Here is a 115,343-nt window from a genome sequence, read left to right as displayed (position 1 = left end):
TCCGACACGCCGGTCGTCGCCGCGAGGTCGGCGAGGGTGATGCCGCGGTCACGGCGCAACGCACGCAGCCGCGGCCCCACCGCGTCGAGCACGTCTTCATCCGTCTTGGGATCCACGGGGTTCATCTTGCCATTACCGCAAGATTGTGTGCCAGTTTTTGGTGCCCCCGGCAAGACTGAGCGCCTTCTGACACAAGGAGTCCTGATGAGCACCACCGATATGAGCACCACCGACGCGGTCGCCTTCTGGGACGGCATCTACGCGGCCCGACCGGCAGCCGGCAACCCGCAGCCGAACGCTCGCCTCACCGAGACAGTGACGGGCCTGCCGCCCGGTGACGCGTTGGACCTCGGATGCGGCGACGGCGGCGACGCACTGTGGCTCGCAGGCCAGGGGTGGCAGGTCACCGCCGCCGACATCTCGGCCGTGGCGGTCGAGCGGCTCGCCGCCCTCGCCCGCTCACACGGCCTGGGCGACCGCGTCACCGCCGTGCAACACGACCTGCACGGGTCTTTCCCGTCCGGCAAGTTCAACCTGATCTCCGCCCACTACCTGCACACCCCCGGTGACCTGGACCGGGTCGCCGTCCTGCGCTCGGCCGCGCACGCACTGCGCCCAGGCGGGCGACTGCTGGTAGTCGACCACGGCTCGGCCGCGCCGTGGTCGTGGAATCAGGTGGCCGATACCCGGTACCCAAGCCCACGGGAGGTCGCCGCCGGTATCGATCTGGCCCCGGAGACATGGACGGTCGAGCGGGCCGACGCCCCCCGCCGGATCGCGACCGGACCAGGCGGGCGCACCGCCGAGGTCACCGACCACGTCATCCTCATCTGCCGCACTGCCTGACGCGGCGGCAGGCCCCCGATGAAGGAAGGCGACCACTGTTGCCCAGCACCACACGCCGCACCACACGCCGCAATGGCCGTGGCGACACCCCACCGCCCCGGACCGGAAGCAGCGAGATCGAGGTTCTGCGCGGCTTTCTCGACTACCTCCGGTCCTCGATCGCCACGAAGGTCGACGGCGCACCCGAGCCGCAGGTGCGAACAGCCGCGGTGCCGTCGGGCACGAACCTGCTCGGCCTGCTCAACCACCTGACGTACGTCGAGCGGTCGATGTTCCTCGGGGACGACGTCACCGACTGGCAGGCGACGTTCCGCGCCGCGCCGGCGGACAGCGTGGCCGATGTCGTCGCCCGCTACCGAGACGCGGTCAAGCGCGCGAACGACGTTCTCGACGGGTGCGCCGGTCTCGGCGCACCCGTCCCCCGACCCCGGCCGGACCGCCCCGCTCCCAGCATCCGCTGGGCACTCACCCACCTGATCGAGGAGACCGGCCGGCACGCGGGCCACGCCGACATCCTCCGCGAACTCATCGACGGCACGACCGGCCGCTGACCCATCCTCTCCAGGACGGAAACACATGATCACGGAACCACGGCCGTCGCCACGCCGCTCCCTCCGTTCCGCGCGCTCGGCGGCAACCGTGATGCTCACCCTCCTGCTCACGATCGCCACCACAGCCTGTTCCACCCCCGCCTCCACGTCCACGCCGACAGCCGGTGGCGATGTTCCCGCCTACGCCGCCGCCAGCCACGACGATCCCCGGTTCAAAAAGACCTTCCGGCACAAGTTCGCCGACGTCGACGGCGTCCGTATGCACTACGTGAAGGGCGGCAGTGGCACACCGGTCGTGCTGATACACGGCTGGCCACAGACCTGGTACGGCTGGTGGCCGATCATGCCGGAACTTGCCAAGCACCACACCGTCTACGCCGTCGACCTCCCCGGACTGGGCGACAGCACCGGCTCGCCCCCCGGCTACGACAAAGCCATGCTGGCGCGGTACGTGCACAAGCTGATCTCCGATCAGCTCGGGGTGCGTGACGCTCGTGTCATCGGGCACGATTTTGGCGCCGCAGTGGCATTCCAGTACGCCAGCCAATTTCCCGACGACACCGCACGCCTCGGCTACCTCGACCTGCCGCTGCCCGGGCCCGCGATCGATGCAAGCACCTACCGTTCACTGAGCTGGCACATCGCCTTTCACTCCCAGCGACGAGTCCCCGAGGCGGTCGTGGATGACGATGTCCGCGAGTACCTGGCACTGTTCTATCCTCAGGTCTCCTTCGGTGGCACGGCGTTCGGCGGCACCTCCGACCGGTCCCCGTTCACCGGCGCCGAGATCGACGAGTACGCACGAACTTACAGTCGGCCCAAGGCCCTGTCGGGCGGCTTCGACCTCTACCCCACGCTCGACAAAGACGTCCGCGACACTGTGGCAGCAGCACCGGTGCGTGTCCCGACCCTGCTCATGGCCGCCCAAGGACAACTCGAAGCGATCCAGGGCACAGTCGCCCCGCGCATGACCAACATCGTGCGGGCGGTGGACGTGCCGAACGCCGGGCACTGGCTCGTCGAGGAGAACCCTCGGTTCGTCACCGCCGAGCTATTGCGCTTCCTCGACGGATGACCACGCCACCAAGACGGCATCGCAACGGGCACTGACGTCCCCTCTCCGCCGAACCGGTTTCGAGCAGTAGCCCGCGAGACCGGCGGACCGGACGTAACTGCCGCAGTAAATACCGGATTTACTGCGGCGATGTCGGAAGGGCGGGGCGGGCATGAGGATCGAACCGGTGACCGAACTCGGGAGCGGGGGCGCACTTCGGTTGCCGCGCACTCAGGTCGTGCTTCTGTCCGCCCCGCCCGCGTCGTGCACCGCGGCGGTCGAGCACTATCTCAGCGGCGCGGGCATCGCGAAGTCCTCTGCGCGGATCTAGCGGATCTACCTGACGACGTGGGGACGGTTGCTCACCGAAGAACCGGCGCCGACCGGACCCGCCCGCCGGGGCGCGAAGCCCTCCGTCTTCCCCGTCGCCGCGATCGACGACTCGGCCCTGCCGGAGGATCCGTGGTCCCCAAGTCACCTTCGAAGGGATCCGCCTGATTGGCCATGTGCCGTCGGAGCTGGACTCGGAGATGGAAGCGTGCGCTGTTGAACGTGGCCTCGGCATCACGTATTGCCTCTCGGATGACCTTTACTGGCCCGACTTTGAGTTCGATCGAGGCGGGCAGCGCGCGGGGGCTAGCAAATGCTCGGCCTCGCGCTCGTAGCGGCGGTGCAGGCGGCAGCCGTTCAGCCAGGACCTCGTCCTCTCAACCGCCCAGCGGTGCCGTCCGAGACGGTCGGAGGGTTCGATGCCGCGCCGGGCAATGCGCGGCACGATCTGCCGACGTCGAAGCCATCCGCGTAGGTGGTCGAAGTCGTATCCCCTGTCAGCATGGAGCTTGGCCGGGCTGCGACGCCGGGGCACGAAGCGGGAGCGGATCGGTGGGGTACTGCGCACCAGCGGGACCAGAGCCTGGCTGTCGTGACGGTTGGCGCCGGAACCCGGCCGAACGGGGGACGACGTACGAACTCCGGCTCCCCCCTCAGAGTTTGCCTTCCATGAGGACCGTGCGATGCCCCCCGAGCGCGCCTGAAAGGCCTTCGAGGAAGCCGGGGCTGAAGTCGGGCCAGTCCCAGAACTCGAAACCGAGATGCCCGAAGGCGAAGTAGTTGTCCGACCAGGTCCACGCAGTCAGGTCACCAGGGCGCCGACAATGCGGGCAGGCGACTGCCGCACTGCCTGTGTCGCTCCAGGCGCTGATGGCCTCACTGAAGGGCTCCCACGCACCCTCGATCTCCTCCAGCCAGTCGGTGCAGAAATCCGCCCGACCGGCACAATGGGGGCACACCGCGAACCTGGGGTCGCCCTGGCCGCAGTTGAATACGGTGCGGCCGGTCTCGACCCTGAGTCCGTCGCTGGGCTCCCAGTCCTCCTGACCTACCGCCTTGGCCCAGGAGGGACCGGGCGGATGCCCCGACGGCGCCCCGAGAACACAGTCGGTGAGCTCCGCCCGAACTATCCCCTCCCTGACCAGCCAGTCAAGTCCGCTGTCTGCCAGGGTTCTGGCGTCCGCATGCGTGGCGTCGAGATCGACGACGGTCTGAAAATAATTCCCCATGAGGCCACAATAGAAGCAGCCACCGACAGCCCGTCACTCGCGACTTCGACACCTACCGTGCTCTCACATTCCCGAATGTCTGTCCGGGTCGGCCCGGGAGGCCATGCGCAGGCCGCGACAGAACTCGGCCCTGAATGCTCACCAGCCGAAACAGCTCCTCCACCTGCAGTCAACCGCCTGCCGACAACTGCAACTTGGGCTTACCGACGCCCGATCGATCACCCATGCCGGGTGCACAACGCCAGAGGACCGGAGAACAATGCGAGGCCCGAACTCCCGAGGGTTGCCCCCGGGCACGTTTGTCGGCCGTGCTCGACCGCTGGAGGCACCCGTAGTTCATGCGCCTGTTTCGAGCCTGCACATACTGCACGCTCGCCTGCCCCGACACTCGACCCGAAAGGCCGTGAACGGGGCCGAACTTGGCGTGGACGACGGCGGTGATCCAGGAACTGCGCCCTGCCACGCCTTGTCCGCCCAGCACTTGATGTCGTCGGCCGGCTGGATCCGTGAGGACCTGCACGTTCATCCCGTGGTGCTTCTTCCCCGAGTGGTACGGCTGGTCGGCAGCCTCAGCTCAGCCTCCTCCAGGAGCGAGACGACCGAATCCGCTTCGGTACCGTACTGATCTGCGATTACAGCGGCGATACGGCTTGTCACTGTCACGGCGTGCCTGCCACCGGACGGCCGTCGAGGAAGTCCTCCAGGATCTCGGCGAACCGTGTCGGCTGTTCCTCCGCCGGGTAGTGGCCGCAGTCGTCGAGGACGACCCCCGTGACGTCGTCGGCCGCCAGCCTCATCGTCTGGGTGGCGCTCTCGCCGCTCCACAGCGCGCCGCCGACGCCGAGCACCGGCAGCGTCAGCCGGGTCTTGCCGCGCTGCTCGTTCTGCGCGATCGTCTCGTCCAGCGCACGGTAGTACGCGAAGCTCGCCCGCAGTGCGCGAGGATCCGCGGTGATCGCGTCGACGTAGACGTCGACGGCGTACGCGGGGATCGCGGTCCGCGTGGCGGCCTTGGTGGCGAACTGCCAGCCGAAGAAGAGCCGTTCCCGTCCCCGGACCAGTTCCTCGTTGAGGTCGGGGAGCCGGTTGAAGCCGAACTGCCAGAGCTTCAGGTTGGCCGCGTCCGGGCCGAAGAACGGCGGCGACGGCGTGAGACCTGGGATCACCGCTTCGACGACGGCGAGCCGGCCGACCCGCTCGGGGTGATCGGCGGCGAGGGCGTACGCGGTCCACGTACCGATGTCGTGGCCGACCACGTCGAACCGGTCGTGCCCGAGTTCGGTCATCAGCGCGACCAGATCGGCGGCGAGCGTACCTGCGTCGTACCCGTCGTCGGGCTTGTCGGAGAGCCCGGACCCGCGCGAGTCGACGGCGACGACGGTGTGCCGGCGGGCGAGCCCGGGCATCACTTCGCGCCAGGCGTACCAGGTCTGGGGCCACCCGCCGATCAGCAGCAGCGCCGGGCCGTCCCCACCGGTGACCGCGTGCAGCCGCAGCCCGTTCACCTCCACGAGCCGGCTGGTGAAGACGTCGAGGAATCCTTCGGGCAGTCGCAGTGAACTCAGGCTTGTCATGCCGGTGACCCTACCCATCTTTGAATGATCGGTACAAGATGTGTAGGCTGACGGACCATGGCAGGGCGCAAGCAATTCGACGTGGACGAGGCGCTACGACGTGCGATGCACGTCTTCTGGAGCTGGGGTTATTCGGAAGCCTCGATCGACCGCCTGACCGAGGGCACGGGCCTGGGCCGGGGCTCGCTCTACGGCACCTTCGGCGACAAGAGCACCCTCTTCCGCAAAAGCCTCCAACGGTACGCGCAGACCTACCACCCACAGTACGAGCAGGCACTGTCCGGCCCCCACCCGAGCCCGAGCGCCGTTGTGGCCGCCTACCTGCAAGTCGCCCTGAACCGCATCGCCGACCCGACGGTCCCGGACGGCTGCCTGCTCACGGTGTCGGCAACGCAGTTCCCGGCCCTCGACGCGGACGGCCAGGCGATGGTCCGCGCCATGATCGACGGTTTGCGGGCGATGCTGGAGCAGGCGTTGCTGGCGGCGGGGGCCGATGAACAGGAGGCGGCGGAGCTGGCGTTGTGCACGCTGGCGACGAACAAGTCCCTGGCGGTGCTGAGCCGGGCCGGCTTCTCGGGCCAAGACCTGGCAACCGTCGCCGCAGCCGCCGCCAAGAACGCCCAGGCCGCCCAGGCCGCCCCGCCGAATCGACCGGCCGAACCGTCGGGGCCCCGATAGGCGGGAACGGCCCCGACGGCACGGCACACCGTCATTGGACGGCCGACGAGTCGGCCGTCCAACCGTCGATCAGTGGTCCGCGCAGCACGGCGTGGGGTCCGGGACCTCGAACGGGACCAGGACCCCGCCCGCCGCCGGCATCAAGGTCAGGATCAGCTCACCGTTCTGCCACTGCGGGCGTACGTGGTCCCGGGTCACCACCGGCTGGTCCGGCAGAGGCGCACCGGGCGTGCCCAGCACCACGAACCCGCCGATCGCGGAGCGAGCCCGTAGCTCCGCGACCGTCAGCGTGCCCGTCAGCCCTGTCGCGCCCGGGTAGACGACCGCCCGGCCCACCTCGTCGGGGGCGCCGGGCGTCACTTCGTACCCCTTGGCCGTGAGGCGGCCGGCGGTGTCCTCGGACTCCGTCGCGAAGGAGAGGGCGACCCTCGGGCGTTCGCCGCGAATCAAGTGCGTGCAGCCGAACGTGCCCTCGGGGAGGGACAGTTCGGCTGCCAGCTCCAGCAGCAGGTGGTCGGCCGTACGCAGGTCGCGTACGGCCGTGTCCATCGTGCTGACGTGCCTCGGAGAGGTCACGCGGGCAGGACCCAGACCGGGTTCGAGTAGAACCACAGGTCCTTCCACGGGTCCGCGTCGCCGACCACGTCGATGGCGGGACCGGCCGGGTCGACCGCCGCGCCGCGCGAGCCGACGGCGGACCGGTTGCCGTCCGAGCCGCGCAGGCGGAGGTAGAGCGGGCGGTCGACACGGCCGAGGGAGTACGTGATCCGGACCGTGCCGGTGGACTTGTCGACCTCGTACGACTTGACGACCTTCGCGGTCGGCGCGACGAGTGTGTCCTTGTCCGCGGCCGGGCCCGTCACATCGCCCTGGATGACATCCACCTTGGCCAACCTGGGGATGAAACCGGCCCAGTTGGCGTCCTGGGCCAGTGCGATGTCCACGGTCAGCGTGACGTTCGTGCCCTTCTTGACGTGCAGCGCGCCACCGAGCGTGGCCCAGCGGCTGCCGCCGGAGACCCGGACGTCGAGGCCGCTGATGAGCTGGCCGTGGTCGACCCACACGCGCCCGGCTCGGATGCCGTCCATCACGGCGGCGTACGAGAAGTCCTCGGCGCCGACGTGCGTCCTGCTGTACTGGCCGGGCCAGTAGTCGCCCTGGGTGACGTCGATCTTGCCGTTGTAGACCGGGTCCTGGTAGCGGCCGTCGGTGTCGAAGTCGCCGCCACCACGTGCGGCGGTGTCCGCGTAGACCTGGTGCGAGTCGGAGTTGGCGCTGATCCACCAGGCCTTGCCCTCGGCGAGCAGGCTGTCCCAGAGGCCGCCGACCGTGGCGGTCATCCAGTCGAAGCCGCCCCAGGTGCGGTAGCTCTCCAACGGGTAGCCCGGGAAGGAGTTGGCGCTCGGGTTGTTGTCGTAGATGCCCCGCGCCCGGCCCATCCCGAGGGGCGTGGGCAGACCGGCGGCCTGGTGGCCGGGGGCGCCCTCGAAGCCGACGGCTATCTGGTGACTCGCGGGCGTCGCGTCGCGCCAGGCGCGGATCTCGTGCGGCGAGTCCACACCGCGACGCGCCGGGTGGTTGGCGAGCATCAGCGCGTCCTGGACCTTGCGGCGCCGGACCTGCTCACCGAGGAACGCCAGGCCCGCGACGGCCAGTGCCTCGTTGGCGGGCGTCGAGTCGGAGGCGTTCTTCACGCTGCCGTCGTAGTCGGTCTCGAACTGCTTGAGGACGGAGACCTCGTTCTTGCCGGGGTGCACGAAGACCGTGCCGTGCTCGGCGCCCGGGATGTTCCATTCGAGGCCCTGGAAGACGAGGGTGTCCTCGTACGCCGAACGGGCCGCCTTGATGTCCGGGTTGACCTTGTCGACGCCGATCTTCGCGTGCGCGTTGCTGCCGTGGTCCGTGATGACCAGCCAGTCCATCCCGTGCCCGGCGCCCTGCCGGACCTGGTCCACGACGCGGTACTTGCCGTCGCTGCTGTACTGCGTGTGGATGTGGTGGTCACCGGCCAGCCAGAGGAAACCCTTGCCCTTGCGGCCGCCGGACGAGGGGCGCGTACCGGTCGCCGTCCGCGCGGCGGCCGTACCGCTCGCCGCCGCGCCGAACGCGCCCACCGTGGCCAGTCCCGCGCCCAGCAGGCCCGCGCGACGGAGCAGGGAACGGCGCGACTGCTGCTCGGGGGTCAGGGCCTCGTCGGGTACGGAGGTGTCGAAGGCGGCGGGGAGCGGGGCGCTCTCCTGGCCGTGCCCGTGGTCGTGGTCGTGACCGTGGTGGTGATGCCCGTGCCCGTGACTGTGTCCGTGCCCCATGTCGGCCTCCTGTGTCCGGCGCCGCCGGTGCGGTCGCGCGCTATGGAGACTCGATGTGAAACATGAACGCCGGGCGACACGGGAGTGATCTGCGGGCGACTCCGGCACGGCGGCTCGCCTCAGCTCGCACGGTTTCCCCAACTGACCCTGTAGAGCAGACTAGTTGACCGTCCCATCTCGCCCACCCCCGCTGTTTTCTCTGTTGCCCGGAGGCACCCCACCATGAGAAGACCCAGAAGGCTCATCGGCACCCTGACCGCCGGCGCGCTGGCCGTGGCCGGGCTCACCGCCGCCACCTCCACCCCCGCCACCGCCACGACAGCCGCCGCCCCTTCCTCCGGCACCTTCGACGTCCTCACCTACAACGTCGCCGGTCTCCCCGAAGGGCTCAGCTCCGGCAACCCGGCGAAGAACACCCCGCTGATCTCCCCACGGCTCGGCGCCTACGACATCGTGAACGTCCAGGAGGACTTCAACTACCACGCGGCGCTGTACGCGGGCGACGACCACCCGTACCGCACGGCGACCAGTGGTGGTGTCCCCTTCGGTGACGGCCTCAACACCCTCTCGGACCACTCCTTCGAGGACTTCGAGCGGGTGGGGTGGAACGACTGCACCGGCACCAACTGCCTCACCCCGAAGGGGTTCTCGCTGGCGCGGGTGCGGCTCGCCGAGGGTGTCTTCGTCGACCTCTACAACGTGCACACCAACGCCGACGACACGGACGACGCCCTCGCCGCCCGGCGCGCCAACATCGAGCAGCTCTCGGACTTCGTCCAGGCCAGTTCGGCGGGCAACGCGGTGGTCGTCATGGGTGACACCAACACCCGTTACACCCGCGCGGGCGACAACATCCGTACCCTCGTGAGCGAGAACGGGCTGACCGACGCCTGGGTGCGGCTGGTGCGCGGCGGCAGCGCCCCGGCGCAGGGCAGCGACGCGCTCGTCTGCCCCACCACCGCGCCGACCGATTCCTGCGAGGTCGTCGACAAGGTCCTGTACCGCGGCAGCCCCCTGGTGAACCTCTCCGCGACCCGCTACGACAACGAGTGGGCGCAGTTCCTCGACTCGGCCGGCGGCAACCTCTCCGACCACTTCCCGCACACCGTCGACTTCTCCTGGTCCCTGTCCGCGAAGCTCCGGGCGAGCGACTTCTTCGGCGGCCCGCACGGCACGGCGTTCAACGACGCGGACGACCTGCCGACCACGGCCACCCCCTCGCCCCGCACCCTGACGCTCCGCGGCGGCTCCCGCCTGGACGCCGTGTCCCTCACGCTCGACGGCGGTACGTCCCTGGCCCACGGCGGTACGGGCGGCACGGCCGCCTCCCTCACCCTCGCCACCGGCGAACACCTCACCTCGGTGAAGCTCACCCAGGGCCAGAAGGACGGCCGGACCCGGATCTTCTCGGCGGCCTTCACCACCGACAAGTCCCGTACGGTGGCGGCCGGTTCGGCCACGTCGGACGCCGTGACGTACACCGCCCCCGCCGGTTGGCAGATCGTCGGCTTCACCGGGCGCGCGGGCACCGAGGTCGACAAGCTGGGGGTGCTGTACGCACCGATCGGCTGACCCGGCCGACACCGGCGGAACCCGGGCGGCACCGACGGCCACGCGGTCCGGCGGCACGCGGTCCGGCGGCTTGCTACTCTCGCCACGTTCTTGCCTAGAAGCCCTAGGAAAACGGTCCTGGGAAAGGGTTGCCGATCATGGCTCGTGCCGGGCTCACCACCGAGCGGGTCGTCGCGGCCGCCGCCGACCTCGCGGACGAGGTCGGCTTCGCGGCCGTCTCACTGTCCGCGCTGGCCAGGCGGTTCGGGGTGAAGGACGCGAGTCTGTACTCGCACGTCAAGAACCTGCACGACCTGCGGACCCGGATCGCCTTCCTCGCGGGCGCCGAGATGATCGACCGCATCGCCGCGGCGGTGGCCGGGCGGGCCGGCAAGGACGCCCTGGCCGCCTTCGCCGACGCCTACCGCGCGTACGCCCTGGAGCACCCCGGCCGGTACGCGGCGACCCAGATCCGTATCGACCAGAGCCTCGCGGCCACCTCCCCCGCCTTCGCGCGCACCGCCGAGGTGACCTACGGAATGCTGCGCGCGTACGGCCTCGAAGAGCCCGATCTCACCGACGCGGTACGCCTGTTGCGCAGCACCTTCCACGGCTACTGCGCCCTGGAGGCCACCGGCGCGTTCGGCGCCTCCCGTGACGTACGGGCCTCCTGGACCCGAGCCGTCGCCGCGCTCCACGTGACGCTGGAGAACTGGCCGAGCTAGGCCCCCGGTCCTGTTGACGCGGCAGGTCCGTACTTCTAAGGTCCTGGGAAAACTGATGTCTGATGTCCTTCATCAGCTGTCAGGCATCAGGTGTCAGATGTGCACGATCAGAGACCCCTCTCCTACGCAAGGAGTCCGGACAAGGTGCTGCTCTCTCGACCCCAACGCCCCCCGCGCGCCCCACGACCCCCGTCACGCTCCCGTTCGATACCTCACCAGCTGGCGGTCGCCGCGCTGGCCCTCGCCGTCGCCGTCGCCACGCTGCTCCTCACGCCCCGGCCGGCCGCCGCCGACGCGAGCGGGCAGTCTGCCGTGGCGAGCCAGGACTGCGTCAGCGGCCGGATCCGGATCACGCTGGTCAACGACACCTCGGCCGCCACCACCTTCACCGCGGCCTGGTCCGGCGTCGGGACGTACACGCGGGCCGTGGGCGCCCAGGACCGTACCGATCTCTTCTTCTCCAAGCCCGACGGCACCGCGTACTCGGTCGTCGTCACCACGCCCGAGGGTCTCGCCACCACCCTCAGCGGCACCCTGGACTGCGGCGCCTCGCTGGGCGCCCAGCTCGGCATGGAGTGTCCCCGTGCCGCCGACGGCTCGCCGCCCTCGACCCACAGACTTCGGCTGACCCTGGTCAACCGGTCGGCGAGCGCCAAGACGTTCACCGTCACCTGGGCAGGACGCTCGGGTTCGCCCTGGACGAGGACGGTCGCGGCCGGCGCCTCGGACGACTCGCTGTACTGGACGCCGGCCGACGGGACGGCGTACGGCATCACGACCACGGCCACCGGCTTCAGCCGTACGGAGAGCGGCACCGTCGCCTGCGGGCTGGGCTCCGGAACGCCGGGCATGAACTCCCGGACACTGTTCTCCACGACCGACCCCATCGCCGGGCTCAACACCCGTACGGCGGACGGCACATACGAGGAGACCTCGGCGACGGTGGCCTCGGTGCGCATCCCCGCGATGGCCGTCAGCAACACCGGCACGATCGTCGCCATGGCCGACGCCCGGGTGGCCGACTCGTCCGATCTGGGCGGCACCAGCAACGACATCCAGGTCGCGATGCGGCGCAGCGGTGACGGGGGCGCCACCTGGACCGGCGCCGAGATCGTCCAGCACGCCGGCACGACCACCGAGGGCTACGGCGACGTGAGTCTGCTGGTCGACCGTTCGGTGGGCGCCAACGGCAAGATCTACGCCTTCCTCACCTACTCCCCGGCACCGGGCATCGGGTTCACCGGCTCCTCGGCCGGCTCCAACTCCGCGGACGACGCCACCGCGTTGCACATCCGCTACATCGCCTCGACCGACAACGGGGTGACCTGGAGCGCTCCCGTCGACGTCAACCCGCAGGTGAAGAGCAAGAGTTGGGCGGGCATGTTCGCCTCCTCCGGCCACGGGATCCAGCTGGCGAGCGGCCGGCTCGTCCAGCCCATCGTCTACCGGGAGAACGGCGTCGACCACGCGGCCGACATCTACTCCGACGACCACGGTGTCACCTGGAAGGCCGGCACCTCGGCCGCCACCGGGGTGAACGAGAGCAAGGCGATCCAGCGCGGCTCGGGCAAGGTGGTGCAGAACCTGCGGTCCAACAGCGGCGGCAACCGCTGGTACGCCACCGCGACCGACAACGGCGCCCCGGACGTGGCCAGTTCCTTCGGCACGGCCTGGAACTCCGGGATCGTCGACCCGGGTTGCAACGCCGACGAGATCTCGTACCTCTCCCCCACCGACGTGGACTCCGGCGGCCGTCCGACCACCACGGAGGTCGCCCTGTACAGCGGCAACGCCTCCGGCAGCAGCCGCGACGACCTGACCGTACGGGTCAGTGAGGACGACGGAGTGAGCTGGCCGCACCAGGTGCTGATCAAGCCGGGCGCGGCCGGTTACTCGACCATGGCGGTCCTCGGCGACGGGACGATCGGCAACCTGTACGAGATCGGCGCCACCGGCGGGATCGTCTTCAGCTCCTTCACGCTCGACTGGGCCCGGCAGTCCTGACCTCGCCCGGTCGGCTCAGCTCAACAGGTCTGTGACCCAGGCCAGTTGACGGCTCCGGTGGTACTCCGCGCCGCCCTCGTGACCGTTGAACCCGTAGACCTCCACGCCCTTGGGGCCCGCGTAGGCGTGATAGGCGCCGAAGCAGGTCGAGGGCGGGCAGATCTGGTCCATCATGGCGATGGAGAACAGCGCGGGCGCGGTCGCGCGGGCGGCGAAGTGCACCCCGTCGAAGTGGGAGAGCGTCTCGAACACGGCCCCGGCCCGGTCCCGGTGGAGTGCGAGGTACTCGGCGATCTCGGTGTACGGGGGCTGCGCCGCCCGCTCCACGCCCCGGGGGATGTCGCACAGGAACGGCACGTCCGGCATGACGCCCGCCAGTCCGGGCACCAGGCCCGCCACCGCCAGAGCGACGCCGCCGCCCTGGCTGACGCCGGTGACCACGATCCGGTCGGGGTCGATCCCGGGAAAGCCCCGGGCCGCCTCCACACAGCGCACGGCGTCGGTGAACAGCCGCCGGTAGTAGTAGGTGTCGGCGTCGAGCACACCTCGGGTCAGGAAACCCGGTATCCCACCCGACTCCAGTCCGGATCCGGCCCCAGGACCGGACACAGGTCCGGTACCGGACTCCGCACCGAAGTGGTCCGGGGTGGCTCCCGGCGCCGAGGACCAGCCCTGACCCCGGGTGTCCATGACCAGGTGCGCGTAACCGGCCGCCGCCCAGGTGAGGTTCTCGTGGGGCAGCCCGCGCCCGCGTCCGTATCCCAGGAACTCCACCACACAGGCGAGCGGGCCGCCGCTCCCGGCGGGCAGCCGCAGCCACCCCCGTACCGGAGCGCCGTCGAACCCGGGGAAGGTCACGTCCAGGACCCGGATCTGGGTCAGGCCGCAGTCCACCGGGACGAACTCCGGCCCGGTGGTGCCGTGGGCGCGTGCCGCGTCGAGGGTGCGCTGCCAGAAGGCGTCGAAGCCGGCCGCGACGGCCGGCTTCGAGCGGTGGTCCAGGCATTCGGCGTAGGTCAGATCGGTCACCGGCACGGTGACTCTCCTTCGTGCTGAGCCCTTCGGTGCTGAGCTCTTCGTACGGAACCGTCGGTCAGCCCTGGACGACCGGGCGGGCGGGGGCGGCCGGACGCGCGGGGACCTGGGCCAGGCGGCGGCGGACCGGGGCGTAGTGGGCGGTGACGGCCTCCGCGAAGGCGAGCGCGTCCCCGGCACGGGCCGCGTCGACCATCCTGCGGTGCGCGCTCACCGTCTCCTGCTCGTCGGCGGTGGTGATGACCGCGAGGTGCGGGGAGACGACCGCGTACACGTCCCAGAAGGCGACGGAGAGCTGTCCGATCAGTTCGTTGCCGAGCTGCTCGACCAGGAGCACGTGGAACGACCGGTCGGCCGCGACGAAGCCGTGTCCGTCGCCGCTGCCGGACTGCTCCATCTCGTCCACCAGGCGGTCCAGGACGTCGAGGTGCTCGGTCCTGAGGGAGGCGACGATCTGGTCGGCCATGCCGCGCTCGAAGAGCTGGCGCACGTCGACCAGGTCGGACATGACCTTGACGTCGTCGTCCCTGCCGAGGAGGCCCCTGAAGGTCAGGCTCTCGACCATGGCGGACATGCTCAGCCGCCCCACATAGGTGCCGTGGCCACGGCGCACCTCGACGATGTCGAGTGCGTTGAGGGTCTTGACGGCCTCGCGCACGCTGGAGCGGCTCGCGTCCAGCGCCTGGCACATCTCGCTCTCCGTGGGCAGCAGATCGCCGGGGCGGAGGCCGTTGTCGAGAATGTAACGCTTGATCCCCTCGCTGACCTCCTCCATCAGCAGGCGACGCCCGGCACGCGGCTCAACATTTCTCCCGCCGTTCACCCCTTGACCCCTCTCGTCGTCCCGAGTACGTTCACAGCTTATCAGACATCTGATGTCCGATACCGGAGCTTCCAGCGCGCCGGATTCCCGCCCTGCTCTCGCTCTTCACCGCATCTGCCATCGCAATCTTCCGTCGCATCCTTCACCGTCTTGCACCGCATCCTTCACCGCTCTCCCTGTCGTTCCAGGAGGTCCCCTGTGCCAGCTCCCCGTAGGACACCCGTCAGAGTCGACCGTCGCAGTTTCCTGCGCTACACCGGCGCGGTCGGCGCGGCCGCGGCGTTCACCAGCACGCTCGCCGCCTGCGGCGGTTCGACGAACACCGGTGGCTCGGGCTCGGCCGACAAGGACACGATCACCGCGGGCATCTCGTACGCGCTGTCCACCGGCTTCGACCCGATGACCTCGTCGGGCGCCACCCCCGTGGCGGCCAACTGGCACATATTCGAGGGCCTGGTCGACCTCGACCCGGTCACCCTCGAAGCCCGCCCCGCGCTGGCCACCGCGATGCCCACCAAGATCAACGCCACCACCTACCGAGCCACCCTCCGGGACGGTGCCACCTTCCACGACGGCTCCGAGGTGACCTCGGCCGACGTGGTCTTCAGCTTCGAGCGCATCCTCGACACGGCCAACGCCTCGCTGATGGCGCAGTTCCTGCCGTTCCTCGACTCGGTGAAGGCGGTCGACGCCAAGACGGTCGAATTCAAGCTCAAGTACTCCTTCGCCCTGTTCCCCAGCCGCATCTCGGTCGGCAAGATCGTGCCGAAGGCCGTCGTCGAGGCCAACCCGACCACGTTCGACGCCAAGCCGGTCGGCTCCGGCCCGTACCAGCTGGTGTCGGCCACCGCCGAAGACAAGATCGTCTTCAAGAAGTACGCCAAGTACAACGGCAAGTACCCCGCCAAGGTCGAGAACATGGTCTGGAACCTGCTCTCCGACGCCTCGGCCCGGGTCAGCGCCATGCAGTCCGGCCGCGTCGAGGCCATCGAGGACGTACCGTACATCGACGTCTCCGGCCTGAAGCAGGCGGCCACCGTCGAACTCGCCCAGTCCTTCGGCCAGTTGTTCCTGATGTTCAACTGCGCCAAGAAGCCCTTCGACGACGTCCGGGTCCGTCAGGCACTGCACTACGCGCTGGACACCGACAAGATCATCAAGACCGCGATGGCCGACGGCGGCACCCCGGCCTCGGGCTACCTGCCCACGACCCACGCGGACTACGCGAAGGCGTCCACCGTCTACACGTACGACCAGGCCAAGGCCAAGAGCCTGCTCAAGGAAGCCGGCATCGGTGCCATCAAGGTGACCGTCCTGACCACCGACACCTCCTGGGTGGCGGACATCGCCCCGCTGATCAAGGAGTGCTGGGACGCCGTCGGCGTCAAGGTCACCCTCAACATCGCGCAGTCGGCCGCCCAGTACGCCAAGGTCGACAGCGGTGACTTCGAGATCCTGGTGGCCCCGGGCGACCCGTCGGTCTTCGGCAACGACGTCGACCTGCTGATGCGCTGGTTCTACGTGGGCACCTGGCCCAAGACCCGCTTCAACTGGTCCTCCACCGCCGACGCCAAGAAGGTCGTCGGCCTGCTGGACAAGGGCGCCCAGGCCGCGTCCGAGGACGCCCGCAGGGAGCTGTGGAGCCAGGTCAACGACATCGTCGCCGAACAGGCCCCGCTCTACCCGATCCTGCACCGCAAGCTGCCCACCGCGTTCAACGCCGACGCGCTCTCCGGGTTCAAGCCGGTACCCACCACCGGTCTGTCCTTCCTGAGCGTCAGCCGGGCTTGAGCGTCAGCCGGGCCTGACCGACCAGGCCGACCGCCACGCCCGTACCCGCACGCGCACCCGTACGGGCAAGTGCACCCGCACGGCGCCGGCCCGCTCCAGAACTTCTAGGAACCCACACGATGGTCGCATTCCTCCGGCTCGCCCTGCGTCGACTCATGCTGTTGCCGATCATGGTCCTCGGCATCACGCTCCTGGTCTTCGTAGTGCTGCAGTTCTCGCCCACCGACCCGGCCTACAACGCCCTCGGTGAAGGCGCGTCGGCCGCCGCCCGCGCCGCCTACGCAGAGTCCCACGGGCTCAACGACCCCCTGCCCGTACGCTACTTGTCCTTCCTCAACGACCTCCTGCACGGCGACCTGGGTCTGACCATCCCGCCGAGTCAGCCCGTCTGGGACCGGATCGTCCAGGCCTTCCCCATCACCCTCCAGCTGACCCTGTGCGGGCTGCTGCTCGCCGTGGTGGCGGCCGTGCTGCTCGGGGTCACCGGCGCCGTGTACCGCGACCGGTGGCCCGACCAGGTGATCCGGGTGCTGTCGATGGCCGGTGTGGCCGTGCCGTCGTTCTGGTTCGGGGTCCTGCTCATCCAGCAGTTCGCGCTGAACACCGCGGTCTTCCCGACCGGCGGCTACGTCGCGCCCGCCGACTCGTTCGGCGACTGGATACGGTCGATGACACTGCCGGCGATCGCCCTCGCCGTGCCGGTCGCCTCCTCGCTGGCCCGGCTGATCCGCACCTCGATGGTCACCGAACTCGACCGCGACTACGTCCGTACCGCCACCGGCAACGGGCTGCCCCGCACGGTCGTCATGCGCGGTGTACTGCGCAACGCGCTGGTCACCCCGCTCACCGTGCTGGGCATCCGCGTCGGCTATCTGCTCAGCGGCGCGGTCGTCATCGAGACCATCTTCGACCTGCCCGGCATGGGAAAGCTGATCCTCGAAGGCGTCACCCGCGGCGACTCCAGCCTGGTGCAGGGCACGGTGCTCACCATCGCGCTGGCCTTCCTGATCGTCAACGTCGTCGTCGACCTGCTGTACCTGCTGGTCAACCCCCGCATCAGGACGGTGTGACATGTTCACTGGCCGCATCGGCCTCGCCAAGAGGCTCGCCCGCCCGGGGATCCGCTTCCGCGCCCTGCCCCTCACCTCACGGATCGCCCTCGGCCTGCTGGTCGTCGTCGTGCTCGGCGCGGTGTGCGCACCGCTGCTCGCCGCCGACCCGCTCGCCACCGGCACCCCCGTCCAACCGCCCAGCGGCGCCCACTGGTTCGGCACCGACCGCGTGGGCCGCGACATCTTCGCCCGCGTCGTCTTCGGCGCCCGCTACTCCCTGCTGATCGGCCTCGGCGCCACCGCCGTCGCGGTGCTGATCGGCGCCGTCATCGGCTCGGCGGCCGCCACCTCGCCCAAGTGGGGCGACGAATCGGTGATGCGGACCCTCGACATCGTCATGTCGTTCCCGCCCATCGCCCTGGCGGCGGTCCTGGTCACCGTGTTCGGCTCCAGCGTCCCCGTGCTGATCTTCACCATCGCCTTCGTGTACGTGCCCTCGCTCGCCCGAGTGGTACGCGCCAACGTCATGTCCCAGTACGGCGAGGACTACGTGGCCGCCGAGAAGGTCATCGGAGCCAGGCGCGCCTACATCGTCGTACGCCATGTCGCGGTCAACTGCATGGCCCCGGTCATGGTGTTCGCCACCGTGCTGGTCGCCGAGGCGATCATCTTCGAGGCCAGCCTGTCGTTCATCGGCGCCGGTGTGCAGGATCCCGAGCCCAGCTGGGGCAACGTACTGTCCTACGGGCGCCAGATCCTGCTGTCGGGCGGCTGGTGGGCCACCCTCTTCCCGGGCCTGGTCCTCCTCGTCACCGTGCTCGCGCTCAACATCCTCTCCGAGGGCCTGACCGACGTCTCCGCGTCCCCGGGCGCGGCGCGCGCCAAGGCCCGTACCGCCGCCAAGGCCCGTACGGGCAAGGACGGGGCCGGGTCCGGTGTCGCTCCTGGAGGAGCCGACGCCCTCGCGCCGGCCGACCTCCTCGCCGCCTCGCCCGAGGCGCAGACGCAGACGCAGACGCAGACGCAGACGGCGCAGGACGTCGACCGGGCTCTGGCGGTGCTGTCCGAGCGGGTGCTCTCCACCCCCTCCCGGATCAAGCCGGTGCCCGCCGACGCGGCCGAACTGCTGTCGGTACGCAACCTGTCGATCCGCTTCCCGGACCGCTACGGCGCCACCGCGGTCGTGGACAACATCTCCTTCACCGTGCACGAGGGCGAGACCCTGGGTCTGGTCGGCGAGTCCGGCTGCGGCAAGTCGATCACCAGCCTCGCCGTCATGGGCCTGCTCGCCCGCAACGCCGAGACCACCGGGCGCATCGACTACCGCGGCGAGAACCTGCTCGACCTCAGCCCGCGGCAGCGCCGTGGCCTGGCCGGACACGAGATCGCCATGGTCTACCAGGACGCCATGTCCTCGCTGAACCCCTCGGTCCTGGTCGGCACCCAGCTCAAGCAGCTCACCTCACGCGGCGGCACCAAGACGCCCGCCGAGCTCCTCGACCTGGTCGGCCTCTCGCCCGAGCGCACCCTGCGCAGCTACCCGCACGAACTGTCCGGCGGCCAGCGCCAGCGCGTACTGATCGCGATGGCCCTCTCCCGCGACCCCCGGCTGCTCATCGCGGACGAGCCCACCACCGCGCTCGACGTCACCGTGCAGGCGCAGATCGTCGAACTCCTCGTCCGGCTGCGCGACGAACTCGGTTTCGCCATGGTCCTGGTCTCCCACGACCTGGCCCTGGTCGGCGACCTCGCCCACCGCATCGCGGTGATGTACGCCGGGCAGATCGCCGAGACCGGCGGCACCCGCCCGCTGCTCGCCGGCCCCGCCCACCACTACACACGGGGCCTGCTCGGCTCGGTCGTCTCCCTGGAGGCCGGGGCGAAGCGGCTGCACCAGATCCACGGCATCGTCCCCGCGCCGCGGGAGTTCCCCGCGGGCTGCCGCTTCGCCACCCGGTGTCCGGCCGCCGACGAGCTGTGCCGCACCACCAGTCCCGCCCTCACCGGCCGTCCCACCCCGACCGGCCATGACGGCGACGAGCACTCCTTCGCCTGTCACCACCCGGCCGGCGCACTGTTGCAAGGGAGCAGCCGATGATCCGCCTGGAGAACGTCCACGTACGCCACCGGGCGCGCAGCGGTGGCCTGTTCCGCCACGACACCGTGCACGCCCTGACCGACGCCGCCCTTGAGGTGCGGCGCGGCGAGATCGTCGGCCTGGTCGGCGAGTCGGGCTGCGGCAAGTCCACGCTCGCCCGGGTACTGACCGGCCTCCAGAAACCCAGCGAGGGCCAGGTCTACTTCCGGGACGAGGACCTGTGGCGGATGCCCGGGGCCCGGCGCCGCCGGGAGTTCGGCTCGTCGGTCGGTGTCGTCTTCCAGGACCCCTCGACCGCCCTCAACCCGCGGATGCCGGTGGGCCGCATCCTGCGCGACCCGCTCGACGTCCACCGGCGCGGCACCGTCGCGGAGCGCGAGGACCGGGTGGAGGAACTGCTCGACCTCGTCGGACTGCCGGGGCACACCGTCGGCGCCCTCGCGGGTGAGCTCTCCGGCGGACAGCGGCAGCGTGTCGCCATCGCCCGCGCGCTGGCCCTGGAGCCGGACATCGTCGTGGCCGACGAGCCGACCAGCGCGCTGGACGTCTCGGTCCGCGCCCAGGTCCTCAACCTGCTGATGGATCTACGGGCCCGGCTCGGTCTGGGCATGGTCTTCATCTCCCACGACATCCAGACCGTCCGGCATCTCGCCGACCGGCTGGCCGTGCTCTACCTGGGCCGGATCGTCGAGCAGGGTCCCGCGGCCGAGATCTCCGCGGCGCCCGCCCACCCGTACACGGAGGCCCTGTTCTCCGGCACGCCGAGCCTGCTGCACTCCACCGAGCGCATCGTCCTCACCGGCCCGGTGCCCTCGGCCACGCATCCGCCGACCGGCTGTCCCTTCCGCACCCGCTGCTGGAAGGCCGACGACGCCTGCGCGACGGTCTTCCCCCTCGCCTCCGGCCCGCAGAGCCACCAGTGGCACTGCGTCCATCCCCAGATCACCGACCCGGCCACGGTCACCGACCCGGCCGCGATCACCGACTCGGCCACGGCCGGCACCGGCACCACCACCGGCACCACCAATAGGAGCACTTCGTGACCCCCCGCACCCCCCGTTTCTCGGGCGTCATCCCGCCCGTCGTCACCCCGCTCACCGACGACGGCCGGATAGACACCGCCTCGCTGGAGCGCGTGGTCGCCCACCTGCTCGACGGCGGGGTCGACGGGCTCTTCGTCCTGGGCAGTTCGGGCGAGGTCGCGTACCTCACCGACGAGCAGCAGGCGACCGTACTGGACGTCGTGGTCGGCGCGGCCGGCGGTCAGGTGCCGGTCCTCGCCGGCGCGATCGAGACCACCACCAACAAGGTCGTCGAGCGGGCGCGGGCCGCCGTACGGCACGGTGTCGACGCCCTGGTCACCACCGCGCCCTTCTACACCCGGACCCACCCCACCGAGCTGGACCGGCACTTCCGGCTGGTGGCGGCCGCCACCGAACTGCCGCTGCTGGCCTACGACATCCCGGTGTGCGTCCACAGCAAGCTGGACCGCTCGCTGCTCCTGTCCCTGGCCGACGACGGGGTGCTGGCCGGGGTCAAGGACTCCAGCGGCGACGACGTCTCGTTCCGCCGCCTCGCCATAGACCTGCGCGACCGGCCGGAGTTCGCCCTGCTCACCGGCCACGAGGTGGTCGTGGACGCGATGCTCCTGGGCGGCGCGGACGGATCGGTGCCGGGCCTCGGCAATGTCGACCCGCACGGCTACCGCAGGCTGCACGACGCCGCCGCCAAGGGCGACTGGGCCGCCGCCAGGGCCGAACAGGACCGGCTGGCCGAGCTGTTCGACATCGTCGCCGTCGCCGACCCGGCCACCGCCTCGGGTACCGCCGCGGGCCTCGGCGCGTTCAAGACCGCGCTGACGCTGCTCGGCGTGATCAGCGGCAACGCCGTCAGCGCCCCGATGCGGCGGCTCGACGTGGAGGAGACCAGGGCCATCGGCGTCGTCCTCGAACGAGCGGGACTGCGGTGACGCTGGTCGCCGGGATCGACATCGGCGGCACGAAGACCGCCGCCGCCCTGGTGACCGCCGACGGGCAGCTCGTACGCCGTACCGAGCTGCCCACCCCGGCGGCGGCCGGCCCCCGCGCGGTGCTGGACGCCGCGGCGGAGGCCGTGACCCGGCTGGAGGCGGGCGGGGCGGGCCTGGTCGCCGTCGGTGTCGGCAGCGCGGGGGTCATCGACCCGGTCGACGGCACCGTGCGCTCCGCGACCGACGCCATGCCCGGCTGGGCCGGCACCGCGCTGCGCGCCGGCCTCGCCGAACGGCTCGGCGTGCCCGTGGCGGCGGACAACGACGTCAACGCCCATGCCGTCGGCGAGGCCTGGCGGGGCGCGGCCGGCGGGCAGTCCACCGTCCTCGTCGTCGCCGCCGGAACCGGCATCGGGGCCTGTGTGCTGCTCGGCGGCCGGGTCCACCACGGGGCGCACGGCGTCGCCGGTGAGGCCGGGCACCTCCCCGTGCCCGGCGCGGCCGGCCTGCCGTGCACCTGCGGCGGCCTGGGTCACGTCGAGGCGGTCGCCTCCGGTCCCGCCATGACGGCCGCGTACCGGGCACGCACCGGTTCTCCGGACGCCCGGCTGAGCGACATCGCGCGTCTCGCGGCGGACGGCGAGGCGGAGGCGGTGGCCGTCCTGCGGGCGGGCGCGAGCGCGCTCGGCGAGATGATCGGCGGGGTCGCCAACCTGCTGGACCCGGACCTGGTCCTCGTCTGCGGCGGGGTCAGCAGGTGCGGGGACCTGTGGTGGGACGGGCTGCGGGCGAGCGCCTCGGCGCATCTGCTGCCGCCGCTGGCGAGCACACCGATCGTGCCGGGGCTGCTGGGCAACGACGCTGCGCTGTACGGCGCGGCGCGGCTGGCGTGGCTGATGACCGCCGACCGTGTGCCCCGGAGCACGATGGCGCGGTGACTCGGTGGACGGCCACCGAACGAGCAACGGAACGAGCAAGCGGACGAGCAAGTGGACGAGGACGAGAACGAGTGAAAGACATCATCGAGCGGCTGCGGGGCCGGCTGATCGTCTCCTGCCAGGCCTACCCCGGTGAGCCGCTGCGCGACCCGGAGGCGATGCGGCTGATGACGCTCGCCGTCCTGGCGGGGGGCGCGGCGGGCATCCGTGCCCAGGGGCTGGCCGACCTGCGGGCGATCCGCGGTGCGACGGACGTACCGCTGATCGGGCTGTGGAAGGACGGCCACGAGGGCGTGTACATCACCCCGACCGCCGAGCACTGCACCGCGGTCGCGGAGACCGGCGCGGACATCGTCGCCCTCGACGCCACCGGCCGCCCGCGCCCGGACGGCCGGCCCCTGGCGGAGTCCTTCGCGGCCGTGCACGCCGCCGGACAGCTGGTGATGGCCGACGTGTCGACGTACGAGGAGGGCGTCGCCGCCGCCGGACTGGGCGCCGACCTGGTCGGCACGACCCTGTCCGGCCATGTCCCCGGCACCCCGGCCCTCACCGGCCCCGACCTGGAACTGGTACGGCGGCTGAGCGCCACCCTGGACGTGCCGGTGATCGCCGAGGGCCGGGTCCACACCCCGGAGCAGGCCCACCGGGCCATGGTGGCGGGTGCGTTCGCCGTGGTGGTGGGTACCGCCATCACCCACCCCACCACGATCACCCGATGGTTCGCCGAGGCGGTCACCACCGACTGACGTCCCCGGGCGCTCTCCCGGCCTCCCTCGGCCTTCCCTCGGCCCTCCCCGGCTTCCGGTTCCGCTCGTGCGGCGCATGCCCCTCAACGGCATGCGTCGCACGAGCGACCACTGCTGTTGGGACCAATTAGACTGGAAGCTTCGCCGGTTCCACGTGTGCCCTGGGGGGAAGGAGCGAACCGTGTCCCAACAGCAGCTCCGGCGCGGTCCTTCGAGACGTGCCCCGGAACCGCACGTGCCGCACGGCCCCCGCCCCGCGCGCCTCGTGCGCTGGCTGGGCGGACTCGGTGCCGCGGCCGCCGGTTACGCGGTGTTCCAGTCACTGCTGGGCATCCTGCCGGACAACATCGGTGCGCAGTCCGCGCGTTACACCATCGCCGTGGTGAGCGGACTCGGCACTGCCGTCGCGGCCTGGCTGTCGGCAGCGGTGCTCCGCGCCAGGAGCGAGGCCAACTCCGCGTCCGCTTCCGGTCGGTCGACGGCACCCGGCCCGGCGGCGCTGTCGGGGGCCGGCCCGCTCCCCGACCTCTTCACCACCGCGTACAGCACCCTCGCCGAGCAGATCTGCGTGACCGACGACCCCGTACGCGGACGGCTCACCGGCTGGCCGCACTCCCTCGGCGAGCGCGGCCCCGGCCGGCCCACCTCCGTGGGCACCGCGTACGGCCTGCACATCATGCTCGACCTGGGGATACCGGAAGGGCGCATAGGCGCGGGCGACCTGGTGGACACCCTGTGGCGGCTGCGCCTGCCGGACGGCGGCTGGTCGGCGCGGTCGCAGGGCTCCCAGGCCCGCCCGGAGGTGACCGCCCTGGTGCTGGGCGCACTGGCCCGCGCCGGGGCCTCGCGGGAGCGGCTCACCGCTGAGGTGACGCACTGCGAGACGGGCTTCACTCGTGAACTGGACCGTACGGGCCGGGAATTGACGCATGTCGTGACGACCGTGCTGCGCGGTCTGCTGCGCGCCTCGCCCGGCTCGGAGACCCTGCCGCTGTTGCGCGAGGCGCTGGTCGAGGGCGCGGTCACCGACCCGCGCCGCGAGCACCGGCGCTGCTGGGGCTACCGGCTCGCGCCCCTGCACGGCCCGCCCTCCCCGCTGCACACGGCCCAGGCGGTGGTGGCCCTCGACCGCGCGGCCCACGTCCTGGGCAGCGAGAGCGTCAACGCGCGCGCGGCCCGTGAGGACGGTGTGCGCTGGCTGCTGGCCTGTCCGGACGCCCCGCACGACACCTGCCTCGACCTGTCCAACCTCCGCGAGGAGGTCCGCAGGCCGCGCACCGACGACCCGTCCCGCCACGAGGTCCTGAACGTACGGCACTTCACCGCCTCCTGGGTCGTCCGCGCCCTGCTCACCCCCGGCGCCCGCGACATCGCACGCGAGGACGGCATCGAGGAGAGGTGGCGCGAACTGCTGGACGGCGCGGCGAGCGCCGTGTGGGCCGGGCAGACCGACGGCATCTGGACCTGGGCCCGCGACGACACCAGTGACCTGCGCCGCCCCATGTGGATGACCTACCAAGGGCTTTCGGCGCTGCGGTCTCATGCCGTATGGATGTACCAACCGAACAACTGAACAACTGAACCGGGAGGATCGTGCATGGGCGGCCGACAGGTCCTGGCGGCACGACGGTTACTGACCGAGTCCCTGGACGGTGAACTGCCCGAGCACGAACAGCTGTTGGCGGCACGGGCGGTCGTGGCCGAACTGGGCTCCCCCGACCGCCTGTTGGAGCTGGTGGCCGAACTCGCCTCCGGCGAAGGGGATCCGCACGGCTGCGCCCGGCTCTCGTACCGTCACGTCCTCGGCTTCGACAAGCTCCTGCTCATCGACGGCGGACCGCACCACATGCTGCGCGCCCACCTTTGGCATCCCGGGCGGGGCGGGATCGGCAAGGAGGACATCCACAACCACCGTTCCCCGCTTGCCTCTTGTGTGGTGCGGGGGCGGCTGGCGATGGAGCTGTACGCGCCCCGCGACGACGGCGGGATCGAGGCAGACCGCTACCAGGAGTCCCTGGCGGGCGACGGCTCGGCCGACTGGCGGCTGGAGCCCGCGGGGCGGGCGCGGCTGCATCTCGCCCAGGTCGCGCACTACGCGGCGGGCAGCAGCTACGCCCTGCCCGCGAACACCCTGCACCGGGCGTGGTGCGACACGACCGAGCTGACGGTGACGCTCTTCCTGGAGACGGGGAGCGAGCGGCGGCGGCACACCGACGTGTTCACGGCGGCGGGGCCCCACCCGGGGGCCGTACCGAAGGTGCCGCTGGACGTGGACGACTACGTGGGCGAACTCGACACGTTGGTGAAGCTGCTCAGAAGTGGGTGAAGGCGCCGACGCCCGTGAGCGCGCTCGCGGTGTCGTAGGAACTCGCGAGGGCCTGGCTCACGATGTCCAGGTTGTACTCGTCGATGTCGACGGTGTGCAGCTCGTCCGGGCTCAGCCAACAGTGGGCCTGGTCGGGCTCGGGGAGGGTGATGTGCTGCGAGAGGGGCCTGACCAGGAAGTTCTCCTGCCAGTTCTTGGTCTCCCGGCCGCGGTACTCACTCATGAAGGACGATTCGCCGACCTTGCGGACGACCTCGCCGAGCAGCCCGGTCTCCTCCTTGAGCTCCCGCAGCACGCCGTCCTCGGCGCTCTCGCCGGGCTCCAGCTTCCCGCAGGGCACGCCCCACACCCGGGGCAGGAACCGCTCGGTCTCACTGCGGCGCACCAGCAGGACGCGGCCCTTGCGCATGACGACGGCCGCGGCCAGTCGCTTGGTACCGGGGAGTCCGTCCATGAGTCCTGGGTCCGTCCCTCGCCGCTCGGAGTCCATAGAGCCTTATACCCACGAAAACAACAACGCTACCAGGAAGCGCCGACGGACGGGGCGGTCCACGCCGACCGGGGCCGACCCTAGGCCAGCGCCTGCACCTCGCCGTACGTCGGCGCGGACCCGTCGACGGGCAGCCCCGCCCTGATCAGGTCCGCCGCCTCCAGGGCCGCTCCCAGAGCCCGCCGGTAGAGGAGGGATCCGAGGCTGACGCGGCGAACGCCCAGGTCGGCGAGGGCGGGGACGGTCGGTCCGGTGGGCGAGTAGAGGATGTTGAGGGGTACGTCGACCGCCGCCACCAGAGCCCTGATCCGGCCCGGATCGCTGAGTCCGGGTACGAACACGCCGTCGGCGCCCGCCTGTTGGTAGAGGTCGAGACGACGGACCGTCTCGCGCCCGCCGCCTTCGATGCCAGCAGCACCGTCCCCGCGCCCGTGCCAGTGGGTGTCCGTGCGGGCGTTGACGAACAGCCCCGGCACGGCGGCCTTCACCGCGGCGATCTTCGCGGCGTGGAGTTCGGCGGGGGCCAGGGTGCCGTCGGCGCGCCCGTCCTCCAGGTTGATGCCCACCACTCCGACGGCGGCGAGTTCGCGGGCTGCTCCGGCGACCTCGGCCGGGTCGTCGCTGAACCCGTCTTCGGCGTCGACCGACAGGAGGAACGGGCCGTTGCCCAGCGCCAGGGCCAGCGCGAGCGACCCGTCCCGGGTCGCCGCCGAACCGTCCGGCAGACCCGCGGCCGCGGCCACTCCCAGGCTGGTCGTGCCGATCGCGGTGAAGCCCCGGGCGGCCAGAGCCGTCGCGGAGGCGTGGTCCCAGGCGTTGGGCAGCAGGAGCGGGGCGTCGGCGTGGTGGAGCGCGGCGAAGTCCGTCACGGCGTCCCGCCCAGATCCCCGACGACGGCGGCAGCGACAGCGGCGGTGGTAGCGGTGGCGGTGGTCGGAGTCGAAGGTGCTTCGTGCGGAGTCATACGGCGAGGCTAGGCGCGGAACGGTTCGGCACCCGCCGAACCGTTCCGGCGTACGCGTGCACCCGCTGCACCCACGGGTACGCGTGCACCTGGGACGCCCCGGTTCCGGTCGGGACGTCCCAGGCGTCCAGCTCACCTCACCTGGCGCTCGGGCACCAGGCCTTGCGCGAGGAGTTCGTCGCGGACGAGTCCCGCGTACGCCGTCGCGCCCCGCGCCGAGGTGTGGGTGTTGTCGCGCTTCTCGTCGTAGAGGTACAGCGCCTTGGAACCCTCCACGCCCAGCGACTCCACGAGGGCCTTTGTCCTGGTGGTGAGGTCGATGAGGGGCACGTCGTGGGCGGCGGCGACCGAGCGGGTGACGGCGGGGTGGTCGACGCCGAGACCGTTCACCAGGAGGGCCGTGTCGTTGTTCAGGGTGCCGTCGCTGTTGAACCAGCGGCGGACGATGGGAGTGACCAGAACCGGTCGTCCGCCCTTTTCCCGCACGCCGGCGACGAGCGTTTCGAGGTTCGCGCGGTACGTCGGCTCGTCCGTCTGTTTGTCGTTGTGGGCGAGCTGGACGAGGACCAGGTCACCCTTGCGGATCAGCGGCTGCACGGTCGGGAAGAGCCGCGGGTCGGCCAGGTAGCTGACCGTGCTCTCCCCGGAATCCGCGTAGTTGGCGACGGAGAGGCCCTCGCGGAGGTACTGCGGGAGCTGCTGGCCCCAGCCGGAGTAGGGGTCGCCGGGCTGGTCACAGGACGTGGAGTCGCCGACGAGGAGGATCTGCCGGGTGTGCCGGGCGGCGGCCGGGGTGACCCGGATGCCGGCGAGCGCGGGCGCGGAGCCACCGAGGACCAGGTCGAGCCCGGCGGTGCCGGCGGGCCCGGTGGGCTCCCCCTCGGGCGTACGGACGTTCACGGTGAAGGCGCGGGTCACGGGCCGGCCCGCCGCGGTGGGCGTCTCGGCGAGCAGCGTGCGGCGGGTCTCACCGCTGATGCCGGTACTGGCCGCGGCCTCGCCACCGAGCCGCACCCGTACGTCGTACGTGCCGGGCGGGACATCGAAGTGGCAGGCGTTCGCGACGCAGTGGTTCAGCCCCAGCCCTAGCCCCGGCTCCAGTCCCAGACCCAGTCCCGGACCACGGTCGTGCGGCGGCGTCTCGACCCGGGCCTGGGCCTGGACCGGGGTGACGGACAAGGCCGAGGCGGCGGTCAGCGCGGCCAGCAGGGTGATCGTCGTGCGTCTCAACGCGACTCCTCCAACAGGGCGACTCATCCTGGCGGCTGGACCGTACCTCGAATGGCAAGCGCTTTCTAGAGGGGTGGCACGGGTGTGTCGAGGGAAGAAGTGTCAGAGCCGCTCCGAAGGTGAGGACTCCGGCCGCCCATCTGCGGACGGCCGGGGGCCTCGATTCCGGTGTGCTTCAACTCCCCCTGGTCCACTGCTGGTTGGTCGCGCCATTGCAGGCGTACGTGATGATCGCGGCGGAGTCGGCGGTGGACGCGCCGTTCACGTCCAGGCACTCGCCGCTCGCGCGGGACGTGACGGCCACATAGGAGCCGGTGGTGGTGAGCGACCACTGCTGGGCGGTCGCCGAGCCGTCGCAGTTCTCCTGCGTGACCGTGCTCGCGTTCTCCTGCACGCACAGGGAACTGCCGCGCACCGCCAGCTGGTAGTAGCCGCTGCCGACCGGCTTGAACCAGTACTTCTGGTTGGTGCCGCCGTTGCAGCTGTACTGCTTGACCTGGGCGCCCGCCCACAGCGACTGGCCGGTGACGTCGGCGCACTTGGCGGAGTGGCGGGCGATCAGCGTGTTGTACGTGGCGCTGGTCCCGGAGACGGTTCCGGCGGCCGTGTCGACGGTGACCTCCGGGGCCCAGGACATGGACATCGTGGTCGAGCTGGGGAAGGCCAACGGCAGCCATACGTAACGGGAGTCGTTGACCGTACCGCCGAAGGCGTTGCCCCAGCGGTCACCCAGGTAGAGGTAGGAGGTGCCCGAACTCCCCTGCACGGGAAGGACATAGGCGGTCTGTGAGCCGTACGTCGTCGAGTCGCCGACGTTCGCCATCGCCGTCCAGGGGCCCGCGATCGAGGTCGCCGTGGCGTACTGCTGCTGGTTGGGGCTCCAGCCGGTCGCGCCCGACGTCAGCATGAAGTAGACGCCGTTGCGCTTGAAGAGCGCCGGGGCCTCGCGGTGGCCTCCGTGCCACGGGTCCGCGACGAGGGCGGCGATGCCGGTGTAGTCGGCGGTGAGCCGGTAGATCTGCAGGTCGTAGTTCTCGCGGGCGGCCGAGACCATGTATCCCGCGCCGTCCGTGTCGACGAACACGGTGATGTCCCGGGACATGTGCGTGCCCAGTGGCCGGAAACTGCCCTGCCAGGTGTAGTCGCCGTCGACCGTGTCGGACACGGCGACCGCGGCGCGGGCCTCGCCGTAGTCGACGCCGTTCTCCTTGTGCATCCACATCACGAACTTGCCGGTGGAGGCGTTGTACATGACCTTGGGCCGCTCGATGTTCGCGGTCGCCAGCTCCGGGTCGCTCGCCTCGGTCAGGACGTGGTTGCGGAACTCCCAGTTCTTCAGGTCCGTGGAGCGGTAGGCGTCCACGTACCGGAAGGTGTTGTCGGTGTTCCGGTTCTCGCCGAACCAGTAGTAGTACGAGCCGACCTTGACGACCCCGCCGCCGTGGGCGTGCACCGGGCTGCCGTTGGTAGCGCTGAACTGCGTGCCGGTGGTGACGGTCTGGGGCGCGGCCTGGGCCGGTCCCGCGGTGACGAGTGCGCCGGCCAGGGCCAGACAGAGGGCGAGCAGTACCGCGTACGCGCGTCTCATCTCAGGCACGCTCCTTCGGGTTCGTCTCTGGGGTGGGGGCCACAAAAAAGAGGGGGTGGGGCCACAAAAGAAAACAGATCCGTTCGGCATTTCGCACAAGATCTGTCATCCCGAACGCCGAAAAGGTAAGGGCGTGTTACGAGGAGGTCAACGGGTCGGGAGCGAACCGGGGAGAACCGGTCCTCACCCGCCGGTGGGACTCAGCGGCCGAGGCCCAGTTCGTCCGCGAGCAGGCGGGCCTCCTGCGCCCACTCCCCCAGGAAGGCCAGCACCGCGCCGCGTTCCCGGTAGCGGTGCTCGGCCTCGACGGTGCGGCCACCGCCGTAGTCGAGCTGCCGCTCGTCGCCCGCGCGGGACAGCATCAGGGCGGTGAGCCAGTCGTACTTGACGGCGGACGCGCACACCCCGAGCCTGACCAGGCGTTCGTCGCCCTGCCAGCCGCTCGCGCGCAGGCCGCGTACGTAACTCCCGTACACGGCACGGGCCAGCTCGGGCAGCCGGGCGGCGGGCAGGAACAGGTCGAAGAAGGTGTCGGGGATGTAGTTGCCGATGTCCTCGCCGAGGGCGCCGTCACCGGCGAACGCCCAGTCGAACAGGACGCTTTCGCCGCGGTGCGAGACGAGGTTCGCGGGCCACTGGTCGAGGTGGCTGAAGACGCGGGGCAGTGACTCCATGACGGCGAGGAACCACTCGCGTTCGTGGTGCAGCCGCACCATCCGCTCACGCAGTCCGGCGGGGAAGTGGTCGCGTACGAGGGGCTGTCGCCACGCGGTGTCGTCGTCGAGCAGTTCCCTGCCGACGGTCTGGCCGGAGGTGTAGTCCCGCAGGAACCGGCGGCTGAGCCAGGGGCGGTCGCCGGGCCGGGCGGCGGACCGGTCGCCGGGCACGCCGTCCACGAGCGTCCCGCCGTGGGCCGCGCCGAGCCGCTCGGCGTGTTCGGCGTGCCGGGCGACGGGCCAGGTGGTGGCCGGTTCACCGGCGCGGACGTCTTCCAGCCACAACGCCACGTCCCCGTCGGGCCGTTCGACGGACGCGAGCAGCTGGGGCGCGGTGATGCCCCAGGGCTGCCAGACCCGGGCGAGCCCCTCCTCGTACACATGCGCCTCGCGCCGCCAATAGTTCCAGTGGCGCGGGTCCTGCGAGGCGGCCCAGGTGCCGGTGGTGTCCCCGGAGCCGGTCAGCACTTTCAGGACGGCGGACCGCTCACCGGCGATGACGCGCCAGACGCCACCGGTGACGCCGTTCTTGGGGTTGTGCGTGAGGGGCTCGAACCGGGCACGTTCCAACGGCAGCCGGAACACTTCGCGGACCTCGTCGGCGAGCTGCGGGGAGTGCGAGGGGTTCAGGGCGGCTGCACACATGCGGTGATCTTAGGGGCCCGTGAGGGGCCGACGAGGAGAAGAGGAACCGGCCGCATCATGCAGTCCGACCAGGTGGACGGTGGCGGCCTCGGTGCAGCCGCCTCGACGAGTCATCCCGTCCGGCACTTCCAGGCGGTCACGTCGGTCGGCACGCTCAGGAACACGAGAGGTCCCCACCGCGGCACCGCCTCAGAAGACCATCGACTTGTCGAACACTCCGCCCGGCGCACCGTAGACACTGCGGCGCACCGACAAGAAGTCACCTGGTGGCGACGGAGGGGTGCTGACCGCGTTTTCCGTTAGCGTCGCGGCATGACCAGCAGCCCCTCCCTCGCCGAAGCCCTCGCCGTCGGCACGCTCGTCCTCGACGGTGGTATGTCCAACCAGCTCAGGTCGGCCGGGCACGACCTCAGTGACGAGTTGTGGTCGGCGCGGCTGCTCGTGGAGCGGCCGGAGGCGATCGCCGAGGCGCACCTCGCCTATTTCGAGGCCGGTGCAAGTGTGGCGATCACGTCCAGTTATCAGGCGACCTTCGAGGGCTTCGCGCGGCGCGGTGTCTCCGGCGAGCGCGCGGCCGAACTCCTCGGGCTGAGCGTCGCGCTCGCGCGGGAGGCCGCCCGGCGGGCCTCGGCCCGGACCGAGGCCGGGACGACCGAGGCCGGGACGCAGGGCGGTCGTCGGCCGCTGTGGGTGGCGGCGTCCGTGGGGCCGTACGGGGCGATGCTCGCCGACGGCTCCGAGTACCGGGGGCGGTACGGCCTGAGCGTGGGCGAGTTGGAGCGCTTCCACCGGCCGCGGCTGGAGGTGCTGGCCGCGGCGGGTCCTGACGTCCTGGCCCTGGAGACCGTGCCGGACGCCGACGAGGCGGTGGCGCTGGTGCGGGCGGTGCGTGGACTCGGTGTGCCGGCGTGGCTGTCGTACAGCGTCGCCGGGGACCGGACCCGGGCCGGGCAGCCGCTGGAGGAGGCGTTCGCGGTGGCCGCCGACGTGGACGAGGTGATCGCGGTCGGCGTCAACTGCTGCGCGCCGGAGGACGTGGACGGCGCGGTCGCCGTCGCCGCGCGTGTCACCGGCAAGCCGGTCGTCGTCTACCCGAACAGTGGGGAGGCCTGGGACGCGGGGGCACGGGCCTGGACGGGTCGGCCCACGTTCGCCCCCGGGCAGGTGGCCGGTTGGGAGAGGGGTGGGGCTCGGCTGATCGGGGGGTGTTGCCGGGTGGGGCCGTCGGGGATCTCGGCGATCGCCTCCGCGCTCCGCTAGGGCGCGCCGGTCGTCAGCCGTTGCTGAGCGCGCCGTTCTCCGCGCCCCCAGGAAGCGGGCTCGCCCCCGGCGGAACGCTCCGCGAGGGGGTGGGGGATCCGCCGTGGGGCACCGACCGCCGGGCGTGGCTGGGCGCGCCGTTCCCCGCGCCCCTATAAAGGCAGGCCCGCCCACCGGACCCGCACCGCCAGAACTGGACCTCCGCCGAAACGCTCCGCGAGAGAGCGGGGGAACCCGCCGTGGAGCACCGACCGCCGGACGTGGCTGAGCGCGCCGTTCCCCGCGCCCCTGGCGGCGGGGGCACTTTGTCCTCGGTGGGGAAAAAGTGTTGGGAAGTTGCGCTCGATGGGTTACGGCGATCGACAAAGCTCGCTAACTTCCTTGAAATGAACCGGTCATAGAGCTGTGACCGGGTACGACGGCGCGACGGCGCGCGCCTGTGCACCTCTCATCCCACCCCCACCCTGGGAGACCTCTGTGCGCATGAAACCGCTCAGACACAGACGTGTCCGGTACCTGTTGACCGCCGTGGCCTGCACCTTCGGGTTCCTGCTGCCCGTGGCACCGGCCACCGGCGCGGACCGACCCGCGGATCCGGCCGGCGGAACCAAGGCCGCCGCCGTCGAGTACCAACAGGTCACACTCGCCAAGGGCGTGGCCGAGACCGGCGAGCCCATGACCCTCGCGGTGCTGCCGGACCGCTCGGTCCTGCACACCGCCCGGGACGGCACGCTCCGGCTCACGGACGCCGGCGGCACCACCTCCGTCGCGGGCAGGCTGGACGTCTACAGCCATGACGAGGAAGGGCTGCAAGGCGTCGCCGTCGACCCCGGCTTCACGTCCAACCGGTACATCTACCTCTACTACGCCCCCGTGCTCAGCACACCGGGCGGTGACGCCCCGGGCGACGGCACGACCGCCGACTTCGCTCCCTTCGACGGAGTCAACCGGCTCTCCCGGTTCGTCCTGAAGGCCGACGGCACCCTCGACAACGCCAGCGAGAAGAAGATCCTCGACGTCCCGGCCTCCCGCGGCATCTGCTGCCACGTCGGCGGCGACATCGACTTCGACGCGGCCGGGAACCTGTACCTGTCCACCGGCGACGACACCAACCCGTTCTCCTCGGACAGCTACACCCCGATCGACGAACGCGCCACCCGCAACCCCGCCTTCGACGCCCAGCGTTCCGCGGGCAACACCAACGACCTGCGCGGCAAGGTCCTGCGGATCAAGGTCAACGCCGACGGGTCGTACGCGATCCCGAGCGGCAACCTCTTCCCGGCCGGCACCGCGAAGACCCGCCCCGAGATCTACGCGATGGGCTTCCGCAACCCCTTCCGCATGAGCGTCGACCGGGCCACCGGCATCGTCTACCTCGGTGACTACGGCCCCGACGCCGGCAGCGCCAGCCCCACCCGCGGACCCGGCGGGCAGGTCGAGTTCAACCGGATCACCAAGGCCGGCAACTTCGGCTGGCCGTACTGCACCGGCGACAACGACCCCTACATCGACTACGACTTCGCCACCGGCGCCTCCGGGTCCGCCTTCAACTGCGCGGCGCCCACCAACAATTCGCCGAACAACACCGGCCTCACCAGCCTGCCTCCGGTACAGCCGGCCTGGATCCCCTACGACGGCGCGTCCGTCCCGGAGTTCGGCAACGGCTCGGAGTCCCCGATGGGCGGCCCGGTCTACCGTTACGACGCGGCCTCCACCTCCGAGGTGAAGTTCCCGCAGGAGTTCGACGGCGACTTCTTCGCCGGGGAGTTCGGGCGGCGCTGGATCAAGCGCATCGAGTCCGGCGGCGACGGCACCGTACAGTCCATCAACGCCTTCCCCTGGAGCGGTACGCAGGTGATGGACATGGCCTTCGGCCCCGACGGCGCCCTGTACGTCCTCGACTACGGCACCGGCTACTTCAACGGCGACGCCAACTCCGCCCTCTACCGCATCGAGCACGTCGTCGACGGGCTCGCCCCGACCGCGCAGGCGAAGGCCTCCGTCACCTCGGGCAAGGCGCCCCTGACCGTGCCGTTCTCCTCGGCCGGCAGCACCGACCCGGACGGCGACTCCCTCACCTACGCGTGGGACTTCGGCGACGGCGCCACCTCCACCGCCGCCGACCCCTCCCACACCTACACGACCGACGGCCAGTACACGGCCACGCTGACCGTCAAGGACACCACCGGCAAGTCCGCTTCGGCCTCCGTGCAGATCACGGTGGGGAACACCGCGCCCACGGTGCGGCTCGACCTGCCCCTGGACGGCAGCATCCACGACTTCGGCGACGCCATCCCCTTCAAGGTGACGGTGACCGACCCGGAGGACGGCACCATCGACTGCTCCAAGGTGAAGGTCACCTTCATCGTCGGGCACGACAGCCACGGCCATCCGCAGACCTCGGCCACCGGCTGCGAGGGCACCCTCCAGACCCTGGCGGACGGCGAGCACGACCCCAACGCCAACATCTTCGGCGTGATCGACGCCGAGTACACCGACAAGGGCGCCGGCGGCCAGCCCGCGCTGACCACGCACGACCAGCACGTCACCCAGCCCAGTCACCGGCAGGGCGAGCACTACGGCGACTCGGCCGGCGTCGACGTCGTCACGCACACGCCCGCGCACGGCGGGAAGACCGTCGGCAACATCGAGAACGGCGACTGGATCTCCTTCGAGCCGTACGCCCTCGGCAACGCGTCGCGGTTCACCGCCCGCGTCTCCTCCGCGGGGGCGGGCGGCACCATCGAGGTGCGCGCCGGATCCACGACCGGCACCCTGCTCGGCACGGCGACCGTGCCGGTGACCGGCGGATGGGAGACCTTCCAGGACGTGACGGCCGGCCTGAGCAACCAGCCCGCCGGCTCCACCTCCCTCTACCTCGTCTTCAAGGGCGGCAGCGGCTCGCTCTTCGACGTGGACGAGTTCTCCTTCAGCACCTCGGGCGACACCACCCGCTCGGGTGAGGTGAAGGGCGTCAACGGCAAGTGCCTCGACATCGACAACGCCCAGACCGCCGACGGAACCAAGGTCCAGATCTGGACCTGCAACGGCTCCGCCGCCCAGAAATGGACGGTCCCCACCGACGGCACACTGCGGGCACTGGGCAAATGCCTCGACATCTCCGGCGGAGCCACCGCCGACGGCACGAAGATCCAACTGTGGACCTGCAACGGCACAGGCGCCCAGACCTGGACACCCCAGACCGACGGCACGATCCGCAACCCCCAGTCCGGCAAATGCCTCGACGCCTCCGGCGGCACCTGGAACGACGGCACCGCCGTCCACCTCTGGACCTGCCACACCGCCGCCAACCAGAAATGGACCCTGCCGTAGGAGGGAGGAGACCGACATGCGTACCTATCTCAAAGCGGCCCTCGGCCTGTTCGCCGGCGCCACGCTCTGTCTGACCCCTCAGGCCACCGCGCTGCCCGCGACAGCGGCCGAGACCCAGCCCCAAGCCCCGGCGCAGTCCCACGCGCAGGCCCAGTCCGGCACCGCCGAAGCACCCTCGCTCGCGGCGGCGGACCCCGCGTACAAGGTCCTCGTCTTCTCCAAGACGGCGGGCTTCCGCCACTCCTCCATCGAGCCCGGTATCGCCGCCCTGCGCGGCCTGGGCTCCGCGAACAACTTCACCGTGGACGCGACGGAGGACGCGAGCGCCTTCACCACCGGCAACCTCGCCCAGTACAAGAGCGTCGTCTTCCTGTCGACGACGGGTGACGTGCTGAACGACACCCAGCAGACGGCCTTCGAGCAGTACGTCCAGGGCGGCGGCGGATACGTCGGTATCCACGCCGCCGCCGACACCGAGTACGACTGGCCCTTCTACGAGGGACTGGCCGGCGCGCTCTTCCACTCGCATCCGGCCATCCAGTCCGCCACCGTCGACGTGGAGGACCGGGCGCACGACGCCACCGCCCACCTGGGCAGCACCTGGCAGCGCACCGACGAGTGGTACAACTACCGCACCAATCCACGGACCACCGCCCATGTCCTGGCCTCGCTCGACGAGTCCAGCTACTCGGGCGGGAACATGTCCGGCGACCATCCGATCGCCTGGTGCAAGGACTACCAGGGCGGCCGGGCGTTCTACACCGGCGGCGGGCACACCGACGAGTCGTACGCCGATCCGGACTTCCGGCGCCACCTCCTCGGCGGTATCCGCTGGGCGGCCGGGATGACCGACGCCGACTGCCGTCCGGAGACCGGCTACACCCCGCTGTTCGACGGTTCGTCCACCAGTGGGTGGCAGCAGGCGGGGCCTGGTCGGTTCAGCCTGGCGGACGGCACGCTCACCTCCGCGGGCGGGATGGGTCTCTTCTGGTACTCCGGCCAGGAGTTCACCGGTGACTACTCCCTCAAGCTCGACTGGCGGATGGCCGGGGACGACAACTCCGGTGTCTTCATCGGCTTCCCGGCCTCCGACGACCCGTGGACGGCGGTGGACAACGGCTACGAGATCCAGATCGACGCCACCGACTCCGCCGACCGCACCACGGGCTCCGTCTACGGCTTCCAGTCCGCCGACCTCGCCGCCCGGGACGCGGCGCTGAATCCGCCGGGTGAGTGGAACACCTACGAACTCCGGGTCACCGGCGAGCGGTTGCAGATCTTCCTCAACGGCCGCGAGATCAACGACTTCACCAACACCGATCCCGTCCGCAGCCTGCAGCAGGGGCACATCGGCATCCAGAACCACGGGGACGGCGACGACGTGTCCTTCCGCAACATCCGCGTCAAGCAGGGCGGCGGGCAGGAGCCCGGTCCGCGCTCGGGTGAGGTGAAGGGCGTCAACGGCAAGTGCCTGGACATCGACAACGCCCAGACCGCCGACGGAACCAAGGTCCAGATCTGGACCTGCAACGGCTCCGCCGCCCAGAAATGGACGGTCCCCACCGACGGCACACTGCGGGCACTGGGCAAATGCCTCGACATCTCCGGCGGAGCCACCGCCGACGGTACGAAGATCCAGCTGTGGACCTGCAACGGCACAGGCGCCCAGACCTGGACGCCCCAGACCGACGGCACGATCCGCAACCCACAGTCCGGCAAATGCCTCGACGCCTCCGGCGGCACCTGGAACGACGGAACCGCCGTCCACCTCTGGACCTGCCACACCGCCGCCAACCAGAAATGGACCCTGCCGTGAGCCCGCGACGGTGAGAGGTCCGCGGCCCGGTAGGTAGGGGCCGATCACACCTCGCACGATTCCCCGCGCCCGCGAAGGGCCCGTCACTCCAGGCGGCGCCTGCGGGCGCGGGGTACTCGGCTCACACCCGTCACACCCGTCACACGCGGCGAGGCGGCCAGGCGGCGGGATCAGAGGGCTCAGAGGGTGAGGACGACCTTGCCCTGGAGGTGACCTGCGTCGAGCAGCCGGTGCGCGTCGGCGACTCGCTCGAACGGGAACGTCTCCTGCACGTGGACCCGGAGCCTGCCCTGCTCGACGAGGTCGACCAGACCTCGCAGGGCGATCGGGTCGGGGTCGACCCCGATGCCGCTGAAACGCAGGCCGGCCGCCTCGTACTTGGCGACGAGCTCCATGTCCGACTCGGCGACCGCCGTCACCAGGTGACCGCCCGGCCGGAGCACTCCGAGCGACCGCTCCACGGTGTCGCCGCCGATCGTGTCGAGCACGACATCGACGTCACGGACCGCCTCGGCGAAGTCGACCGCCGTGTAGTCGATCACCTCGTCGGCGCCGAACCCCTCGACGAACTCCCGCTTGCTCCCACTGGCCGTCGTGATCACGTACGCGCCGAGCGCCTTCGCGATCTGGATCGCGACATGGCCGACCCCGCCACCGCCGCCGTGGACCAGGACGCGGTCGCCCTCGCTCACACCGGCGAGGTCGACGAGGCCCTGCCACGCCGTCAGCCCGACGATCGGCAGCGCCGCCGCCTCGACGTGCGAGAGCGACGCGGGCTTGCGCACCAGGTGCAACGCGGGAGCCGACACGACCTCGGCGTACGCACTGGCCGGCTGCGGGAACAGCGGCATCCCGAACACCTCGTCGCCGGGCCTGAACCGCCACGACTGCGGTCCCTCGTCGACCACACCGCTGATGTCCCAGCCGAGGACGAACGGCGGCGGGCCCAGCAGCGGGAACTCGCCTTCGCGCAGCCGCGCCTCCAACGGGTTCAGCCCGATCGCCCTGACCCGGACGAGGACCTCGGCCGGGCGGGGCCTGGGCTCGGGCGCGTCCACGACGGTGAGCACCTCGGGACCGCCGAACGTCTGCTGGGTGATGACTCGCATGACTCTCCTGGCTTCGGAAGGGGGGAGAGATTCCAGGCTATGTTTCTGACAGGCACCCCCAGGTACCGTAGGAACCATGAGCGATTACGGTCCCGGTGATCCCTTTCTCGCCGACTGCCCGGGGCGTATGGCGGTCGAGCTGATCGCCGACAAGTGGACGGCGGTCGTGCTCTACGGCCTCAGCGAGGGCCCGGTGCGGCACGGCGAGCTGATCGAGATGATCGGCGGCATCTCCCGCAAGATGCTCACCCAGACACTCCGCCGGCTCGAAGCACACGGCCTCGTCCGCCGCCACGCCTATCCCGAGGTGCCGCCCCGCGTCGAGTACGAGCTCACCCCGCTCGGGGCGACCCTGATCGACCCGATCCACATGCTGACCGAGTGGGCGAGGGCGAACGGCGACGCGGTACTCACCGCCCTGGACACCCCCACACCGGCCCACACGGACTGAGTCCCCTACAGGGGCGCGGGGAACTGCACAGTCTTCTTTTCAGGGGCGCGGGGCTGTATCGACATGCGGCTCCGCCGCGTGGGCGCGCTCAGCCCCCGCCCACCCGCCACAGCCCCAACTCCCGGTCCCGAAGCCCCCGCACGACCGGAGGTCCCCCCGCCCCGAAGACCCGCACGGGACGGGTCCCGTCCCACGCCTCCCACCCCGGCTCCCCCGCGACGGCGAACCGCACCCACGCCGAGTGCATCTCCTCCGCCAGCTCCCGCGGAGCGCCCGGCCCCGTGAGCAGCGCCGTCTCCGGCACCTCGGTCGTGTCGAAGACGAAGCCCAGCTCCAGGGCATGGCAGGCCCCGAGCCCCGGCACGTTCGACGGCCAGCCGAACTCGTACACGTACGCGCGCCCCCGCCGCGGCGCGTCCGCGAGCCGGCGCAACGGCACACGGAGTACGAAGTCGGTGACCATCTGCCCCACCAGCTCCGCGGTGCTCACCCCGGGCCGCGCACGCCGGTAACCGCGCGGCACCTCGGGCCCGCACCGGCACCGGGCCATCGCCCCGGCCAGGGAGAGCGGACCGAGCCGGTCGAGGCGTTCGAGCAGACCGGTCGGCGCCAGCCACAGCCGGTACTCCTCGCTGGTCCAGCCCAGGAGCAGCTCCACGTCCTGCGCGACCCGGCCCTCGGTCAGCGCCTCCAGCGGATCGCGCGGCACCAGGTCCCCGTCGACGACGATGCCGAAGGCGGGCCCGCCGAGGACCGGGCCGGCCCGACGGCCGACCTCGGCCTGTGCCTCGGCCAGCGCGGCCCGGTCGACGGCGGCGAAGGCCCGCGCGGTCGCCGGGACCTTCAGCCGGGCGGCCATCCGCCGCACCATGCGCCGCACCTTGTCCCGGTCCGTCGCCTCGGGCGGCCCGCTCTGCAGCACCGCCCGCCGGAACAGCCCCTGGGCGCGCGGGCTCGCCAGCAGCGCCCCGATGCTGATCGCCCCTGCGGACTCGCCGAAGACGGTCACCCGGTCCGGATCACCGCCGAACCCGGCGATCGAGTCCCGCACCCACCGCAGCGCGGCGAGCTGGTCGCGCAGGCCCGCGTTGGCCGGGGCGTCCGGGAAGAGGCCGAACCCCTCCACTCCCAGGCGGTAGTTGAGGGACACGAACACCACTCCGTCACGGGCGAAGGCCCGGCCGTCGTACACCGGCACCGCGGACGAGCCCCGGGTCAGCGCCCCGCCGTGGATCCACACCATGACCGGGAGCCGGGCGCCCGGACCCGGCTCGGGCGTCCACACGTTGAGGTTCAGACAGTCGTCGCCCGGCACGACCGGGTCGGAGAGGAGCTTCGCGAACGCCTCGGAGTACGGCGGTTTGGGCGGCGTCGGCCCGAACGCGCCCGCGTCGCGCACCCCGTCCCAGCGGTCGGGCGGGACGGGCGGCCGGAAGCGTCGGGGGCCGAAGGGCGGGGCGGCGTAGGGGATGCCCCGGAAGACGGCGAGGCCGTGCTCGTAACGGCCTCGCACGGATCCGTAGGGCGTACCGACCACGGGACCTTCGGGCATACGACCCTCTCCTCACTGCGACGAGCCCCGCGGGAACCCGCAGGACCCCTCGGAACTCCCCTGTCCCGCAGCCCGGGAACCCCCTTGAAGCCACCGTGATCAGGACGTTCGGCATTTCGAGACTTTCGGCTCTGTGGAATTCCACTGAGTACCCACTCTTCCACGGAGAGTTCGGGCGGCCTTAATGTAGGAAGCGCTTTCTACCCGAAACTTTCGCGGGCCCTCGGGACCGGGCCGGAGAGGTGGGCTCCATGATGCGTACCGGGAGCGTGGCGGGGCCGACCCTCGCGGTCGTCGCCCGTGAGGCAGGGGTGTCCGTGCCCACGGCCTCCAAGGTGGTCAACGGCCGTGAGGACGTGGCACCGGAGACGCGCCGCCGGGTCACGGAGGCACTCGACCGGCTGGGCTATGTGCGCAGACCCAGGTTCGACGCGGTCAAGTCTCCCGGCCTGGTCGATCTCGTCGTGCACTCGTTGGAAAGCTCCTGGTCGGGGGCGATCCTGCACGGGGTGGAGCAGGCGGCGCACGACGCGGGCCTGGAGGTGGTGGTCTCGGTGGGCCCCGCGCCGGCCCGGGGCGGCCGTCCGGAACGCGACTGGCTGGACAAACTCGCCACGCGCGGCTCCTCAGGGGCGCTGTTCAACCTCGCCGAGCTGACCGCGTCCCAGTACGCCTGGCTGGAGCAGCACCGCGTCCCGTTCGTGCTGATCGACCCGGCGCTCGAACCGCCTGCCGGTGTCGCGTCGGTCGGCGCGGCCAACTGGCAGGGCGGGGTGACCGCCACCGAGCATCTGCTCTCGCTCGGGCACCGGCGCATCGCCGTCATCGCGGGTTACCGCCGCAGGATGTGCAGCGCCGCGCGCGTCGCCGGCTATCGCTCGGCGCTGGCGGCGGCCGGTCTGCGCCATCGGCCCGAGTATCTGCGCTACGGCAGTTTCGACGAGGTCTCCGCGCGGGGCAGGATGCTGGAGTTGCTCGAACTGCCGGAGCCGCCCACGGCCGTGTTCGTGTGCTCGGACCGGATGGCGCTGGGGGCGTACCGGGCGATCGCCGAGCGGGGGTTGTCCGTGCCGGGTGAGGTGAGTGTGGTGGGGTTCGACGATCTGCCCGAGGCGCGGTGGGCTTCGCCGGGGCTGACCACGGTGCGGCAGCCGTTGTCCGAGATGTCGGCGGCTGCGCTGCGCTTGCTTGTGCGGATGATGGGTGGGGAGAGGCCTGAGGGGACTCGGACGGAGTTGTCCACGCGGTTGGTCGTCCGGGGTAGTACCTCCGGTGTGGGGGTGCGGTGAGTTGCGGTTGTGGGGGGGGTGCGGGGGGTTTGTGGCTGAGCGCGCCGTTCCCCGCGCCCCTAAAAGATTGCGCCGTTCCCCGCGCCCCTCAAGACAAAGAACGCGCCGTTCCCCGCGCCCCTCAAGACAAAGAACGCGCCGTACCTCGCGCCCCTCAAGACAAAGAACGCGCCGTACCTCGCGCCCCCCAAAGACGAAAGACTGCGCCGTTCCCCGCGCCCCCCAAAGACGAAAGACTGCGCCGTTCCCCGCGCCCCCGCGTCCCCACATCCCCACGTCCCCTGGAAAGCGGGCGTTCGTGGGCGGGTCGGGGGGTGGGGGGGCTGGAATCTTCAAGACTTGGGGGTGGGGGGTTTCTACGGTGGGGGCATGACTTCACGATTCGATCTCATCGGGCTTGTCGTCTCCGACATGGCCGCGTCGCTCGCCTTCTATCGCCGGCTGGGGCTTGAGTTTCCTGAGGGGGCCGAGAGCGCGCCGCATGTCGAGGCGGGGCTGCCGGGCGGGCTGCGGTTCGCGCTCGACACGGAGGACACCGTCCGTTCGTTCCACCCGGGCTGGCGTCCGCCGCCGGGCGGTGGCCGGGTCGGTACGGCCTTCCGGTGCGACAGTCCCGCGGACGTCGACGCCACGTACGAGCAGTTGACGCGCGCCGGTCACGAGGGGGAGCTCAAGCCGTTCGACGCGCCCTGGGGCATGCGGTACGCGGTCGTGCGCGACCCGGACGGCAACGGGGTGGACCTCTTCGCCCACCTCGCCGACGCCCCCTGATCATCGGCGCAGCAGCACGCCCAGCGTGGCCCCCGCCAACTCCCGTACCTCCCGGGACAGATGGGCCTGGTCGGCGTACCCGGTGGTGGCGGCCACCTCGGCCGGCGGCAGGCCGTCGCGGGCCAGCTCCAGGGCCCGTCCCAGCCGCAGGACGCGGGACAGGGTCTTCGGCCCGTATCCGAAGGCCGCCAGCGCGCGGCGGTGCAGTTGCCGCTCGCTCCAGCCCACCCGGTCCGCGGTCGCCGCGACCGACCGGCCCGCGGACAGAGCCGCCACGACGGCCCTCAGCCGCGGGTCGGGCGGGTCTGTCCGGGCCGCGCGCTCCAGGGCCACCGCTTCCAGCGCCGCCGACGGGTCGGCCGCCGCGTCGACCCGCTCCGTCAGCCGCCGCACCTCCCCGCCGGCTCCGGGCCCGCTCCACAGGTCGGCGAGGTCGACGCGGCGGTCGCGCAGTTCGTGGGCGGGCACGCCGAGGTAGGAGGGCGCGGTGCCGGGGAAGAACCGTACGCCCGCGTACCGTGTCGGGCCCCCGGAGGCGGGGGCGTCGCTCACGTACGCCCGAGTGTCGGGGCCCGCGACGAACAGCCGGCCCTCGGTCCACAGCAGGTCCATGCAGCCGTCGGGCAGCACCGGGGCCTCCTCGCCGGGCACGGCGGTACGGGTCCACACGACGGCGCCGGTGAGCCGCGCCGCACGTTCCCTGTACGGCGCCGACGCTGTCCCGGTGTACGGCTGCTCGGCCACGGGCAGCAGGTTACGCCGCTCGCGTCCGGTGTTCCTGCGGGCTGATCCCGTACACCCGCTTGAAGGCGCCGGACAGGGCGAACGCGCTGCCGTAGCCGACCTGGCGGGCGATGGCCTCCAGGGTGTCCCCGGTGTCGCGGAGCCGGTCCGCGGCGAGGGCCAGGCGCCAGCCGGTCAGGTACGTCATCGGGGGCTCGCCGACGAGGTCGCTGAAGCGGCGGGCGAGCGCGGCCCGTGAGACGCCGGCCTTGGTGGCGAGGGAGGCGACCGTCCAGGGGTGCGCCGGGTCGTCCTGGAGGAGCCGCAGCACCCGGCCGACGACCGGGTCGGCCAGAGCGCGGTACCAGGCGGGCGCCGCGGCCTCCGGGCGGGAGAACCAGGCCCGCAGCGCGGCGATGACCAGCAGGTCGAGCAGCCGGTCGAGGACGACCTCCTGGCCCGGCTCGTCGCGCACGACCTCCTCGGTGAGCAGCGGCGTCAGCGGGCACTCCCACACGTCGGGGGTCAGTGTCAGCACGGGCGGCAGGGCGTCCAGCAGCCGCCCGCCGACCTCGCCCCGCATCGGGTACGTGCCGATCAGCATCATCATGGAGCCGTCGACCCGCTGCCCCCAGGTGCGGACGCCGAGGTCCATGGTGCCCCGCATCGAGCGCCCGTCCGGGTAGGCGCAGTCCTGGCCCGGCAGGATCACCGCCATCGGCGGGGTCGCGGGGTCGTCGGCGCAGGTGTACGGATCGGGGCCGCGGGCGATGGCCAGGTCGCCGGCCCGCAGCCGTACGGGCTCCGAGGCGTCGGGGGTGATCCAGGACTCGCCGCGGAGCATCAGCATGACGGTGAGGGGCGCGCGGTCCTCGATCCGGACGGACCAGGGCGGTTCGAAGCACGCCCGGATCATGAAGGCGCCACGCGCGCGTGGACCCTCCAGAAGGCCTGCGAGTGCGTCCATGGAGCCAGCGTAGACGCGCTCGTATGGGAACGAGAGGTTCAGCGATGTTCCCTTGCCACGGGCGGCGGTTGGCTGGACACATGACAGAGAACACGCGAATCGGAACGGTGTTGGTGACGGGTGCCTCGGGGAAGACGGGGCGTCAGGTGCTGGCGGCGGCGAAGGCGGCGGGGCTGCGGGTACGGGCCGCGTCGCGCGAGGGCGACCCGCGCTTCGACTGGCACGACCCGTCGACGTGGGACGAGGTGCTGCGCGGGGTGGACGCCGCGTATCTGGCGTACGCGCCGGACGTCGGGGCGCCGGGCGCGGCCGAGAACGTCGCCGCGTTCGCCGGGCGGGCGCAGGCTCTGGGCGTACGCCGGCTGGTGCTGCTGTCGTCGCGCGGGGAGCGCCAGGCGGAGGCGACCGAGCGGGCGTTGCGGGAGTCGGGGGCCGACTGGACCGTCGTGCAGGCCGACTGGTTCTTCCAGAACTTCAGCGAGGGTGTGCTCCTCGGCGGGGTGCGCGGCGGCGAGTTCGTCTTCCCGGCGGGTGAGGTGCCGGTGCCGTTCATCGACACGCGGGACATCGCGGAGGTCGTGGTGAAGGCGCTGACCGACTCCGCGTACGGGGGACGGACGCTGGAGATCACCGGGGCGCGGCTGCTGTCGTTCCGTGCGGCCATGGCGGAGATCTCCGCCGCGGCGGGCCGGGAGATCCGGTACGTGCCGGTGGCGACGAAGGAGTACGGCGCGATCCTGACCGAGTTCGGGCTGCCGCCCGAGGAGGTCGCGTTCATGGAGGAGGTGTTCGACGGGCTGCTCGACGGCAGTGGCGCGAGCACCACGGACGTCGTGCGGGAGGTCCTGGGCAGGGCGCCGCGCGACTTCGCGGACTTCGCGAGGGAGCACGCGGCGGCCGGGGTCTGGACGGTCTGACACCCGGCGGCCGGCTCGTACGGCCCTTCACCGCACCCCTGTCGCGGTTATTGCGGCGGGGGTGTCTCGTCGCCGTTCTTGGGGGTCGACTTGGCGTGGGTCCGCAGGCGGGAGGTGACGTCCTCCGGGGGCAGGAAGCGGGACCAGCGCTCCGGGAACTCGCTGGGCATGTCGGGGTCGTCGGGGTCGTCCTCGGCCTGTGCGGCACGGGCCGCGGCGGCGCGGGCCACCAGGTCGGCGGCCTGTTCGGCGCGCAGCCGCTCGTTGACGGCGCGGGCGGCCGCGGTGGCGGCGGCCGGCCAGACACGGTCGATGGCCGCGTTGACGGCGGCGCCCACCAGGACGGCGAAGGCGGCGACCCCGATCCACAGGAGGACGGCGACGGGCGCGGCGAGCGAGCCGTAGATCGTGGGGCCCTCGACGGTGTTGGTGAGGTAGATGCGCAGCAGGAAGCTGCCCAGGACCCACATGGCGAGCGCCACGAGGGCGCCGGGCACGTCCTCGATCCACGGCGAGCGCACCGGCACTGACACGTGATACAGCGTGGTCAGGAAGACGACGGACAGGACGATGACGACGGGCCAGTACAGGACTTGGACGACGGTCGTGGACCACGGCACGAAGTTCACGACGGCGTCCGGCCCCGCGACCATCAGCGGCAGCGCGACCGAGCCGATGAGCAGGCCCACGAGGAAGAGCAGGAAGGCCATCAGCCGGGTCCTGACGATGCCGCGGACCCCGTCGAGCCCGTACATCACGGTGATGGTGTCGATGAAGACGTTCACCGCGCGCGAGCCGGACCACAGGGCGAACAGGAAGCCCAGGGAGATGACGTCGGGCCGGCCGCCCTCCATCACGTCGTGCAGGAGCGGCTGGGCGATCTGGGTGACGCCCCGGTCGGTCAGGACCGTGCGGGAGGCCTCCAGGAGGTTGGTCTCCACGCTGGCGATGGTGTCGGCGCCGGTCCAGTCGTCGACGTAGACCAGCAGGCCGAGCATGCTCAGCAGCAGCGGCGGCACGGACAGCAGCGTGAAGAACGCCGCCTCGGCCGCGAGTCCGAGGATCCGGTACTCCATGCACGAGTTCACGGTGTCCTTGAGCAGCAGCCAGGTGGTCCTGCGCTTGGAGACGTTCCGGTAGAGCGCGCGCGCCCGGTGGAGACGACCGGACGTCCTCTGAGGGGGTTCACTTGCTGGCTGCACGCCCTAAAGGTATCCGCCGCGCGAGGCCGTACTCATCCCCCAGGCCCACGACCGGGGTCCCGGCCGGGTCCGCGGCCGGGTCCACGGCTGCTCCGTGACGCCGTCGATCCGGTTCCGTCATACCGCGGAAAAGCGAGAGCAATTCCACGGAAACCGTAAAGGAAATCGAACCAGTTTTCTGTCATGACCCCGTGGCCGAATTTCCCTCCCCGGGAAAACGGAAGGATGCCGGCGCAATACACGGTCCGCCGGTTAGCTGCCCGGCCCCGCGCGCGGAACAGATCATTCGGGGGCATGGGCGGAGAAACACCGAGCAACGGTAAATCAGCCATAGGCCGAAACGCCCTTGACCCGTTCACAAGCACGCCGAAACAATTCGGATTGCATTCCGCTGGGCACGTGGGGACGGCTCGGCAGCACCACGACAACGGGGGACAACGGGGGGACTCAGAAGGACTCCGACCAGGGGTCCTACACAGCCGCGTCACCCGTGATCCGCGTGGGCACCACGCGGGTCATGCCGTGCTGCGCTGCACCTTTTTCCACGCGGCCACTTCACGCGCTCCACTCACTTCCCGAACGACGCGCTCCTGCCTGCTCGCACATTCCCATGAGCACGAGCATACCTCCCGCAAACAGGTCCGCCACACCGGAACAGGCTTTCTTTCGCCCCTCCGGAACCTCATCGAGAACACAACAGGCACACCTCGGCTTCACCCACACATCATTCGTCACCAATTCGGCCGCACGGTGAAACTGAGGGCGCGGATCCTTCGTATTCCCCTCCGAGGCACCAACCACTCCGAACAGTCGTAAGTGGCAGTGAAAAGTCCGCAAACAGCAGTAATCACCAGCAAGGAGATCAAGTGGTGGGAAATCCCGGAGAGGTCACGACCGTCGCTCCGGCTCCGACTCCGTCGCCGCCGACATCGGTGCCGACATCGGTGCCGGCGACGCCGACGACCGGCGACCCGGTGAGCGGGACGGAGCGCGTCCTCGCGGAGGTGCTCGCCGGTGTCGTACGCGTCGAGCAGGTCCCCGTCGACAGTCACTTCTTCGACGACCTCGGAGCCAACTCCCTGGTGATGGCGCACTTCTGCGCCCGGGTCAGGAAACACCCGGACCTGCCCGCCGTGTCGATGCGCGACGTGTACGGCCACCCGACGATCCGGGGCCTGGCTGCGGCGCTCGTCGAGGTTCCGGACGAGGCGCCCGCGCCCGCACCGGAACCGGCCGAGCCGCCCGCGCGGGTCGGCGGCGCCCGGTACGTCCTGTGCGGGGCGCTGCAGTTCCTGGCCTTCGCCGTGTACTGCCTGCTCTCCGGGCTCGTCACCGTCCAGGGGTACGGCTGGGTCTCGGCCGGGGACGGCGTCGTGGACGTCTATCTGCGGTCGGCCGTCGTCGGAAGCGCCGCCCTCGTCGGTCTGTGCACGCTGCCGGTGGTGGCCAAGTGGGTGCTCGTCGGCCGCTGGAAGGAGACCGAGTTCCCCGTCTGGAGCCTCGCCTATCTGCGCTTCTGGACCGTCAAGTCGCTGCTGCACGCCAACCCGATGGTCCTGTTCGTGGGCAACCCGCTCTACGTGCTCTATCTGCGGGCCCTCGGCGCACGGATCGGCAGGAACGTCACGATCCTCTCCCCCTCGGTCCCGGTCTGCACCGACCTGTTCGCCGTCGGCTCGAACACGGTGATCCGCAAGGACGCGTACTTCCTCTGCTACCAGGCGCACGCCGGGCGCATCCGCACCGGCCGGGTCACCCTGGGCCAGGACGTGTTCGTCGGTGAGAAGACCGTCCTCGACATCGGCACCTCGATGGGCGACGGATCCCAGCTCGGCCACTCGTCCGCGCTCCCGACGGGCGCCGAGGTGCCGGCCGGACAGCACTGGCACGGCTCCCCGGCCCAGCGCACGGACGTCGACTACGTACGCGTCGCCCCGGCCGACTGCGGCACCGCGCGCCGGGTGGGCTACGGCCTGGCCACCGTGCTCCAGACGCTCCTGGTCTCCATGCCGCTGCTCGTCGGGGGCACGTACATGCTGCTCACGCTCGCGCCCTCGCTCGACGTGCTGCTGAACCGCGAGGCGCAGCACATCACCTCGGGACGGTTCTACGCCGAGGCGCTCGGTCTGTCGCTCGCGCTCTTCGTGGCGTTCATCGTGATCGGCTTCGCCGTCGTGACCGTGGTCCCGCGGCTGCTGAACCTGTTCCTCGAACCGGACCGGGTCTATCCGCTCTACGGCTTCCACTACTCGGTGCAGCGCGCGGTGGCGCGGCTGACCAACGTCAAGTTCTTCAAGTGGCTGTGCGGGGACAGCTCGTACATCGTCCACTACCTGCGGGCCCTCGGGTACGACCTCTCGCATGTCGAGCAGACCGGCTCCAACTTCGGTACGGAGGTGGCGCACGAGACGCCGTACCTGGCCTCCGTCGGCAGCGGCACGATGGTCGCCGACGGGCTGTCGATCATGAACGCCGAGTTCTCGGCCACGTCGTTCCGCGTCTCGCGCGCCTCGATCGGGCCGCGCAACTTCCTCGGCAACCACATCGCCTATCCGGCGGGCGGCCGCACCGGTGAGAACTGCCTGCTCGCGACGAAGGTCATGGTCCCGCTCGACGGGGAGATCCGCGAAGGGGTCGGCCTGCTGGGCTCGCCGCCCTTCGAGATCCCGCGGACCGTGGAGCGCGACACCCGCTTCGACCACCTCCGTGAGGGCGCCGAGCTGCGCCGCCGCCTCGCCGCGAAGAACCGTCACAACCTGCGCACCATGGGCCTGTTCCTGTTCGTCCGCTGGTTCGACTGGTTCGTGCTCACGGTGCTCGGCTTCGCCGCCTTCGACCTGTACGGGGAGCACGGCGTCGTCGGCGGTCTGCTGATCGGGACGTCCCTGATCGTCGGCCTCGCCTTCACGACCGGCTACTACGTGCTGGTGGAGCGGGTGATCCTGCGGTTCCGTCCGCTGGAACCCCGGCTGCACTCCATCTACGACCCGCTCTTCTGGCGGCACGAGCGGCTGTGGAAGATCCCCGACACGCACATCGCCGTGTTCAACGGCACCCCGTTCAAGAACGTGCTCTGGCGGCTCCTCGGGGTGCGCATCGGCCGCCGGGTCTTCGACGACGGCGCCTACATCACCGAGCGCACGCTCACCGCGATCGGGAGCCACTGCACCCTCGGGGCGCACAGCAAGGTGCAGTCGCACTCCCAGGAGGACGGCACCTTCAAGTCCGACCACATCGAGCTCGGGGACGGCGTGACGCTCGGCGTCGGCGCGCTCGTCCACTACGGCGCGTCGGTGGGGGACGCCGCCGTGCTCGCCGCCGACTCCTTCCTGATGAAGGGCGAGGAGGTACCGGCGGGGGCGCACTGGGGCGGGAACCCGGCGGTCGCACCGCGCCGCGCCTGACAGCGCCGGGGCACGCCGAACAGCACCACCGAACAGCACCACTGCATGTACGGAACACAGGGGGGAACAGGAATGGAAGCGATACCGAGGTGGACGCTCGCCCCGGTCCCGGGCACGGCGGTGTACGAAGTGCCGCTGCCCGACGGCCTGGTGACGGAGCCGCCCGCGCTGCTGGCCGCACACGCCAAGGTCCTCGCGGCGCTGTCCGGTGAACGCGAGGTCGTCACCGGCTGTGTCACGGCGAAGGGCGCACCGCCGCGGCTGTGCCGGCTGACCGTCGGCGCCGGCCCGTGGCGGGATCTGCTGGCCCAGGCGGACCTGGCGGTGCGGCAGGCCGCCGACGAACCGGCCGGTGAGCCGCCCGTGCGGGAGGCGGGCGGCGCACCCGCCTTCTTCCGGACGGTGCTCGACCCGTACGGCACCGGCGCCGCCGAGGACACCGGGCACCCCGAGCAGTCCGAGCACACCGACGAGGGCTCCGAGCTGCACGTGAGCGTGGTGGGGCGCGTCCTGCGGCTGCGCTACCGCACCGACGTCCTCGACTCCGGCGCCGCCGCCCGGGTCGCCGGCTACCACCTCACCGCGCTCGGCCTGCTCACCGCCGACCCGGACGCCGGGCACGACGGGTGCGGCCTGCTGGGCGACGACGAACTCCGGTTCCAGCTGGACGGGCTGGCCGGACCGCACCGCGAACTGCCGGACCGCCGCGTCCACGAGCTCTTCGAGGAGCGGGTGGCGGCCCGTCCGGACGCCGTGGCCGCCGTGCAAGGGGACCGGCGGTGGACGTACCGCGAGCTCAACGCGCGGGCCAACCGGATCGGCCGGGCGCTGCTGGCCCGCGGGCTGCGCCCCGAGGGGGTCGTCGCCGTCGTCATGGAACGCGATCTGGACTGGATGGCCGGCGTCCTCGCCGTCCTCAAGGCGGGCGGCGTCTATCTGCCCGTCGAGCCGCACTTCCCCGCCGGACGGATCGAGGCGACGCTCAGGCGCGCGGGGTGCGAACTCGTCCTGACCGAGCACGGCAGCACCGCCACACTGGAGCGGGCCGACACCGGCGCCCGCACGCTGTACGTCGACACGGCCTACGCGGAGGACCACCCCGACGGCGACCTCGAGGTCCCCGTCGCCGCGGACCAGCTCGCGTACATCTACTTCACCTCGGGCTCCACCGGGGAGCCCAAGGGCGCGATGTGCGAGCACGCGGGCTTCGTCAACCACGTCCTCGCCAAGATCGACGACCTGGGTGTCGCGGAGGGGCGGACCGTCGCACAGACCGCTCCCCAGTGCTTCGACATCTCGCTGTGGCAGCTGGTCGCCGCGCTCCTGGTCGGCGGCCGGACCCTGCTGGTCGCCCAGGAGGTGATCCTGGACGTGCCCCGGTTCGTGGACACGATCGTGGCGGGCCGGGTCGAGGTGCTCCAGGTCGTCCCGTCCTATCTGGAGGCGGTCCTCGCCGAGTTGGAGCAGCGGCCGCGCGAACTGCCCGACCTGCGCTGTGTGTCGGTCACCGGGGAGGCCGTCAAGAAGGAACTCGTCCAGCGGTGGTTCGCGGCCGAGCCCGGCATCCGGCTGGTCAACGCCTACGGGCTGACCGAGACGTCCGACGACACCAACCACGAGGTCATGTCGCGGGTGCCGGACCAGGACCGGGTGCCGCTCGGCCGGCCGGTCGCCAACGTGCGCGTGTACGTCGTGGACGAGCGGCTGTCGCCCGTGCCGCTCGGCGCGCCCGGCGAGATCGTCTTCTCCGGGGTCTGCGTCGGCCGCGGGTACGTCAACGACCCCGAGCGCACGAGGGCGGCGTTCACCACCGATCCGCACCGGCCGGGCGAGCGGCTCTACCGCAGCGGGGACCACGGCCGGTGGCTGCCCGACGGGAAGCTGGAGTTCCTCGGGCGCCGGGACAGCCAGGTGAAGATCCGCGGCTTCCGCATCGAGATCGGCGAGATCGAGAACGCCCTGCTGCGGGCGCCCGGGGTCCGGGACGGCGCCGTGGTGGTCGTACGGGGCACGCGGCTGGTGGCGTTCTGCGCGGGCCCGGAGCCGCTGGACCCGGGGGCGGTGCGTGCGCGGCTGGCCATGTCGCTGCCCGCGTACATGGTGCCGTCGGCCGTCCACCGGCGCGAGAGCCTGCCGCTGACCGCCAACGGCAAGATCGACCGCAGGACGCTGGCCGCACTCGCCGAGGAGCTCGACTCCGCCGGGAGCGGTCCGGGCGGCTCCGCCGGCTCCGGCGGTCGGGGCGGCTCCGGCGGTGCGAACGGCTCGCACGCGCCGGGCACGGCGGGCGAGCGGCGTCTGGCGGCGGCCTGGGCCGAGGTGCTGGGCATCCCGCAGGACCGCATCGGCAGGCAGGACCACTTCTTCGACCGTGGCGGCACCTCGCTGGCCGCGGTGAAGCTGGCGGTCGCCCTGGACCGGGCGATCACCCTCAAGGACGTCACCCGCCACCCGGTTCTCGCGGACCTGGCGGGACTGCTCGACGAACCGGTCCGGGAGGCCTCCTGAACCGCGCCGGGAGCCGGGCCGGGGACCCGGCGCAAGAGCCGCTGACCGAGCACCACCCGCACCCGCACATGGCCTGAACAGTGCAGGACCCGAAAGGAACCACGAGATGTCCTCAACTCCGATGCTGCTGCCCGATGTCGACCTGCGTCCCGGCAGTCCGCCGACCCTGCGCGCCGACGGGACGGGGGACGCGGCGGGGGACCCGGCCGGCTGGGCGGCCGCACACCGCGACGCGCTGCGCGCGGTGGTCGCCGGGCACGGCAGCGTCCTGATCCGCGGGCTGGGTCTGAGCGACCCGGACACCACCGCGGACGTCTTCCGGCGGCTGGCCACCGGTCTGATGCCCGACCGGGAGTCCTTCGCGCCCCGGCGCAGGTACGCGGACGGCGTCTACTCCTCGTCCAAGTGGCCGCCCAACCAGCAGATGTGCATGCACCACGAGCTGAGCTACGCGCTGGAGTACCCCGGACTCATGATGTTCGCGTGCCTCGACGCGCCGGCCGAGGGCGGGGCCACCGCGGTCTGCGACTCGCCCACGGTGCTCAAGGCGCTGCCCGGCGACCTCACCGAACGGTTCGCCCGCGAGGGGTGGTTGCTCACACGGACGTACAACGACGAGATCGGGGCGACGCTCACCGAGGCCTTCGGCACCGAGGACCGCGCCGCCGTCGAGCGCTACTGCCGGGCCCACGCCATCGAGTTCGCCTGGCGGAGCGACGGCTCCCTGCACACCAGGCAGCGCCGCGCCGCGGTGGTCCGCCACCCGGTCACGGGCCGGCTCTGCTGGTTCAACCAGATCGCCTTCCTCAACGAGTGGACGATGGACCCCGAGGTGCGCGAGTACCTGGTGGACGTCTACGGCCCCGACGGGCTGCCCTTCAACACCCGCTACGGCGACGGCGATCCGATCGGCGAGGACGTCGTCCGGCGGATCAACGAGGTGTACGAGGCCCACACCGTGCGCGAGCCGTGGCACTCCGGTGACCTGATGCTCGTCGACAACATCCGCACCGCGCACTCCAGGGAGCCCTTCGAGGGCCCGCGCGAGGTGCTCGCCGCGCTGGCCGACCCGGTCAGGCCGGCCGGCCCCACGCCCACATCCACGTCCACGCCCACGAGCGAAGTGAGGACCACATGACCGACGCGGACAGGGCGGCACAGCCCACCGGGGCACCCACAGCAGCCGGAGCACCCGAGACATCGGAGGCGTCCGGGAGGCTCACCGCTCCCCCGTTCACCGTCGTCTCGGGCGCCCAGGTCCAACAGGCCCTGGAGGGGCGGGAACCCGAGATCGGGGACCTCGTCGAGACCGTGTACCGGCTGCACGGGGCGGGCGACTCGGTGAACCCGCCGTCGTACTTCCTGCGCTTCGCGGACCGCCCGTCGTCCCGGATCATCGCGCTCCCGGCGTCGATCGGCGGCTCGGTACGGGTCGACGGCCTGAAGTGGATCTCCAGCTTCCCCGGGAACACCGCGGCCGGGCTGCCGCGGGCCTCGGCCGTGCTGATCCTCAACGACCACGACACGGGCTATCCGTTCGCCTGCCTGGAGAGCTCGATCATCAGCGCCACCCGCACGGCGGCGTCCGCGGCCCTCGCCGCCGACCGGCTCAGCCGCGGCCGCACCCGGCCCACCCGCGTCGGATTCATCGGCACGGGTCTGATCGCCCGCTACGTCCACACCCATCTGGCCGCCACCGGCTGGTCGTTCGAGGAGACCGGGGTGCACGACCTGTCCGCGGACAGCGCGGCCGGCTTCAGCGGCTATCTGGAACGGTCGGGCGCCAAGGGACGGATCACCGTGCACGGCGGTGCCGAGTCGCTGATCCGCTCCAGCGACCTGATCGTCTTCGCCACCGTCGCGGGCGAGCCGTACGTCCACGACCCCGGCTGGTTCTCCCACGCGCCACTCGTGCTGCATGTGTCGCTGCGCGACCTCGCGCCCGAGATCCTGCTCGCCTCGGCCAACTTCGTGGACGACGTCGAGCACTGCCTGAAGGCGGAGACCTCTCCGCACCTGGCCGAACGCCTCACCGGCGGCCGGGACTTCCTCGACGGCACGCTGGACGACGTGCTGTCCGGGCGGGTGGGCGTACCGGCCGACCGGACGGTGGTCTTCTCGCCCTTCGGCCTCGGGGTCCTGGACCTCGCGGTCGGCAAGTTCGTCCACGACGAGGTGGCCCGGCGGGGCGAGCCGCATGTCGTGGACGGGTTCTTCCACGAGCTGCGCCGGTACGGCTGACCGGCGGGCGCCGTGCCGCACGAGGAGTGGGCACGGCGCCGCATGAAGGAGGGGGACAACATGCCCGTCATATCCGATCCTTCGGAGTTCAACGAGGACGAGCTCTACGTCGACCTGCGGGCGACGATGGGGCTCGACCTCTTCCTGAAGTGCGAGGGGTTCAATTTCGCGGGGTCGATCAAGATGAAGGCGGCGACCGAGATGGTGGACGCCGCCGAACGCAGCGGCGCCCTGCGGCCGGGTTCGGTCCTGGTCGAGTCGTCGTCGGGGAACCTGGGCGTGGCGCTGAGCGTGATCGCCGCGAGCCGCGGCTACGGGTTCCTGTGCGTGACCGACGCGCGCTGCAATCCGGCGACCCGGCGGATGATGGAGGCACTGGGCAGTGTGGTCCACGTCGTCGACGAACCCGCCCTGCACGGCGGCTTCCTGGGTGCCCGGATCGCGTACGTGCGCGCGCTGTGCGCCTCGGACGAGCGGTACGTGTGGCTCAACCAGTACGCCAACGACAGCAACTGGCGGGCGCACTACCGCACCACCGCCCCGGCCATCGCCCGCCACTTCCCCGACCTGGACGTCCTGTTCGTCGGCGCCGGCACGACCGGCACCCTGATGGGCTGCGCGCGCTGGTTCTGGCAGTGGCGGCGCCGGGTGCGGATCGTCGCGGTGGACAGCGTCGGCTCGGTGACCTTCGGCGGGCCGGCGCGCCCCCGGACGATCCCCGGCCTGGGCATGGGCGTCCGTCCGCCCCTGCTCGACGAGTCGTACGTCGACGACGTGGTGCATGTGGAGGAGGCGGACACCGTCCGCGTCTGCCGCCGGCTGGCCGCCCGGGGGTTCCTGTTCGGCGGCTCCACCGGCACGGTGGTGAGCGGGGCGTCCGACTGGCTCGACCGGCACGGCAGGAGGGGCCTCACCTCGGTGGCGCTCGCCCCCGACCTGGGTGAGCGCTACCTCGACACGGTCCACAGTCCGACCTGGTCGGCGGGCCCGCGCGCCGAGGACACCCTCGGCTCCGGCGACCTGGCCGTCCTGCCCCGCCCGGCCTGACGGGCCCGGCGGGACCCGCGGGTCCGGGGTGCGGCGCGCGTTTGGTGACGGACGCCGCACCCCGGGTAGGTTCGCAGACATGGCAGCCAGCACCCACACCGTGACCAACCAGGCTCCGCCGCTGGTCGCGTACGACCTCTTCAACGCCGACCGGGCCCTCGTGGAGGCGGTCGAGCGGCATCTCGACCCCGCGCTGCTCGGCGAGGCACGCGGCGAACTGTCGGCCCTCGGGCTCACCTCCGGGTCCGAGCAGGTCCAGAAGTGGGGGGCGCTGGCCAACGAGAACCCGCCGAAGCTGCTCACCCACGACCGGTACGGCGAGCGCCTGGACGAGGTCGAGTTCCATCCGTCCTGGCACCGGCTCCTCGGCAAGGGTGTCTCGGCGGGGCTGACGGCGGCGTGGACCCGGCCCGGCGGGCATGTGCGGCGCGCGGCCGCCTTCCTGGTCTGGAGCCAGGTCGAGGCGGGCAACGGCTGTCCGCTGTCGATGACGCACGCGGCGGTGCCCGCGCTGCGCACCGACCCGGCGCTCGCCGCGGAGTGGGAGCCCCGGCTCACGTCCACGGTCTACGACCAGGGCCTGCGCCCCGCCGCCCGGAAGGCCGGTGTGCTCTTCGGGATGGGCATGACGGAGAAGCAGGGCGGCAGCGACGTCCGCGCGAACACGACGGCCGCTCGGCCGCTCGCCGAGGACGGGACGTACGAGCTGACGGGCCACAAGTGGTTCTGCTCGGCTCCGATGTCGGACGGCTTCCTGGTGCTGGCCCAGGCCGGCGACTCGGAGGGGTCCGGCGGTCTCACCTGCTTCCTGGTGCCGCGCGTACTGGCGGACGGCACCCGGAACGTGTTCAGGATCCAGCGGCTCAAGGACAAGCTGGGCAACCGGTCGAACGCCTCCGCGGAGGTCGAGTTCGACGGGACCTGGGCGCGCCGGGTCGGCGACGAGGGGCGCGGGGTGCGCACCATCATCGAGATGGTCGCAGCCACCCGGCTCGACTGTGTGCTGGGCTCGGCGGGGCTGATGCGGCAGGCCGTCGCGCAGGCCGTGCACCACTGCACGTACCGCGAGGCGTTCGGCGGCCGGCTGATCGACAAGCCGCTGATGCGGAACGTGCTGGCGGACCTGGCCCTGGAGTCCGAGGCGGCGACGGCCCTCGCGCTGCGGCTGGCCGCCGCGTACGACGACGGCGGTGAGCAGGAGCGGGCCTTCCTGCGGCTCGCGGTGCCCGCGGCGAAGTACTGGGTCACCAAGCGCTGCACACCGGTCGTGGCCGAGGCCCTGGAGTGCCTGGGCGGCAACGGGTACGTGGAGGAGTCGGGCATGCCGCGGCTGCTGCGCGAGTCGCCGCTCAACTCGGTCTGGGAGGGCGCGGGCAACGTCCAGGCCCTCGACGTGGTGCGGGCCCTCCAGCGGGAGCCCGCGGCCCTGAACGCGTATCTCCAGGAGGTCGGTCTGGCCCGGGGCGCCGATCACCGGCTGGACGGGGCGATCAAGAGCCTGCTGACCGAACTCGCCGACCTGGGCGGTGTCGAGGCGCGCGCCCGGCGTCTCGTCGAGCGGATCGCCGTGGTGCTCCAGGGTTCGCTGCTGGTCCGCTTCGCTCCGTCGGAGGTCGCCGACGCGTTCTGCGCCTCACGGCTGGGCGGGGACTGGGGCTCGTCCCTGGGGACGCTGCCGCACACGCTCGACCTCGCCGCGGTGGTGGAGCGGGCCCGTCCCGTCTCCTGAGTGACGGGGCGACGACACGGGGGTGGTGCTGCGCCGACGCGGCACCAACCCCGTGCGTCTCAAGTCTCCGCAGCGCACGGGGTGTCGCGCCAGGGTTGCAGAGGGTTGCAACCTGTTTCTTACCCTGTCTGAGATTCCCCGCCCCGAATTGCCGCCGCGCATCCGGAGTGTCGCCTTCCACGGCGGACAGACGACACGATGAGCGGATGAACGGATGGGCGGACGGGTCGGACGGGCGGACGGGCGGCACCATGGGGCGTGCGAGCAGTACGGGTCTCGGACCCCACGACCGCCGAGATCCGGGCCGGTCGTCCGTTCAGGACCTCCGGGAGGACACAGTGGCGCACGCATCGGACGTGGCACGGCTGACCGCCGTGGACGCCGCACAGGCGGCACGCCTGCTCGGCGAAGTACGCGACGCCAGACTGTCCGGCAGGCCGGGGCCCCTCGACCCGCGGCCGGTCATCGGGGAGTCCTGGGAGCGCATGCTGCGCTGCGGCGTCGACCCCGACCTCGACTGCCGCGCGAGGCTGCTCGGCCGGGGCGAGATCGAGCGACTGCGGCGCGAGTCCCCGCTGCGGCACGTCCTTCCGGTGCTGCGCGAGGGGTTGTTGTCGGTCGCGGACGTCGCCCGCCACATCATGGTCGTGGCCGACGACGAGGGCCGGGTGCTGTGGCGCGAGGGCAGCAGGCCCGTGCTGCGCAAGGCCGACGACTTCGGTTTCGAGGTCGGCGCGGACTGGGGCGAGACGGTCGTCGGCACGAACGGCATCGGCACCCCCGCGGTCGTCGGCCACCCCGTGCAGGTCTTCGCCGCCGAGCACTTCGTCCGCAGCCACGCCACCTGGACCTGTACGGGCGCGCCGATCACCGACCCGCGCGACGGCCGGCTGATCGGCGTCGTGGACGTCAGCGGCCCCTGGGAGACGACGCATCCGGCGACCCTGCCGTGGGTCGCCTCGGTGGCCAAGCTCGCCGAGGCGCGGTTACGGGAACGGCACCAGGTCGCGCTGGAGCGGCTGCGCTCGGTGGCCGCGCCGGTCCTCGCCCGGACCACCGGGCGCGCCCTCGCCGTCGACCGGTACGGCTGGACCGCCGCGGTCAGCGGCATGCCTCCGCCGGACCGGCTCACGCTGCCCGGCACGGTCGGCACCGACCGGATCTGGCTGCCCTCGCTCGGCTGGTGCTCGGTGGAACCGCTGGGCGACGGCTGGCTGGTGCGCGCCTCGAACGAACGTTCCGCCTCGCGTGGCGCCTCCCGGATCGAGCTGGACCTGGCGCGGCCGCGCCGCTGGTCGCTGACCGTGGCGGACGGCGCGGGCAGCTGGACCCATGGACTGAGCCCCCGGCACACCGAGTTGCTGTATCTGCTGGCCCTGCACCGCACCGGCCGCAGCGCCGCGGGGCTGGCCGAGGACATGTTCGGCGACCCGGCCCGTACGGTGACCGTACGGGCGGAGATGTCGCGGATACGCCGTTATCTGGGGGCTGTTCTGGAACACCGGCCGTATCGTTTCTGCGAGGAGGCCGAGGTGCGGGTGATCCTCCCCGAGAACCCCCTCGACCTCCTTCCGCACTCGACGGCCCCGGGGGTTCTCCGGTCGCGCGCCACAGCCCTGGCCCCGGCCGCCGGCATCGTCACGACCGCAGGTCGGTGACCGGCTTGAGCCGCTTCAGGGAAACCGGTGGGCGGGCCGGGATCCCGGCCGATTCCGGGGTATTCGGCCTGGCTCGGCACCCTCTGCCGTACCATCCAACGCACGGCCCCCCACATCCGTCTCCTCCGGCCCAACCGTCGGATCGCAGGAGGCAGTTGGCCGCCGACGGGAGGACCTATGACGTATCGAGGCAGACACCGGCGCCGGAGGAAGGGGCGTGTCCTGCGGGCCACGCTGTCCGGGACCGCCCTCGCGCTCACCGCCGCCGCCGCCATCATCAGCACCTCGCAGGCCGCCGGGAGCGACAATCCCGGCCCCCTGACGAAGCTCACCTCGTCGTCCGAGAAGTCCGAGCTCCAGTTGCGCGAGAACCTGGTCGACACGTCGACACTGGACACGCTGCAGAGCGGCATGGGCGGGGCTGTCGGCGTCGACACCGTCCTCAAGAGCGCCAACCACCCGATGCGCAACAAGGCCGACTGCGCCCCCACCGAGTCCGCGGCGCTGCCCGTCGAGCCGGCCGCCACCCGCGCGTACTGCTGGGACGGCGAGGACGCCACGACGCAGAAGTGGCTGCCGCAGTCCGTCACGACCTCCGGTGACGCCGACAGCGACGGCGAGTGGGGTCCGGACCGGGTCATCCTGGCCGGCTGGAGCCACAACGACGCCAAGGCGGGCGAGCCCTCGGCCGACAAGGGGCTGGCCCGGGTCGCGTTCATCGACGCGAACGACCCGAAGAACCTCAAGTACCGCTGGGTCCTGCTGGTCGCCCCGCTCTCCGACGGCAAGGACTTCGAGGCCGTCCGCTCGCACGTCGGCGGCATGGTCTGGTACCAGGACAAGCTGATCGTCACCGCGAAGAACGGCGCCGACCACGACGACGCGCTGTTCGTCTTCGACATGAACCGCATCCTGCGGGCCGACGTGGACAGCTCCGAGGTCGGCAGGGTCGACGACGGCTGGTCGGCACGCGGCTACAAGTACGTGATGCCGGCGATGGGCTCGTACAGCCTCACCGGCGGGGCCTGTGACGCGCGCGCCGCCGACGGGCGCCCCTGTGTCGCCTCGGTCTCCCTGGACCGCACCTCGACACCGGACAGCCTGGTCGCCAACGAGTGGTTCGACCCCGACGGCACCGAGCCGGCCCGGGTGTGGCGCTACCCCTACAGCACCGCGAGCGACCGCTCCGGCCTGCTGGGCAGCGACGCCCACGGCGTCGTGAACGCCGACGAGGCCTACGAGACCAAGGCCGTCGGGCTCCAGGGCGTCCTCTCGCACCGGGCGAGCGGGGCGAGCGAGCCCGACTGGTACACCGGCCACGCGTCGAACAGCCGCGACAGACACGGCACGCTCTGGCGCCAGGACGAGAGCGCCGCGAAGGCCGCGCAGTGCGGGTCCGGCGGGTCGTACGCCTGCTGGGGGCAGCACACCGCGTCCCTGTCGTACTGGCAGGAGACCGGCGAACTGTGGACGCTCACCGAGTGGGCGACCGACAAGGACAAGGAGTGGAAGCCCCCGGCGATCCCGGAGCGCGTGCTGTACGCGGTCCCGCTGTCGGCGGTCGACGACGCGGTGCAGTGAGCCTCCGGCCCGGCCCGGCCAGGTACGCGGCGCCGGGCCGGTCGCCGGTCGCCGGAACCTCTTTGGTCGGCGCCGTTGGTCGGATGCCAGGGCCGGAGGGCTCCAGGGGGCCGATGCCCCAGGAGGCCGGCGCTTCAAGGCCGTGCCGCGGGCCGGTGGGGCCGGGCGCGCCGTTCCCCGCGCCCCTGAGGAGCGGGGCCGCGCCCCGGCTCCGATCCTTCGGCCGGCGCCGAACCGTGTGTCGCTCATGCCGGGTGCAAGACCTCCTCACGTACGGGGGCCGGCGACCCGGGGCCGATAGCCAGGGGCCGGAGGGCCGGAGTCTTCGTGGGCAGCGTTCCGGTGGTGGACCCGGCGTGGAGGCGGGGCCGGTGTCGTGGTTCCCTGGCCGGCATGAACATCGCTGTGACCACCTGGTCCCTGGAGCAGACCTCGCCGGCCGACCGGCTGCCCGCCGCCGCCCCGGAGGGGGACGTCCGGATCGTCCGTGCCGAGGTGCCCTCCCCCGAGTTCAGCCGCTTCCTCTACAGCGCGGTCGGCGCGGACATCCGCTGGACGGACCGGCTCGGCTGGACGTACGCGCAGTGGCAGGCCGACCTGGAACGCCCCGGCGTGGAGACCTGGGTCGCCCAGGACCGCGGGACGCCCGCCGGATACGTGCAGCTCCAGGCGCAGGACGACGGCGCCGTGGAGATCGTCTACTTCGGACTGATCCCGGCCTTCCGCGGCCGGCGCATCGGCGGCCACCTCCTCTCGTACGGTGCCGCACGGGCCTGGGACCTGGCCGACCGCTGGCCGGGGCTGACCCCGACGAAGCGCGTCTGGTTGCATACATGCAGCAAGGACGGGGAGCACGCGATGGACAACTACCTGCGCCGCGGCTTCAAGCTCTTCGACACCACGGTGGAGGAGGAGCCGGACGTGACCACCCCCGGACCCTGGCCGGGGGCACAGGTCGGCTGACCTGGCAGGACGTCGTCCGGGCCGGTCCCTGTGAGCGACACCACCCTTGTCTCACATCCCGGGACCAAGGTGTCCGCATCCTGGACGAAGCTGGACTGTGTCCAGATCGCCGTGACACGCTTCCGTCATGTCTGGAACTGGAATTGCCTTGGTGAGTCGGCGGCACGTCGACCTCGGCCGCATGTCCAGCGCCATCTGTCCGGTCCGCTGACCCACGGCACCAGGGCCCTCGGCCCCGTGCCCAGCATCACCGACATTCCCTTGTCTCGACTTGCGCAACGACGCGCACGTATGCCCGTATGCGCCCGTGCGCGCAGGTCAGAGCCGCATCCGCCGGTCCCGAAGGACGTAACCATGGCCGCCACGCCTCAGAATCCCGCTGCCGCCGCGCCCCGCCGCAAGGTGAGCCGTCACCGCGGTGAGGGTCAGTGGGCCGTGGGCCATTTCACCCCGCTCAACGGCAACGAGCAGTTCAAGAAGGACGACGACGGTCTCAACGTGCGGACACGCATCGAGACCATCTACTCCAAGCGGGGCTTCGACTCGATCGACCCCAACGACCTGCGCGGCCGTATGCGCTGGTGGGGGCTGTACACCCAGCGCAAGCCCGGGATCGACGGCGGCAAGACCGCGGTCCTGGAGCCGGAGGAGCTGGACGACAAGTACTTCATGCTGCGGGTACGGATCGACGGCGGACGCCTCACCACCCAGCAGCTGCGCGTCATCGGCGAGATCTCGCAGGAGTTCGCGCGCGGGACCGCCGACCTCACCGACCGGCAGAACGTCCAGTACCACTGGATCCGCATCGAGGACGTCCCGGAGATCTGGGAGCGCCTGGAGGCCGTCGGGCTCTCCACGACCGAGGCCTGCGGTGACACGCCCCGCGTGATCCTCGGCTCGCCCGTCGCCGGTATCGCCGAGGACGAGATCATCGACGGCACGCCCGCCATCGAGGAGATCCACCGGCGGATCATCGGCAACAAGGACTTCTCGAACCTGCCCCGCAAGTTCAAGACCGCGGTCTCCGGCTCGCCGCTCCTCGACGTGGCGCACGAGATCAACGACGTCGCGTTCGTCGGCGTGAACCACCCCGAGCACGGCCCCGGCTTCGACCTGTGGGTCGGCGGCGGTCTCTCCACCAACCCGAAGATCGGCCAGCGCGTGGGGGCCTGGGTCCCGCTCGACGAGGTGGCCGACGTCCATGTGGGCGTCCTGTCGATCTTCCGCGACTACGGCTACCGGCGCCTGCGCACCCGCGCCCGGCTGAAGTTCCTGCTCGCCGACTGGGGCGTCGAGAAGTTCCGCCAGGTCCTCGAGGACGAGTACCTGAAGCGCAAGCTGATCGACGGCCCGGCTCCCGCCCAGCCGCTCGCCCGCTGGCGCGACCACGTCGGGGTGCACCGGCAGCAGGACGGCCGCTACTACGTCGGCTTCGCCCCGCGTGTGGGCCGCGTGGACGGCACCACGCTCACGAAGATCGCCGAGCTGGCCGAGGCGCACGGCTCGGGCCGGCTGCGGACCACCGCCGAGCAGAAGATGATCGTGCTCGACATCGAGCAGGAGCAGATCGACTCCCTCGTCGCGGGCCTGGAGGCGCTCGACCTGAAGGTCACGCCGTCCACCTTCCGGCGCGGCACGATGGCCTGCACCGGCATCGAGTACTGCAAGCTCGCCATCGTCGAGACCAAGGCGCGCGGCGCGGCGCTGATCGACGAACTGGAGCGCCGCATCCCCGAGTTCGACGAGCCCATCACCATCAACATCAACGGCTGCCCGAACGCCTGCGCCCGTATCCAGGTCGCGGACATCGGTCTCAAGGGCCAGTTGATGCTGGACAGCTCCGGCAACCAGGTCGAGGGCTACCAGGTGCACCTGGGCGGCGCGCTCGGACTCGAAGCCGGGTTCGGCCGCAAGGTCCGTGGCCTGAAGGTCACTTCGGACGACCTGCCCGAGTACATCGAGCGGGTGCTGAAGCGCTTCGAGGCGGAGCGCGAGGACGGCGAGCGGTTCGCCACCTGGGCCACGCGGGCCTCCGAGGAGGCTCTGTCGTGAGTGAGCGTGCGGCGCCCTTCTACTGCCCCTACTGCGGCGACGAGGACCTGCGCCCCGGCGAGCAGGGACACGGTGCGTGGGAATGCGCGGCATGCAATCGAGCCTTCCAACTGAAGTTCCTCGGGCTGCTGGCCCGCGGGGTTCAGCGCAACGACGGTGGAGGGGACGAGATATGACGACCGTGCAGTCCGATGCCGACACGGAGAAACAGCCCGGCGCCGAGAGCGGCCGGGACGCCGAGCTCAAGGCACTCGCCGAGCAGGCGGGCCGCGACCTGGAGGACGCCTCCGCCCTGGAGATCCTCCGGTGGGCCGCCGCCACCTTCGGCAAGCAGTTCTGCGTGACCTCCTCGATGGAGGACGCGGTGGTCGCCCACCTCGCGTCGCGCGCCTTCCCCGGCGTGGACGTCGTGTTCCTCGACACGGGCTACCACTTCCCCGAGACCATCGGCACCCGGGACGCCGTCGAGGCCGTGATGGACGTCAACGTCATCACGCTCACCCCGCGCCGGACCGTCGCCGAGCAGGACGCCCAGTTCGGCCCGAAGCTGCACGACCGCGACCCCGACCTGTGCTGCGCCATGCGGAAGGTCGAGCCCCTGGAGCAGGGCCTCACCAAGTACCGCGCCTGGGCCACGGGGCTGCGCCGCGACGAGTCCCCGACCCGGGCGAACACCCCGGTCGTCGGCTGGGACGAGAAGCGCCGCAAGGTCAAGATCGCGCCGATCGCCCGCTGGACGCAGGACGACGTGGACGCGTACGTGACCGAGCACGGGGTGCTCACCAACCCGCTCCTCATGGACGGCTACCCCTCCGTGGGCTGCGCCCCCTGCACCCGCCGGGTCCTCGACGGCGAGGACGCGCGCGCCGGCCGCTGGTCGGGCAGCGCGAAGACCGAGTGCGGGCTGCACGGCTGACCATGACCGCGGAAGCGAAGGCACCAGCAGAAGCACCGGCGACAGCGACGTCCTCGACCACCACGCCGAACTCGATGAACCAGGAGAACCAAGTGACCGGAGCCACCATCTGGCTCACGGGTCTGCCGAGCGCCGGCAAGACCACCATCGCGTACGAACTGGCCGGACGGCTGCGCGAGGAGGGCCACCGCGTCGAGGTGCTCGACGGCGACGAGATCCGTACGCTCCTGACGGCGGGCCTCGGCTTCAGCCGCGCGGACCGGCACACGAACGTCCAGCGCATCGGCTTCCTCGCCGACCTGCTGGCCCGCAACGGCGTCAAGACGCTGGTACCGGTCATCGCCCCGTACGCCGACAGCCGCGAGGCCGTGCGCAAGCGCCACCAGGCGAGCGGCGCCGCGTACCTGGAGGTGCACGTCGCCACGCCGGTCGAGGTGTGCAGCGAGCGGGACGTGAAGGGGCTGTACGCCAAGCAGGCCGCGGGCGAGATCTCCGGGCTCACCGGGGTCGACGACCCGTACGAGGAGCCCGAGTCACCGGATCTGCGCATCGAGTCGCACACCCAGTCCGTGCAGGAGTCCGCGGCGGCGCTGCACGCGCTGCTCGCCGAGAGGGGTCTCGCATGACGACGACCGTCGCCGACGTCTCCGAGGAGGAGGCCGACAGCCCGTACGCGCTGTCGCATCTGGACGCTCTGGAGTCCGAGGCCGTCCACATCTTCCGCGAGGTCGCGGGCGAGTTCGAACGGCCGGTGATCCTCTTCTCCGGCGGCAAGGACTCCATCGTCATGCTCCACCTGGCGCTGAAGGCGTTCGCGCCGGCCGCGGTGCCCTTCTCGCTGCTGCACGTGGACACCGGGCACAACTTCCCCGAGGTCCTCGAATACCGGGACCGCACCGTCGAGAAGCACGGGCTGCGCCTCCATGTGGCCTCCGTGCAGGACTACATCGACCGCGGCACCCTCAAGGAACGCCCCGACGGCACCCGCAACCCGCTGCAGACCGTGCCGCTCACCGAGAAGATCCAGGCCGAACGCTTCGACGCCGTCTTCGGCGGCGGACGCCGCGACGAGGAGAAGGCCCGCGCGAAGGAGCGCGTCTTCTCCCTGCGCGACGAGTTCTCCCAGTGGGACCCCCGCCGTCAGCGCCCCGAACTGTGGAACCTCTACAACGGCCGCCACGCCGCCGGCGAACACGTCCGGGTCTTCCCCCTCTCCAACTGGACCGAGCTCGACGTCTGGCAGTACATCGCCCGCGAAGGCATCGAACTCCCGCAGATCTACTTCGCCCACGAGCGCGAGGTGTTCGAGCGGGCCGGCATGTGGCTGACCGCAGGCGACTGGGGCGGCCCCAAGGGCGGTGAGCACGTCCAGACCCGCCTCGTGCGCTACCGCACCGTCGGCGACATGTCCTGCACCGGCGCCGTCGACTCCGACGCCACCACCCTGGACGCCGTCATCACCGAGATCGCCGCCTCCCGGCTCACCGAACGCGGCGCCACCCGCGCCGACGACAAGATGTCCGAGGCCGCGATGGAAGACCGCAAGCGCGAGGGGTACTTCTAACCATGCCGAGCACCATCGAGCCCTCCGAGCCGCTGTCGGTCGAGCAGCTGTCCGAGACGACCCTGCTGCGGTTCGCGACCGCCGGGTCCGTCGACGACGGCAAGTCCACCCTCGTCGGCCGCCTCCTCCACGACTCCAAGTCGGTCCTCACCGACCAGCTCGAAGCCGTGGAGCACGCCTCGCGCAACCGCGGCCAGGACACCCCCGACCTCGCCCTGCTCACCGACGGCCTGCGCGCCGAACGCGAACAGGGCATCACCATCGACGTCGCCTACCGCTACTTCGCCACCGCCAAGCGCCGGTTCATCCTCGCCGACACCCCGGGGCACGTGCAGTACACCCGCAACATGGTCACCGGCGCCTCCACCGCCGAGCTGACCGTCGTCCTGGTCGACGCCCGCAACGGCGTCGTCGAGCAGACCCGCCGTCACGCCGCCATCGCCGCCCTCCTGCGCGTCCCGCACGTCGTCCTCGCCGTCAACAAGATGGACCTCGTCGACTACCAGGAGCCCGTCTTCGCCGCGATCGCCGAGGAGTTCACGGCGTACGCCTCCGAGCTGGGCGTTCCCGAGATCACCGCGATCCCCATCTCCGCGCTCGCCGGGGACAACGTGGTGGACCCGTCCGCGAACATGGACTGGTACGGCGGTCCCACCTTCCTGGAGCACCTGGAGACCCTCCCGGTCAGCCACGACCTCACGACCTGCCACGCGCGGCTGCCCGTGCAGTACGTGATCCGTCCGCAGACCAGCGAGCACCCCGACTACCGCGGGTACGCCGGTCAGATAGCGGCCGGCGCGTTCCGGGTCGGCGAGGCGGTCACCGTGCTGCCCTCGGGGCGTACCTCGCGGATCGCCGGGATCGACCTGCTGGGCCGGCCGGTCGCCCTGGCCTGGACGACGCAGTCGGTGACGGTCCTCCTGGAGGACGACATCGACATCTCGCGCGGCGACCTGATCGTGCCGACCCAGGACGCGCCCGCGACCACGCAGGACATCGAGGCGACCGTCTGCCACGTCGCCGACGCGCCGCTGACCATCGGTCACCGCGTGCTGCTCAAGCACGGCACCCGCACGGTGAAGGCGGTCGTCAAGGACATCCCGTCCCGGCTGACCCTCGACGACCTGTCCCTGCACCCGCACCCGGGCCACCTGGTCGCCAACGACATCGGGCGCGTCAAGATCCGTACCGCCGAGCCGCTCCCGGTGGACTCGTACGCCGACTCCCGGCGCACCGGCTCGTTCATCCTGATCGACCCCGCCGACGGCACCACGCTCACCGCCGGGATGGTCGGCGAGTCCTTCGCCTCGCCGGAGCCGGTCAAGGCCGACGCGGACGACGACGGGTGGGATTTCTGATCATGAAAACCACCGTACGGGCGGCCCTGCGGACCGCTGTGCGAGCCACCGACTTCTACGCCACGTTCGCGAAGGAGGGCGGCCGGGTCGGCAGCGGCGCCCTCGGCAGCGGCCAGGGCGGGGTCGCGCGATGTGCGTGCTGACGTACGCGCACTGCCTGCGCGCCCGGTCCCCCCGCCCGCCGTCGCGGATACGACGAAGACCTGCCGACCTCCCGGCCACGACCTGAACGGACGTGACCGCCGGGCCGACGAGAGGAACCCCTCCCGTGCCTGCCAAAAGCTCCGCACTGCTTCGCCGCGGCATAGCCGTGGTCGCCGCGCTTCCCCTCCTCACCCTCGCTGCCTGCGGCTACGGTTCCGACTCCAAGGACGAGGACACCTCGAAGGTCGCCGCCGAGGGCAAGAAGCTCTCCGCCGACAAAGTCCGGATCGGCTACTTCCCGAACCTGACCCACGCCACCGCGCTCGTGGGTGACCAGGAGGGGCTGCTGCAGAAGGAGCTCGGGGGCACGAAGGCCTCGTACTCCCAGTTCAACGCGGGTCCCTCCGAGATCGAGGCGCTCAACTCCGGTTCGATCGACATCGGCTGGATCGGCCCCTCCCCCGCCATCAACGGCTACAGCACGACCGACGGCAAGGGTCTGCGGATCATCGGCGGCTCCGCGTCCGGTGGGGTGAAGCTGGTGGTGAACCCCAAGACGGTCAAGTCCCTGAAGGACGTCAAGGGCAAGAAGATCGCGACCCCCCAGCTGGGCAACACGCAGGACGTCGCGTTCCTCAGCTGGATCGCCGAGCAGGGCTGGAAGGTCGACGCGCAGAGCGGCAAGGGCGACGTCTCGGTGGTCCGCACGGACAACAAGATCACGCCGGATGCCTACAAGTCGGGCTCCATCGACGGCGCGTGGGTGCCGGAGCCGACCGCCTCCAAGCTGGTCGCCGAGGGCGCCGAGGTGCTGCTCGACGAGGCAGACCTGTGGCCGGACAAGAAGTTCGTGATCACGAACATCATCGTGTCGCAGAAGTTCCTGACGGCGCACCCGGACGTCGTCGAGGCCGTGCTGCGCGGCTCGGTGAAGACCAACACGTGGATCAACGCCAACCCGGACGAGGCCAAGGCCGCGGCGAACACCAAGCTCAAGGAGCTGTCCGGCAAGGAGCTGCCCGCCGAGGTCATCGACCCGGCGTGGAAGTCGATCCAGTTCACCGACGACCCGCTGGCCGCGACCCTCGACACCGAGGCCGACCACGCGGTGCAGGCCGGTCTGCTGGAGAAGCCGAAGCTCGACGGCATCTACGACCTCGCCCCGCTGAACAAGGTCCTCAAGGCCGAGGGCAAGAGCGCGGTCGACGACGCCGGTCTCGGCGTCAAGTAAGCAGCCCGGACACCCACCCATGAGTTCCCAGGAGGTGACGACCATGGCAACCGCCCTCGCCAAGACCGCCGACGCCGGTGAATCGGTGGAGTACGCCGCCCGGATCGAGCACGTCTCGAAGTCCTTCGCCGGCCCCGCCGGGCAGCAGCTCGTCCTGGACGACATCACGCTCGATGTCGCGCCGGGCGAGTTCGTCACCCTCCTGGGAGCCTCCGGGTGCGGCAAGTCGACGCTGCTGAACCTGGTCGCCGGGCTCGACAAGCCGTCCGCGGGCGGCATCAGCACCGACGGCCGGCCCGCCCTGATGTTCCAGGAGCACGCCCTCTTCCCGTGGCTGACCGCGGGCAAGAACATCGAACTGGCCCTGAAGCTGCGGGGTCTGCCCAAGTCGGACCGCCGGGGCAGGGCGGAGGAGCTCCTGGAGCTCGTACGGCTGAAGGGCGCGTACGGCAAGCGGGTGCACGAGCTGTCGGGCGGCATGCGGCAGCGCGTCGCACTGGCCCGCGCGCTGGCGCAGGACAGCCAGCTGCTGCTGATGGACGAGCCGTTCGCGGCCCTCGACGCCATCACCCGGGACGTGCTGCACGACGAGCTGACCCGGATCTGGCGCGAGACGAACGTGTCGGTGCTGTTCGTGACGCACAACGTCCGCGAGGCGGTGCGGCTCGCCGAGCGCGTGGTGCTGCTGTCCTCGCGCCCGGGGCGCATCGCGCGGGAGTGGACGGTCGAGATCCCGCAGCCGCGCCGCATCGAGGACTCCGCCGTGGCGGACCTGTCCGTCGAGATCACCGAACAACTGCGTGGGGAGATACGCCGTCATGGCCAGCACTGAGGCGAGCGCCGCCGAGCCCGAGGCGGACCCCGTCGTCGAAGCCGGCGACCTCGCCGGACTCGAAGCGGGCCTCGACGCGCTGGACACGGTCCAGACCAAGAGGGCCCCGTTCCGCAGGACGTTCGTGGAGAAGATCTTCCCCCCGATCGTCGCCGTGGCGCTGGTCCTGGTGGTCTGGCAGGTCCTGGTGTGGGCCGAGGTCACCGACAGCTACAAGCTGCCGTCGCCCTCCGCGGTCTGGGACGAGGTCGGCGAGGCCTGGCGGGAGGGGACGCTGCTCGGATACATCTGGACCAGCGTCTCGCGCGGTCTGCTGGGCTTCCTGATGGCCCTCGTGATCGGCACACCCCTGGGGCTGCTGGTGGCGCGGGTGAAGTTCGTGCGCGCGGCGATCGGCCCGATCCTGTCCGGACTCCAGTCCCTGCCGTCGGTGGCGTGGGTGCCGCCGGCCGTCCTGTGGCTCGGTCTCAACGATTCGATGATGTACGCGGTGATCCTGCTCGGCGCGGTCCCCTCGATCGCCAACGGGCTCGTCTCCGGTGTCGACCAGGTGCCGCCGCTGTTCCTGCGGGCGGGCCGCACGATGGGCGCGACGGGCCTGCGCGGCACCTGGCACGTCGTGGTGCCGGCCGCGCTGCCCGGCTATCTCGCGGGGCTCAAGCAGGGCTGGGCGTTCTCGTGGCGGTCGCTGATGGCCGCCGAGATCATCGCGTCCTCGCCCGACCTGGGCATCGGCCTGGGCCAGCTGCTGGAGAACGGCCGTACGGCGAACAGCATGCCCATGGTGTTCCTCGCCATCCTCCTCATCCTGACCGTCGGCATCGCGATCGACCTGCTGATCTTCAGCCCGCTGGAGCGGTGGGTCCTGCGCAGCCGCGGTCTCCTCGTGAAGAACTGATCCCCGTGCCGGGACCGGTCCTCCTCGTCATCGCCCACGGCAGCCGCGATCCGCGGCATGCCGCGACCGTGCACGCCCTGGTGCGCCAGGTGCGGGCGCGGCGCCCCGGGCTGCGCGTGGAGACCGGTTTCCTGGAGTTCGACGTCCCGTCCGTGTCGGGCGTGCTGGAGTCCCTCGCGGCGCGGGGTGTACGGGACGTGGTGGCGCTGCCGCTGCTGCTGACCCGCGCCTTCCACGCGAAGACGGACATCCCGGCGGTGCTGGACAGGGCCCCCGCCCGGCTGCGGATCCGGCAGGCCGAGGTGCTCGGCCCGTCACCGCTGCTGTCGGCCGCGCTCGAACGGCGGCTGTACGAGGCGGGGTTGTCCCCTGCCGACCGGTCCTCGACCGGGGTCGTGCTGGCCTCGGCGGGGTCCACCGACCCGGAGGCTCGGGCGGTGATCGCGGGCATGGCGCGGGAGTGGCGGCGGGCGGGCTGGTCGGCCGTACGGCCCGCGTTCGCCTCGGCGGGCCTGCCCGGGACGGAGGACGTGGTGCGGGAGTTGCGGGCGCTGGGGTGCGGGCGGGTCGCTGTGGCGCCGTACTTCCTGGCGCCTGGGCGGCTGCCGGATCGGGTGGCTCGGGGGGCGGTCGGGGCGGATGTGCTGGCGGGGGTGCTGGGGGCGGGGGTGGAGGTGGCGCGGGTGTTGTTGCAGCGGTACGACGAGGCGGTTGCGCCGGCGGTGCCGCTCTCCGCGGTGGGTGCCTGAACGGGTGTTTTCGCCCCCGCCGCCCCTTCCCCTTCCCGACCAGTCTCAGGGGCTCCGCCCCCGAACCCCCGTGCGCAGTTCCCCACGCCCAGGCATGCCTGCCTTCAGGGGCGCGGGGAACTGCGCAATCTTTTAGCGGGGGTGGCGGGGGCGAGAAAACCGTACCCCCGCTCCCCCTGCATCTGATGAGATGTCCGTCGCAGGCACGATCGGGGGAGCGGTACACGTGGCGGGACGCGAGTTCGGGCATCATCTCGGCCTGCCCCGGGCCCTGTCCGCACTACCGCTCGCCCCCCTGACCCCCGGATACCCCCGCCTCGTCGAAGCCCAACGCGCCGCCGGCCTACGGCACATCGGCGAGCTCCTCGCACCGGACGGCCGGCGACTGCGCGTGCTGGACGGGCTGTTCGTGCCGGCCGGCGCCCGCGGCCACCGGCGGGTCGACGCCGCGCTGCTGGACACGCTGCGCGGCGGCTCCGGCCCGGCGGCCTCCCTCGCGGGCGAACTCGCCGGCCTGCACCGGCGCGACCCGCAGGCCCTCCGCAGGGTCCTGCTCTACCAGCTGATCGAACTGCTCCAGGACCATCCGCGCGGCGGGCACCCGGACACCGCGCAGGCGCTGGGCGTCCACGCCGAGGAGGCCGCCGGGCTCGTCGCCGCCGCCCGGGTCCGCCCCGCCCTGGACGCCCGGCAGCGGACCGCCGCCGAGTCGCTGGCCGACGCCTGGGCCGAACACCGGCTGCGGCGCGCGCACCGGCTCCTGGAGCGGCTGCCGCCCTACGGACGCGACCCGTCGCTCACCGCGCTGCGGACCACGCTGTCCCGGCGGCTGGGGCACGCCGACGCCGCGCTGGACTCGGCCCGTGGCGCCGAGCGGGCGGGCGACACCGAGGCCGCGACGGAGGAGTACCTGCGGGCCCTGCGGCTGGCGGCCGACGACCGCCAGGCCCTGTTCGGCCTGGTACGCATCCACCGCCCCGGCCCCGCCGACCCCGAGCGGCTGCGCCACGCGCTGCACGCGGACCTCGTGGCGTTGGCCTGGGACCCGGTCGACCCGGCCGTCGCCCCGGACCTGGCAGGTCCCGGGATCACCTGGCGGATCCTGCGACTGCGGCGGACCGGAAGCGGCACCACCGAGGTGCGCGAGGTGTGCGAGGTGTCCGAGACGTCCGATGTGCCCGAGACCCGCCAGGTCTCCGCACGTCCTGGCGGCACCGAGGACCGTACCGTGCCACTCGGGAGCGTCGTGCGGTACGTGGCGCTGCCGGTGCGCGAGGGCCGCGTGGCCGGCGTGCCCCTCGTGGCACGGGAGTTGTCGGTCACGCCCGAGGTGAGCGGGCTCGCCCTGACGGACGGGCGGGGGCGGGTCGAGGGGACCTGGCGAGCGCCGTCCGGCGCCACGGAGGTGACGGTCGAGCACACCGGGCCCGACGGCCGCAGCGGGCCGCTGCCCTGCCGAAGCGTCCGGTTCTCCGCCACCGGGCTGGCGCCCGGCCCGTACCGCTTCCGGGTCGTCTGTCACTACCGCACACCCGAGGGGCGGTCCGTCTCCTCCCCGGGCGTCGAGGTGACCCGCACGGTGCACCGCTGGCCCGAACCCGTGCGGACTCTCACGGCGGCGGCCGAGGGCGAGGGCCGCGGGATCCGGTTCGCCTGGACGGGCGGCGGCGCGGAGGTGCGGCTCGTCCGCTGGCCCGGTGACGCGCCCGCCGCCGGGACCGAGTTGGCGGCCGACGAACTGCCCGAGCCACTGCCGTGGCCCCGGCCCGAGGACGACGCGGCCGTACTGTGTCCACCGCCCGGCACCCACGCCGAGGTGGCGGCCGTCGCCGTGCTCGGGGAGCGTGCCGTGGCGGGGCCGGCCGTCACCGTGGAGGCGCCCGTCGCCGTGACCGGGCTGACCGCGCGGCGCCAGTCCGACGGCCAGGTGCAGGTGGTGCTCGACTGGCCCGAGAACACCGGTCAGCTGAAGGTCAGTTGGACGGAGAGCGGCGGGCGTACCGGGGAACAGGCCGTCGCCGCACACCAGTACCGGCGCCACGGGCTGCGGCTGCCGGCCGGCCGGGGCCAGGTCCGCGTCAGGGCCGTGCCCGCGCCGCGTGCCTCGGGGTCCGTGCTCGCGCTGCCGGCGGCCGCCGAGGCCGTACTGCCGCCGGACGCGTCCGTCGCGTACCACCTGGTGCCCGCGCCGCGCCGGGTGCTGCGGCGCGGCAGTCCCCTGATCCGCGTCACCCTCTGCGCCCCCGACGCGGAGGCTCTCGGGGAGACTCCCCTGCTGCTGCCGGAGTTCGTCTGTGTGGCGCGCAGCGGTACCCTTCGCCCGCGTGGACCCGCCGACGGCACGACCGTTCTCCGGATCACCGGTGCCGAGCTGCTGGAACTCGGCACGGTCGAGCACGAGCTGACCTCGGCCCCCTGCCCGGCGCCGTACACCCTGCGTGGTTTCCTGCTGGGTGAGCACGCCACGTCCGTGCGGCTCGAAGAACCGTCCCCCGCGACCCTGGTGGTGCGCTGAATCCATGACGACCGTCATCTGCCCCAACTGCTTCGCCCGTTCGTCGGCGGCGAGACTGCCCTACCGCTGCCTGATGATCGCCGGCGGGGTACGCGGCTCGCAGCCGTGCGGGCCCGAACGCGACGACGTGTGGGCCGAGTTCATGGGTCCGGGCACACCTCCGGCAGCCCGGATGCGCGGCCCGGTCTTCACCCGGTCGCGCTCGACGGCGTCCAGACTGCGGCCCGGCGCGGGCGCGGGGCCCGCCGTCTGTCCGGGCTGCGGGGTGACCACGACGGTCCGGGTGTGCGGGTCCTGCCACAGCGATCTGCCCAGCGACTACTGCGAGCAGGACAGCCGCATCATCGCCCTGGTCGGCGCGAAGGCGTCCGGCAAGAGCACCTATGTGGCCGTGCTGGTCAACGAGTTGAACCGGCGCGTCGGGCAGGCCTTCGACGCCTCGCTCGCCGCGATGGGCCAGGGCACGCAGCAGCGCGACAAGGAGATGGCGCAGGATCTCTACGAGCGGCTGCGGCTGCCGGACGCGACCCGCCCGGCCGCGCTGGGCTTCAACGACCCGCTGCTGTACCGGCTGAGCCTGCCCCGGCGCGGGCGGTTCGGCTCGGGCAGCCGGCACACGACCCTCGTGTTCTTCGACGCGGCGGGCGAGGATCTCGCGGGCGCCGACGCCGTGGACCGCTACACCCGCTACCTCAGCGCGGCGGACGGCATCATCCTGCTCGTCGACCCGCTCCAGCTCGGCTCCGTGCGCGACCGGTTGCCGCGGGACGAGGGGCCCGCGCTGCCCGCCGTGGAGACGCCCCCGCAGCAGATCGCGGCGGATCTCGCCACGCAGTTGCGGGCGCACGGCCGCGGTGGTTCGCGGGGCCGGGTGAGTACGCCGATCGCGGTGGCCGTGACGAAGACGGACATGCTGCGGCCGCTGCTCGACCCGCACTCGCCGCTGCTGGACAACGCCACGCACAGCGGCGGGTCGCTCGACGAGGACGACCGGCTCGCGGTGCACGAGGAGCTGCGCTCCCTCCTGACCGACTGGGACTCGGGGGTGCTGTACCGCCAACTGGAGCGGGATTTCGCGCAGTTGTCGCTGTTCGGGCTGTCGGCGCTGGGCGCCCCGCCGCCCGCCGACGCCCCGGCGGACGTGCCGAAGTCGGGGCCGCAGCCGTTGCGTGTGGAGGATCCGCTGCTGTGGCTGCTGGCCCGGCGTGATCTGCTGCCGGTGACGAACGCGCGGAAAGGACAGTCCAAGTGACGCTCTCTCAGCTCCACTACACCTCGGCGCCGCCCGGACCCGACGGGTCCGGGTTCCGCTTCACAGCGGTCAGCGACGACGTGCCGCAAGGGGTGCTCAGAGAGGCGGAGCAGCTCATCGGGTACGAGCCGCCGCGGGACTCCCCCGCACGGCCCGACGCCGACGAACTCGCGGACTTCCCCACGGCGTTCAGCTTCAGCGAACTCTCCGACGGCGGACGGCTGCTGAGCCGGTCCGTCTACACGGGCGTCGACTACAGCGGGCGCTGGGGCAACTTCCACGCGCACGCCCTCCATCTGCCCGCCGGGGCCCGGCTGCCGGACGGCGCACTGCCCATCACTGCCTGGGAGTCCGGGCGTTGGGCCCGGTCGACGCCCGCCGGCGGCAGGCCCGAGCCGGTCGACCGCTTCGAGCCGTCGGGCCTCATGCAGCACGACGCGCTGGTCGCCTTCGCGGCGTCCCGCGCCGATCGGCTCGCGGCGGTCCTCGCGGATGTCCGGGCGGTCGCGGAGGACCCGGGGGCCGGGCAGGTGGTGCTCGTGGAGCGGGACAGCGCGGCCGTGGCCCAGTGGATCGCGCTGGCCTGCGCGGTGCTGCCGCGCGAGCAGGCGCACCGGCTGACCTTCACGACGTACACGCGGCGCCCGGTACAGGCGAGGCAGCAGCTCATCGGCGTACTGCCGTCGTCGGAGACCGTGGCGTACGGCCACCGGCACCGGGTCCACGACTGCACCCGGCCCCCCGCGCCCACCGAGGCCGTCACGGATCCGTGGGCGGAGCTGTGCGCCCAGGTGTGGCGGGCGGGCCGGCCCGATCTCTTCCGGCATCACGGTCCCGACCTCGGTCCGTTGGCCGCGGCGGCGCTCATCGCCCGGGTCGCCCTCCCCTCGGCTGCTCTCACGGCGGCCACGTACTGGGTCCGCGACCGGGCGGGCAGCCTGCCCGAGGGCGAACTGGCCCAGCTCGTCGCGGCGTTGTGCGAGGCCCGCCCGACGGACGAGGCGGCCCCGGGCGCGGTGCCGTCCGGCGCGGTGGCCGGCGGTTCGGGGACGGCCGGCGGTCCGGGAGCGGCGCGTGGTCCAGGAGCGGCGGGTGGTTTCGTCGAGGGGCTGGTCTCGCTGTTCGAGCGGCTCGACGGGCAGGTGCCCGCCGCCGTCTCCGCGCCGCTCGCCGCGCATGTACTGGTCGCCGCGGTGCGCGGCAGCGGGCCCGTCCCCGTCGTCCACGGCGCCTCGTTCACTCCTGAGGCCCGGATGCGGCTCGGCAAGGAGCTGGGGTACGCGGTCCGCGCGGGCGTCGCCGACCCGGCACAGCCGCCGACCGGGCGCCCGCTCGGCCTGCTGCGCGTCGCCGACCTGCTGGACGTCGACTGCACCGATCTCCTCCCGGACCTCGCGGCGCGGCTGGCCCAGGCCCTGATGGACCTCCCGGAAGCACAGGTACCGGCTTCCGCCGCGGGCCCGGAGGCCCCTGCGGACAGCGAGCACCCGAGCCGCCGTACCCCGGCCGCGGCAGCCAGCCGCGACGCGTCGGCCCCCTCCCCCTGGTGGGGGCCCCGCGCGGACCCGACGCCTCTCGAAGCCGGGACCACGACCGGCGGTGACGGCCGCGTGCCCGTCGGCCGGCAGGATCTCGCCGTGCTGCGCGACGCCGTCGCCGAGCACCCGACCCTGCGGATCGCCCTCTTCGGCGCGCTCGACGCGCTCGCCGCAGGCCGGCCGGTGGCCGCCGCGCGCATGCTGGCCGTCGCGGACCTGCCCGTGCGGGGCCACCCGGGGTTCCCGCATCTGCGGATGTGCGCGTCCGACGCCCTGCCCACCGGTGCGGGCGACCGGCTCACGGCGTTCCACTCGGTGGTGCGTACCGCCGGGGTCTCCCTGCACGCCGAACCGGCCGTCCTGCGGACCGCGATCAGTCTGGTGTGGCCCGGTGAACTGCCCACGGGGCAGGAGGCGAGCCTGCTGCTCAACGAACTCGGTTCCGACACGCACCGCACCGCCGGCACCCGGGACCTGCTGATCGACGCCGCGCTCAGGGCACCGGCCGACGACCGCGACGTCCCGGCGCTCGCCGTCGACCTGCTGCGCTGCTTCACCACGGAGCTGGAGCCGGCGCGGCGTGCCGCGCTCCTGCTCCTGGAGTTCGCGGGACTGCTCGGCACCGAGGGCGAGGGTCTCGACTGGGTGCAGCGCGCGGCGGCGCTCGCCGCGAACGCCCGCCCGCTGCCCGCGCCGGTCCTCGAACGCGTCCACCGCGCGCTGGCTCACCGCCTGCTGCGCGGCTCGGCGCCGGCCGGTGAGCTGTACGCGCTGGCCCTGTCCGGCGACGCCGACCTGCTCGCGGCGTACGAGCGGGCCGCCCAGTCGGGCCCGGTGGGCGACCGGCTGCGTACCGTCCCGCACTACGTCGCCGAGTGCTTCTGCGACTGGAGTTCGCACGCGGGCGCGCACCGGGCGTGGGACGAGACCTGTGCCGCGCTGCTGACGAGGGTGCTGCGGCCGATCGTGCGGGCGCTGCCCGCCGAGGACCTGGCCCTGGTGGAGTCGGACCTCGACCGGGCGGGCCGCGGCAAGCTCGACGCGTTCCGGTCCTGGAACCGGCCCGGGACACTGGGCCGCCTCGCGGGCCGCTTCACGGGCCGCGGGCGCGGCAAGGACAACGGAAGAGACGGAAAAGACGGCAGAGACAGTAGAGACGGAAGAGACGGTAGAGGCCGTGCCGGCGGCAGCGACCCGGCCTCGCGGTACGGCGACATGGCACCGCCCCCGCACGAGGAGCGGGAGCACCGGTGACCGTTCTCCTGCTGTGCGTCCTCGGCTTCGTGGGACTGGTCGCGGGGGTCGTCTGTCTCACCACCGCGCTGTGGCAGTTCCTCGCCCAGGGCGTGCGGGCGGTGTGCGGCGGCCTCGGCCCGTGGCACGAGGGCAGCAAGGACATCCGTGTCCCGGCTGCGGGTCCCGACGAACCCGCCGAACTCGCCTACTGGTGGCGGCAGATGTGGGTGGACGCGGCCACGGCCGGCGACTACGGCGTCCGGGTGGTCTGGCTGCGGTTCACGGACCGGTGGATGCGGCACACGACGGCGAACCTGTTCCGGGGGGTGCGCTCCACCGGCCTCGTCGAGCGCAACTCGTTCGTACGGATGGTGATGTGGCTCGTCGCGCCCGGCACCTTCGTCGGCGCGCTCGTGGGCGCCGTGCTCGCCACCCTCGTGCTCGCGCTGACGCTCGCGGTCTTCGCCCTGCTGCTCGGCCTCGTCTGGCTGGGTGCCGCCGCGACCGTGCTCGTGCTGCGGGGCGTGGACCGCGGCTGGGTGACGCTCCGGCGGATTCGCGTCAAGTGCCCCTATCCGGGCTGCTATCGGCCGGTACCGCTGGCGGTGCACCGCTGCCCCGGCTGCCGGGAGCCGCACGCCCGGCTGCGTCCCGGCCGGTACGGGGCCCTGCGGCACATGTGCTCCTGCGGGCAGCGGCTCGGCGCGACCCGGCTCGCGAGGCGCAGCCGCCTCACGGCCCTGTGCCCGCACTGCGACCAGGTGCTGCCGAACGCGGTCGGCACCACGCGCGTCGTGCACGCGCCGCTGGTCGGCGGCACCTCGTCGGGCAAGACGATGCTGATGGCCGCCATGGTCGAGGGGCTGCACGCCTGGTCGCGGCGGAGCGACCTGCGCGTCGAGTACGCGTCCACCGACGACCGGCAGACCGCGAACTCCCTGAACCAGGAGCTGACCCAGGGGACCTGGGCACATGCCACGACCGGCGGGCAGCCCCGTGCCTTCATGCTGACCGTCACGCTCGGGCGGCGGCGCAGGCTGCTCTACCTCTACGACCCGATGGGCGAGTCCCTTGAGGACGCCGAGCGGGTGCGCGCCCAGCACTACCTCGCGCACACCGACGGGGTCGTCCTGGTCGCGGACGTGCTCGCCGAGCCGGCGGTACGGAGGAAGCTGAGCGGCGCCGACGCCGAGCGGGCCACCGCCGCGCGGCCCTCGCCGCAGGGCCCCTGGGAGACGTACCAGCGGCTGGCGGGCGAGCTGTCGGCGCTCACCGGCCGGCGCGGCAAGCTGTCCGTGGCGACGGTCGTCACCAAGCGGGACGTCCTCGACCAGCTCGGCTCGCTGCCGGTCGCGGGCCCCCGGATCGACAGCTGGCTGACCGACATCGGCCTCGGCGGACTCGTGCGCGCCCTCGGGCACGACTTCAGGTCCGACCGCTACTGGGCGGTCAGCGCCCACGCGGCCACCGGGGCGGGCTCCCTGGACAGCGAGCAGCGCCGGGCCGCCGAGCCCGTGCTGTGGCTGCTGGCCGCGTCGGGGCTGCGCACGGGTGCCCTGGTCGGCCCCGACCCGGCCGGCAAGAAGAGCGGCGGATCAAGAACCGGTGCGGCGGCCGGCACCGTCACCACGGACGACACCGTCGTCACCGATGGAACCGTCACCACCGAAGACACGGTCACCGCGGACAGCACCGTCGCGGCCGACACCGCCGACACCGCCGACAGTTCGGGTGAGAAGAGGTTCGACAGCGCATGAGCATCGTGACGCGGCACGTCGCACGAGGACGGCGGATGGCCCTCGGCCTGTTCGTCACCGCGCTGGTCCTGACGACCGCGCTCCTCGTCGCGGCCGCCCTGTACGCGGCACACTGACCCACGCCCCACATCCCACGCCCCACACCAGACACCCCGCACCAGACACCGCACACCCCACACCACGGAAGGACACGCAGTGAGTGACATCCCCGGCGGGCCCATGGCGAACCGTCCGGTCCACTTCATCTGGCTGCTCGACTGCTCGTTCTCGATGCAGGGCGAGAAGATCGCCCGGCTCAACTACGCGATCCGGGAGGCCGTCCCGGAGATGCGCGCGGTGGCCCACGACAACCCGGCGGCCCAACTGCTGCTGCGTACCGTCACGTTCTCCACGACCGCCAAGTGGCACCACCAGACCCCGGTCCCCGTCGACGACTTCACCTGGCAGGACGTCGAGGTGGACGGGATGACGAATCTGGGCGAGGCGTTCAGCCTGGTGGCGCGCGAGCTGCAGAGCCCGCCGATGCCCCAGCGTGCGCTGAAGCCGGTCCTCGCGCTCGTCTCGGACGGTGTGCCGACCGACGACTGGAAGACGGGGCTCAAGGCGATCGACGCGACGCCGTGGGGACGCAAGGCGGTCCGGGTCGCGATCGCCATCGGCCATGACGCCGACCGTTCCGTGCTCCAGGAGTTCCTCGCCAACCCGGAGCTCCAGCCGCTGGACGCCAACAGCCCCAAGCAGCTCGCGGCAGCCATCCGCTGGGCGTCGACGGCGGCGGTCAAAGCGGCCTCGCAGGCGGTCGCGGGCTCCGCGGACACGCTGGTGAAGCCGTTCGCACCGCCGGTCCTCGACGACGACGATGACGACGACGTGTGGTGACGGCTCTCGTGCGGCGCTGGGACACCCTCGCCGAAAGCATCCAGGGGACCGGCAAACGGCAGAACCAGGACTGGTACGCGCTGACGGGCACCGGTTCCGACACGGAACCCCTCGTCCTCGCGGTGGCGGACGGCCACGGCTCGGCCGCGCACGCGCGCAGCGCGCTCGGGGCGCGGTTCGCCGTGGACCGGTTCACCGTGCTCGCGACGGAGTTCGGCCGGGCGGCCGGTGCCCGTCATGAGCCGGGCGGGCTCACCCGGCTGATGAACTACGCCCGTAACGACCTGCCGCGCGCCCTCGTCCAGGCCTGGCGCGAGGAGGCCCTCGGGCACTGGGCGCGGCACCGCCCGGAGGCCGGACTCGGACTGCCCGAGCCCCCCATCGACGAGAAGCTGACGCTGTACGGGACCACGCTGATCGGCGCCGTCGTGACGCCGTGGCTCCTGACGGCCTGGCAGATCGGGGACGGCGACCTGGCGGTGGTGGGTCACGACGGCACGGTGGAAAGGCCGTTGGCGCCTGCCGAGGACGACCTGGGCGACGAGACCGAGTCGCTGTGCGGGCCGCAGGCGTGGCGCGCGGTGCGCACGCACTGGGCGCCCGTGTTCGAGGAGGCGCGTCTGCCGCGTCTGGTGGTGCTGTCCACGGACGGTCTGTCGAAGAGCTTCGCCTCGGGCGACGGCTTCACGCAGTTCGTCGAGGGCATGGACGAGCGGCTCGCGACGGAGGGCTTCGAGGGGGTGCGGACCGCGCTGCCCGACTGGCTGCAGCACGCTTCCGGGTACTCCGGCGACGACACGACCCTCACCGCGGCCCTCCTGCACGCGTACCCGGCACGTCCGGAGGCGGGGACCGAGGCCGCCGCAGCCACAGGCACAGGCACGGACGCCGAACGAAAGACCGAACGGAAGACGGAGAGTTAGATGGCCGGCATGCTCGACAGCGGAACCCGCCTGACCGCGGACACCGGTGAGGAGGTCCAGGTCGTCGGCATGTTGGGGGCGGGCGGCCAGGGCGAGGTCTACCGGGTGAAGACGCCCGCCGGTGAGAGGGCCCTCAAGTGGTACTACCCGACCTGCGCGACCCCGGAACAGGAGGGGATCGTACGGGAACTGGTGGCCCGTGACTTCGCCGACGACCGGTTTCTGTGGCCCGAGGCGTATGTGCCGTGGCACCACGGCTCGTTCGGGTATCTGATGGGGCTGCGGCCCGAGCGGTTCAAGGGGCTGCCCGCCCTGTTCCGCCGTCAACTACGCACCAGTACGCGCGCGTTGCTGACGGCGTGCCTCTACACCGTGGAGGCGTACCAGGCGCTCCACTCGCGCGGCATCGCCTACCGGGACATCTCCTGGGGCAACGTCTTCTTCGACCCGGACACCGGCGACATCCTGGTCTGCGACAACGACAACGCGGTGGTGGAGGGCGACGCGACCGGGATCTCCGGGACCATGGAGTTCATGGCGCCCGAGCTGGTGCGCGGCGACCCCGGCGCCCGCCCCGGCACGCAGTCCGACCTGCACTCGCTGGCCGTGCTCCTGTTCATGTTCCTGATGAACCATCATCCGCTCAAGGGCAGGCGGGAGTTGGCGATCCACTGCCTGGACGAGGCGGCGGAGCGGCAGCTGTACGGGAAGAACCCGCTGTTCGTCTTCGACCCGGCGGACGACTCCAACGAGCCCGACCCGATGGAGCACGCGACCGTCCTCGCCACCTGGGATGCCGCCGCGGACACGCTCCAGGAGCTGTTCCGGCGCGGTTTCACCGCCGGGCTGCACGATCCGGCGGTCCGGGTGCGGGAGTCCGAGTGGCGCGACGCGCTGCGGGCGGTGCGGGACTCGGTGGTGGAGTGCGCGTCCTGCGGCCGGCAGAACATGACGGATCCCGCAGAGCACCAGCGGCTGGCGCCCCGCGCGTGCTGGGGCTGCGGGGCCGTGCTGGTACTGCCGCCGCGCCTCACGGTGACCACTCCCCCGCCGCGCACCGAGCGCCATATCCGGCTGCCGCGCGCGGCCCGCGTGCACGCCCACCACCTGGAGTCCGAGCCCGTCCGGCACGACTACTCGGACGGGACCCTCGTGGCCGAACTGGTGGAACACCCCACGAAACCGGGCCGCTTCGGCATCGCGAACCGCACCGCGGGGACGACCTGGACGGGCACCCGCTCGGACGGCACGTCCCAGCAGGTCTCCCCCGGCCAGACGGTCCCGCTGCGCGCCGGCCTGGAACTGGACCTGGGCGGCGGAACCCTGGCGGCCGTACGGGCCAAGTGACCGCCACCGTCGACTGGTTACGTACGTCCGGGCCGGGGGCGGGCCGAGTGCACAGGGTTCACGGGGTTCACCGGGTTCACAGACCGAGGACCCGGCTCAGTTCCTGTGCCAGCGCCAGCCCTCCGCTGCCGGCCGCGACGCCCACGGAGATCGTCTCCAGGGCCGAGCGGACCCGGCCGCGGTCGGGGGCGGCGCCGTCCTGCCCGGCCCGCGCCAGCTCGCCCCGTACGACCTCCGCCGGTGCGACGAGCCGCGGGTTCTCGGTGCGCAGCAGTTCCACGAGGTCGGCGGCCAGCCGCAGCGACTGGGCCGGGTCCGGCCCGTTGCTGACCTCGATGCGGCCGTGGTCACCGAAGTTGGCGGGGCCGTTGATGTCCCCGTGGAAGTTGAAGGTGCTCATGCCTGGCTCCTGGTCGGGAGTGGACCGGACTGCTGATCGGGGGCCGGACCGCTGATCGGGGCCGGTCCGGCCGGGGTGGTTCGACGCCGCCGGAGGTCCGTGGGTGTCACGGCCCACCGCCCGGCGTCTGCTGCGGCTGGCCGCCCGCCACGTTGATCTGGCCCTGGTTGCCGATGTTGCTGGGGCCGTTGATGTCCCCGGAGATGTTGTACGTCTGGGTGCTGATGATCTGCTGCGCCTTGTCGAACGAACCGGTGTCGACGTGGTGGTCCTGGAGGAACCGCTCGGTCGCCACCAGGACGCCCTGCTGGAGCCGGAACAGGAAGTCCTGCGCGTCGGTCTTCTCCGAGTAGCCGGCCTGTTCCCAGTCGCCGATGCTCTCGCGCAGGCTGTCGACCGCCCCGTAGTCGTACACCGCGTGGTGGTCCCTGATCTCGCGGCGGTTCCTCGTCAGCTCGCGTTCCGCCGCGCGCCGGAACCGGCGCCGGGCACGCAGGCGTCCGACGGCGCCGCTCAGTTCGGGCCAGACGTGCCGGGTGGTGTACGCGACGAGGTCCCACCAGCGTTCCGCGCGGGCGACGGGCAGCCGGTCCACCCGGTGGAAGCGGCCGTGCAGCGGCGGGATCGCGTACGCGGCGACCTCCCAGGTGAGGGTGGGCCGGTGCAGTCGCGCGCGCAGATACATGGAGACGATGGTCCGGCCGCCCTCACCGACCCGTTCGAGGCAGAGGTACGTGCGCATACCGGCGCCGGGGTTCTGCAGCCCGGCCTGGACGAGTTGCCTGGGTATCTGGGCGCGTGGCCGCAGGGTGCGGTCGGGCAGCAGGTCGGGGAGGTGGAGGGCGTTGCTGCCGAGGACGTAGAGGCGGTTCCTGGCGCGCAGCCCTTCGAGGCCCGAGACGCCCTCCATCTCCCGGGCGACGTAGGTGTGCAGGTCGACGGCGTCGAAGGGGCGGACGGTGAGTCTGCCGCCGGTGGGCGAGGCCGCGGGCCTGCTGACGTCGATCGGCTGCCAGAGGGTTTCCTTGATCTTGTCGCCGCTGCCGACGAACGGGTTGGTGCGTTCCGCGGAGTCGGTGTACGGGACGACGTTGGCCCGTTTGAGCTCGTGCAGCCGTGCCTCGGTGGCCGGTTCGACGGCCGGGGCGAGGTTCTCGGCCTTCTCCTGGGTGCGGTAGACGCCCTGGGCCGCGGCCCTGGCCCGCGTCTGGTCGCGGTGGACCAGCCACCAGGCGGCGGCCAGGACAGCGACGGGTCCGTACACGCCGGCCGTCGCGATCGACCCGTGGCCGCCGACGAGGGCGCCCAGACCGAGGAGCAGCGCGGCCCAGCCGGCCACGAAGAGCCGGGCGAGCCCGCGGTCGAGCGCGGCGCGGTGCCGGACGGCCACGCGCGCGTGCCGGGCGAGCGCGACGAGGTTGACGCCGAGGGTCGGGCCCATGGCGGTCAGGCCGTCCGCGGTGAGCCGGTGGTCGGCGTCGTGGGCGAAGCCGTCGTCGAGATGCACCGAGGCGCACAGCCGTCGGGTGACCGCGTCCTTGCGCATCTTCGGCAACGACGGCAACTGTCGTGTGGCCATCCTGCTTCTCCCCACCCCGTGATCGCTCACCACCCTATGGACACGAGTGGCCGCGTGTCCCGGAGTTGACGGCCGCGCGAGCCGTCACGGCTTAGGCCGTGGCACCCTCGCCGGCCCCCTCGGCGCCCTCGGCCTTGTCGGCCAGCCGGATCAGTTCGGAGAGCGGCATCGACCCGGCCGGCCTGCGTTCGCGTGCGAAGTCGTTCGCCAGGCGTTGCAGCAGGTCGTTGAGGGGCGTCGGAACCCCGTGCAGGCGTCCCAGCAGGGCGATCTCTCCGTTGAGGTAGTCCGCCTCGATGGTGCCGGTGCCCCGGCTGAGCGACTGCCAGGACGAGCCTCCGCCGCGCTCCGCCCCGTCGAGCGGTACGAGGCGGATCTTGTCGGCGCGCATCTCCTTCTGCTCCTGTGCCGAGGCGTACGGGATCCCCGCGGCGGCGAGCACCGCCGCTCCCTCCGCCTGTACACGGTCGTGCAGTGCGGCGCCCTCCTCGTCGGTGATCGGCCCGCTGACGGCCTCGATCGCGTTGGCGAGGTTGGCGAGCAGCTTCGCGTACTGCCAGCGGGCCACATCGGGCACGACCGGCGCCTCGAAGCGGGACCCGGCCAGGTCGGCGGCGACGAGCCGGGCCGTGTCGTCGGTCCCGTGCGGGAAGCGGCCGAGGTGCAGGACGCCGGTGAGGGGCGTGCCGGCGGCCGACACCACTCCCGGCTCGACGAAGGTGGCGGGCAGCCAGACGCAGACCCCGTACACCCGCCGGAAGCGGCGCAGGGCGAGCCGCTGGCTCTCCACGCCGTTCTGCGCGCAGAGCAGCGGCAGCCGTTCGGCCGCCGTCCCGCCGCCCGTCACGGGTGCCGGGCCCCAGGCCGCGAGCGCCGCCTCGCTGTCCTGCGTCTTGACCGCGAGGACCAGCACGTCGTCGGCGCGCAGCTCGCCGAGTTCCCGCGGTCCTTCGACGGTGCGGAGGTGATGGGTGTGCGGTCCGTCGGGGGTCACCAGGCGCAGCCCCTTCGCGCGCAGCGCCTCGTACTGCGCGCCGCGCGCGACGAGCACCACGTCGTGCCCCGCCTCGGCGAGGCGTCCGCCGACGGCCCCGCCCACTGCCCCTGCTCCGATGATGATGTAGCGCATGTGTCCGAGCCTGCCACAGCGCCCGCCACCGCCGTACGCGGCGGCAGAGCGGCTGTCCGCCGTCAGGCCGTCAGGCTCCGGTCAGTTCCACGAGCTTGACGACGGTGTTCCAGTTGCGCGTGGTGGCGACCACGCCCTTCGTCACCCGGGGCCGTGCGAGGCTCTCCGCCAGTTTCGAGCGGCCGAGGCCGTCGGGGGCGTACAGGTAGAGCACGCGGTCGCCGAGGCGGAACTCCTCGGGGAGGAACGCCTGTCGGTCGATCGAGGCGAAGCGTTCGGGCTCGACGGGCGCCGAGAAGTACGTGACGTGCAGCTGCTTGGCCGCCAGTTCGGCCGCCGGGAACGGGCAGGCGTCGAGGACGGCCCGTAGATACGCGTGGTCGCGCACCAGCACGTCGACCGGGAAGCCGAAGCGCTCGGCCAGGGCCCCCGACAGTTCCTCGGCGAGCGAGTTCTCGTCGCCGTGGTCGGCGGCGAACACGGCGTTCCCGCTCTGCAGATAGGTGCGTACGCCGCTGTGGCCGAGGCCCTCCAGCAGGGTGCGCAGTTCGGCCATCGGCACCTTCCGGCTGCCGCCCACGTTGATCCCGCGCAGCAGCGCCGCGTACGCCGTCGCCCCCACAGCCGTCCTCCCAGTCGTCCCAGCCGTCCGCACGGGCCGTTCCCGCGGTCGTCCGCACACCATAGGGCGGCCGTCGCGCCCCGTGGGGGTGGGCACGACGGCCGCCGGCCCCGGCCCTTCCCGCACCGCAGGTTACTGACCGGTTGGGATGAAACCTTCGCCGATCGGCGCACTGAGTTCAACACCCACGGACATCTGTGACGTGTCCAATAGGTTTTCGCCGTCGCGTTGCGTCAGCACAAAGGGGGACTCGACTCGACAGATCGGACAGACCGGACAGCCCGCAGGACCCGCCGCCCCTGACCGCGACCCCCGAGGAGCGGCTTTAAATGTAGGGGGCGCTCATCCTCCTCAGTGCGGAGGCCGCGGGGTCCGAGCGGAGGACTTCGGCCCGCCGCACTTCACCGAATAGCACGAGGAGAGCTTCTTGTCCCCGCCATACCTTCGTAACAGCGGGTGGCGGCAGCGGGCCGGCGCCGAAGACGAGGGGGCAAGCCCGTCATGGGGAACGGAGACACGCGGGTACGGGGCATAGCGGCCCGGGCCGGCGGCTGGAGCGCCCGGCACCGCTGGGCGGCCGTCGGGATCTGGGTGCTGTTCGTCGTACTGGCGATGGGGATCGGCTCGGCGGCGGGCACGGTCGACCTCAAGGAGAGCGACCAGCTCGGCGGCGAGACCGGCCGGGCCGCCGCCATCGCGGAGGACGCCGGGATCGACGAGCCGGCCGGGGAGACCGTGCTCGTCCAGAGCAGGAACGCGAGCCTCAAGGCGACCGACACCGACTTCCACGCCGCGGTCGACGCCGTGGTCAAGGCGGTCGAGGACACCGGCAAGGCGACCGACGTGACGTCGCCGTACGACACGAAGACCATCTCGAAAGACGGCCGCAGCGCGCTGGTCCAGTTCGACATGCGGGGCAAGGCCGACACGGCGGGCGAGCGGGTGGAGCCCGTCCTGAAGGCCGTCGGCGAGGTGCAGAAGGACCATGAGGCGTTGCGGATCGAGGAGATCGGCGCCGCCAGCATGAACAAGACGTTCGACGACGCGTTCGGCGACGACTTCCAGCAGGCGGAGTTCTCCGCCGTGCCCGTGGCCCTCGGCATCCTGCTGGTGGCGTTCGGCGCGCTGGTGGCGGCGCTGGTGCCGGTGCTCCTCGCGATCACCGCGATCATGGCCACGACGGGCCTGATGATGATCGTCAGCCATGTCCAGCCGATGGACGACACGGCGAGCTCCGTGATGCTGCTCGTCGGTCTGGCGGTCGGTGTCGACTACTGCCTGTTCTATCTGCGGCGCGAGCGCGAGGAACGCGCGGCGGGCCGGGACCCCGAGACCGCGCTGCGCATCGCGGCGGCGACCAGCGGTCGGGCCATCATCGTCTCCGGTGTCACGGTCTGTGTGGCGATGGCGGGCATGCTGTTCACCGGCATCTCCACCTTCAAGGCGATGGGGCTCGCCTCGCTGATGGTCGTGGCGGTCGCCATGGTCGGCTCGGTGACGGTGCTGCCCGCGGTCCTCTCGCTGCTCGGCACGCGGGTCGAGAAGGGCCGCATCCCGTTCCTGCACCCCGACAAGCGCCGCAGGTCCGGCAACCGCTCCAACGGTTCGGGCGACGGCAGCCGCTTCTGGACGAGCGTGCTGCGCGTGGTGCTGGCCAGGCCGGCGATCTCCCTGGTCGTCGCGGCGGGCGCGCTGCTGGCCATCGCGGCTCCCGCGCTCGGCATGAAGACCCAGAACCTCACACTGGACCAGGAGTTCGGCGACTCGCTGCCGATCGTGGCGACGTACGAGCGGGTGAACGAGGCGTTCCCCGGTGGCTCCGACCCCGCCGAGGTGGTCGTGCGGGCCGACGACATCAACTCCGCCGAGGTGAAGTCCGCCCTCGCCGACTTCCGTGCGCGGGCCGTCAGCTCGGGTGCCTCGCGCGGCCCGGTCGACGTGAAGGTGCACGACGCGCAGAACGTCGCCTTCGTGTACGTGCCGCTGGTGGGCGGCTCGAACCTCGACAAGGCGGAGAAGAGCCTGGACATCATCCGCGACGAGGTCCGTCCCGCGACGCTCGGCAAGGTCGACGGGGTCGAGGCCCCGGTGACCGGTCAGGTGGCGGGTTCCAAGGACTTCAACGACCAGCTGATCAGCGCGGTGGCCCCGGTCTTCGTCTTCGTCGTGGCCTTCGCCTTCGTGCTGATGCTCCTGTCGTTCCGCTCACTGACGATCGCGGTCACCTCGATCGTCCTCAACCTCCTGTCGGTCGGAGCGGCGTACGGGATCCTCGTCGCCGTCTTCCAGCACGGCTGGGGCGCGTCGCTGGTGGGCGCCGAGGGAGTGGGCGCCATCGTCACCTGGCTGCCGCTGTTCCTCTTCGTGATCCTCTTCGGGCTCTCGATGGACTACCACGTGTTCGTGGTCTCGCGTATCCGTGAGGCCAGGGTGCGCGGCCTGGCGACACGGGACGCCATCCAGCACGGGGTCGTCACCACGGCCGGCGTCATCACCAGCGCCGCCGTCATCATGGTCGCCGTCTTCGCGATCTTCGGCACGCTGTCCATGCAGTCGATGAAGCAGATGGGTGTGGGTCTCGCGGCCGCGGTCCTCATCGACGCGACGATCATCCGCGGTGTGCTGCTCCCGGCGGTCATGGCCCTCCTCGGCGAACGCAACTGGTACTTCCCGAAGTGGCTGAACCGGCTGCCGGACCTGAGCCACGACGAGTCGTTCGACGCGCCGTCGACGCCGCCCGCGCCTCCGGCGGTCGAGGGGGAGAGGGTCGGCGTCTGACCGACCTGCCGACCGCCCGGCCCGCCGATCGACAGGCAGAACGGCAGACAGAACGGCAGACAGAACGGCGGTGGGGCCGGAGCAGATGCCCCGGCCCCACCGCCGTTCACGCGCTTCCGTCGTCGTTCAGGCCGCGGCGGCCACCCCGTCCCGCTCGAACGAGTCGAGGGTGCGGGCGAAGTCCCGGGTGGAAAGCAGCAGCTTGTAGATGATGGCGAGTTCGAAAACGAGGAGCAGCGCGCCGGAAACCACGGTCGCGGCGATCACCTGGTCGATGAGCGGGCCGACGATGAAGACGCCCATCTGGAACTCGATCCCGCTGATCAGGTGGGCGCGGATACGGTGCCGCAAAAGGTAGGAGCGCAGCCGAAGGTACGTGGGAAAACGGTGCCTGAACTCCTGGTGCAGGTCGATGACCTTGGCTTTCTTCCGCTCCGGAAGGCCCGTCACATCGATCTCGCCGGCCTCGCCGATCTCGCCGGTCCCGTCCTCGGTACGGACGGTGCCCCCGGGCCCCTCGGCCCGTTCCGCCATCGGGTGGAGGGCCTCCGCCGGTACCCCGGCGAGCCCCTGCGAGAGCTCCTCCGCCTTGCGCAGGTCCTGCTCGATGTCCGCCTCGGGGTTGTCGCGCAGCAGGTCCTCCATGAAGGCGACGCCGGCCGTGTCCTCGGCCCTGCGCGCCTCCCGGATACGGGCCTTGATCTGCTTGCGCATGGTGTGCCGGGTCTTGAAGATCTCCAGCGAGTTGATGTACCGCAGCCCGTCGAGGAAGACCACGACGGCGGCGAGCCAGATGTAGGCGGTGTCGCCGGTGCGCTGGTACTGGCCGGCCATCAGCGCGATGGCGCAGGCCATCACGCGGATACGGTCGAAGACGAAGTCCAGCCACGCCCCGAAGACGGACCCCTGGCCGGTGAGCCTGGCCAGCTTCCCGTCCACGCAGTCGAGGATGAAGCTCAGGTGGTAGACGACCGCGCCGGCGATCAGCCACCGCCAGCCGTCACCCCACGCGAAGCACGCCGCCGAGACGAGCCCGAGGAGGAACGCACCCCAGGTGACCTGGTTGGGAGTGACCTTCGTCCGCATCGCGAGCACGCGCACCAGCGGAGTGGCGACCGGGTCGACCAGCATCACGGTCCACCACGCGTCGCGCTTCTTCTGAGTGATGCGGCGCACCTCGGCGAGGGGCGGTATGTCACGGCGCATAGGTCAACTTCCCAAAGTTCGAAACGAGTTCACCTCACGCTAAGAAGATGTTCAAGCAAGGTACAAGGGGTGGCCCGTACAACCTTCTGCGGGGGTAACGGTCATACTCAATAACCCGGTCTACGCCTCGGTCGGACCGACCGCGCGTTATCCGAGCGTTACCGAAATGACCGTTCCGTTATCCAAAGGGCGCCAGGATTTCACCGATCGCGGGCAACCGTGACCCGGGGGAATTCCAGGTTCGCTGACGGTCACCTGATCGGTGATTTCAGGGCCTTGCCGCACTCCCCCGGCCCCGGTCGCGCACTCGGGGAATTTCCGCCTCGATCAAATCCGCGGCACGCGAAGTGCCGCCCTCGACGGCCATCTCCGCCTGGATCTCCTTGAGCTTCCGCGCGGCTTTCGGATCATCGGCGATCGCGAGCACGGCCTCGCGCAGGGACTCGGCGGTCGCCTCCTCCATGGGCAGATGACGGGCGACCCCGAGCGCCTGGAGCACATCCGCGTTGCCGAACTGGTCGACGGCCTGCGGTACGCAGACCATCGGCGTGGCGGTCGCCATGCCCTCCTGGCTGCCGCCCGCCCCGGCGTGTGTGACGAAGGCGTCGGCCTGCCGGAGGATCGCCAGCTGCGGGACCCAGTCGTGGACCTCCACGTTCGCCGGGAGGTCGCCGAGGTCGGCCGGGTCGACGTGCTTGCCGATCTGCAGCACCAGATGCCAGCCCGGCAGATCGCCGAACGCCTTCACGCACTCGCGGTAGAAGCCGGGCTGCTTGGTGAAGGAGGACCCCAGGGACACGAGGACGACCCGCTCGGCACCGTCGGGGCGCCGCCACTCCCCCTGGGCCGCGCGATCACCCTGACAGGCGCCGACGAACGTGTACACGGACTCGTCGACCCGGTCGGCGTTCGGCTGGAGGGCCTTCGGGATGAGGACCAGGGAGCGGTCGGGCCGGCCGGCGAAGGGGTCGGGGTGCTGGTCGATCCCGTTCTCCGCCAGCCACGCCTGGAACCGGGCGTAGTACGCCCTGCCCCGCTCGGTCCGCTTCGGCTCGGCCCACATCGGCTCGGCGACCTCTTCCTCGTACCCCTCCCAGGCGACGAGGTTCGGCGAGAGCGACACGGCCGGGACGCCCCAGCGGTGGGCGAGGACACGGGCCGGGTACGAGGTGATGTCGTGCAGCACGAGATCGGGCTCGTCGCCCTCGTACGCCTCGACGAGCTGCGGGAGCGCCTGGACGGCGTCCCGGAGGAACGGCTCCACGTTGTCCAGGAGGGTGCTCCCCCACGCCTCGGGGTCGTCGTCGGGTGACGGCAGGGTCGACGTCCACAGCTTCGGCTCGGCACCGGTCTCCGCGACCTTGTCGGCGAAGACGGGCGGAATCGCGTAGGTGACCCGATACCCCCGCGCGACAAGCTCCCGGATCACCTCCAGGCTCGGGTTCACATGCCCGTGGGCAGCGATGGAGAACATGGCGATATGGACGGAACGCGATGCGGTCATACCCCGACCCTAAGCGAGACGATACGTCTCGTACAACTGCTTTAGGCGACACCCGAAGGGGCGCGGGGAACGGCGCAGTCTTGCGCCTTCAGGGGCACGGGGAACGGCGCGTTCTTTGTCTTCAGGGGCACGGGGAACGGCGCGTTCTTTGCCTTCAGGGGCGCGGGGAACGGCGCAGTCTTTCAGGGGCGCGGGGAACTGCGCGACCAGCCCCCACCCACCCGCACCCGACGAACGACCCCGCACCCCCTACCTCACACCCCACACCCCACACCCGTCACCGCTGATACCGCGCCAACACCAGATTCCCGTCCTCCACAAGCCGCCGCCGCAACTCCCCCACCCCGATCGCCCCGCTGTAGTACTCCTGAAACGCAGGCGTCGCCACCTTGTCCTTCCACTCCGGATACCCCCGCACGGACTGCGCCGGCGCCGACCGCAACCGCCCGGCGAGCGCGGTCCCGACAGCCCAGTCGTCCTTCTCCGTACGCAGCGCCGGATCCCGGAGCGCCTCCGCACCGGTCGGCAGCATCCAGTCGCCGAGCGCGAGCCGCACCATGTTGCGCGGCCGGAGCAGGAAGTCGATGAACTCCGCCGCCTCCGCCTGGTGCGCGCTGTCCCGCGCGACGGACAGCGTCTGCGGACTCACGCCCTGGGTGAGCCCGTCGGCCCCGGCGGGCGCGGGCAGCACCTGCCAGTCGAACCCCTTCGGCGCCTGCTGCACGATCTGCTGCCGGTAGGAGAACCCGAGCGGCACCATCGCGTACTTACCCCCGAAGAAGCCGGGCAGTGTGTCGGAGCCGCCGCTGCCGAGTGTCGAACCGGACGCGCTGCCGTCGGTGTTGACCTGGTCGTGGATGGTGCGCGGCACCACCTCGTCGCCCTCCTCGAACCGGACCCGAACCTTGCCGTCCCGGCCGCGGTGGAAGAGCTGCCCGCCGGTCGACAGCGACAGGTTGAGCGTGGCCGAGACGGGCTCCTTGAGCGGCCAGGCCACCCCGTACTTCCCCTCTCCCCCCTCTTTCCCGTCCCCGCCGCCCAGTTCGTCGGTGATCTTCCTGAACTCGGTCCAACTCCACGGCTTACCGGGAGTGGGAATCCGTACCCCCGACTCCTTCAGCCACTTGGCGTTGGCGATCAGGACACGGGGTTCCTGGAGGAAGGGCACGCCGTAGACCCCGTCCCCGAAGGTCGTGGTCTCCCAGCTCCGTTCCGGGATGTCGGACGTCAGCCGCTCGGACAGCAGGCCGCGCAGATCGGCGAGATACCCGCCGTACGCGAAGTCCGCGAGGTCGTCCGAGGCGTCATGGATGACGTCCGGCGCCTCACCGCCCTCGAAGGACGTGAGCAGTTGGTCGTGGACGCTGTCCCAGGAGCCCTGTACGTACTCGACCTTGACGTCCCGGTGCGCCGCGTTCCACTCCCGCACCAGCTCCTTGTTGACCTCGACGGACTCCTCCTGCCACGCCAGCGACTGGAAGCGGAGCGTGATCCGGCCGTCCTCGGAGCCGCCCCCGTCACCGGAACAGCCGGCACCGCCGACGAGCACCAGCCCGGCGACCAGCGCGACGAGCCGACGCGTACGTGGCCTCCTCGCCGTCCTCGTCCTCGCCGTCGTCCTCGTCCGCATCAGCTCTTCACCGCCCCGGCGAGCATGCCGCCCGTGATCCGTTTCTGGATGAGCGCGAACACGACCAGGGACGGCAGGGTCGCGAGGAACGCGGCAGCCGCGAGGGGGCCGAGGTCGGCCACGCCCTCCGCGCCGATGAAGTGGGTGAGGACGACGGGCAAGGTCTGTTTCTCCGGGGTCTTGAGGAGCACCAGGGCGAAGAAGAACTCGTTCCACGCGCTGATGAACGCGAACAGCGCCGTGGCGACGATGCCCGGCACGAGGAGCGGCGCGGTGATCGAGACCAGCGTCCGCAGCCTTCCGGCGCCGTCCACCGCCGCGGCCTCCTCCAGCTCGGCCGGCACCGCTCGCACGTATCCCACCAGCATCCACAGCGCGAACGGCAGGGCCCACACCACGTACACCATGATCAGTCCGGGGACGGAGTTGATCAGCCGCAGGTTCTTCAGGACCAGGAACAGCGGAATGATCACCAGGACGAACGGGAACGCCTGGCTGACCACCACCCAGCCGGTGGCCGCCTTCGCGAGCCGGGTGCGGTGCCGGGCCATGACGTACGCCATCGGGGTGGCGACGACAACGGCGATCACGGCCGCGCCGAGCGCCGCGACCAGGGAGTTCGACGCGGCTTCCAGCAGCGGCTGTTCGTCGAAGGCCTGCCGGAAGTTGTCGAGGGTCGGACTCTCGGGAAGCCAGGTCGGATGCAGACTGCCCAGTTCGCGCGGCGGTTTGAAGGCCGTGGAGACGAGCCACAGGAACGGGAAGGCGAGGAAGACGAGATACGCGAGCAGTGCCGCGTACTGGCCCGCACGGGCGCCCTTGCTCGGCCTCACACGTCCTCGCCGCCCCTCAGTCGGCCGACCAGCTGGACGGCGAGAATCACCGAGATCACCGCGACCATCACGCATCCCATCGCCGCCGCGTAGCCGAACTGCCCGTAGCGGAAGGCCTCTTCGTAGGCGAACAGCATCGGCAGCCGGGTCCGGCCGCCGGGACCGCCGTTGGTCAGCACGTAGACCAGGGCGAACGAGTTGAAGTTCCAGATGAAGTTGAGCGCGGTGATGGCGAGCGCGACCGGCTTCAGGGCGGGCCAGGTGACCGTGCGGAAGCGCCGCCAGGCGCCTGCGCCGTCCATGGCCGCCGCCTCGTGCAGCTCGCGCGGGGTGTTCTGCAGCCCGGCGAGCAGCGCGACCGTCGTCTGCGGCATGCCCGCCCAGACGCCGACCACGATCACCGCGGGCAGCGCGGTCGACAGGCCCGACAGCCAGTCGCGTCCGTCGCCCAGGCCCAGGTCGCGGATCGTCTCGTTGAGGATGCCCGCGTCCGGGTTGTAGACGATGCGCCACATGATGCCGACCACGACCTCGGGCATCGCCCATGGGATGATCGCCAGCGCCCTTGCCAGCCAGCGCAGCCGCAGCTCCTCGTTGAGCAGCAGGGCGAGCCCCAGGGCGAGCAGGAACTGCGGGACGGTCACCCCCACCGCCCACAGCAGGCCGATCCGGAACGAGTCCCAGAACAGGGTGTCGTGCAGCAGATCCTGGAAGTTGAGCGTCCCGATCCACTGCGTGGGCTCGGTCCGGCCGGACTGCGCGTCGGTGAACGCCAGCGAGATGCCGTACAGGAGCGGACCGACGCTGAGCACCAGGATCGGAATGAGCGCGGGCAGCACCAGGAACCAGGCGCCGTGGTCGACGGGGCGGCCCTGCCCGTCGGCCCTCGGCGCGGGCTTCGTTGACCGCGTCCTCGCGGTCGACAATGTCACGGAATCTGCTCCTCTGAGCGGTTCATGCGGATCTGGCCGTCCCGACGGCCCCCGTCATCGTGCTGACCCACTGACATCGCGTCAAGACAGCACGCACGCCCTGATGGCCGCTCCCACCAGTGCGAATGTGACACTGGGCGACGTATGGCGTGATCTCGACGTCCGCGGCCCGGGGCAGAATGGCGCTCGACACCGTACGAGACAGCACGACGCGTACGAGGCGTACGAGGCGTACGAGGCGTACGAGAGAACTGCGGGAGCCGGCGGCTGCACGGAAGGCAAGTGATGGACGAGGCACAGGCGCGGGACGTACTCGCCGAGGCGAAGGTCGTCGGGGACGGCCGGGACGCGGTACTGCTCGCCCTCGGCGAGAACGCCGTCTTCGCCGCCGGGGACCTGGTGGTCAAGGTGGGACGCGACACCGAACTTCTCGACCGGGCGCGGCGGGAGCTGGCCATCGCGCTCTGGCTGGCCGAGGCGGGCGTGCCCGCGGTGCGGCCCGCCGAGCCCGAGGCGCGGTTCGTGGCCGGGCACCCGGTGACGCTGTGGCACCGGCTGTCCGACCCCGTACGCCCCGCCGAACCGCGCGATCTGGCCGCGCTCCTCAAGGTGGTGCACGCCCTGCCGTCCCCTTCCTTCACGCTGCCGCGCCGTGAGCTGCTCGGCGGGGTGGAGCGGTGGCTGCGGCTCGCGGGTGCGGTGATCGACCCGGCGGACGCGGCCTTCCTGCGGGACCGGCGGGACGGCTTCGCCACGGCCGCCGCCGCGCTCGCACCGGAGCTGCCGCCCGGCCCGATCCACGGCGACGCGCTGCCCCGCAACGTGCACGTCGGCCCCGACGGGCCCGTCCTGGTCGACCTGGAGACGTTCTCCGCCGACCTGCGCGAGCACGACCTGGTCGTGATGGCGCTGTCCCGCGACCGGTACGGGATGTCCGCCGCCGCGTACGACACGTTCACGGCGGAGTACGGGTGGGACGTGCGGGAGTGGGCGGGGTGCGGGGTGTTGCGCGGGGCGCGGGAGACGGCGAGCTGCGCGTGGGTCGCCCAGCACGCGCCGAGCAACCCGAAGGCGCTGGCGGAGTTCGAGCGGCGGGTGGCGTCCTTGCGGGACGGCGACGAGACGGTCCGCTGGTACCCGTTCTGAGGGTCCGTTCTGAGGGATCGTTCTACGGGTGTGCGTCGTGGCTGGTCGCGCGGTTTCCCAGGCCCCTCGGGCCCCTCGGGGCGCTCAGCCTCAGCCGCGGATCGTGTCGGCCGCCCGGCGCAGTTCGGCGAGCACCGTGCGGACCGCCTTGCGTGCCGTGCGCTCCGGGCGGTGCAGCGCGTCGATGTGCCGGCGGGCCCGGACGCCGCTGAGCGGTTTGAGGACCAGCGCGGGGTGCGGGCGCATCGTCCAGCGGGGCATCAGGGCGAGACCTCCGCCGGCGGCGACGGCCTCCGCGACCACCGAGAACTCGTTGATCCGGTGGACGAGCCGCAGACGGCGGCCCGCTGCCGTGGCGATGGCGTCGATGGTGGCGACGACCGGAAAGCCGTCGTGCGCCGTGATCCAGGGCTCGTCGGCCACGTCGCGCGGAGTGAGCCGGTGCTTGACTGCCAGCGGATGGTCGGCGGGCATGGCCACGTCGAGCGGTTCGCTCATCAGCGTCGTGGCGGTGACGGTACGCGGCCATCCCGGGGTGTGTTCCAGCCGGTGGGCGAGCACGAGGTCGTACTCCCGCGTCAGCGCCGGGAAGTCGCCCTGCGTCACGTCGGCGTCGGCGAGGGAGAGGCGGGGCCCGTCGGGGGCGGCGAGCGCCCGCAGCAGCAGCGGGAAGAACGCCGACGCCGCGCTGTGGAAGGCGGCCACCGACACCTCGCCGTCCGGCCGGTCGACGAACTCCGCGACGGTGTGCCGCGCGCGCTCCAGCGCCGTCTCCACCTCGATCGCCGCGCCGGCCAGCGCCTGCCCGGCGTCCGTGAGGGCCAGGCGCCGCCCCTGGCGCTCGGTGAGCGGTACGGGAATCGCGCGCTGCAGCAGCCGCAGTTGCTGGGAGATCGCTGAGGGCGTGACCAGGAGCGCCTCGGCGACCGCCGTGACGCTGCCCAGTTCGCCCAGCTCACGCAGGATCCGCAGCTGTCGTTCGTCCATGTCCTCGGCCTCGTCGGTTCGATGTAGTGATGCTAAATGATCGTTTAAGAAGTCGGCTCTGTGCTTCAGAGACACGGGGTGGCAGGGTGAGCGCGTGCCCGATGCCCGCCGTACCGACGCGGTACTCCTCCTTGTCGCCCTCGTCTGGGGCTCCAGCTATCTCTCCGCCCAGACCGCGACCGCCGTACTGCCCGTCCTGGTGGTGCTGTTCGCGCGGTACGCCCTGTCCGCGCTCGCGTGTCTCGCCGTGGTCGGCGCCGACCGGAGGTCCGGACCGTGGACCCGGGACGAACTCCGGATCGGGCTGCCCCTGGGGGTCACCCAGGCGGCCGTCCTGGTCGTGGAGACGTACGGCGTGACGCACACCAGCGCCGCCAACGCGGGCCTCATCATCAGCCTGACCATCGTGATCACCCCCCTCCTGGACCGCACCGGCCGCGGCGGTCGCGGGGGCGGCCTCCCGCCGGCCTTCTACGCGGCCGCCGGGGTGTGCCTGCTGGCGGTCGGCCTCCTCATGTCGGGCAACGGTTTCCACGCTCCCCGCCTCGGTGACCTGCTGATGCTCGCCGCCGCGGTGATACGCGCGGGGCATGTGGCGCTCGTCGGCCGGCTCACGGCGGGCCGCGCGGTCCGGCCGCTGCGCCTGACCACCGTGCAGACCCTCGTCGGTACGGGCCTGTTCCTGATCCCCGCCTCCGGCGATCTGCCCTCCCTCGTCCAGGTCGGCGCGGCGGGCTGGGCCCAGTTGCTCTATCTCGCCCTGTTCTGCAGCGTGTTCGCGTTCCTCGCGCAGACCTGGGCCGTCCAGCGCACCTCGGCCAGCCGGGCCAGTCTCCTGCTGGGCACCGAACCGATCTGGGCCGCGGCGGTGGGAATCGGCCTCGCGGGCGAACACTTCACCCCGCTCACGGGCCTGGGCGCGGCCTTGATGGTCGCCGGAACATACTGGGGCCAGTCGGTGGAGCGCACCCACAGAGCCCGGCCGACGCCGGCCACGACGAACCCGCAGATCACAACCGACCCCGCAGAGGACCCGGCATGCCCGAGCACGACACCTCCGACGCCCACGACACCTACGACCGTCTGATCGCCCTGCTGGACAGCAACTCCGTCGACTACGAGCTCATCGACCACGAGCCCGAAGGAAGCACCCAGGCGGTCTCCGCGCTGCGCGGCCACCCGGAGTCCGAGGCCGCCAAGTGCATCGTCCTCAGGGTCAAGGTGGACCGGAAGACCACCCGCAACATCCTCGCGGTCGTCCCCGGCGACCGCCGCGTGGACCTGGACGCGGTCAAGTCCCTGTACACGGCCCGCTACGCCGGCTTCAGCGACGCGGCCACCACGGAGCGCCTCGCCCGCTCCGTACCCGGCACGGTCCTCCCGTTCAGCTTCGACGCGGACCTCGAAGTCGTCGCCGACCCGGACGTCGTGGCGCAGCCGCGCCTCTACTTCAACGCGGCCCGGCTCGACCGCTCCCTGGTCATCTCCGGCGCCGACTACGCCCGGCTCGCCGCACCGCGCGTCGAGCGCGTCGCGAGCCCGGCCACCGCCTGACGCCGCCCGCCGTGAGGCGGGCCGCGGCCCGCCTCAGACCCGCTCGTCCGCCAGGTCCCGCACGGGCCACACCCCGTCGACGACGGCGTCCGGGTCCCCCTTGCGGCGCAGGAACTTCTGGAAGTCGGCCGCCCACTGCGCGTACCACTCGATCTGACGGCGATGCAGGTCGGCCGGGCCCAGGGCGGCCACCTTCGGGTGGCGGGCGGCTATCGCGGCGGCCAGCCGGGCCGCGGCCAGGGCGTCCGCCGAGGCGTCGTGGGCGGAGTCGAGCGTGACGCCGTACTCCGCGCAGACCGCTTCGAGATTGCGCTTGCCGCGGCGGTAGCGGTCCACGGAGCGGTCGATCGTGTACGGGTCGATGACCGGCGCGGGGTCGGCGCCGCCCAGCCGCTCCCGCAGGGACGGCAGTCCGTACCGCAGCAGCTCGGCGGAGAGCAGGGTCAGGTCGAAGGCCGCGTTGTACGCCACGACCGGGACGCCCGACTGCCAGTACGCGGCGAGCACCGAGGCGATCGCGTCGGCCACCTCGTCGGCGGGGCTGCCCTCGGCCGCCACGCGCGCGTTGCTGATCCCGTGCACCGCGACCGCGTCCGCCGGGATCTCGACCCCCGGGTCGGCGAGCCACTCCCGGTGCCCGGCCGGCTCCCCGCGCCGGACCTCGATCACCGCTCCGGTGACGATGCGCGCCTCGCGCGGATCGGTCCCGGTCGTCTCCAAGTCGAAGCCGACCAGCAACTCCCCGTGCCAGCTCATGCCGGCCCCCTTCTTCGTGGTGCGTTCCCCCAGTGACCTCCACAATCGCATGGGCCACTGACAATCAGAGGACCGCGTTCCGCTCACCGGCCGCAGGGCCGCTCAGGAGACGGGCCGCGAATCCGCCCACGCCACTTCGAACTCCTCGCGGTACGTCCCGAAAAGCCCTTCCTCGCCCGCCTCGTCCTGCTTCAGTACGCGCCCGCCGCCCCGCAGGACGAGCACCGGCGCCTCCATCCCGCGGGTCCGGCGCAGATAGGACTGCACGACCGCCACACCGTCCGAGCCGTCCCCGTCCACGAGGTACGCCGTGAAGCGGGGCGTCTCGTCGTAGACCTGGATCTCGAAGGCGCCGGGATCACGGAGCCTGGCCCTGACCCGGCGCATGTGCAGGATGTTCATCTCGACGGAGCGGCTCAGTTCGCCCCGCTTTATCCCCAGTTCCCGCTCGCGCCGCTTCACCGCGCTGGACGCGGGGTTCAGGAACAGCAGCCGCACCCGGCACCCCGACTCGGCCAGCCGCACGAGGCGCCGCCCCGAGAAGTTCTGCACGAGGAGGTTCAGGCCGATACCGATCACGTCGAGACGCCGGGCCCCGCCGAAGAGGTCCTCGGCGGGCAGCTGCCGCAGCAGCCGCACCCGGTCCGAGTGCACGCCCACCACGTCCGCGTACCGGTCGCCGACCAGGTTCTCCACGGCGTCGACGGGCAGGCGGCGGGCGGACGGTACGTCACTGCCCGCGCCGAGTATCTCCAGGAGCTTCGCGGAGGCGCGCTCCGCCTGGGCCAGGACCGCCTCGGACAGGGCCCTGTTCCGCGAGACGACGTTGCGGGTGACCTCCAGTTCGTCGAGGGCGAGTTCGACGTCCCTGCGTTCGTCGAAGTACGGCTCGAAGCACGGCCAGTGCTGCACCATCAGCTCGCGCAGCTGCGGCAGCGTCAGGAAGCTCAGGACGTTGTCGTCGGCGGGGTCCAGCAAGTACCCCTTGCGGCGGCTGACCTCGCGTACGGCCACCGCGCGCTGGACCCACTCCTGTCCCGCGGGTCCGGCGGCGGCGACCACCCAGTCGTCCTCGCCGTGCACCGGTTCGTAGATGGGCCGCAGCACGGCGGCCACGACCGCGCGCAGCCGCTGTTCGACCAGGTTCAGCCAGATGTAGGCGCGTCCGGCCCGCTGCGCGCGCGTACGCACCTCGCCCCAGGCCTCGGCGCCCCAGTCCAGCTCCGCCCCGATCTCCATCGGCCGGGCGAGGGACACCGCTCCGGGTGGGGCGTCTGCGGAGCTCCCCTCGTGACCGCCGTCACCAGGGGGCAACTCCAGCCCTCCGGACCCCACCCGCACACCCGCCTTCCGCTCCCCCGAGCACTCCCCCGGTCAACGATCAAGGAAGGGTACTCCGGGAGCGGCGGGCGGTGCAGCCGGATGGACAGGTCGTTTCTCAACTACCGCCTTCCACTTGTCCGTTCTGGTCGGCCAGCTCCGGCGGAGTGAGCGGATTCATAGCGGTGACGTCACGCGGGGCGAGCGAGAAGCCCTGCCAGTGGACCGGCATGGGCTGCTGGTCCTCGTCCCTGGCGACGTGGTGGAAGCCGATGTTCACCCAGCCCACGGGGTGGGTGAGGGCCTGTCCGTTGACCCACTTGTCGACGGACTTACCGCCTCCCGTACCGCAGTTGCGGAGGTTGTTGCTGGCGAACTGTTCGCACTTCTTGTACTGGGTGAAGTAGATGTCGTGCTTGGTGAAGCTACGGCCCGGGTACTTGGAGCTGGCGCCGGGGACGAACTCGTACGACCGGGCGTGGTCGTCCTTGTTCTTGCCGGTCGTGCTGACGACGCGCCACCAGCGCATGTTCTTGGCGTCGCCGGCGAGTTCCTTGGTGACCTTCGTGCGGGTGGTCTTGTTGCGCGGGGCCTGGCCGCCCTGGGCCGGCGGGCTGACCACGGAGTCGTACTGCTCGACCTTGTTCTTGGAGTTGCCGTCGAGGCCGAAGTTGAGCCGCCAGAAGACGTTGTGGCTGTGGCTGGTGGCGTAGGACTTGGCGCCCTTGCCGAGCGGCCAGCCGCGGCCGTCACCCGCGTCGTAGTCACCGGGCGAGAGGCTGCCGGTGGCGCCGACGTTCATGTTGATGGTGCCGTCGTCCTGGAAGCGCCACTCGGTGATGTACTCGTACCAGCCGACCTGGTTGACGCTGTAGACGAGCAGGTCCTTGCCCTGCTGCTGGAAGACCTTGCTCGCCGAGTCGCCCTGCATGCGGTAGGCGTGGCCGCGGGAGCGGGTGGTGGTGCACAGGCCCTTGACGTTCGGGTGCTCCGGGTCCCAGGCGTCGGGGACCTTGACGGTCTTGATGGTGCCGCCGGGACATTCCCCGGGTGCCATGTCCATCAGGCCCTGTCCGAAGCCGGCGCCCGTGAGGTCGTCGTACTCGACGGAGCCGTCGTCGTAGGGGACGTGGATCTGGGCCAGCTTCGCGCTGGTGAGGACCCGGATCGGGGCGGATTCGCCCTTGGGCTGGTACGAGACGTTCTCCAGGACGAGCCCGGCCTCGCTCTCGTAGTGCCAGCACATCGTCCAGGTGGTGCCGGTGGCGAGCTTCTGCTTGATCTTGTACGCCGCGCTGCAGTCGGCGGCCGCCGCGGGGGCCGCCTTGCTGTGGGCGACGGCCGGTCCCGCGGCCGTCGTGGCGCCGACGGTCAGGGCGGCCACCGAGAGGCCCACCGCCGTCCGTCTGAAGGCGCGGCTGGTTCCCCGCGGCCGGGGTCCGCTGAGCGAATGCGGTGTGCGCATGAAGAAATGACTCCCTTGCACGAGCAGGAAAGTGGGAAGGGTCATGTGGGGCCGGTGAGGCGATGAACCGATGGCTGAGAGCCAGCGGGCCCGATGGTCCGACGAACGGAGGCCGGTGGACCGAGAGAGCTCAGCCGATCCTGGCGATCTTGCGGGCGCTCAGATCGACCACCAGGTCACGGCTGTCGATCCAGGGACCGTTCTTGACCTTCACGAAGAGCCGCAGGCAGCGGTGGTCGCCGCAGTCGGCGAGAGCGGCCGGCGTGCCCGGGTGCGCGCGGAAGACCATGCTGTTGAGCATCAGCTGGTCGGGAGTGGTCAGCTCCTTGCCGGTCGCGTCCTTGTAGTCGGCCTTCAGGCCCGCGCCCAGCCGGTCGGCGATCAGCAGCCGCGCGGCCTCGACGGTCTCGTCCCGGCTGAGCGGCGGCTGGACACCGTGCTGCGTGTCGGTCGCCTCCACCTTCCCGGTGTCGAGGTTCACGGTCCTGGTGACGAGCGAGTCGTCCTTGTAGTCGTAGAACGACACCTCGGCACGGCGCGGCGCGCCCGGGTCGTCCAGTTCGTCCACCTCGGGCTCGGCGAGGTCGACGGTGATCCGCTGCGGCCCCTTGTCGCCCTCGACGTCCTCGGCCGCCCGGGACAGCTGACGGTCCAGGGCGAGCTTCGCGACCCGCTCGGTCTCGTCCTCGGTGAGCGGGTCGCGTCCGGTGCCCGAGTCGCCCTCGGCCGGGGCCTGTTCGACCACACCCGGCTGTACGGCGCCCTGCCCCTGACCCTGCTCCCGGGCCTGCCCCGCCTGCTCGGACCGCTGCCCTGTTCCCTGACCGCCGGAGTCGTCCGCACCCGCCGAGCCCGGCAGTGTGACGGCGACCATCACGGCGGTCCCCGCGACCGCTACGGCCGCGCCCGCCACCACCTTGCCCAGGTGGCGGTGCACTATTCTGCGCACATTTCCCCCCACTCCCCCTACTTCCCCAGGAGTCGATCGAGTCCCACTGGTTCGGCATACCGCGTATGCACTGGTCGACCGGTAAGAGGGAGGTAAGTCATAGGCGGTTCCATGAGTTTCGGGGACACTCGGGCGGGAGTCGCCCGCCGCGGCGTCGCACAACTGGAAGAGTTGCATCCATGCAGGTCTGGCCTGGACAGGCGTACCCACTCGGTGCCACGTACGACGGCGCCGGCACGAATTTCGCGGTCTTCTCGGAGGCCGCGGACCGGATCGAGCTGTGTCTGCTCCACGACGACGGTTCGGAGACGGACGTGGAGCTGCGCGAGACCGACGCGTTCGTACGCCACGCGTACCTGCCCGGCGTCATGCCGGGCCAGCGGTACGGCTTCCGGGTGCACGGCCCGTACGAGCCGGAGCGGGGGCAGCGCTGCAACTCCGCGAAACTGCTGCTCGACCCCTACGCGAAGGCCATAAGCGGCAGCGTCGACTGGGGCGAGGAGGTGTACGGCTACCACTTCGCGTCACCCGACCGGCGCAACGACCTGGACTCGGCCCCGCACACGATGAGCTCCGTGGTGGTCAACCCGTACTTCGACTGGGGCGACGACCGGCGCCCGCGCACCGAGTACCACCACACCGTGCTCTACGAGGCCCATGTGAAGGGTCTGACGATGCGGCACCCGGGGCTGCCTGACGAGCTGCGCGGCACGTACGCGGCGCTCGCCCACCCGGCCGTCATCGAACACCTGACCGAACTGGGCGTGACTGCCCTCGAACTGATGCCCGTTCACCAGTTCGTGAACGACCACCGTCTGGTCGACATGGGACTCAACAACTACTGGGGCTACAACACGATCGGTTTCTTCGCCCCGCACAACGCGTACGCGTCCTGGGGCGATCGCGGACAGCAGGTCCTGGAGTTCAAGTCGGCCGTCCGGGCGCTGCACGAGGCCGGCATCGAGGTCATCCTCGACGTGGTCTACAACCACACCGCCGAGGGCAACCACCTGGGTCCGACGCTGTCCTTCAAGGGGCTCGACAACTCCTCGTACTACCGGCTGACGGACGATCCCCGCTACTACATGGACACCACAGGGACGGGCAACTCGCTGCTCATGCGGTCCCCGCACGTGCTCCAGCTGATCATGGACTCGCTGCGGTACTGGGTCACCGAGATGCACGTCGACGGGTTCCGCTTCGATCTGGCGGCGACCCTGGCCCGGCAGTTCCACGAGGTGGACCGGCTGTCGTCGTTCTTCGACCTGGTGCAGCAGGACCCGGTGGTCTCCCAGGTGAAGCTGATCGCGGAGCCCTGGGACGTCGGCGAGGGCGGCTACCAGGTGGGCAACTTCCCGCCGCTGTGGACCGAGTGGAACGGGAAGTACCGCGACACCGTACGGGACATGTGGCGGGGCGAGCCGCGCACGCTCGCGGAGTTCGCGTCCCGGCTGACGGGGTCCTCGGACCTCTACCAGGACGACGGGCGGCGCCCGCTGGCCTCCATCAACTTCGTCACCTGCCACGACGGGTTCACGATGCACGACCTGGTGTCGTACGACGAGAAGCACAACGAGGCGAACGGCGAGGACAACCGCGACGGCGAGAGCCACAACCGATCGTGGAACTGCGGGGCCGAGGGCGACACCGACGACGTACGGATCCTGGAGCTGCGGGCACGTCAGATGCGCAACTTCACCGCGACGCTGATGCTCTCCCAGGGCGTCCCGATGCTCAGTCACGGCGACGAGTTCGCGCGGACGCAGCACGGCAACAACAACGCGTACTGCCAGGACGCGGAGCTGTCCTGGGTGCCGTGGCCCGAGGACGGCAGCGAGCTGCTGGAGTTCACGCGCGCGATGGTGTGGCTGCGGCGCGAGCACCCGGTGTTCCGGCGGCGCCGGTTCTTCCACGGGCGGCCCGTGGAGGGCACCCACGACGAGCTGTCCGACATCGCCTGGTTCACACCGGGGGGCGAGGAGATGACCCAGCGCGACTGGGACTCCACGCAGGCGCGGGCGCTGTCGGTGTTCCTCAACGGCAACGCCATCTCGGAGCCGGGCCCGCGCGGTGAGCGGATCAGCGACGACTCGTTCCTGATGATGTTCAACGCCTCGGCGAAGACGGTGGGGTTCGTGGTGCCGGTCAACCACGGACGGCAGTGGCAGGTGGTGGTCGACACGGCGCGACCGGGCGGGCTCGAACCCGGCACGGGCGCGAAGGTCCAGGCGGGGGACCGCCTGGAGATGATCGACCGCAGCATGGTGGTGCTGCAACGCCCGGCGTAGGGCCCCACCGGGCCGCGGCCGCTCGACTGCGGGCCCGGTGGGGGCTGGTCGCGCGGTTCCCCGCGCCCCTGAAAAGCAGGGGCGCGGGGAACCGCGCGACCAGCCACAGCCGACCCGCACCTTCGAACCGCACCCCGGCGGAGCGTGTCGGCGGCACTAAACGCCGCAAGCCGGGTACCTAGGACTCCATGACACCTGAGAGCCCAAACCCGGCGGCCACCACCGCGCCGACTGCCACGTACCGGCTCCAGCTGCAACCGGAGTTCCCCTTCGCCGCGGCCGAGCGCGCCGTGCCGTACCTGGCCGACCTCGGCGTCTCCCATCTCCATCTGTCGCCCGTCCTGGAGGCCGTACCGGGTTCGGGCCACGGCTACGACGTCGTCGACCCCACGCGCGTGCGCGACGAACTGGGCGGCGAGGACGGCCTGCGGTCCCTGTCGCGCACCGCCCGCGACCACGGCCTGGGCCTGGTGGTGGACATCGTGCCGAACCACATGGCGATGTCCCCCCGCCACAACCGCCCCCTGTGGGAGGTGCTGCGCGAGGGCCCCGACTCTCCGTACGCGCGCTGGTTCGACATCGACTGGCAGGCCCAGGACGGGCGCGTACTGCTGCCGGTGCTCGGGCAGCCGGTGGGCGCGGAGACCGGCGACCTGGTGGTCGACGGGGACGTCCTGCGCTACCACGAACACGCGTTCCCGCTGCGGGCCGGCACCGCGGAACTTCCGCTGCCCGCGCTGCTCGACGCGCAGTGGTACCGCCTGGCCTGGTGGCGACTGGCCCGCACCGACCTCAACTACCGGCGCTTCTTCAGCATCTCGGAGCTCATCGGGGTGCGCGTCGAGGACCCGGAGGTGTTCGCGGCCACCCACGCCAAGATCCTGGAGCTGCTGGCCGACGGGGTGGTCGACGGGCTGCGGATCGACCACCCGGACGGCCTCGCCGACCCGGACGCGTATCTGCGCCGCCTGCACGAGGCGAGCGGGGGGCGCTGGACGGTGGTGGAGAAGATCCTCGCGGACGGCGAACCGCTGCCCGCCGCCTGGCCGGTCGCGGGCACCACCGGCTACGACGCGCTGCGGCACGTGGACGGCGTCCTCACCGACCCGGCGGGCGCCGGCGAGCTGCTGGGCCAGTACCGGAGGTTCGCCGCCCCGCAGGCCGACCGCGGGGGCGTCTGGGAGGCGAGCGTGCGGCGGGCCGCGTACAAGGTGGTCCACCACGAGCTGGCCGCCGAGGTCGACCGGCTGACCCGCGAGGCGGACCGGCTGTGCCGCACGTCAGCGGACCCCGCGCTGCGCGACCGCGCCCCCTGGGCCCTGCGCACCGCGCTGCGGGAGCTCCTCGTCCGCCTGGAGGCCTACCGGCCGTACGCCTCCGGGGACGCCGCCGCGGTGCTCACCGAGGAGGCCGCGGACGAGGCCGGACAGGCCTTCAAGGTGCCGGAGGAGGCCCACACCGTCGGTCTCGTACGGGATCTGGTGCTGGGCCGGATCGGCGAAGGACCGGCGTACGCGGCGTTCCGGGCCCGGTTCGCACAGACCGCGTCGGCGCTGCGGGCCAAGTCCGTGGAGGACACCGCGTTCTACCGGTACGTACCCCTGCTGTCGGCGACCGAGGTGGGCGGCGAACCGGGCACGCCCGCCCTCGCCCCCGAGGTCTTCCACGCGTACTGCGCGCGCGTGCAGCGCGACTGGCCCACCACCGGCACCGTGCTGTCCACGCACGACACGAAGCGCAGCGCCGACGTACGGGCCGCGATCTCCGTGCTCACCCAGGCGCCCGCGCGCTGGGCCGACCTGCTCGCCGAGGTGACCGCGGCGACGGTCGCCGAGGGGGTGGGCATGCCGGACCCGCAGGTGGCCTGGGCCGCGTGGCAGACCGCCGTCGGCCTCGGACCCGCCGCCGGGGAGCGCCTCAGGGGCGCCCTGCTGAAGCACATCCGCGAGGCGGGCCTCGGCACCGCGTGGACCGAGCAGGATCCCGTGTACGAGGCCTCCGTGGCGGCGTTCCTGAAGTCGGGCCCGTGCGGGACGCCCGGACGGCGTGTCGACGAGTTCCGGCGGTCGCTGGAGCCGTACGTGCGGGCGAACGTCCTCGGCGCCGCCCTGGTCCATCTGACGATGCCGGGCGTGCCGGACCTGTACCAGGGCACGGAGTGCGAGTACCGGGCCCTGGTGGACCCGGACAACCGGCGGCCCGTGGCCTTCCCCCCGCGGGACCCGGACGCGCTGTCCGCCGAGAAGGCCGCGCTCACCACGGCCGCCCTGCGACTGCGCCGCCGGCGTCCCGCGGTCTTCGGCGAGTCCGCGGCGTACGATCCGCTGCCCGCCCGGGGCCAGGGGGCGGCGCACTGTCTGGCGTTCACCCGCTCCGGTGAGGTGATCGCGGCCGTCACCCGCCTCTCGCTGCGTCTGGAAGAGGAGGGCGGCTGGCGCGACACGGAGCTGCCACTGCCGCCGGGGCGCTGGACGGACCTGCTCGGCCCGGGACAGGAGTTCACCGGGCACGCGCGCGTGGCGGCGCTTTTCGGACGCTCACCCGTGGCTCTGCTCGAGCGGGTGAGCGACGATGCCACGTCGACCGACTGACCCCCGGCGCCGCGAGGTGCCGCCGTCCGCCGCGTCCACGACCGGGGGCGAACCGGTGCCCCCTTCGGCGGAACGTGCTGCTGAGCGCTCCCCGGAGGCACCGCACGACGTACTTGACAGCTCCCGCGGTCCGTGGAGTACTGCGGATTGCGACGCAGGGCGGACCAGGTCGGGGGTGAGTCTCCTGCCGGAGCAGCGCTACCCCAGTGTGACCGAACTCCTCCGTTCCGCCAGGGCGCTGGCGGCTCATCGGCCGGGTCTGTGCTCGCTGCGGCAGATAGGCGCCTCGCGGGCCGGCCGGCCCCTGCACCTGCTGTCCGTGGGGCACGCCCGGCGCTCGGTGCTGGTCGTCGCGGGCGCCCACGCCAACGAGCCCACGGGCGGTTCCACCCTGCTGGCGCTGGCCGAACGGGTCGTGCGTGAGCGGCGGTTGCGCGGCGACACCTCCTGGCACTTCCTGCTCTGCGCGGACCCGGACGGCGCCAGTCTCCATGTGACGCCGGCGCCGCGCACCCTGCTCGACTACCACCTCGGCTTCTTCCGCCCCGCCGGGCCCGAGCAGCCCGAGTGGTCGCCCTCGGTGCTGCCGCCCGACCGGCTGCCGCCCGAGACCCTCGCCCTCTTCCGGGTCATAGACGAGCTGCGCCCCTACCTCCAGGTCACGCTCCACGGGACCGACCTGGGCGGCAGCTGGGTGCAGCTCACGAAGGACATACCGGGGCTGGCCGAGCCGTTCGCCAAGTCCGCGGCGGAGCTGAACATACCGGTGGAGACGGGCGCCTCGGACGCCGCCGGCTGGCCGGTCTCGGGACCCGGGGTGCATGTGATGCCGGCGCCCGGCTCGGACCTGGCGTACCCGAGCATGCCGGACGACGCCCGGCTGAGCACCTGGTACCGGGCCCATCTGTACGGGGGGCTGACCGCGGTCGTCGAGGTGCCCATGTGGGCGAGCGACCTGGTGGACGATCCCGCTCCGCATCCCGCTCCGGCGGCGGCGATGCGCCGGCTGGCCCGCCGTCTCCTGCGGGACACGCACGAGGTCGAGATGGTCCTCGCCGAGGCGCAGCCCCGTCTGACCGGTCCCGACGGGCCGCTGCTGCGGGCCACCAAGTGGGCGCTGGAGCTGGTTCCCGGACTGGCCGGCGACTGGGGCCGGCCGCCGCCCCCGCACACCACGATGGCGCATGTGGGCAGTGTGGACGCGTTCGGCCGCCGGCTCCCGCTGCGGTCCGCGGCGATGCTGCTGCGGGTCCTGCGGGAGGCCGGTGACCCGGCCGCGCCCCGTCTGGAGCACCTGGTCGGCGTCTGGAGCGAGGCCTTCGCCGAACGCTTCCGGGCGCGCTGGGTGCCTCTGGAGCACCAGGTGCAGCACCAGAGCCGCACGGTGGTCGCCGCGGCGCGACACGCCCGGGACCGGTCGTGGTAGGACACCTGGGAGCCGGTGGCGGGCGGGCGGTCAGCGCGGCAGGTCGAACACCGCCCCCGTGCGCGCCGTCAGCACACAGGAGTTGGCGAACGTCTCCTTGTACGTGATCGCGCGGCCGCCCCACGTGCCCCGCGCGGTGGCGGACACCGGGGCGTAGACCATCGGGCAGAAGGAGTCCTCGGCCGGGATCAGGCCGACGTCGCCGTGCGCGGCGCGCAGTTCCTCGCAGGCGCGCGCGGCGTGCACATGGCCGCGGGGCGGGTCGCAGAGCAGGAGGGTGCCGCGGGTGGCGCCGGAGCGGGGGTCACCGGGGCGGACGTCGCCGGAGCGGGCCTCGCCCGGACGGCTGCCGCCGGAGTCGCCGTCGGTGACCGTCACATAGAGCCAGTCGCCGGCGGACGGCTCCGGGAGCGCCGCCGCGCGGGCCTGCACCGGTCCCGCCACGAGGAGTGCGCAGGTGGCCAGCAGACAGGCCCGTACCGCCGCGGTCGCTTTCTGGTTGTTCGTCATTTCCTGTACATCGGCACCCGGGCCCTGCGGGCCGACCCCGACTCACCCGAACGCCACGTCGGCCCCAGGGCCGCCAGAAGCTAGTCCGCGGCGAGGCGGAACGCCATCCGGCCGAAGCTGACCTGGTCGCCGACCTGGACGACGGCGGCGCCGATCACCCGCCGTCCGTTCACGGAGGTGCCGTTGGTCGAGCCGAGGTCGCGCAGCACCCACAGGCCGCCCTGGCGGGTGAGTTCGGCGTGCACCCGCGACACCGTCTCGTGGTTGAGCCGCAGACCGCTGGCCGGGTCGCGGCCTATGCGCAGCGGGTAGCGGTGCTCGGGCCGGGGCAGCAGCAGTTTGGGCAGCCGCTCGGCCTGCCAGGCCCTGCGCAGCCGCACGGTGAACCCGGAGACCGCCTCGACCGTGCCGAACAGCAGCCGTGACCAGCGGCCCTCGGTCCGCAGGTCGGCGGTGAGCGCGGCCAGTTCGTCGGAGGTGCGGGCGGCGAACGCGAGTTCCATCCGCAGGACGAACGTGTCGTGCGAGAGCCTCCCCAGGGCGGCGCCCTCCCGCAGCGCCTTCAGCGTCCGGTCCCGCTCGGCGTCCGACAACCGCGCGGGAGCGGAGGAGGTGTGGAACTCGGGGGACGACGTCACGGTGCCGATTGTCCGGCAGCGCGGCCGGAGTGTCCAGAAGACACCGCACCTCACAGGGGTGCGCACCGCGGGTCCGGCCGATTACGCCGTCCGATCGGGAGGATCCGAAGGCGAATTGATCTCGTTTGACGCACCATGGGACCCGGTGGGATCACGGTGAGCAGACGAGGGGGAACCGTCCGTGCAGTTCGAGGTGTGGGCACCACAGGCCGGTCGCACGACACTCCACTGCGCGGGCACCGCGCACGCGCTGGAGCCCGATCCGCAGCGCCCGGGGTGGTGGACGGGCGAGGCCGAGGCACGGGACGGCACGCGGTACGGGTTCGCGCTGGACGACGGTCCCGTCCTGCCGGACCCGCGCTCGTACCGGCAGCCGGACGGGCCGGACGGCCTGAGCGCGGTGGTCGACCACGAGCGGTACGCCTGGCGCGCCGACTGGGCGGGGCGCGGGCTGCCGGGTGCCGTGCTGTACGAGCTGCACGTGGGCACGTACACCCGGGAGGGCACCCTGGACGCGGCCGCCGAGCGGCTGGAGCACCTGGTGGAACTGGGGGTGACGCACGTCGAGTTGATGCCCTTGTGCCCGTTCCCGGGGCGGCACGGCTGGGGGTACGAGGGGGTGTCGCTGTGGGCGGTGCACGAGCCGTACGGCGGCCCCGAGGCGCTGAAGCGCTTCGTCGACCGGGCGCACGGGCTCGGGCTCGGCGTCGTCCTGGACGTCGTGCACAACCACTTGGGCCCTTCGGGCAACCATCTGCCCGCCTTCGGGCCGTACTTCACGGAGACCCACCACACCCCCTGGGGCTCGGCGGTGAACCTGGACGCGCCCGGCTCGGACGACGTGCGGGCGTTCCTGCTCGGCAGCGCGCTCTCGTGGCTGCGCGACTACCGGATCGACGGGCTGCGTCTGGACGCGGTGCACGCGCTGCACGACACGCGCGCGTGCCACTTCCTGGAGGAGCTGTCGGCCGCCGTGGACGCGCTCTCCGGTGAGCTGGGCCGGCCGCTGTTCCTCGTCGCCGAGTCGGACCTGGGCGACCCCCGGCTGATCACCCCCCGCGCGGAGAACGGGTTCGGGCTGCACGCCCAGTGGAACGACGACTTCCATCACGCGCTGCACACCGCGCTGACCGGCGAGGCGCAGGGCTACTACGCGGACTTCGCCCGCGCCCCGCTCGCGGCGGTGGCGAAGACGCTGACGGCGGGCTACTTCCACAACGGCACGTACTCGTCCTTCCGGGGCCGCCGGCACGGGCGTCCGCTGGACGTCACCCGGGTCGCGGGCCACCGCCTGCTCGGTTACGCGCAGACCCACGACCAGATCGGCAACCGCGCCCTGGGCGACCGGCTCGCGGCCCGCCTCTCCCCCGGGCTGCTGGCCTGCGCGGCCGCGCTGACGCTGACCGGGCCGTTCACGCCGATGCTGTTCATGGGGGAGGAGTGGGCGGCGGGCACGCCCTGGCAGTTCTTCACGGACCACACCGACCCGGAGCTCGCGGAGGCCGTACGCCGGGGCAGGCGGCGGGAGTTCGCTCCGCACGGGTGGGCCGAGGAGGACATCCCGGACCCGCAGGACCCGGCCACCCGTGACCGGTCCTGTCTCGACTGGTCCGAGCCGGAGAAGGGCGTCCACGCGCGCGTGCTCGCCTGGTACCGGGAACTCATCGCCGTCCGGCACGGCCAGGCCGACCTCACGGACCCCGACCTCGCGGACGTCAAGGTCGCGTACGACGAGGACGCCCGCTGGCTGGCCTTCCGCCGGGGCGACGTGCGGGTGGCCGTGAACCTCGGCGTCGGGCGCGCGGCGATTCCGCTGGGGGCGCGGCCGTCGCGGGTCCTGGCCGCGTGGGAGCCGGTGGAACCCCCCGGCACGGACGGCCTCCTCGACCTGCCTGCCGAGTCGTGCGTGGTGCTTCTCCAGGGGTGACGGGACGCTCCGCTGGGGTGCGGGGACATCTGCGGGTGCGTCGTGGCTGGTCACGCCGATGTCCCGGCGCCCCTGCTTTTCAGGGGCGCGGGGAACTGCGCGCTCAGCCCCCACCGGGCCCGCAGATGTCCCGGCGCTACAACGGATCGTCGTGGAGGTCCGTGATCCGCTCCAGCAGGATCGCCTCCCACGACCTCCCCAGCTGCGCACGCAGAACCGGCAGCGAGCCGTCGTCGTGACGGCCGCCCAGCCGTGCGGCAAGGCGGATCACGGTGTCGCAACGGGCGAGCCACAACCCGCGCAGACAGGGCCGCGCACCGTAACCGGCGAGGGTCGCCGCACGGACGGCCGCCGGGGCGCCGACCGCCAGGGCGAGCCCCGCGATGTCCTCGGTCGGGTCGCCGACCGCGGCCTCGGACCAGTCGAGGACACCGCGGACCCGTCCGTCCGAGGTGACCACGAGGTGCTCCCCCCTGAGGCCCTGGTGGACGAGGAACGCCGCGTCCGGCTGCGCGGCGAGCTGCACGACGCCGGTCGCGGTGAGCTGCTGGAGCCGGGCGGGGTCGAACTCGTCGGCGGCGGCCAGCCGTTCGGCGGCGCCCACCGCGGCGGTCCTGAGCGTTTCGAGGGACCGGGGCGTGGCACGGGGCACACCGAGGGCCTCGGCCTGCCGCCCCGGCACCTCGCGCAGTCCGGTGAGCAGTCCCGCCAGGTCGGCCTCGCCGACGGCGGAGACGTCCCGCCGCTCACCGGACCCGCCGGGGATCAGCGTGTCGAGCGTGTACGTCAGGCCGTCCGTCCACTCGCCGTGGGCGACGCTCACCGGGACGGCGACGCCGATGTGGGGGCGTACCAGTTCGCGCAGCCGCAGTTCACGGCGCTGGCGGCGGGCGGCCTCGCGGTCCGGGGCGAGTCGCAGCACATGGCGGGCGCCCACGAACCAGGTGAAGTGCTCGCCGCCCTCGGCGGCGGGCGTGATCCGGGACCCGCCGCCGTCCGGGAGCAGGGAGCGGACGAGGTGTCGCACGGTGTCCGCGGTGGGTGTCGCTGCCTGGGTCATGGTCGCGCCGTCCGCCGTTGGGATCCGGAGTCCGGAGGGCTCCTGAGGAGTGGTCAGTTCACGACGGCCATGTCCCGGGGGGTGTCGTTGAGGCGGCGTCCGCCGTCCTCGGTGACCGTCACGATGTCCTCGATGCGTACGCCGAAGCGGCCCGGCAGATAGACGCCGGGCTCCACGGAGAAGCACATCCCGGGCACGAGCGGCTGTTCCTCGCCCTCGACCATGTACGGCGGTTCGTGGGTGGTGACACCGATGCCGTGCCCCGTGCGATGGATGAAGCGGTCGCCGTACCCGGCGTCGGTGATGTATGCGCGGGCCACCCGGTCGACGTCCTGGCAGGCGATCCCGGGCCGTACGGCCTCGAACGCGGCCTGCTGGGCGGCCCGTACGACGTCGTGGACCCGCTGCTCCTCGGCGGTCGGCTCGCCGACGTGCACCGTGCGGGAGGTGTCGGAGCCGTAGCCGTGCTTCAGCCCGCCGAAGTCGAGGACGACCGTGTCGCCGTGCTCGATGACGCGCGGGCCGGCCTCGTGGTGCGGGTTGGCGCCGTTCGGGCCGGACCCGACGACCGTGAAGTCCACCTGCTCGTGTCCGAACCGCCGCAGCAGACCGGCGAGGTCCCCGGCGACGTCCGACTCGCGCCGGCCCGCGAAGGCGACCTTCAGGATCTCCTCGTACGCGGCGTCGGCGGCGGCGCCCGCGGCGGCCAGACGCTCCAGTTCGGCGGCGTCCTTGACGGCCCTGAGCATCGGCAGCCCCTCGGTGAGGGACACGTAGGACGTGCCGGGCAGCTCCTTCTGGAAGCCCAGCAGGTGCAGCGCCCAGGCGTTGTCGCTGACGCCGAAGCGGCCCGCGGCGTCGAGGAGCGGGGCGGTCGTGGCGTACGGGTCCTTGCCGTCGGTCCAGTCGCGCAGCGTCAGCGCGGGCGCGCCCACCGCCTTCTCGGCGTCGGGGGCCTCCAGGGTGGGCACGACGAGCACGGGGTCCTGTCCGGCCGCGAGCACCAGCAGGGTGAGCCGCTCGGTGTCCGCGGGCGGCGCGTAGCCGGTCAGCCAGACGAGGTCGGGGCCGGGCGCGACGAGCACGCCGTCGAGCCCCGCCTCGGCGGCGGTCCGTGCGGTGCGCTCCATCCGCGCCTG

At 71.8% G+C, this 115,343-nt stretch carries 94 protein-coding genes and 1 pseudogene (2 of these 95 cut by a window edge); 59 read left to right on the top strand and 36 right to left on the bottom strand.

Annotated features, from left to right (window positions below):
• Positions 1-125, bottom strand: partial view of a helix-turn-helix domain-containing protein gene (locus ACLVWQ_RS02215; RefSeq protein WP_414106360.1) — the 5' portion only. Its footprint begins 493 nt before the window's first position; only the first 125 of its 618 coding nucleotides appear in the window; the start codon lies at positions 123-125; its stop codon lies off the left edge, out of view.
• A gap of 94 nt (positions 126-219) precedes the next feature.
• Here ACLVWQ_RS02215 and ACLVWQ_RS02210 point away from each other — a divergent pair, with 94 nt between their 5' ends.
• Genes ACLVWQ_RS02210 through ACLVWQ_RS02200 form a run of 3 tightly spaced genes read left to right on the top strand, consistent with a single transcriptional unit; the run spans position 220 to position 2,472 of the window.
• Complete coding sequence (locus ACLVWQ_RS02210; RefSeq protein ID WP_414106415.1) at positions 220-846, top strand: class I SAM-dependent methyltransferase; 627 nt, start codon at positions 220-222, stop codon at positions 844-846.
• Between the two features lie 38 nt (positions 847-884).
• The gene (locus tag ACLVWQ_RS02205) at positions 885-1,397 is read left to right on the top strand and encodes a DinB family protein (protein ID WP_414106359.1); all 513 of its coding nucleotides are present in this window, start codon (positions 885-887) and stop codon (positions 1,395-1,397) included.
• Between the two features lie 25 nt (positions 1,398-1,422).
• Complete coding sequence (locus ACLVWQ_RS02200; protein ID WP_414106358.1) at positions 1,423-2,472, top strand: alpha/beta fold hydrolase; 1,050 nt, start codon at positions 1,423-1,425, stop codon at positions 2,470-2,472.
• 568 nt (positions 2,473-3,040) lie between these two features.
• Here the strand turns inward: ACLVWQ_RS02200 and ACLVWQ_RS02195 are convergent.
• From ACLVWQ_RS02195 to ACLVWQ_RS02185, 3 genes and pseudogenes are all read right to left on the bottom strand, one after another.
• A pseudogene (locus ACLVWQ_RS02195) lies at positions 3,041-3,391 on the bottom strand (transposase); the annotation flags it as partial.
• Positions 3,392-3,434: 43 nt separating this feature from the next.
• On the bottom strand, positions 3,435-4,010 hold the full coding sequence (locus tag ACLVWQ_RS02190; RefSeq protein WP_414106356.1) for a hypothetical protein: 576 nt from the start codon (positions 4,008-4,010) through the stop codon (positions 3,435-3,437).
• A gap of 659 nt (positions 4,011-4,669) precedes the next feature.
• Entirely contained in the window at positions 4,670-5,584 is a 915-nt protein-coding gene (locus tag ACLVWQ_RS02185) for an alpha/beta fold hydrolase (protein WP_414106355.1), read from the bottom strand.
• A 57-nt stretch (positions 5,585-5,641) separates the two neighbouring features.
• On the opposite strand from ACLVWQ_RS02185, the gene ACLVWQ_RS02180 reads away from it, so the two are divergent.
• The gene (locus ACLVWQ_RS02180) at positions 5,642-6,262 is read left to right on the top strand and encodes a TetR/AcrR family transcriptional regulator (protein ID WP_414106354.1); all 621 of its coding nucleotides are present in this window, start codon (positions 5,642-5,644) and stop codon (positions 6,260-6,262) included.
• A gap of 69 nt (positions 6,263-6,331) precedes the next feature.
• Here ACLVWQ_RS02180 and ACLVWQ_RS02175 read toward each other — a convergent pair whose 3' ends face one another.
• Together ACLVWQ_RS02175 and ACLVWQ_RS02170 are read right to left on the bottom strand one after the other, a co-directional pair.
• Complete coding sequence (locus tag ACLVWQ_RS02175) at positions 6,332-6,838, bottom strand: hypothetical protein (protein ID WP_414106353.1); 507 nt, start codon at positions 6,836-6,838, stop codon at positions 6,332-6,334.
• On the bottom strand, positions 6,835-8,571 hold the full coding sequence (locus ACLVWQ_RS02170; RefSeq protein ID WP_414106352.1) for a PHP domain-containing protein: 1,737 nt from the start codon (positions 8,569-8,571) through the stop codon (positions 6,835-6,837). The genes ACLVWQ_RS02175 and ACLVWQ_RS02170 overlap by 4 nt, the downstream gene beginning before the upstream one ends.
• A gap of 222 nt (positions 8,572-8,793) precedes the next feature.
• Between ACLVWQ_RS02170 and ACLVWQ_RS02165 the strand changes: the two genes are divergently transcribed.
• From ACLVWQ_RS02165 to ACLVWQ_RS02155, 3 genes are all read left to right on the top strand, one after another.
• Complete coding sequence (locus ACLVWQ_RS02165; protein WP_414106351.1) at positions 8,794-10,143, top strand: jacalin-like lectin; 1,350 nt, start codon at positions 8,794-8,796, stop codon at positions 10,141-10,143.
• Between the two features lie 137 nt (positions 10,144-10,280).
• Positions 10,281-10,847 carry a TetR-like C-terminal domain-containing protein gene (locus ACLVWQ_RS02160; protein WP_414106350.1) on the top strand — a complete coding sequence of 189 codons (567 nt, stop codon included), beginning with the start codon at positions 10,281-10,283 and terminating at the stop codon, positions 10,845-10,847.
• A gap of 144 nt (positions 10,848-10,991) precedes the next feature.
• A complete protein-coding gene (locus ACLVWQ_RS02155) occupies positions 10,992-12,851 on the top strand; it encodes an exo-alpha-sialidase (protein WP_414106349.1) in 1,860 nt (619 codons plus the stop codon).
• 15 nt (positions 12,852-12,866) lie between these two features.
• On the opposite strand, the gene ACLVWQ_RS02150 is transcribed toward ACLVWQ_RS02155, so the two are convergent.
• Positions 12,867-13,886, bottom strand: coding sequence for an acetylxylan esterase (locus tag ACLVWQ_RS02150; RefSeq protein WP_414106348.1), 1,020 nt, complete (start codon positions 13,884-13,886; stop codon positions 12,867-12,869).
• Between the two features lie 58 nt (positions 13,887-13,944).
• Positions 13,945-14,661 carry a FadR/GntR family transcriptional regulator gene (locus ACLVWQ_RS02145; protein WP_414106347.1) on the bottom strand — a complete coding sequence of 239 codons (717 nt, stop codon included), beginning with the start codon at positions 14,659-14,661 and terminating at the stop codon, positions 13,945-13,947.
• Between the two features lie 246 nt (positions 14,662-14,907).
• Between ACLVWQ_RS02145 and ACLVWQ_RS02140 the strand changes: the two genes are divergently transcribed.
• The 9 genes from ACLVWQ_RS02140 (at position 14,908) to ACLVWQ_RS02100 (ending at position 25,629) form a co-directional block, all read left to right on the top strand.
• On the top strand, positions 14,908-16,500 hold the full coding sequence (locus ACLVWQ_RS02140; RefSeq protein ID WP_414106346.1) for an ABC transporter substrate-binding protein: 1,593 nt from the start codon (positions 14,908-14,910) through the stop codon (positions 16,498-16,500).
• A 119-nt stretch (positions 16,501-16,619) separates the two neighbouring features.
• Positions 16,620-17,570 (top strand): ABC transporter permease, encoded by a 951-nt coding sequence (locus tag ACLVWQ_RS02135; protein WP_414106345.1) that lies wholly within the window; start codon positions 16,620-16,622, stop codon positions 17,568-17,570.
• Between the two features lies 1 nt (position 17,571).
• Positions 17,572-19,650, top strand: coding sequence for a dipeptide/oligopeptide/nickel ABC transporter permease/ATP-binding protein (locus ACLVWQ_RS02130; protein ID WP_414106344.1), 2,079 nt, complete (start codon positions 17,572-17,574; stop codon positions 19,648-19,650).
• Complete coding sequence (locus ACLVWQ_RS02125) at positions 19,647-20,693, top strand: oligopeptide/dipeptide ABC transporter ATP-binding protein (protein ID WP_414106343.1); 1,047 nt, start codon at positions 19,647-19,649, stop codon at positions 20,691-20,693. The genes ACLVWQ_RS02130 and ACLVWQ_RS02125 overlap by 4 nt, the downstream gene beginning before the upstream one ends.
• The gene (locus tag ACLVWQ_RS02120; protein ID WP_414106342.1) at positions 20,690-21,619 is read left to right on the top strand and encodes a dihydrodipicolinate synthase family protein; all 930 of its coding nucleotides are present in this window, start codon (positions 20,690-20,692) and stop codon (positions 21,617-21,619) included. Before ACLVWQ_RS02125 ends, ACLVWQ_RS02120 begins: the two co-directional genes overlap by 4 nt.
• Positions 21,616-22,557 carry an ROK family protein gene (locus ACLVWQ_RS02115; protein WP_414106341.1) on the top strand — a complete coding sequence of 314 codons (942 nt, stop codon included), beginning with the start codon at positions 21,616-21,618 and terminating at the stop codon, positions 22,555-22,557. The genes ACLVWQ_RS02120 and ACLVWQ_RS02115 overlap by 4 nt, the downstream gene beginning before the upstream one ends.
• A gap of 71 nt (positions 22,558-22,628) precedes the next feature.
• A complete protein-coding gene (locus ACLVWQ_RS02110) occupies positions 22,629-23,303 on the top strand; it encodes an N-acetylmannosamine-6-phosphate 2-epimerase (RefSeq protein ID WP_414106340.1) in 675 nt (224 codons plus the stop codon).
• Between the two features lie 181 nt (positions 23,304-23,484).
• Positions 23,485-24,876, top strand: a complete 1,392-nt coding sequence (locus ACLVWQ_RS02105; RefSeq protein ID WP_414106339.1) for a hypothetical protein — start codon at positions 23,485-23,487, stop codon at positions 24,874-24,876.
• 24 nt (positions 24,877-24,900) lie between these two features.
• On the top strand, positions 24,901-25,629 hold the full coding sequence (locus tag ACLVWQ_RS02100) for a hypothetical protein (protein WP_414106338.1): 729 nt from the start codon (positions 24,901-24,903) through the stop codon (positions 25,627-25,629).
• Here the strand turns inward: ACLVWQ_RS02100 and ACLVWQ_RS02095 are convergent.
• The 5 genes from ACLVWQ_RS02095 to ACLVWQ_RS02075 all read right to left on the bottom strand — a co-directional run bounded on the left by ACLVWQ_RS02095 (position 25,616) and on the right by ACLVWQ_RS02075 (position 31,262).
• A complete protein-coding gene (locus ACLVWQ_RS02095; RefSeq protein ID WP_414106337.1) occupies positions 25,616-26,083 on the bottom strand; it encodes an NUDIX hydrolase in 468 nt (155 codons plus the stop codon). The two genes, ACLVWQ_RS02100 and ACLVWQ_RS02095, sit on opposite strands and share 14 nt — an antisense overlap.
• A gap of 116 nt (positions 26,084-26,199) precedes the next feature.
• Positions 26,200-26,988 (bottom strand): isocitrate lyase/PEP mutase family protein, encoded by a 789-nt coding sequence (locus ACLVWQ_RS02090; RefSeq protein ID WP_414106336.1) that lies wholly within the window; start codon positions 26,986-26,988, stop codon positions 26,200-26,202.
• Positions 26,989-27,215: 227 nt separating this feature from the next.
• Positions 27,216-28,313 carry a rhamnogalacturonan acetylesterase gene (locus ACLVWQ_RS02085; protein ID WP_414106335.1) on the bottom strand — a complete coding sequence of 366 codons (1,098 nt, stop codon included), beginning with the start codon at positions 28,311-28,313 and terminating at the stop codon, positions 27,216-27,218.
• Between the two features lie 175 nt (positions 28,314-28,488).
• Entirely contained in the window at positions 28,489-29,901 is a 1,413-nt protein-coding gene (locus ACLVWQ_RS02080) for an RICIN domain-containing protein (RefSeq protein ID WP_414106334.1), read from the bottom strand.
• 200 nt (positions 29,902-30,101) lie between these two features.
• Complete coding sequence (locus tag ACLVWQ_RS02075; protein WP_414106333.1) at positions 30,102-31,262, bottom strand: aminoglycoside phosphotransferase; 1,161 nt, start codon at positions 31,260-31,262, stop codon at positions 30,102-30,104.
• A gap of 312 nt (positions 31,263-31,574) precedes the next feature.
• Between ACLVWQ_RS02075 and mmuM the strand changes: the two genes are divergently transcribed.
• From mmuM to ACLVWQ_RS02060, 3 genes are all read left to right on the top strand, one after another.
• Positions 31,575-32,522, top strand: a complete 948-nt coding sequence (mmuM, locus tag ACLVWQ_RS02070; RefSeq protein WP_414106332.1) for a homocysteine S-methyltransferase — start codon at positions 31,575-31,577, stop codon at positions 32,520-32,522.
• A 483-nt stretch (positions 32,523-33,005) separates the two neighbouring features.
• Positions 33,006-35,855 (top strand): PQQ-dependent sugar dehydrogenase, encoded by a 2,850-nt coding sequence (locus ACLVWQ_RS02065; RefSeq protein WP_414106331.1) that lies wholly within the window; start codon positions 33,006-33,008, stop codon positions 35,853-35,855.
• Positions 35,856-35,871: 16 nt separating this feature from the next.
• A complete protein-coding gene (locus ACLVWQ_RS02060) occupies positions 35,872-37,671 on the top strand; it encodes a ThuA domain-containing protein (RefSeq protein WP_414106330.1) in 1,800 nt (599 codons plus the stop codon).
• A 179-nt stretch (positions 37,672-37,850) separates the two neighbouring features.
• Here the strand turns inward: ACLVWQ_RS02060 and ACLVWQ_RS02055 are convergent, their stop codons facing one another.
• Entirely contained in the window at positions 37,851-38,780 is a 930-nt protein-coding gene (locus ACLVWQ_RS02055) for an NADP-dependent oxidoreductase (RefSeq protein ID WP_414106329.1), read from the bottom strand.
• A gap of 76 nt (positions 38,781-38,856) precedes the next feature.
• Here ACLVWQ_RS02055 and ACLVWQ_RS02050 point away from each other — a divergent pair, with 76 nt between their 5' ends.
• Complete coding sequence (locus ACLVWQ_RS02050; RefSeq protein ID WP_414106328.1) at positions 38,857-39,231, top strand: winged helix-turn-helix transcriptional regulator; 375 nt, start codon at positions 38,857-38,859, stop codon at positions 39,229-39,231.
• Between the two features lie 88 nt (positions 39,232-39,319).
• Here ACLVWQ_RS02050 and ACLVWQ_RS02045 read toward each other — a convergent pair whose 3' ends face one another.
• Positions 39,320-40,783, bottom strand: coding sequence for a carboxylesterase/lipase family protein (locus ACLVWQ_RS02045; RefSeq protein ID WP_414106327.1), 1,464 nt, complete (start codon positions 40,781-40,783; stop codon positions 39,320-39,322).
• A 251-nt stretch (positions 40,784-41,034) separates the two neighbouring features.
• On the opposite strand from ACLVWQ_RS02045, the gene ACLVWQ_RS02040 reads away from it, so the two are divergent.
• Positions 41,035-42,072, top strand: a complete 1,038-nt coding sequence (locus ACLVWQ_RS02040; protein ID WP_414106326.1) for a LacI family DNA-binding transcriptional regulator — start codon at positions 41,035-41,037, stop codon at positions 42,070-42,072.
• Between the two features lie 369 nt (positions 42,073-42,441).
• Positions 42,442-42,843: a VOC family protein gene (locus tag ACLVWQ_RS02035; RefSeq protein ID WP_414106325.1), complete on the top strand. Its 402-nt coding sequence runs from the start codon at positions 42,442-42,444 to the stop codon at positions 42,841-42,843.
• On the opposite strand, the gene ACLVWQ_RS02030 is transcribed toward ACLVWQ_RS02035, so the two are convergent.
• Together ACLVWQ_RS02030 and ACLVWQ_RS02025 are read right to left on the bottom strand one after the other, a co-directional pair.
• Positions 42,844-43,587: a helix-turn-helix domain-containing protein gene (locus ACLVWQ_RS02030; RefSeq protein WP_414106324.1), complete on the bottom strand. Its 744-nt coding sequence runs from the start codon at positions 43,585-43,587 to the stop codon at positions 42,844-42,846.
• A 10-nt stretch (positions 43,588-43,597) separates the two neighbouring features.
• Positions 43,598-44,533, bottom strand: coding sequence for an AraC family transcriptional regulator (locus ACLVWQ_RS02025; protein WP_414106323.1), 936 nt, complete (start codon positions 44,531-44,533; stop codon positions 43,598-43,600).
• An 80-nt stretch (positions 44,534-44,613) separates the two neighbouring features.
• On the opposite strand from ACLVWQ_RS02025, the gene ACLVWQ_RS02020 reads away from it, so the two are divergent.
• Positions 44,614-45,450: an NAD(P)H-binding protein gene (locus ACLVWQ_RS02020; RefSeq protein ID WP_414106322.1), complete on the top strand. Its 837-nt coding sequence runs from the start codon at positions 44,614-44,616 to the stop codon at positions 45,448-45,450.
• A gap of 47 nt (positions 45,451-45,497) precedes the next feature.
• On the opposite strand, the gene ACLVWQ_RS02015 is transcribed toward ACLVWQ_RS02020, so the two are convergent.
• Positions 45,498-46,652, bottom strand: coding sequence for a YihY/virulence factor BrkB family protein (locus ACLVWQ_RS02015; protein WP_414106321.1), 1,155 nt, complete (start codon positions 46,650-46,652; stop codon positions 45,498-45,500).
• Between the two features lie 866 nt (positions 46,653-47,518).
• Here ACLVWQ_RS02015 and ACLVWQ_RS02010 point away from each other — a divergent pair.
• From ACLVWQ_RS02010 to ACLVWQ_RS01875, 28 genes are all read left to right on the top strand, one after another.
• Positions 47,519-50,056 carry a Pls/PosA family non-ribosomal peptide synthetase gene (locus ACLVWQ_RS02010; protein WP_414106320.1) on the top strand — a complete coding sequence of 846 codons (2,538 nt, stop codon included), beginning with the start codon at positions 47,519-47,521 and terminating at the stop codon, positions 50,054-50,056.
• 72 nt (positions 50,057-50,128) lie between these two features.
• On the top strand, positions 50,129-52,564 hold the full coding sequence (locus ACLVWQ_RS02005) for an amino acid adenylation domain-containing protein (RefSeq protein ID WP_414106319.1): 2,436 nt from the start codon (positions 50,129-50,131) through the stop codon (positions 52,562-52,564).
• 106 nt (positions 52,565-52,670) lie between these two features.
• Complete coding sequence (locus ACLVWQ_RS02000) at positions 52,671-53,702, top strand: TauD/TfdA family dioxygenase (RefSeq protein WP_414106318.1); 1,032 nt, start codon at positions 52,671-52,673, stop codon at positions 53,700-53,702.
• The gene (gene sbnB / locus ACLVWQ_RS01995; RefSeq protein WP_414106317.1) at positions 53,699-54,805 is read left to right on the top strand and encodes a 2,3-diaminopropionate biosynthesis protein SbnB; all 1,107 of its coding nucleotides are present in this window, start codon (positions 53,699-53,701) and stop codon (positions 54,803-54,805) included. Before ACLVWQ_RS02000 ends, sbnB begins: the two co-directional genes overlap by 4 nt.
• Positions 54,806-54,865: 60 nt before the next feature.
• The gene (gene sbnA / locus ACLVWQ_RS01990; protein WP_414106316.1) at positions 54,866-55,852 is read left to right on the top strand and encodes a 2,3-diaminopropionate biosynthesis protein SbnA; all 987 of its coding nucleotides are present in this window, start codon (positions 54,866-54,868) and stop codon (positions 55,850-55,852) included.
• Positions 55,853-55,931: 79 nt separating this feature from the next.
• Positions 55,932-57,581, top strand: coding sequence for an acyl-CoA dehydrogenase family protein (locus ACLVWQ_RS01985; protein ID WP_414106315.1), 1,650 nt, complete (start codon positions 55,932-55,934; stop codon positions 57,579-57,581).
• A 338-nt stretch (positions 57,582-57,919) separates the two neighbouring features.
• Positions 57,920-59,239 carry a GAF domain-containing protein gene (locus ACLVWQ_RS01980; RefSeq protein ID WP_414106314.1) on the top strand — a complete coding sequence of 440 codons (1,320 nt, stop codon included), beginning with the start codon at positions 57,920-57,922 and terminating at the stop codon, positions 59,237-59,239.
• Positions 59,240-59,416: 177 nt separating this feature from the next.
• Entirely contained in the window at positions 59,417-60,820 is a 1,404-nt protein-coding gene (locus tag ACLVWQ_RS01975) for a hypothetical protein (protein ID WP_414106313.1), read from the top strand.
• A gap of 393 nt (positions 60,821-61,213) precedes the next feature.
• The gene (locus tag ACLVWQ_RS01970) at positions 61,214-61,783 is read left to right on the top strand and encodes a GNAT family N-acetyltransferase (RefSeq protein ID WP_414106312.1); all 570 of its coding nucleotides are present in this window, start codon (positions 61,214-61,216) and stop codon (positions 61,781-61,783) included.
• A 127-nt stretch (positions 61,784-61,910) separates the two neighbouring features.
• On the top strand, positions 61,911-61,994 hold the full coding sequence (locus ACLVWQ_RS01965) for a putative leader peptide (protein ID WP_349817346.1): 84 nt from the start codon (positions 61,911-61,913) through the stop codon (positions 61,992-61,994).
• Positions 61,995-62,137: 143 nt separating this feature from the next.
• On the top strand, positions 62,138-63,835 hold the full coding sequence (locus ACLVWQ_RS01960) for a nitrite/sulfite reductase (protein WP_414106311.1): 1,698 nt from the start codon (positions 62,138-62,140) through the stop codon (positions 63,833-63,835).
• Positions 63,832-64,011, top strand: coding sequence for a hypothetical protein (locus ACLVWQ_RS01955; RefSeq protein WP_307535490.1), 180 nt, complete (start codon positions 63,832-63,834; stop codon positions 64,009-64,011). Before ACLVWQ_RS01960 ends, ACLVWQ_RS01955 begins: the two co-directional genes overlap by 4 nt.
• Complete coding sequence (locus ACLVWQ_RS01950; protein WP_414106310.1) at positions 64,008-64,751, top strand: phosphoadenylyl-sulfate reductase; 744 nt, start codon at positions 64,008-64,010, stop codon at positions 64,749-64,751. Before ACLVWQ_RS01955 ends, ACLVWQ_RS01950 begins: the two co-directional genes overlap by 4 nt.
• Positions 64,752-64,825: 74 nt before the next feature.
• Complete coding sequence (gene cysC / locus ACLVWQ_RS01945; protein ID WP_414106414.1) at positions 64,826-65,377, top strand: adenylyl-sulfate kinase; 552 nt, start codon at positions 64,826-64,828, stop codon at positions 65,375-65,377.
• Positions 65,374-66,315, top strand: coding sequence for a sulfate adenylyltransferase subunit CysD (gene cysD, locus ACLVWQ_RS01940; RefSeq protein ID WP_414106309.1), 942 nt, complete (start codon positions 65,374-65,376; stop codon positions 66,313-66,315). The genes cysC and cysD overlap by 4 nt, the downstream gene beginning before the upstream one ends.
• A gap of 2 nt (positions 66,316-66,317) precedes the next feature.
• Positions 66,318-67,673: a sulfate adenylyltransferase subunit 1 gene (locus ACLVWQ_RS01935; RefSeq protein ID WP_414106308.1), complete on the top strand. Its 1,356-nt coding sequence runs from the start codon at positions 66,318-66,320 to the stop codon at positions 67,671-67,673.
• A gap of 2 nt (positions 67,674-67,675) precedes the next feature.
• Positions 67,676-67,816, top strand: a complete 141-nt coding sequence (locus ACLVWQ_RS01930) for a hypothetical protein (protein WP_414106417.1) — start codon at positions 67,676-67,678, stop codon at positions 67,814-67,816.
• Positions 67,817-67,941: 125 nt separating this feature from the next.
• On the top strand, positions 67,942-69,048 hold the full coding sequence (locus ACLVWQ_RS01925; protein ID WP_414106307.1) for an aliphatic sulfonate ABC transporter substrate-binding protein: 1,107 nt from the start codon (positions 67,942-67,944) through the stop codon (positions 69,046-69,048).
• A gap of 43 nt (positions 69,049-69,091) precedes the next feature.
• On the top strand, positions 69,092-69,880 hold the full coding sequence (locus ACLVWQ_RS01920) for an ABC transporter ATP-binding protein (RefSeq protein WP_414106306.1): 789 nt from the start codon (positions 69,092-69,094) through the stop codon (positions 69,878-69,880).
• Positions 69,867-70,778, top strand: a complete 912-nt coding sequence (locus ACLVWQ_RS01915) for an ABC transporter permease (protein ID WP_414106305.1) — start codon at positions 69,867-69,869, stop codon at positions 70,776-70,778. The genes ACLVWQ_RS01920 and ACLVWQ_RS01915 overlap by 14 nt, the downstream gene beginning before the upstream one ends.
• Positions 70,779-70,783: 5 nt before the next feature.
• A complete protein-coding gene (locus tag ACLVWQ_RS01910; RefSeq protein ID WP_414106304.1) occupies positions 70,784-71,527 on the top strand; it encodes a sirohydrochlorin chelatase in 744 nt (247 codons plus the stop codon).
• Positions 71,528-71,753: 226 nt separating this feature from the next.
• A complete protein-coding gene (locus ACLVWQ_RS01905; RefSeq protein ID WP_414106303.1) occupies positions 71,754-74,042 on the top strand; it encodes a hypothetical protein in 2,289 nt (762 codons plus the stop codon).
• A gap of 4 nt (positions 74,043-74,046) precedes the next feature.
• Complete coding sequence (locus tag ACLVWQ_RS01900; protein ID WP_414106302.1) at positions 74,047-75,294, top strand: TRAFAC clade GTPase domain-containing protein; 1,248 nt, start codon at positions 74,047-74,049, stop codon at positions 75,292-75,294.
• Positions 75,291-78,086: a GTPase-associated protein 1-related protein gene (locus tag ACLVWQ_RS01895; protein ID WP_414106301.1), complete on the top strand. Its 2,796-nt coding sequence runs from the start codon at positions 75,291-75,293 to the stop codon at positions 78,084-78,086. The genes ACLVWQ_RS01900 and ACLVWQ_RS01895 overlap by 4 nt, the downstream gene beginning before the upstream one ends.
• The gene (locus ACLVWQ_RS01890) at positions 78,083-79,825 is read left to right on the top strand and encodes a TRAFAC clade GTPase domain-containing protein (RefSeq protein WP_414106300.1); all 1,743 of its coding nucleotides are present in this window, start codon (positions 78,083-78,085) and stop codon (positions 79,823-79,825) included. Before ACLVWQ_RS01895 ends, ACLVWQ_RS01890 begins: the two co-directional genes overlap by 4 nt.
• Positions 79,826-80,044: 219 nt before the next feature.
• On the top strand, positions 80,045-80,704 hold the full coding sequence (locus ACLVWQ_RS01885; protein WP_414106413.1) for a vWA domain-containing protein: 660 nt from the start codon (positions 80,045-80,047) through the stop codon (positions 80,702-80,704).
• On the top strand, positions 80,698-81,627 hold the full coding sequence (locus ACLVWQ_RS01880) for a protein phosphatase 2C domain-containing protein (RefSeq protein WP_414106299.1): 930 nt from the start codon (positions 80,698-80,700) through the stop codon (positions 81,625-81,627). The genes ACLVWQ_RS01885 and ACLVWQ_RS01880 overlap by 7 nt, the downstream gene beginning before the upstream one ends.
• Positions 81,628-82,974 (top strand): protein kinase domain-containing protein, encoded by a 1,347-nt coding sequence (locus ACLVWQ_RS01875; RefSeq protein ID WP_414106298.1) that lies wholly within the window; start codon positions 81,628-81,630, stop codon positions 82,972-82,974.
• 76 nt (positions 82,975-83,050) lie between these two features.
• Here the strand turns inward: ACLVWQ_RS01875 and ACLVWQ_RS01870 are convergent, their stop codons facing one another.
• The 4 genes from ACLVWQ_RS01870 to ACLVWQ_RS01855 form a co-directional block, all read right to left on the bottom strand.
• Complete coding sequence (locus tag ACLVWQ_RS01870) at positions 83,051-83,374, bottom strand: hypothetical protein (RefSeq protein ID WP_414106297.1); 324 nt, start codon at positions 83,372-83,374, stop codon at positions 83,051-83,053.
• Positions 83,375-83,480: 106 nt separating this feature from the next.
• Positions 83,481-84,953, bottom strand: a complete 1,473-nt coding sequence (locus ACLVWQ_RS01865; protein ID WP_414106296.1) for a hypothetical protein — start codon at positions 84,951-84,953, stop codon at positions 83,481-83,483.
• Between the two features lie 91 nt (positions 84,954-85,044).
• Positions 85,045-86,082 carry a ketopantoate reductase family protein gene (locus ACLVWQ_RS01860; RefSeq protein ID WP_414106295.1) on the bottom strand — a complete coding sequence of 346 codons (1,038 nt, stop codon included), beginning with the start codon at positions 86,080-86,082 and terminating at the stop codon, positions 85,045-85,047.
• A gap of 70 nt (positions 86,083-86,152) precedes the next feature.
• Positions 86,153-86,704 carry a DUF1697 domain-containing protein gene (locus ACLVWQ_RS01855; protein ID WP_414106294.1) on the bottom strand — a complete coding sequence of 184 codons (552 nt, stop codon included), beginning with the start codon at positions 86,702-86,704 and terminating at the stop codon, positions 86,153-86,155.
• 501 nt (positions 86,705-87,205) lie between these two features.
• Between ACLVWQ_RS01855 and ACLVWQ_RS01850 the strand changes: the two genes are divergently transcribed.
• Positions 87,206-89,482: an MMPL family transporter gene (locus tag ACLVWQ_RS01850; protein ID WP_414106293.1), complete on the top strand. Its 2,277-nt coding sequence runs from the start codon at positions 87,206-87,208 to the stop codon at positions 89,480-89,482.
• A 126-nt stretch (positions 89,483-89,608) separates the two neighbouring features.
• Here the strand turns inward: ACLVWQ_RS01850 and ACLVWQ_RS01845 are convergent, their stop codons facing one another.
• The 5 genes from ACLVWQ_RS01845 to ACLVWQ_RS01825 all read right to left on the bottom strand — a co-directional run bounded on the left by ACLVWQ_RS01845 (position 89,609) and on the right by ACLVWQ_RS01825 (position 95,587).
• On the bottom strand, positions 89,609-90,688 hold the full coding sequence (locus tag ACLVWQ_RS01845) for a CDP-alcohol phosphatidyltransferase family protein (RefSeq protein ID WP_414106292.1): 1,080 nt from the start codon (positions 90,686-90,688) through the stop codon (positions 89,609-89,611).
• A gap of 268 nt (positions 90,689-90,956) precedes the next feature.
• Complete coding sequence (mgt, locus tag ACLVWQ_RS01840) at positions 90,957-92,192, bottom strand: macrolide-inactivating glycosyltransferase (protein WP_414106291.1); 1,236 nt, start codon at positions 92,190-92,192, stop codon at positions 90,957-90,959.
• Between the two features lie 277 nt (positions 92,193-92,469).
• A complete protein-coding gene (locus tag ACLVWQ_RS01835; protein ID WP_414106290.1) occupies positions 92,470-93,822 on the bottom strand; it encodes an ABC transporter substrate-binding protein in 1,353 nt (450 codons plus the stop codon).
• Positions 93,822-94,655 (bottom strand): carbohydrate ABC transporter permease, encoded by an 834-nt coding sequence (locus ACLVWQ_RS01830; protein ID WP_414106289.1) that lies wholly within the window; start codon positions 94,653-94,655, stop codon positions 93,822-93,824. Before ACLVWQ_RS01830 ends, ACLVWQ_RS01835 begins: the two co-directional genes overlap by 1 nt.
• On the bottom strand, positions 94,652-95,587 hold the full coding sequence (locus tag ACLVWQ_RS01825) for a carbohydrate ABC transporter permease (RefSeq protein ID WP_414106288.1): 936 nt from the start codon (positions 95,585-95,587) through the stop codon (positions 94,652-94,654). The genes ACLVWQ_RS01830 and ACLVWQ_RS01825 overlap by 4 nt, the downstream gene beginning before the upstream one ends.
• A 285-nt stretch (positions 95,588-95,872) precedes the next feature.
• Between ACLVWQ_RS01825 and ACLVWQ_RS01820 the strand changes: the two genes are divergently transcribed.
• Complete coding sequence (locus ACLVWQ_RS01820; protein ID WP_414106287.1) at positions 95,873-96,733, top strand: phosphotransferase enzyme family protein; 861 nt, start codon at positions 95,873-95,875, stop codon at positions 96,731-96,733.
• A 90-nt stretch (positions 96,734-96,823) separates the two neighbouring features.
• On the opposite strand, the gene ACLVWQ_RS01815 is transcribed toward ACLVWQ_RS01820, so the two are convergent.
• Positions 96,824-97,720, bottom strand: a complete 897-nt coding sequence (locus tag ACLVWQ_RS01815; RefSeq protein WP_414106286.1) for a LysR family transcriptional regulator — start codon at positions 97,718-97,720, stop codon at positions 96,824-96,826.
• Positions 97,721-97,814: 94 nt separating this feature from the next.
• Between ACLVWQ_RS01815 and ACLVWQ_RS01810 the strand changes: the two genes are divergently transcribed.
• A complete protein-coding gene (locus ACLVWQ_RS01810; protein ID WP_414106285.1) occupies positions 97,815-98,807 on the top strand; it encodes a DMT family transporter in 993 nt (330 codons plus the stop codon).
• Complete coding sequence (locus ACLVWQ_RS01805; RefSeq protein WP_414106284.1) at positions 98,759-99,274, top strand: YbaK/EbsC family protein; 516 nt, start codon at positions 98,759-98,761, stop codon at positions 99,272-99,274. Before ACLVWQ_RS01810 ends, ACLVWQ_RS01805 begins: the two co-directional genes overlap by 49 nt.
• Before the next feature lie 33 nt (positions 99,275-99,307).
• On the opposite strand, the gene ACLVWQ_RS01800 is transcribed toward ACLVWQ_RS01805, so the two are convergent.
• From ACLVWQ_RS01800 to ACLVWQ_RS01785, 4 genes are all read right to left on the bottom strand, one after another.
• Entirely contained in the window at positions 99,308-100,030 is a 723-nt protein-coding gene (locus ACLVWQ_RS01800) for a 3'-5' exonuclease (protein WP_414106283.1), read from the bottom strand.
• A 102-nt stretch (positions 100,031-100,132) separates the two neighbouring features.
• A complete protein-coding gene (locus ACLVWQ_RS01795) occupies positions 100,133-101,365 on the bottom strand; it encodes an SAV2148 family HEPN domain-containing protein (RefSeq protein ID WP_414106282.1) in 1,233 nt (410 codons plus the stop codon).
• A gap of 103 nt (positions 101,366-101,468) precedes the next feature.
• Positions 101,469-102,815, bottom strand: a complete 1,347-nt coding sequence (locus tag ACLVWQ_RS01790) for a copper amine oxidase (RefSeq protein ID WP_414106281.1) — start codon at positions 102,813-102,815, stop codon at positions 101,469-101,471.
• Between the two features lie 130 nt (positions 102,816-102,945).
• Positions 102,946-103,764, bottom strand: coding sequence for a Tat pathway signal sequence domain protein (locus ACLVWQ_RS01785; RefSeq protein ID WP_414106280.1), 819 nt, complete (start codon positions 103,762-103,764; stop codon positions 102,946-102,948).
• Between the two features lie 179 nt (positions 103,765-103,943).
• Between ACLVWQ_RS01785 and glgX the strand changes: the two genes are divergently transcribed.
• The 3 genes from glgX (at position 103,944) to ACLVWQ_RS01770 (ending at position 110,069) form a co-directional block, all read left to right on the top strand.
• A complete protein-coding gene (glgX, locus tag ACLVWQ_RS01780) occupies positions 103,944-106,052 on the top strand; it encodes a glycogen debranching protein GlgX (RefSeq protein WP_414106279.1) in 2,109 nt (702 codons plus the stop codon).
• Between the two features lie 188 nt (positions 106,053-106,240).
• Complete coding sequence (gene treY / locus ACLVWQ_RS01775; RefSeq protein ID WP_414106278.1) at positions 106,241-108,643, top strand: malto-oligosyltrehalose synthase; 2,403 nt, start codon at positions 106,241-106,243, stop codon at positions 108,641-108,643.
• A gap of 175 nt (positions 108,644-108,818) precedes the next feature.
• Positions 108,819-110,069 carry a M14 family zinc carboxypeptidase gene (locus ACLVWQ_RS01770; protein ID WP_414106277.1) on the top strand — a complete coding sequence of 417 codons (1,251 nt, stop codon included), beginning with the start codon at positions 108,819-108,821 and terminating at the stop codon, positions 110,067-110,069.
• A gap of 30 nt (positions 110,070-110,099) precedes the next feature.
• Here the strand turns inward: ACLVWQ_RS01770 and ACLVWQ_RS01765 are convergent, their stop codons facing one another.
• Positions 110,100-110,579: an SSI family serine proteinase inhibitor gene (locus ACLVWQ_RS01765; protein ID WP_414106276.1), complete on the bottom strand. Its 480-nt coding sequence runs from the start codon at positions 110,577-110,579 to the stop codon at positions 110,100-110,102.
• Between the two features lie 80 nt (positions 110,580-110,659).
• Positions 110,660-111,217: a DUF1707 and FHA domain-containing protein gene (locus tag ACLVWQ_RS01760; RefSeq protein ID WP_414106275.1), complete on the bottom strand. Its 558-nt coding sequence runs from the start codon at positions 111,215-111,217 to the stop codon at positions 110,660-110,662.
• A gap of 181 nt (positions 111,218-111,398) precedes the next feature.
• On the opposite strand from ACLVWQ_RS01760, the gene treZ reads away from it, so the two are divergent.
• Positions 111,399-113,144: a malto-oligosyltrehalose trehalohydrolase gene (treZ, locus tag ACLVWQ_RS01755; RefSeq protein WP_414106274.1), complete on the top strand. Its 1,746-nt coding sequence runs from the start codon at positions 111,399-111,401 to the stop codon at positions 113,142-113,144.
• A 136-nt stretch (positions 113,145-113,280) separates the two neighbouring features.
• Here treZ and ACLVWQ_RS01750 read toward each other — a convergent pair whose 3' ends face one another.
• Together ACLVWQ_RS01750 and ACLVWQ_RS01745 are read right to left on the bottom strand one after the other, a co-directional pair.
• Entirely contained in the window at positions 113,281-114,204 is a 924-nt protein-coding gene (locus tag ACLVWQ_RS01750) for an aminoglycoside phosphotransferase family protein (RefSeq protein ID WP_414106273.1), read from the bottom strand.
• A 53-nt stretch (positions 114,205-114,257) separates the two neighbouring features.
• Positions 114,258-115,343: the 3' portion of an aminopeptidase P family protein gene (locus ACLVWQ_RS01745; protein ID WP_414106271.1), read on the bottom strand. The gene runs 39 nt beyond the window's last position; 1,086 of the gene's 1,125 nt are visible here — the last part of the coding sequence; its start codon lies off the right edge, out of view; the stop codon is at positions 114,258-114,260.

It is taken from the genome of Streptomyces sp. CWNU-52B (genome assembly GCF_047444975.1).
Classification (GTDB): Bacteria; Actinomycetota; Actinomycetes; order Streptomycetales; family Streptomycetaceae; genus Streptomyces.
This window is presented reverse-complemented; position numbering and strand designations above follow the sequence as displayed.

Coding starts and splice junctions, on each gene's coding strand:
- ACLVWQ_RS02035 (WP_414106325.1), top strand. CDS start 42,442: ATGACTTCACGATTCGATCTCATCGGGCTTGTCGTCTCCGACATGGCC.
- ACLVWQ_RS01985 (WP_414106315.1), top strand. CDS start 55,932: ATGGCAGCCAGCACCCACACCGTGACCAACCAGGCTCCGCCGCTGGTC.
- ACLVWQ_RS02130 (WP_414106344.1), top strand. CDS start 17,572: ATGTTCACTGGCCGCATCGGCCTCGCCAAGAGGCTCGCCCGCCCGGGG.
- ACLVWQ_RS02135 (WP_414106345.1), top strand. CDS start 16,620: ATGGTCGCATTCCTCCGGCTCGCCCTGCGTCGACTCATGCTGTTGCCG.
- ACLVWQ_RS02210 (WP_414106415.1), top strand. CDS start 220: ATGAGCACCACCGACGCGGTCGCCTTCTGGGACGGCATCTACGCGGCC.
- ACLVWQ_RS01930 (WP_414106417.1), top strand. CDS start 67,676: ATGAAAACCACCGTACGGGCGGCCCTGCGGACCGCTGTGCGAGCCACC.
- ACLVWQ_RS02005 (WP_414106319.1), top strand. CDS start 50,129: ATGGAAGCGATACCGAGGTGGACGCTCGCCCCGGTCCCGGGCACGGCG.
- ACLVWQ_RS02180 (WP_414106354.1), top strand. CDS start 5,642: ATGGCAGGGCGCAAGCAATTCGACGTGGACGAGGCGCTACGACGTGCG.
- sbnB (WP_414106317.1), top strand. CDS start 53,699: ATGACCGACGCGGACAGGGCGGCACAGCCCACCGGGGCACCCACAGCA.
- ACLVWQ_RS01765 (WP_414106276.1), bottom strand. CDS start 110,579: ATGACGAACAACCAGAAAGCGACCGCGGCGGTACGGGCCTGTCTGCTG.
- ACLVWQ_RS02060 (WP_414106330.1), top strand. CDS start 35,872: ATGCGTACCTATCTCAAAGCGGCCCTCGGCCTGTTCGCCGGCGCCACG.
- ACLVWQ_RS02075 (WP_414106333.1), bottom strand. CDS start 31,262: ATGTGTGCAGCCGCCCTGAACCCCTCGCACTCCCCGCAGCTCGCCGAC.
- ACLVWQ_RS02040 (WP_414106326.1), top strand. CDS start 41,035: ATGATGCGTACCGGGAGCGTGGCGGGGCCGACCCTCGCGGTCGTCGCC.
- ACLVWQ_RS01960 (WP_414106311.1), top strand. CDS start 62,138: ATGGCCGCCACGCCTCAGAATCCCGCTGCCGCCGCGCCCCGCCGCAAG.
- ACLVWQ_RS02190 (WP_414106356.1), bottom strand. CDS start 4,010: ATGGGGAATTATTTTCAGACCGTCGTCGATCTCGACGCCACGCATGCG.
- ACLVWQ_RS02100 (WP_414106338.1), top strand. CDS start 24,901: ATGGGCGGCCGACAGGTCCTGGCGGCACGACGGTTACTGACCGAGTCC.
- ACLVWQ_RS01920 (WP_414106306.1), top strand. CDS start 69,092: ATGGCAACCGCCCTCGCCAAGACCGCCGACGCCGGTGAATCGGTGGAG.
- sbnA (WP_414106316.1), top strand. CDS start 54,866: ATGCCCGTCATATCCGATCCTTCGGAGTTCAACGAGGACGAGCTCTAC.
- ACLVWQ_RS02045 (WP_414106327.1), bottom strand. CDS start 40,783: ATGCCCGAAGGTCCCGTGGTCGGTACGCCCTACGGATCCGTGCGAGGC.
- ACLVWQ_RS01965 (WP_349817346.1), top strand. CDS start 61,911: ATGTCTGGAACTGGAATTGCCTTGGTGAGTCGGCGGCACGTCGACCTC.
- ACLVWQ_RS01790 (WP_414106281.1), bottom strand. CDS start 102,815: ATGCGCACACCGCATTCGCTCAGCGGACCCCGGCCGCGGGGAACCAGC.
- ACLVWQ_RS01800 (WP_414106283.1), bottom strand. CDS start 100,030: ATGAGCTGGCACGGGGAGTTGCTGGTCGGCTTCGACTTGGAGACGACC.
- ACLVWQ_RS01850 (WP_414106293.1), top strand. CDS start 87,206: ATGGGGAACGGAGACACGCGGGTACGGGGCATAGCGGCCCGGGCCGGC.
- mmuM (WP_414106332.1), top strand. CDS start 31,575: ATGACCAGCAGCCCCTCCCTCGCCGAAGCCCTCGCCGTCGGCACGCTC.
- ACLVWQ_RS01815 (WP_414106286.1), bottom strand. CDS start 97,720: ATGGACGAACGACAGCTGCGGATCCTGCGTGAGCTGGGCGAACTGGGC.
- ACLVWQ_RS02160 (WP_414106350.1), top strand. CDS start 10,281: ATGGCTCGTGCCGGGCTCACCACCGAGCGGGTCGTCGCGGCCGCCGCC.
- mgt (WP_414106291.1), bottom strand. CDS start 92,192: ATGACCGCATCGCGTTCCGTCCATATCGCCATGTTCTCCATCGCTGCC.
- ACLVWQ_RS01915 (WP_414106305.1), top strand. CDS start 69,867: ATGGCCAGCACTGAGGCGAGCGCCGCCGAGCCCGAGGCGGACCCCGTC.
- glgX (WP_414106279.1), top strand. CDS start 103,944: ATGCAGGTCTGGCCTGGACAGGCGTACCCACTCGGTGCCACGTACGAC.
- ACLVWQ_RS02020 (WP_414106322.1), top strand. CDS start 44,614: ATGACAGAGAACACGCGAATCGGAACGGTGTTGGTGACGGGTGCCTCG.
- ACLVWQ_RS01750 (WP_414106273.1), bottom strand. CDS start 114,204: ATGACCCAGGCAGCGACACCCACCGCGGACACCGTGCGACACCTCGTC.
- ACLVWQ_RS02170 (WP_414106352.1), bottom strand. CDS start 8,571: ATGGGGCACGGACACAGTCACGGGCACGGGCATCACCACCACGGTCAC.
- ACLVWQ_RS01970 (WP_414106312.1), top strand. CDS start 61,214: ATGAACATCGCTGTGACCACCTGGTCCCTGGAGCAGACCTCGCCGGCC.
- ACLVWQ_RS02145 (WP_414106347.1), bottom strand. CDS start 14,661: ATGGAGGAGGTCAGCGAGGGGATCAAGCGTTACATTCTCGACAACGGC.
- ACLVWQ_RS02065 (WP_414106331.1), top strand. CDS start 33,006: ATGAAACCGCTCAGACACAGACGTGTCCGGTACCTGTTGACCGCCGTG.
- ACLVWQ_RS02125 (WP_414106343.1), top strand. CDS start 19,647: ATGATCCGCCTGGAGAACGTCCACGTACGCCACCGGGCGCGCAGCGGT.
- ACLVWQ_RS01875 (WP_414106298.1), top strand. CDS start 81,628: ATGGCCGGCATGCTCGACAGCGGAACCCGCCTGACCGCGGACACCGGT.
- ACLVWQ_RS01900 (WP_414106302.1), top strand. CDS start 74,047: ATGACGACCGTCATCTGCCCCAACTGCTTCGCCCGTTCGTCGGCGGCG.
- treY (WP_414106278.1), top strand. CDS start 106,241: ATGACACCTGAGAGCCCAAACCCGGCGGCCACCACCGCGCCGACTGCC.
- ACLVWQ_RS01865 (WP_414106296.1), bottom strand. CDS start 84,953: ATGGCCACACGACAGTTGCCGTCGTTGCCGAAGATGCGCAAGGACGCG.
- ACLVWQ_RS01870 (WP_414106297.1), bottom strand. CDS start 83,374: ATGAGCACCTTCAACTTCCACGGGGACATCAACGGCCCCGCCAACTTC.
- cysC (WP_414106414.1), top strand. CDS start 64,826: ATGAACCAGGAGAACCAAGTGACCGGAGCCACCATCTGGCTCACGGGT.
- ACLVWQ_RS02025 (WP_414106323.1), bottom strand. CDS start 44,533: ATGGACGCACTCGCAGGCCTTCTGGAGGGTCCACGCGCGCGTGGCGCC.
- ACLVWQ_RS01935 (WP_414106308.1), top strand. CDS start 66,318: ATGCCGAGCACCATCGAGCCCTCCGAGCCGCTGTCGGTCGAGCAGCTG.
- ACLVWQ_RS02185 (WP_414106355.1), bottom strand. CDS start 5,584: ATGACAAGCCTGAGTTCACTGCGACTGCCCGAAGGATTCCTCGACGTC.
- ACLVWQ_RS01950 (WP_414106310.1), top strand. CDS start 64,008: ATGACGACCGTGCAGTCCGATGCCGACACGGAGAAACAGCCCGGCGCC.
- ACLVWQ_RS02165 (WP_414106351.1), top strand. CDS start 8,794: ATGAGAAGACCCAGAAGGCTCATCGGCACCCTGACCGCCGGCGCGCTG.
- ACLVWQ_RS02050 (WP_414106328.1), top strand. CDS start 38,857: ATGAGCGATTACGGTCCCGGTGATCCCTTTCTCGCCGACTGCCCGGGG.
- ACLVWQ_RS01845 (WP_414106292.1), bottom strand. CDS start 90,688: ATGCGCCGTGACATACCGCCCCTCGCCGAGGTGCGCCGCATCACTCAG.
- ACLVWQ_RS01805 (WP_414106284.1), top strand. CDS start 98,759: ATGCCCGAGCACGACACCTCCGACGCCCACGACACCTACGACCGTCTG.
- ACLVWQ_RS02095 (WP_414106337.1), bottom strand. CDS start 26,083: ATGGACGGACTCCCCGGTACCAAGCGACTGGCCGCGGCCGTCGTCATG.
- ACLVWQ_RS02000 (WP_414106318.1), top strand. CDS start 52,671: ATGTCCTCAACTCCGATGCTGCTGCCCGATGTCGACCTGCGTCCCGGC.
- ACLVWQ_RS02200 (WP_414106358.1), top strand. CDS start 1,423: ATGATCACGGAACCACGGCCGTCGCCACGCCGCTCCCTCCGTTCCGCG.
- ACLVWQ_RS01820 (WP_414106287.1), top strand. CDS start 95,873: ATGGACGAGGCACAGGCGCGGGACGTACTCGCCGAGGCGAAGGTCGTC.
- cysD (WP_414106309.1), top strand. CDS start 65,374: ATGACGACGACCGTCGCCGACGTCTCCGAGGAGGAGGCCGACAGCCCG.
- ACLVWQ_RS01835 (WP_414106290.1), bottom strand. CDS start 93,822: ATGCGGACGAGGACGACGGCGAGGACGAGGACGGCGAGGAGGCCACGT.
- ACLVWQ_RS01975 (WP_414106313.1), top strand. CDS start 59,417: ATGACGTATCGAGGCAGACACCGGCGCCGGAGGAAGGGGCGTGTCCTG.
- ACLVWQ_RS02080 (WP_414106334.1), bottom strand. CDS start 29,901: ATGAGACGCGCGTACGCGGTACTGCTCGCCCTCTGTCTGGCCCTGGCC.
- ACLVWQ_RS01885 (WP_414106413.1), top strand. CDS start 80,045: ATGGCGAACCGTCCGGTCCACTTCATCTGGCTGCTCGACTGCTCGTTC.
- ACLVWQ_RS02055 (WP_414106329.1), bottom strand. CDS start 38,780: ATGCGAGTCATCACCCAGCAGACGTTCGGCGGTCCCGAGGTGCTCACC.
- ACLVWQ_RS01860 (WP_414106295.1), bottom strand. CDS start 86,082: ATGCGCTACATCATCATCGGAGCAGGGGCAGTGGGCGGGGCCGTCGGC.